This window comes from Arthrobacter horti, from assembly GCF_030731045.1.
In the GTDB taxonomy this organism is placed as follows: domain Bacteria; phylum Actinomycetota; class Actinomycetes; order Actinomycetales; family Micrococcaceae; genus Arthrobacter_E; species Arthrobacter_E nanjingensis.
In genome coordinates, this window is record NZ_JAVALS010000012.1 from 1 (window position 1) to 87,216 (window position 87,216).

78 protein-coding genes, 3 tRNA genes and 2 riboswitches are annotated in these 87,216 nt (G+C 68.8%); of the genes, 28 read left to right on the plus strand and 53 right to left on the minus strand.

What is annotated here, in order from left to right; translation table 11 throughout:
* Window positions 1-375: 375 nt before the first annotated feature.
* A complete protein-coding gene (locus Q9R02_RS13720; RefSeq protein WP_425279283.1) occupies window positions 376-777 on the plus strand; it encodes a PKD domain-containing protein in 402 nt (133 codons plus the stop codon).
* Between the two features lie 215 nt (window positions 778-992).
* Here Q9R02_RS13720 and Q9R02_RS13725 read toward each other — a convergent pair whose 3' ends face one another.
* The 9 genes from Q9R02_RS13725 to rpsB all read right to left on the minus strand — a co-directional run bounded on the left by Q9R02_RS13725 (window position 993) and on the right by rpsB (window position 9,855).
* A complete protein-coding gene (locus Q9R02_RS13725; protein WP_305997270.1) occupies window positions 993-2,303 on the minus strand; it encodes a dihydrolipoamide acetyltransferase family protein in 1,311 nt (436 codons plus the stop codon).
* Window position 2,304: 1 nt separating this feature from the next.
* On the minus strand, window positions 2,305-3,324 hold the full coding sequence (locus Q9R02_RS13730; protein WP_305997271.1) for an alpha-ketoacid dehydrogenase subunit beta: 1,020 nt from the start codon (window positions 3,322-3,324) through the stop codon (window positions 2,305-2,307).
* Window positions 3,324-4,505: a pyruvate dehydrogenase (acetyl-transferring) E1 component subunit alpha gene (pdhA, locus tag Q9R02_RS13735; RefSeq protein ID WP_425279279.1), complete on the minus strand. Its 1,182-nt coding sequence runs from the start codon at window positions 4,503-4,505 to the stop codon at window positions 3,324-3,326. The genes Q9R02_RS13730 and pdhA overlap by 1 nt, the downstream gene beginning before the upstream one ends.
* A 468-nt stretch (window positions 4,506-4,973) precedes the next feature.
* Window positions 4,974-5,555, minus strand: coding sequence for a DivIVA domain-containing protein (locus Q9R02_RS13740; protein WP_305997272.1), 582 nt, complete (start codon window positions 5,553-5,555; stop codon window positions 4,974-4,976).
* A gap of 47 nt (window positions 5,556-5,602) precedes the next feature.
* Window positions 5,603-6,514 carry a phosphatidate cytidylyltransferase gene (locus tag Q9R02_RS13745; protein WP_305997273.1) on the minus strand — a complete coding sequence of 304 codons (912 nt, stop codon included), beginning with the start codon at window positions 6,512-6,514 and terminating at the stop codon, window positions 5,603-5,605.
* Window positions 6,514-7,071 carry a ribosome recycling factor gene (gene frr / locus Q9R02_RS13750; protein WP_305997274.1) on the minus strand — a complete coding sequence of 186 codons (558 nt, stop codon included), beginning with the start codon at window positions 7,069-7,071 and terminating at the stop codon, window positions 6,514-6,516. Before frr ends, Q9R02_RS13745 begins: the two co-directional genes overlap by 1 nt.
* A 111-nt stretch (window positions 7,072-7,182) precedes the next feature.
* On the minus strand, window positions 7,183-7,923 hold the full coding sequence (gene pyrH, locus Q9R02_RS13755; RefSeq protein WP_305997275.1) for a UMP kinase: 741 nt from the start codon (window positions 7,921-7,923) through the stop codon (window positions 7,183-7,185).
* 141 nt (window positions 7,924-8,064) lie between these two features.
* Window positions 8,065-8,901, minus strand: coding sequence for a translation elongation factor Ts (gene tsf, locus Q9R02_RS13760; RefSeq protein WP_305997276.1), 837 nt, complete (start codon window positions 8,899-8,901; stop codon window positions 8,065-8,067).
* A 129-nt stretch (window positions 8,902-9,030) separates the two neighbouring features.
* Window positions 9,031-9,855, minus strand: a complete 825-nt coding sequence (gene rpsB / locus Q9R02_RS13765) for a 30S ribosomal protein S2 (protein WP_305997277.1) — start codon at window positions 9,853-9,855, stop codon at window positions 9,031-9,033.
* Between the two features lie 412 nt (window positions 9,856-10,267).
* Here rpsB and Q9R02_RS13770 point away from each other — a divergent pair, with 412 nt between their 5' ends.
* The gene (locus Q9R02_RS13770) at window positions 10,268-10,846 is read left to right on the plus strand and encodes a M23 family metallopeptidase (RefSeq protein ID WP_305997278.1); all 579 of its coding nucleotides are present in this window, start codon (window positions 10,268-10,270) and stop codon (window positions 10,844-10,846) included.
* Window positions 10,847-10,857: 11 nt separating this feature from the next.
* Here Q9R02_RS13770 and Q9R02_RS13775 read toward each other — a convergent pair whose 3' ends face one another.
* On the minus strand, window positions 10,858-12,066 hold the full coding sequence (locus tag Q9R02_RS13775) for an acyl-CoA dehydrogenase family protein (protein WP_305997279.1): 1,209 nt from the start codon (window positions 12,064-12,066) through the stop codon (window positions 10,858-10,860).
* Window positions 12,067-12,241: 175 nt separating this feature from the next.
* Between Q9R02_RS13775 and Q9R02_RS13780 the strand changes: the two genes are divergently transcribed.
* The 5 genes from Q9R02_RS13780 (at window position 12,242) to Q9R02_RS13800 (ending at window position 19,206) form a co-directional block, all read left to right on the plus strand.
* Window positions 12,242-13,981 carry a biotin carboxylase gene (locus Q9R02_RS13780; protein WP_305997280.1) on the plus strand — a complete coding sequence of 580 codons (1,740 nt, stop codon included), beginning with the start codon at window positions 12,242-12,244 and terminating at the stop codon, window positions 13,979-13,981.
* A 24-nt stretch (window positions 13,982-14,005) separates the two neighbouring features.
* Entirely contained in the window at window positions 14,006-15,214 is a 1,209-nt protein-coding gene (locus Q9R02_RS13785; protein ID WP_305997281.1) for a serine hydrolase domain-containing protein, read from the plus strand.
* Between the two features lie 120 nt (window positions 15,215-15,334).
* Entirely contained in the window at window positions 15,335-15,979 is a 645-nt protein-coding gene (locus tag Q9R02_RS13790) for an NAD(P)-dependent oxidoreductase (RefSeq protein ID WP_305997282.1), read from the plus strand.
* The gene (locus Q9R02_RS13795; RefSeq protein WP_305997283.1) at window positions 15,976-17,082 is read left to right on the plus strand and encodes a serine hydrolase domain-containing protein; all 1,107 of its coding nucleotides are present in this window, start codon (window positions 15,976-15,978) and stop codon (window positions 17,080-17,082) included. Before Q9R02_RS13790 ends, Q9R02_RS13795 begins: the two co-directional genes overlap by 4 nt.
* A 195-nt stretch (window positions 17,083-17,277) precedes the next feature.
* Window positions 17,278-19,206: an ArnT family glycosyltransferase gene (locus Q9R02_RS13800; protein ID WP_305997284.1), complete on the plus strand. Its 1,929-nt coding sequence runs from the start codon at window positions 17,278-17,280 to the stop codon at window positions 19,204-19,206.
* Between the two features lie 127 nt (window positions 19,207-19,333).
* Here Q9R02_RS13800 and Q9R02_RS13805 read toward each other — a convergent pair whose 3' ends face one another.
* Window positions 19,334-20,524, minus strand: a complete 1,191-nt coding sequence (locus Q9R02_RS13805) for an alkaline phosphatase family protein (RefSeq protein ID WP_305997285.1) — start codon at window positions 20,522-20,524, stop codon at window positions 19,334-19,336.
* Window positions 20,525-20,874: 350 nt separating this feature from the next.
* Between Q9R02_RS13805 and Q9R02_RS13810 the strand changes: the two genes are divergently transcribed.
* Window positions 20,875-21,705 (plus strand): SDR family NAD(P)-dependent oxidoreductase, encoded by an 831-nt coding sequence (locus tag Q9R02_RS13810; protein ID WP_305997286.1) that lies wholly within the window; start codon window positions 20,875-20,877, stop codon window positions 21,703-21,705.
* The gene (locus tag Q9R02_RS13815; protein ID WP_305997287.1) at window positions 21,705-22,070 is read left to right on the plus strand and encodes a DUF1801 domain-containing protein; all 366 of its coding nucleotides are present in this window, start codon (window positions 21,705-21,707) and stop codon (window positions 22,068-22,070) included. Before Q9R02_RS13810 ends, Q9R02_RS13815 begins: the two co-directional genes overlap by 1 nt.
* Window positions 22,071-22,245: 175 nt before the next feature.
* Here the strand turns inward: Q9R02_RS13815 and Q9R02_RS13820 are convergent, their stop codons facing one another.
* Window positions 22,246-22,896, minus strand: coding sequence for a GntR family transcriptional regulator (locus Q9R02_RS13820; protein WP_305997288.1), 651 nt, complete (start codon window positions 22,894-22,896; stop codon window positions 22,246-22,248).
* A 369-nt stretch (window positions 22,897-23,265) separates the two neighbouring features.
* Here Q9R02_RS13820 and Q9R02_RS13825 point away from each other — a divergent pair, with 369 nt between their 5' ends.
* From Q9R02_RS13825 to Q9R02_RS13845, 5 genes are all read left to right on the plus strand, one after another.
* Window positions 23,266-24,825 carry a nucleobase:cation symporter-2 family protein gene (locus Q9R02_RS13825; protein ID WP_305997289.1) on the plus strand — a complete coding sequence of 520 codons (1,560 nt, stop codon included), beginning with the start codon at window positions 23,266-23,268 and terminating at the stop codon, window positions 24,823-24,825.
* A 6-nt stretch (window positions 24,826-24,831) separates the two neighbouring features.
* Window positions 24,832-26,055: a CynX/NimT family MFS transporter gene (locus Q9R02_RS13830; RefSeq protein WP_305997290.1), complete on the plus strand. Its 1,224-nt coding sequence runs from the start codon at window positions 24,832-24,834 to the stop codon at window positions 26,053-26,055.
* A gap of 54 nt (window positions 26,056-26,109) precedes the next feature.
* On the plus strand, window positions 26,110-27,024 hold the full coding sequence (locus Q9R02_RS13835; RefSeq protein ID WP_305997291.1) for a fumarylacetoacetate hydrolase family protein: 915 nt from the start codon (window positions 26,110-26,112) through the stop codon (window positions 27,022-27,024).
* A gap of 28 nt (window positions 27,025-27,052) precedes the next feature.
* A complete protein-coding gene (atzD, locus tag Q9R02_RS13840) occupies window positions 27,053-28,153 on the plus strand; it encodes a cyanuric acid amidohydrolase (protein ID WP_305997292.1) in 1,101 nt (366 codons plus the stop codon).
* A 277-nt stretch (window positions 28,154-28,430) separates the two neighbouring features.
* On the plus strand, window positions 28,431-28,790 hold the full coding sequence (locus Q9R02_RS13845; RefSeq protein ID WP_305997293.1) for a RidA family protein: 360 nt from the start codon (window positions 28,431-28,433) through the stop codon (window positions 28,788-28,790).
* A gap of 69 nt (window positions 28,791-28,859) precedes the next feature.
* Here the strand turns inward: Q9R02_RS13845 and Q9R02_RS13850 are convergent.
* From Q9R02_RS13850 to Q9R02_RS13870, 5 genes are all read right to left on the minus strand, one after another.
* A tRNA-Ile gene (locus tag Q9R02_RS13850) sits at window positions 28,860-28,936 on the minus strand.
* A gap of 105 nt (window positions 28,937-29,041) precedes the next feature.
* The gene (locus Q9R02_RS13855) at window positions 29,042-30,238 is read right to left on the minus strand and encodes a glycosyltransferase (protein WP_305997294.1); all 1,197 of its coding nucleotides are present in this window, start codon (window positions 30,236-30,238) and stop codon (window positions 29,042-29,044) included.
* A 42-nt stretch (window positions 30,239-30,280) separates the two neighbouring features.
* Window positions 30,281-31,189, minus strand: coding sequence for a DMT family transporter (locus Q9R02_RS13860; protein WP_305997295.1), 909 nt, complete (start codon window positions 31,187-31,189; stop codon window positions 30,281-30,283).
* Entirely contained in the window at window positions 31,186-31,836 is a 651-nt protein-coding gene (locus tag Q9R02_RS13865) for a CDP-alcohol phosphatidyltransferase family protein (protein ID WP_305997296.1), read from the minus strand. The genes Q9R02_RS13860 and Q9R02_RS13865 overlap by 4 nt, the downstream gene beginning before the upstream one ends.
* Before the next feature lie 74 nt (window positions 31,837-31,910).
* Window positions 31,911-32,765 carry a phage holin family protein gene (locus Q9R02_RS13870; RefSeq protein WP_305997297.1) on the minus strand — a complete coding sequence of 285 codons (855 nt, stop codon included), beginning with the start codon at window positions 32,763-32,765 and terminating at the stop codon, window positions 31,911-31,913.
* Between the two features lie 207 nt (window positions 32,766-32,972).
* Between Q9R02_RS13870 and Q9R02_RS13875 the strand changes: the two genes are divergently transcribed.
* Together Q9R02_RS13875 and Q9R02_RS13880 are read left to right on the plus strand one after the other, a co-directional pair.
* A complete protein-coding gene (locus Q9R02_RS13875; RefSeq protein WP_425279280.1) occupies window positions 32,973-34,208 on the plus strand; it encodes a multidrug effflux MFS transporter in 1,236 nt (411 codons plus the stop codon).
* Between the two features lie 23 nt (window positions 34,209-34,231).
* Window positions 34,232-34,531 carry a hypothetical protein gene (locus Q9R02_RS13880; protein WP_342006935.1) on the plus strand — a complete coding sequence of 100 codons (300 nt, stop codon included), beginning with the start codon at window positions 34,232-34,234 and terminating at the stop codon, window positions 34,529-34,531.
* Window positions 34,532-34,602: 71 nt separating this feature from the next.
* Here the strand turns inward: Q9R02_RS13880 and Q9R02_RS13885 are convergent.
* Window positions 34,603-34,675 (minus strand) — tRNA-Asn (locus Q9R02_RS13885).
* A 53-nt stretch (window positions 34,676-34,728) separates the two neighbouring features.
* On the minus strand, window positions 34,729-35,691 hold the full coding sequence (locus Q9R02_RS13890) for a hypothetical protein (RefSeq protein ID WP_305997298.1): 963 nt from the start codon (window positions 35,689-35,691) through the stop codon (window positions 34,729-34,731).
* A gap of 309 nt (window positions 35,692-36,000) precedes the next feature.
* Here Q9R02_RS13890 and Q9R02_RS13895 point away from each other — a divergent pair, with 309 nt between their 5' ends.
* Genes Q9R02_RS13895 through Q9R02_RS13905 form a run of 3 tightly spaced genes read left to right on the plus strand, consistent with a single transcriptional unit; the run spans window position 36,001 to window position 41,053 of the window.
* Window positions 36,001-37,392 (plus strand): MFS transporter, encoded by a 1,392-nt coding sequence (locus Q9R02_RS13895; RefSeq protein ID WP_305997343.1) that lies wholly within the window; start codon window positions 36,001-36,003, stop codon window positions 37,390-37,392.
* A gap of 2 nt (window positions 37,393-37,394) precedes the next feature.
* Window positions 37,395-39,521, plus strand: coding sequence for a molybdopterin oxidoreductase family protein (locus tag Q9R02_RS13900; RefSeq protein WP_305997299.1), 2,127 nt, complete (start codon window positions 37,395-37,397; stop codon window positions 39,519-39,521).
* Window positions 39,518-41,053 carry an FAD-dependent oxidoreductase gene (locus tag Q9R02_RS13905; RefSeq protein WP_305997300.1) on the plus strand — a complete coding sequence of 512 codons (1,536 nt, stop codon included), beginning with the start codon at window positions 39,518-39,520 and terminating at the stop codon, window positions 41,051-41,053. Before Q9R02_RS13900 ends, Q9R02_RS13905 begins: the two co-directional genes overlap by 4 nt.
* A 30-nt stretch (window positions 41,054-41,083) precedes the next feature.
* Here the strand turns inward: Q9R02_RS13905 and Q9R02_RS13910 are convergent, their stop codons facing one another.
* A complete protein-coding gene (locus Q9R02_RS13910; RefSeq protein WP_305997301.1) occupies window positions 41,084-41,767 on the minus strand; it encodes a hypothetical protein in 684 nt (227 codons plus the stop codon).
* Between the two features lie 71 nt (window positions 41,768-41,838).
* Window positions 41,839-42,237, minus strand: a complete 399-nt coding sequence (nirD, locus tag Q9R02_RS13915) for a nitrite reductase small subunit NirD (RefSeq protein ID WP_305997302.1) — start codon at window positions 42,235-42,237, stop codon at window positions 41,839-41,841.
* A gap of 184 nt (window positions 42,238-42,421) precedes the next feature.
* On the opposite strand from nirD, the gene nirB reads away from it, so the two are divergent.
* Genes nirB through Q9R02_RS13930 form a run of 3 tightly spaced genes read left to right on the plus strand, consistent with a single transcriptional unit; the run spans window position 42,422 to window position 47,282 of the window.
* Window positions 42,422-45,079: a nitrite reductase large subunit NirB gene (nirB, locus tag Q9R02_RS13920; protein ID WP_305997303.1), complete on the plus strand. Its 2,658-nt coding sequence runs from the start codon at window positions 42,422-42,424 to the stop codon at window positions 45,077-45,079.
* Window positions 45,076-46,119 (plus strand): uroporphyrinogen-III C-methyltransferase, encoded by a 1,044-nt coding sequence (cobA, locus tag Q9R02_RS13925; RefSeq protein WP_305997304.1) that lies wholly within the window; start codon window positions 45,076-45,078, stop codon window positions 46,117-46,119. The genes nirB and cobA overlap by 4 nt, the downstream gene beginning before the upstream one ends.
* Complete coding sequence (locus Q9R02_RS13930) at window positions 46,116-47,282, plus strand: uroporphyrinogen-III synthase (protein ID WP_425279281.1); 1,167 nt, start codon at window positions 46,116-46,118, stop codon at window positions 47,280-47,282. The genes cobA and Q9R02_RS13930 overlap by 4 nt, the downstream gene beginning before the upstream one ends.
* Before the next feature lie 130 nt (window positions 47,283-47,412).
* On the opposite strand, the gene Q9R02_RS13935 is transcribed toward Q9R02_RS13930, so the two are convergent.
* From Q9R02_RS13935 to Q9R02_RS13980, 10 genes are all read right to left on the minus strand, one after another.
* A tRNA-Asn gene (locus tag Q9R02_RS13935) sits at window positions 47,413-47,485 on the minus strand.
* Between the two features lie 76 nt (window positions 47,486-47,561).
* On the minus strand, window positions 47,562-49,463 hold the full coding sequence (gene dnaG, locus Q9R02_RS13940; RefSeq protein ID WP_305997306.1) for a DNA primase: 1,902 nt from the start codon (window positions 49,461-49,463) through the stop codon (window positions 47,562-47,564).
* Between the two features lie 56 nt (window positions 49,464-49,519).
* On the minus strand, window positions 49,520-50,785 hold the full coding sequence (locus Q9R02_RS13945; protein WP_305997307.1) for a deoxyguanosinetriphosphate triphosphohydrolase: 1,266 nt from the start codon (window positions 50,783-50,785) through the stop codon (window positions 49,520-49,522).
* Window positions 50,786-50,947: 162 nt separating this feature from the next.
* Window positions 50,948-51,571 (minus strand): response regulator transcription factor, encoded by a 624-nt coding sequence (locus Q9R02_RS13950; RefSeq protein WP_305997308.1) that lies wholly within the window; start codon window positions 51,569-51,571, stop codon window positions 50,948-50,950.
* Entirely contained in the window at window positions 51,568-52,740 is a 1,173-nt protein-coding gene (locus Q9R02_RS13955; RefSeq protein ID WP_305997309.1) for a sensor histidine kinase, read from the minus strand. Before Q9R02_RS13955 ends, Q9R02_RS13950 begins: the two co-directional genes overlap by 4 nt.
* A gap of 63 nt (window positions 52,741-52,803) precedes the next feature.
* Window positions 52,804-53,607: an ABC transporter permease gene (locus Q9R02_RS13960; protein ID WP_305997310.1), complete on the minus strand. Its 804-nt coding sequence runs from the start codon at window positions 53,605-53,607 to the stop codon at window positions 52,804-52,806.
* Entirely contained in the window at window positions 53,604-54,554 is a 951-nt protein-coding gene (locus Q9R02_RS13965; protein ID WP_305997311.1) for an ABC transporter ATP-binding protein, read from the minus strand. The genes Q9R02_RS13960 and Q9R02_RS13965 overlap by 4 nt, the downstream gene beginning before the upstream one ends.
* Window positions 54,555-54,629: 75 nt before the next feature.
* On the minus strand, window positions 54,630-55,928 hold the full coding sequence (locus Q9R02_RS13970; protein ID WP_305997312.1) for an ATP-binding protein: 1,299 nt from the start codon (window positions 55,926-55,928) through the stop codon (window positions 54,630-54,632).
* Window positions 55,929-55,995: 67 nt separating this feature from the next.
* Window positions 55,996-57,183, minus strand: coding sequence for a tRNA dihydrouridine synthase DusB (gene dusB / locus Q9R02_RS13975; protein ID WP_305997313.1), 1,188 nt, complete (start codon window positions 57,181-57,183; stop codon window positions 55,996-55,998).
* A gap of 43 nt (window positions 57,184-57,226) precedes the next feature.
* The gene (locus Q9R02_RS13980) at window positions 57,227-57,838 is read right to left on the minus strand and encodes a TetR/AcrR family transcriptional regulator (RefSeq protein ID WP_305997314.1); all 612 of its coding nucleotides are present in this window, start codon (window positions 57,836-57,838) and stop codon (window positions 57,227-57,229) included.
* A 162-nt stretch (window positions 57,839-58,000) separates the two neighbouring features.
* On the opposite strand from Q9R02_RS13980, the gene Q9R02_RS13985 reads away from it, so the two are divergent.
* Window positions 58,001-58,786 carry an SDR family NAD(P)-dependent oxidoreductase gene (locus Q9R02_RS13985; RefSeq protein ID WP_305997315.1) on the plus strand — a complete coding sequence of 262 codons (786 nt, stop codon included), beginning with the start codon at window positions 58,001-58,003 and terminating at the stop codon, window positions 58,784-58,786.
* 81 nt (window positions 58,787-58,867) lie between these two features.
* On the opposite strand, the gene Q9R02_RS13990 is transcribed toward Q9R02_RS13985, so the two are convergent.
* From Q9R02_RS13990 to Q9R02_RS14010, 5 genes are all read right to left on the minus strand, one after another.
* Window positions 58,868-60,289, minus strand: coding sequence for a YibE/F family protein (locus tag Q9R02_RS13990; protein ID WP_305997316.1), 1,422 nt, complete (start codon window positions 60,287-60,289; stop codon window positions 58,868-58,870).
* 119 nt (window positions 60,290-60,408) lie between these two features.
* Window positions 60,409-61,782, minus strand: a complete 1,374-nt coding sequence (locus Q9R02_RS13995) for an FAD-binding oxidoreductase (protein ID WP_305997317.1) — start codon at window positions 61,780-61,782, stop codon at window positions 60,409-60,411.
* 232 nt (window positions 61,783-62,014) lie between these two features.
* Window positions 62,015-63,031 (minus strand): GNAT family N-acetyltransferase, encoded by a 1,017-nt coding sequence (locus tag Q9R02_RS14000; protein ID WP_305997318.1) that lies wholly within the window; start codon window positions 63,029-63,031, stop codon window positions 62,015-62,017.
* Between the two features lies 1 nt (window position 63,032).
* Complete coding sequence (locus Q9R02_RS14005; RefSeq protein ID WP_305997319.1) at window positions 63,033-64,418, minus strand: glycine--tRNA ligase; 1,386 nt, start codon at window positions 64,416-64,418, stop codon at window positions 63,033-63,035.
* An 83-nt stretch (window positions 64,419-64,501) separates the two neighbouring features.
* The gene (locus Q9R02_RS14010; RefSeq protein ID WP_305997320.1) at window positions 64,502-65,524 is read right to left on the minus strand and encodes a lactonase family protein; all 1,023 of its coding nucleotides are present in this window, start codon (window positions 65,522-65,524) and stop codon (window positions 64,502-64,504) included.
* 32 nt (window positions 65,525-65,556) lie between these two features.
* Here Q9R02_RS14010 and Q9R02_RS14015 point away from each other — a divergent pair, with 32 nt between their 5' ends.
* Window positions 65,557-65,796, plus strand: coding sequence for an RNA-binding S4 domain-containing protein (locus Q9R02_RS14015; protein ID WP_425279282.1), 240 nt, complete (start codon window positions 65,557-65,559; stop codon window positions 65,794-65,796).
* A gap of 16 nt (window positions 65,797-65,812) precedes the next feature.
* On the opposite strand, the gene Q9R02_RS14020 is transcribed toward Q9R02_RS14015, so the two are convergent.
* The gene (locus Q9R02_RS14020) at window positions 65,813-66,466 is read right to left on the minus strand and encodes an alpha/beta hydrolase (protein WP_305997321.1); all 654 of its coding nucleotides are present in this window, start codon (window positions 66,464-66,466) and stop codon (window positions 65,813-65,815) included.
* A 93-nt stretch (window positions 66,467-66,559) separates the two neighbouring features.
* Between Q9R02_RS14020 and Q9R02_RS14025 the strand changes: the two genes are divergently transcribed.
* A complete protein-coding gene (locus Q9R02_RS14025) occupies window positions 66,560-67,426 on the plus strand; it encodes an SGNH/GDSL hydrolase family protein (RefSeq protein ID WP_305997322.1) in 867 nt (288 codons plus the stop codon).
* Here the strand turns inward: Q9R02_RS14025 and Q9R02_RS14030 are convergent.
* The 4 genes from Q9R02_RS14030 to Q9R02_RS14045 all read right to left on the minus strand — a co-directional run bounded on the left by Q9R02_RS14030 (window position 67,423) and on the right by Q9R02_RS14045 (window position 71,280).
* Window positions 67,423-67,947, minus strand: coding sequence for a VOC family protein (locus Q9R02_RS14030; protein WP_305997323.1), 525 nt, complete (start codon window positions 67,945-67,947; stop codon window positions 67,423-67,425). The genes Q9R02_RS14025 and Q9R02_RS14030 overlap by 4 nt on opposite strands.
* A gap of 20 nt (window positions 67,948-67,967) precedes the next feature.
* The gene (locus Q9R02_RS14035) at window positions 67,968-68,483 is read right to left on the minus strand and encodes a hypothetical protein (protein WP_305997324.1); all 516 of its coding nucleotides are present in this window, start codon (window positions 68,481-68,483) and stop codon (window positions 67,968-67,970) included.
* Between the two features lie 45 nt (window positions 68,484-68,528).
* Window positions 68,529-69,686, minus strand: coding sequence for a homoserine O-acetyltransferase MetX (gene metX / locus Q9R02_RS14040; protein ID WP_305997325.1), 1,158 nt, complete (start codon window positions 69,684-69,686; stop codon window positions 68,529-68,531).
* Between the two features lie 11 nt (window positions 69,687-69,697).
* A riboswitch (SAM riboswitch) is annotated at window positions 69,698-69,812 on the minus strand.
* 148 nt (window positions 69,813-69,960) lie between these two features.
* Window positions 69,961-71,280, minus strand: coding sequence for a bifunctional o-acetylhomoserine/o-acetylserine sulfhydrylase (locus tag Q9R02_RS14045; protein WP_305997326.1), 1,320 nt, complete (start codon window positions 71,278-71,280; stop codon window positions 69,961-69,963).
* A 94-nt stretch (window positions 71,281-71,374) separates the two neighbouring features.
* Window positions 71,375-71,491: riboswitch (SAM riboswitch) on the minus strand.
* 161 nt (window positions 71,492-71,652) lie between these two features.
* Between Q9R02_RS14045 and Q9R02_RS14050 the strand changes: the two genes are divergently transcribed.
* The gene (locus Q9R02_RS14050; protein WP_305997327.1) at window positions 71,653-72,291 is read left to right on the plus strand and encodes a VOC family protein; all 639 of its coding nucleotides are present in this window, start codon (window positions 71,653-71,655) and stop codon (window positions 72,289-72,291) included.
* Window positions 72,292-72,365: 74 nt separating this feature from the next.
* On the opposite strand, the gene Q9R02_RS14055 is transcribed toward Q9R02_RS14050, so the two are convergent.
* The 6 genes from Q9R02_RS14055 to Q9R02_RS14080 all read right to left on the minus strand — a co-directional run bounded on the left by Q9R02_RS14055 (window position 72,366) and on the right by Q9R02_RS14080 (window position 79,545).
* Window positions 72,366-73,868 (minus strand): carboxyl transferase domain-containing protein, encoded by a 1,503-nt coding sequence (locus tag Q9R02_RS14055; RefSeq protein WP_305997328.1) that lies wholly within the window; start codon window positions 73,866-73,868, stop codon window positions 72,366-72,368.
* Window positions 73,865-75,115: a CaiB/BaiF CoA transferase family protein gene (locus tag Q9R02_RS14060; RefSeq protein ID WP_305997345.1), complete on the minus strand. Its 1,251-nt coding sequence runs from the start codon at window positions 75,113-75,115 to the stop codon at window positions 73,865-73,867. Before Q9R02_RS14060 ends, Q9R02_RS14055 begins: the two co-directional genes overlap by 4 nt.
* 14 nt (window positions 75,116-75,129) lie before the next feature.
* Window positions 75,130-76,617 (minus strand): sodium:solute symporter family transporter, encoded by a 1,488-nt coding sequence (locus tag Q9R02_RS14065; RefSeq protein ID WP_305997329.1) that lies wholly within the window; start codon window positions 76,615-76,617, stop codon window positions 75,130-75,132.
* Window positions 76,617-76,898, minus strand: coding sequence for a hypothetical protein (locus tag Q9R02_RS14070; protein ID WP_305997330.1), 282 nt, complete (start codon window positions 76,896-76,898; stop codon window positions 76,617-76,619). Before Q9R02_RS14070 ends, Q9R02_RS14065 begins: the two co-directional genes overlap by 1 nt.
* Entirely contained in the window at window positions 76,895-78,325 is a 1,431-nt protein-coding gene (locus Q9R02_RS14075; protein ID WP_305997331.1) for an amidase family protein, read from the minus strand. The genes Q9R02_RS14070 and Q9R02_RS14075 overlap by 4 nt, the downstream gene beginning before the upstream one ends.
* A 254-nt stretch (window positions 78,326-78,579) precedes the next feature.
* The gene (locus tag Q9R02_RS14080) at window positions 78,580-79,545 is read right to left on the minus strand and encodes an Lrp/AsnC family transcriptional regulator (RefSeq protein WP_305997332.1); all 966 of its coding nucleotides are present in this window, start codon (window positions 79,543-79,545) and stop codon (window positions 78,580-78,582) included.
* Window positions 79,546-79,753: 208 nt separating this feature from the next.
* Here Q9R02_RS14080 and Q9R02_RS14085 point away from each other — a divergent pair, with 208 nt between their 5' ends.
* Window positions 79,754-80,650: a DUF559 domain-containing protein gene (locus tag Q9R02_RS14085; RefSeq protein WP_305997333.1), complete on the plus strand. Its 897-nt coding sequence runs from the start codon at window positions 79,754-79,756 to the stop codon at window positions 80,648-80,650.
* A gap of 84 nt (window positions 80,651-80,734) precedes the next feature.
* On the opposite strand, the gene Q9R02_RS14090 is transcribed toward Q9R02_RS14085, so the two are convergent.
* Window positions 80,735-81,469 carry a CPBP family intramembrane glutamic endopeptidase gene (locus Q9R02_RS14090; RefSeq protein ID WP_305997346.1) on the minus strand — a complete coding sequence of 245 codons (735 nt, stop codon included), beginning with the start codon at window positions 81,467-81,469 and terminating at the stop codon, window positions 80,735-80,737.
* A 127-nt stretch (window positions 81,470-81,596) separates the two neighbouring features.
* Between Q9R02_RS14090 and Q9R02_RS14095 the strand changes: the two genes are divergently transcribed.
* On the plus strand, window positions 81,597-82,277 hold the full coding sequence (locus Q9R02_RS14095; RefSeq protein WP_305997334.1) for a histidine phosphatase family protein: 681 nt from the start codon (window positions 81,597-81,599) through the stop codon (window positions 82,275-82,277).
* Between the two features lie 12 nt (window positions 82,278-82,289).
* Here the strand turns inward: Q9R02_RS14095 and Q9R02_RS14100 are convergent, their stop codons facing one another.
* The 5 genes from Q9R02_RS14100 to Q9R02_RS14120 are packed head-to-tail and all read right to left on the minus strand — an operon-like array spanning window position 82,290 to window position 86,802.
* Window positions 82,290-83,126 (minus strand): DeoR/GlpR family DNA-binding transcription regulator, encoded by an 837-nt coding sequence (locus Q9R02_RS14100; RefSeq protein ID WP_305997335.1) that lies wholly within the window; start codon window positions 83,124-83,126, stop codon window positions 82,290-82,292.
* Window positions 83,123-83,971, minus strand: a complete 849-nt coding sequence (locus Q9R02_RS14105) for a class II fructose-bisphosphate aldolase (RefSeq protein WP_305997336.1) — start codon at window positions 83,969-83,971, stop codon at window positions 83,123-83,125. Before Q9R02_RS14105 ends, Q9R02_RS14100 begins: the two co-directional genes overlap by 4 nt.
* A complete protein-coding gene (locus Q9R02_RS14110) occupies window positions 83,968-84,927 on the minus strand; it encodes a 1-phosphofructokinase family hexose kinase (RefSeq protein ID WP_305997337.1) in 960 nt (319 codons plus the stop codon). Before Q9R02_RS14110 ends, Q9R02_RS14105 begins: the two co-directional genes overlap by 4 nt.
* Window positions 84,924-85,853 carry an ROK family protein gene (locus Q9R02_RS14115; protein WP_305997338.1) on the minus strand — a complete coding sequence of 310 codons (930 nt, stop codon included), beginning with the start codon at window positions 85,851-85,853 and terminating at the stop codon, window positions 84,924-84,926. The genes Q9R02_RS14110 and Q9R02_RS14115 overlap by 4 nt, the downstream gene beginning before the upstream one ends.
* A gap of 34 nt (window positions 85,854-85,887) precedes the next feature.
* Window positions 85,888-86,802 carry an SIS domain-containing protein gene (locus Q9R02_RS14120; protein ID WP_305997339.1) on the minus strand — a complete coding sequence of 305 codons (915 nt, stop codon included), beginning with the start codon at window positions 86,800-86,802 and terminating at the stop codon, window positions 85,888-85,890.
* Between the last annotated feature and the right edge of the window lie 414 nt (window positions 86,803-87,216).

The window sequence follows — 87,216 nt, forward strand, 5'->3', positions numbered from 1 at the left end:
GCCTCCACACCCGCACGCTGCTCACGGCGACGCGCCTCACGCGCCTGCTTATCGATCATGGTCATCAGTGTCTCCGATCAATCAGGAGCACCGCCCCTCACACAAACCATCTGACACCCTCAGCGGAACAACCAGAAGTGCCCTCCAGGCGACGGACACAAGGATGCCGGATTCCTTGCCCAGTACAAGTACGCACCGATCGGTCTGAACAATCCTGAATGGTCCCAATGGGCCAATGACGGCGCCCCGACCTGCGTCTACAACCCCCAGGAAGCCCAGGCGCTTCTGAACATCCCCGGACTGGTCGCCAAGGACTTCCAGTCACGGAAGCTCGCCGCAGCCACGTTCCTCGCTCAGCCCCAGCCACACACCCTCATCGGCTACCAAACCAACTTCACCGCCCACGCCGACACCCAGAAGATCACCTTCACGCTCCTCGGCCAGCGCATCGACATGACCGTCTACCCCGTCTCCTACACCTACGACTACGGAGACGGCACCACCCTCGGACCCACCAGCCTCGAAGGCTCCTCCCTCCCCAAAGACCAATGGGGCACCGAAACCCGCACCTCACACTCCTACACCACAACCGGCGACTACACCGCCACCGTCACCACCCGCTACCACGGCACCTTCAGCATCAACGGCGGACCCGCCATACCCATCCCCGGCGAAGCCAACGTCCCCAGCCCCGACATCCGCCTCTCCGTCTGGCGCTCCAAAGTCAACTGGTACGCCCAGGACTGCAACCAGAACCCCACCGGCCCCGGCTGCTGAACCAGCGCCGTCCCACGAAGCCTGAGCTGCTCGGAACTCCTGCGGCCGGATTCACTTTTCGCGGCCGAATCCGCCCGCGAAAAGCGAATCCAGCCGCACACCACAGCGAGGTCAGGAACCCCACCCCCAACTCCCCCAGAAAACGCCGAACGGCGGGTCTCCCACCCAGGGAGACTCGCCGTCGTCGGACCCCATCCAGCCCCCGAACCGAGGCCTCAGATCATCGTCAGGACCATGCCCGGGTCGGACAGGATCGATCCGACGTCCGCCAGGAAGCGCGAGCCTTGCTCTCCATCCACGAGCCGGTGATCGAAGGACACACTGAGCGTCATCACCTGACGCAACGCGATCTCGCCACGGTGCTCCCACGGCTGACGCCGCACCGCGCCGACCGCCAGGATCCCGGCCTCCCCCGGGTACAGCATGGGCGTCCCGGCATCGATGCCGAACACTCCGATGTTGGTGATCGTGAAGGTCCCGCCGTTCAGTTCGGCCGGTGTGGTCTTCGCAGCACGCGCGTTCTCAGCCAGCTCCGCGAGCGCCACGGCCAGTTCCTTCAGGCTCAGGCCCTGGGCATCCTTGATGTTCGGGACTGTCAGGCCCCGGGGCGTAGCCGCAGCAATGCCCAGGTTCACGTAGTGGAACTGAACGATCTCCTGCGCCGCCTCGTCCCAGCGAGTATTGAGCGTCGGATTGTTGCCCAGCGCGATCAGCACCGCCTTGGCCACCAGGGTCAGCGGCGTCAGCTTGAGCCCAGCGAACGCACGGTTCGCCTTCAGCCGGGCCAGCAGCTCCATGCTCTCCGTGACGTCGACCGTCAGGAACTCCGAGACCTGCGGAGCAGTGAAGGCGCTGGCCACCATGGCCGCGGCCGTGTGCTTGCGGACGCCCTTGATCGGTGTCCGGCTCTCCCGAACGCCGTCGACGGCGGACGGCACGGGGACGCTCTCCGCCGCGGTACCGGAAGCGGACGCGTTCACGTCCTCCCGGGTGATCAGGCCCCGCTGCCCTGTGCCGGTCACTTGGGTCAGGTCCACCCCGAGGTCCTTGGCGAGCTTGCGCACGGGCGGCGTGGAGCGCGGGCGCTCCTGGACGGCGTCCGGCACGACGGCGAGGGCGTCCTCGACCACGGCAGTCACCACCGGCGCGGCCTCGCTGGCCGGGACGGGGCCCCGTGCACGCCGCGCGGGCCGTCCGTCCTTCTCCACGATGGCGCCGTAACCCACCAGGTTCGCCTCCCGCTTGGCGGGGGCGTGACCGGAAGCGAGCACCGCGTCGTCGTCCGCACCTTCGATGTCGAACGAGACCAGCGGCTCGCCAACCCCCACCACGGTTCCCGGCTCGGCGTGCAGGGCCGAGATGGTTCCGGTGAACGGCGACGGCAGTTCCACCACGGCCTTGGCCGTCTCCACCTCGGCGATGATCTGGTTGAGCTCCACGGACTGGCCCGGGCTCACCTTCCAGGCGACCACCTCGGACTCCGTGAGACCTTCGCCCAGATCGGGCAGCTTGAAAACCTTGATCATGTCAGTCGTCGGCTCCGTCGAGGCTCGAGAGGGAATTGGGCCGGTCCATGGCGCGGTCCACGCCGTCCAGGATGCGGTCCAGATCGGGCAGGTGGTGCATCTCGAGCTTCGAGTAGGGGTACGGGATGTCGAAGCCGGTGACGCGCACCGGAGCATGCTCCAAGTAGTTGAAGCAGCGTTCCGTCAGGCTCGCCGCGATCTCGGCGCCCAAGCCGCCGTTCTGGCCGGCCTCGTGAGCGATGACCAGGCGGCCCGTCTTCCGGACGGACGCCTCAACCACCGGGTAATCCACGGGCGAGAGGGACCGCAGGTCGATGACCTCGACGGAAATCCCCTCGTCCCCGGCGGCGACAGCCACGTCCAGAGCAGTCTTCACCAGCGGCCCGTACGCCACCAGGGTGACGTCGCTCCCCTGCGTCAGGACGCGGGCGGATTCCATGGACGGCGCAGCGGACAGGTCCAGTCCCTCATCCACCTCACCCTTGTCGTGGTACCGGCGCTTCGGCTCGAAGTACAGGACCGGATCGTCACAGGCGATGGCCTGCTGGATCATCGTGTACGCGTCCTGTGGATTGGACACGGAGATCACGCGGAGGCCCGAGGTGTGCGTGAAGTACGCTTCCGGGGACTCGGAGTGGTGCTCCGGCGAGCCGATGCCGCCGCCGAACGGCACGCGGATGGTCAGCGGTACCTTCACCAGCCCCTGGGTCCGGTAGTGGAGCTTGGCCACCTGGGAGACGATCTGGTCGAAGGCCGGGTAGATGAAACCGTCGAACTGGATCTCACACACGGGCCGGTAGCCGCGGTAGGACAGACCGATGGCCGTGCCGATGATCCCCGCCTCGGCCAACGGGGTGTCCAGGACGCGGTGCTGGCCGAAGTCCTTCTGCAGGCCATCGGTGATGCGGAAGACGCCGCCCAGGGTGCCGATGTCCTCACCCATGAGAACCACCTTGGGGTCGTTCTCCATCGCCTTCCTCAGCCCGGCGTTGATGGCCCGGGCGAACGTCATGGTCGCCATCAGTGCTGCCCTCCGCTGACATGCCCCGCAGCGGATGCGCCGTGGTGCTCGAATTGAGCCAGGTACCGCCGGTAGTGGTCCTCCTGACGGGAGAGCCACGAGTTCGGGGTGGCGTAGACGTGCTTGAACACGTCCATCGCCTCCGGCTCGGGCATCGTGATGACGCCGTTGCGCACGACGCCGGCCACCTCGTCCGACTTCGCGGCCACCCGCTCACGCAGTTCCTGAGTGAGCAGCCCGCGGGATTCGAGGTGCTTCTCCAGCCGCAGGATAGGGTCCTTGGCCGCCCAGTCCTCGAGCTCGTTGGCGTCCCGGTAACGAGTGGGGTCATCCGCGGTGGTGTGCGGTCCCATCCGGTAGGTGACGGCCTCGATGAAGCTCGGGCCACCCCCCTGACGGGCCCGGTCCAGTGCTTCACGGGTGGCGGCGAGCACCGCCAGGACGTCGTTGCCGTCCACCCGCACATGCGGGATGCCGAAGCCGCCGGCCCGTTCGGCGAGCGTGATGTGGGTCTGCAAGGTGACCGGTTCAGAGATGGCCCAGTGGTTGTTCTGGCAGAAGAAGAGCACCGGTGCCTGGTAGCTGGCCGCGAAGACCATGGACTCGCTGACGTCGCCCTCGCTAGTGGCACCGTCGCCGAAGTACGCCAGGGCCACAGAGTCCGCACCATCGAACTGGATCCCCATGGCGTACCCGACACTGTGGAGCGTCTGGGCACCGATGATGATCTGCGGAGTGGCCATGTTGATCTCGAATGGGTCCCAGCCCGAGGAGGCATTGCCGCGCCACACCCGCAGGATCTCGTTCAGGTTGACGCCGCGGCAGTAGGCCACGCCGTTCTCCCGGTAGCTGGAGAAGACGAAGTCGTCCTGACGCAACGCGCGGCCGGAACCGATCTGAGCGGCCTCCTGGCCGAGCAGCGGCGGCCACAGCGCCAGCTCCCCCTGACGCTGCAGCGCTGTGGCTTCCATGTCGATGCGCCGGATGACCACCATGTCCTCGTAGAGACCGGCCAGGACCCGAGCGCCGCCCTCACCGTCCACGTCCGCCAGCCAGCGGTCCAGCTCGGGGCGGGCCACTCGCTGTCCGGACGGGTCGAGCAGTTGCAGGAACTCCGGGTCCTCACTCTGCTCCCGTCGCGAACGTTCCTGTGGGTGGGGTGTGGAGTCTTCTCCCAGCACGGCGATTCCGTCCCTTCGGTCGTGGCCCGGGCCCCGGGAGGATCGCCCCTGGCAGGCCCACGCCGCAGTCATCGGCGCTGATGAGCACCGTTATTTGTGACCCTACTCACATGGCGGGGAGTGGGCAAGCATCACGGTGCAGCTTGAGCATCATGCTTGCTCGCCTCCCCGTCCGGGCGCTCGCTTTGCGCATCGCGCCCAGTCTCCGGCACCCCGTGCGGAGGACGACGACGGCGCGTGCCGCCCTGGGTCTCAAGGTGGCACGCGCCGTCGTTCATTCAGCGTGCGGTGGGAGCGCGTGGGTGGGGCCCCGCGCGCGAGGGACCCGGACCGAGCGTGCGGTGGGAGCCCGTGGGTGGGGCCCCGCGCGCGAGGGACCCGGACCGAGCGTGCGGTGGGAGCCCGTGGGTGGGGCCCCGCGCGCGAGGGACCCGGACCGAGCTTGCGAGGTCCGGGAGCGCGTGGGGATCAGTCGATGGCGGCCATGAGTTCGACGACGCGGTCCAGGAAGGCGTCCACCTGAGCCTCCTCGTAGGCGTCGGTGCCCTTGGCCGGCCCGAAGGCGGAGCGGCGCACGTCGTCCACGCTCAGGGCGTGGTCGTTCTCAAGGTACTCGACGATCTCCTGGCAGAGCGCCTCGACGTCAGTGACCGAGTAGCCCTGGGTCTTGGCCTTGGACGGGTGGCGGAACTTTTCCCCTGACGGCCGGTAGAGGCGCTGACGGAGGAGGGCCGAGAGACGTCCCACTTCGCTCAGCCAGGCCTCCTCCCCCTTCTCCGAGATGAGCCCGTCACGTTCCTTGTGCGCCAGGGCGTCCTCGAGGATGTCCAGGGAGTGATCCACCTGGGTGGCGTCGTAGCCGCCTCGCGCACCGTCGAAGGCCACCTTGCGGACATCCGTGCTGCTCAGCTCGGGGGCGTTCTCCGGGTCTTCGAAGATGGCGCGCGCGCGTTCCATGAAGTCATCGACCTGGGCCACGCTGTAACCGTAGGCTGAGCGGTCCACCCGGCGGAACGTCGCCGGAATCTTGCGGCTGCTCTCTTCTGACATGGATTTCTCCCTAGGGACAAGGCGGTCTGTGCAGGCGGTTGGCCGTGTCAGTGCGCGCTCTCAAAGACATGGAACAGGATAAACGCCACGGGCGAACCGAACAGAATCGAGTCCAGGCGGTCCATCACCCCGCCGTGACCGGGAAGGATGCTGCTCATGTCCTTGACGCCGAGTTCGCGCTTGACCATGGACTCGGCCAGGTCGCCCGCCGTCGCGGCACCGACCATGCCGACGGCCAGGACCACTCCGAACCACCACGGCTTGTCCAGGAACAGCACGCAGGCGAGCACACCGATGAGAACCGCGCCGCCCACGGAACCCGCGAAGCCCTCCCAGGACTTCTTCGGGCTGATCTTCGGCGCCATAGGGTGTTTGCCCAGAGAGGCGCCCACCAGGTAACCGAAGGTGTCGTTGGCCACGACCAGCAGAAGCATGGTCATGAGCTGGAAGACTCCCTGGGGGATCTCCCCGCCCGGCCACAGGCCCAGGGTCGCCTGGCCCACCCCGGTGTGAATGGACAGCACGGCGAAACTGATCAGGAACGGCACCCAGGCCAGGATGAACGTGCTGGCGTAGATGCTGGGGGCGGCGCCGTCCGCATGCTCGGCGCTGCGCCAGACGAGGATCGCGAACGCCCCGATCACTGCTCCGTACAGCAAGGCCTCCAGGCCACCGAGGTAGGAGACGAACGGCAAAGCGGCCGAGGCCAGGATCAAGGGCGTGAATGCCACCCGGATGCCGTAGCTCTCCAGGGCCCGGGAAATCTCCCACACACCGAAGCAGGCGAAACCCGCCACCACCGCGACGAAGCCGAGAGGCAGGAAGAAAAGCGTGCCCAGCACGGCGGCGAGCAACGCAAGTCCCACCCCGATGGCGGCCGGGAGATCCCGGCCGGCCTTCGGAGTGGGATTCGGGCGCGGTGGCCGCAGACGACGCCGCGACCCGGCAGGCTCAGTCATCAGACTTCGAGGAGCTCGGCTTCCTTGCGCTTGAGCAGCTCATCGATCGCGTCGACGTGCTGCTTGGTCAGAGCGTCGAGCTCCTTCTCGCCGCGAGCACCCTCATCCTCACCGGCCTCGCCGTCCTTGACGAGCTTGTCCAGGGTGTCCTTGGCCTTGCGGCGGATGGACCGGACGGAGACCTTGGCGTCCTCGGCCTTGGACTTGACCACCTTGACGTACTCCTTGCGGCGCTCCTGAGTCAGCTCGGGCAGGACCACACGGATGACATTGCCGTCGTTGGACGGGTTGGCTCCGACCTCGGAGTCACTCAGGGCCTTCTCGATGTCACGCAGAGCGGTCTTGTCGTACGGCGTGATCAGGATGGTGCGGGCCTCCGGCACGGCGAAGGACGCCAGCTGCTGCAGCGGGGTGGGCGTGCCGTAGTACTCCACGATCACCTTGCTGTAGAGGCCCGGGTTGGCGCGACCCGTGCGGATGGTGGCGAAATCCTCCTTGGCCACCTCAATGGCCTTGTCCATCTTCTCGCCCGCTTCGAGCAGGGTCTCTTCGATCACGGTTTCTCCTGTGAACTCATCGGTGTACGTGCCTGCTTCCAGGCATGATTACAAGTAATCCTAGCCGCAGCGTCCGGGTCGTCGCCCCGCGCGGCAGCCGGTGTGGATTGCCTAAGCGGTGACCCGGGTTCCGAGCCGCTCGCCCTTGATGGCGCGGGTGACATTGCCGTCGCCCTCCATGCCGAACACCAGCATCGGGAGCTTGTTGTCCTTGCACATGGTCATGGCGGTCTGGTCCATCACGCGGATGTCGCGGCGCAGAGCATCGTCGTAGCTGAGGGTCTCGAGCTTCTCCGCGTTCGGGTCCTTCTTGGGATCGGCCGTGTACACGCCGTCCACACCGCTCTTGGCCATGAGCACCTCGTCGGCGTGGATCTCCAGAGCACGCTGTGCCGCGACGGTGTCGGTGGAGAAGTAGGGCAGACCGGCGCCCGCGCCGAAGATGACCACGCGGTTCTTCTCCATGTGGCGGATGGCGCGGCGCGGGATGTACACCTCTGCGACCTGAGCCATCTCGATGGCGGACTGTACACGGGTGTCCACACCGGCCTGCTCCAGGAAGTCCTGCAGGGCGAGGCTGTTCATCACGGTGCCGAGCATGCCCATGTAGTCGGCGCGGGAACGGTCCATGCCGCTCTGCGAGAGCTCGGCGCCACGGAAGAAGTTGCCGCCGCCCACCACCACGGCCACCTCGACGTCGTTCTTGACCGCTTCCGCGATCTGCAGTGCGATGCCGCGGACCGTGTCCGGGTCCACGCCCAGCTTGCCGCCACCGAACACCTCACCGGAGAGCTTCAGCAGTACCCTGCGGCGGCGCGGCGACGGATCGTTGGCGATGGTGGTGTTTTCCATGGTGCCTCCCTGGCTCGGTTCTGAGTTCACTATAGGGGCGTCACCGCACGGCTCAGGGGGACGTAGCCGCCCCGGCTCTGGGCCACGGTGCGCATGCAAAAGGGGCGGCTACCGAAGTAGCCACCCCTTTTGTGTGCCTGACTAGGCGCCGACGCGGAAGCGGGCGACGGCCACAGCCTGGACGCCGGCCTCTTCGAGGACGGCACCGACGGACTTCTTGGCGTCCTTGGCGAACGCCTGGTCCAGGAGGACCTCGCCCTTGAAGAAGCCGGTCACGCGGCCTTCGACGATCTTCGGCAGCGCGGCCTCCGGCTTGCCCTCAGCCTTGGCGGTCTCCTCGGCGATGCGGCGCTCGTTCTCGACCAGATCGGCCGGAACGTCCTCACGGGTGAGGTAGTTCGGGGCCATGGCGGCCACGTGCACGGCGACATCGTGTGCGGCGGTGGCAGCGGCCTCGCCCTCGCCGGAGACGGCGAAGAGGACGCCGACCTGAGCCGGGAGGTCCTTGGAGGTCTTGTGCAGGTAGGCGTCGACGGTGGCACCCTCAACGCGGGCCACGCGGCGGACGGCGACCTTCTCGCCGAGCACGGCGCCTTCCTCGATGACGATCTCGGACAGCGGCTTGCCATCGACCTCGGTGGCGAGCAGGGTCTCGAGGTCACCGGTGTTGGCGGCGACGGCGGTGGCGAGCACCTTGTCGGCGATGGAGATGAACTTGTCGCTCTTGGCGACGAAGTCGGTCTCGCAGTTGACCTCGACCATGAAGCCGACGTTGCCCTCGACCTTGGCGGCGACGAGGCCCTCGGCGGTGGAGCGGCCCTCACGCTTGGTGGCGCCCTTGAGGCCCTTGATGCGGATGATCTCGATGGCCTTCTCGGCGTCGCCGTTGGCCTCGTCGAGAGCCTTCTTGACGTCCATCATGCCGGCGCCGGTGCGCTCGCGCAGGGCCTTGATGTCAGCAGCGGTGTAGTTCGCCATGTGAACCCCTCTGTGTGTTCGTTGCTTCTAAAGAATTGGGTGTGACATGCGTGACAGGATGGCCGCGCCTGGCGGCCATCCTGTCACCGGACCGTACCCGGCCAAGGCCGGAGACGGTTGCAGTCAGACTTACTCGGCGGCCGGAGCCTCGGCTGCCTCAGCAGCGGGAGCCTCGACAGCAGCAGCCTGCTCGCCTTCCAGGAGCTCGCGCTCCCAGGCGGCCAGGGGCTCTTCAGCGGTCTCGGCCGTGCCGTTGGCGCGGTTGTTGCGGGCGATGAGGCCCTCGGCAACGGCGTCGGCGACCACGCGGGTCAGCAGGTTGACGGAGCGGATGGCGTCGTCGTTGCCCGGGATCGGGAAGTCGACCTCATCCGGATCGCAGTTGGTGTCGAGGATGGCGACGACCGGGATACCCAGCTTCTTGGCCTCGTCGACCGCCAGGTGCTCCTTCTTGGTGTCGACGACCCAGAGCAGGGACGGGGTCTTGGTGAGGTTGCGGATACCACCGAGGTTGGCCTCGAGCTTGGTGAGCTCGCGCTTGAGGAGCAGGAGCTCCTTCTTGGTGTAACCGGAGGAGGCGACGTCGTCGAAGTTGAGCTCCTCGAGCTCCTTCATGCGCTGGATGCGCTTGGCGACGGTCTGGAAGTTGGTCAGCATGCCGCCCAGCCAGCGCTGGTTCACGTAGGGCTGGCCCACGCGGGTGGCCTGCTCGGCGATGGCTTCCTGAGCCTGCTTCTTGGTGCCGACGAAGAGCACGGTGCCGCCGTGGGCGACAGTGGCCTTGACGAACTCGTAGGCGCGGTCGATGTAGGACAGCGCCTGCTGCAGGTCGATGATGTAGATGCCGTTGCGCTCGGTGAGGATGAAGCGCTTCATCTTCGGGTTCCAACGGCGGGTCTGGTGACCGAAGTGGACACCGCTGTCGAGCAGCTGGCGCATGGTTACGACGGGCATGCCATCGCTCCTTCCGGCAGGTCACGGAGATTTCGTGAGAGGGCCATCAATAGGCCGCTCTTGCCCTGCCATAGTACGTTTGACGGTTTATCAGTCCGGGCCGAACGGCCTGGGCTCCTGGTGCCCCAGCAGCCACTCCCCACACCTCGGCGATGAACCGGGGCGCGGACCGCGAGTGGTCACAGCCCGCACGGAAGGAGCCGGGAGGATCCAGACTTGCGGGGATGGGCACGCGAAGTCAGTCAGCATGCCACCACCGGAGCGGCGGGCACGCAAGACTGCAGTCCCCAGTGTACTACAGCCCCTCTCATCCGGCCGACCCTCCGCCGCTCCACAGGCACCTGCAGCACCGCTCTCCACATGGCCGTTTTCAGCGCCCCCGCCAGCACCGGGATGCCCCCATCCTGAGGCCATGACCTCCCTCACACGGACTGCGCACCGACGCCTCAGCCTCACGATTCTGGCCGGACTCCTTCCGGTCCTGACGGCCTCCGCATTGCCGGCGGCGCCGGCGGCATCACCCCAGAGGCCGCCGGCCACGGCCGCAGTGTCGGCGGATTCCTGGTCATGGCCGCTGCCCCACCGCCCACGCCCTCTGCGTTCCGGCGTCGTCAGGCCCTTCGATCCCCCGGACAAGCCCTGGCTCGCAGGCCACCGCGGGGTGGACCTCGACGCCGGCACCCAGGGTTCCGAGGTGCTCGCGCCAGCCGACGGGGTGGTGAGCTTCCGCGGAGTGGTGGTCGACCGCCCGGTCATCACGATCGACCACGGCGGCGGGATCAAGAGCAGTTTCGAACCGGTGGAGAGCGATCTCGCCGTCGGGGCCCGCGTCCGCCGGGGGCAGCCCATAGGCACGTTGCTGGACGGTCACTGCGCCCCTCGCAGTTGCGTTCACTGGGGCGTGCGCCGCGACGGCGAGTACACCGATCCACTGCGGTTTCTGACCGACCTCCGCCCGTCGATCCCGCTGCCCCTCAACAGGCCGGCATGAGACGCCACGCCTCAGACGATCGCGGAGATCCCCGTGATGGCGCGGCCCGTGACGAGCGTGTTGATCTCGTAGGTCCCCTCGTAGGAGTAGATGGCCTCCGCGTCGGCGAACACCTTGGCCATCTCATAGTCGGTGACGATGCCGTTTCCGCCCAGGAGCGCACGGCCGATCGCGACAGACTCCCGCATGCGGGCCGTGGTGAAGGCCTTGGCCAGAGCAGACTGCTCATCCTTGGCCACGCCGGCATCCTCCAGCTGGGACAGGCGCACCATCATGCCCATGGAGCTGACGGTATTGCCCAGGATTTTCACCAGCTGTTCCTGCACCAGCTGGAAGGACGCCAGCGGACGGCCGAATTGGTGACGCTCGACGGCGTAGCGGCGCGCGACGTCGAAGGCGGCCAGTTGCTGCCCGACGGCCTGCCAGGCGACCGCCAGGCGGGTGACCTTGAGAACCTTGTTGGTGTCCCGGAAACTGTTGCCGCCGGCGAGCTTGTGGGTGTCCGGGACCACCACATTCTCCAGGACGATGTCCGCATTCTGAACGGAGCGCAGGGAGATCTTGTTCTCGATCTTGGTGGCCTTGTAGCCCTCCGTGGCGGTGTCCACCAGGAACGCCTTGACCTGGTTGTCCGCTACGTCGCGGGCATAGATGATCACGTAGTCGGAGAAGGTGGCGTTGCCGATCCAGCGCTTGGCCCCGTTGAGGATCCAGCGGTCGCCGTCCTTCCGGGCCGTGGTGCGGGTGCCTCCCGCCACATCGGAGCCGCCGAGAGGTTCCGTCAGACCGAAGGCGCCGATCTTCTTCAGCGAATAGATGTCCGGCAGCCATTCCTGCTTCTGTTCCTCAGAGGCCAGGGCCTCGATGGAACCGGTGAAGAGGCCGTCATGCACACCCATGAAGGTGGCGATGGAAGTATCCGCCCGGGTGAATTCCGCATGGACGATACCGGCGAAGAGATTGGAGTAGCCCTGACGCCTGACCGGGCTCACCACGTCCAGTTCGGCCAGCTTCGGAATGATTTCAAGGGGGAATTCGGCGCGGTTCCAGTAATCCACGGCGATCGGGCGGACCTCGCGGTCCAGCCACTGGCGGATCTCGGCGAGGCGGTCGCGCTCCTTGTCAGTGAGGAGCTGCTCGAAAGCAAAGAAATCCCCGTCGGCATACGGCAGTGAATTGATGTCCGGCACGGTCTGGCCCATGATTCCTCCAGTGTTCATGTTACTCATGAGTAACTTACCGCAGGAGGTCACGTCAGGTAAAGACTTTCCGACATCCCGGACACGAAAACCGGTCGTTCGGACGACACAAACGAACGGTCTTCAAAACGTACTTGGTGCGGTGCTGGTCGCGTGCCAAGATGGCGCTACGAATCTCGGAGGGAAGGAATTCGCAATGGTGCGGAAAGCAGCGTCCAGTGGTGCAGAAGACCAGCAGGAAAGCACGCCGGCCGCGACGGCGTCGCGGGTGAGAAAGGCCGCCGTCAAGACGGTCCCGGCCGAGGCCAAAGAGGCCGCGACGCCGGCCAAGACCACCAGTGCCGCGACCAAGACCGGGACCACCCGTGCGAGCGCCGCCAAATCGTCCCTCGCCAAGCGCATTCCCGCGCCGCGTCGCGCCAGGACGAGCAAGCCGGCGCCGCGGAACCGGACAGCCGCCACGCCGACGGGCGCCCCCGGGGCACGCCGGCTGAAGAACATGTCGGAGATCCGGCATTATTTCCGCACGGATGACTCCCCCGTCTTCTTCGTGGGCGCCTCGGCATTCAATCTCCTGGGCCTGGACCGCTGGGTCCGCGGTTTCTCCTACATCACGTACTACGACAGCTGGGAGGGCACCCACCCGCGGGTCTTCACCCCGGCCGACAAGCCGTACATCGAATTCCAGAGCGGCGAGGAGATCAACAACTGGCTCCTGACCAACCATGAGGTCCGGGCCCACATCGAGCAGCGCACCCCGGCCGGGGTCCACCCGAAGATCGTCATGGTCTTCTTCGATGAGCAGACCGAACATATCTGCCAGGAACTCGGCTACGAGCTGATCCTGCCGCCGGCCGCGCTGCGCGAACGCCTCGACTCCAAGATGGAGACCACCCGCATCGCCGCCTCGGCCGGCGTGGAGAGCGTGCCCAATGTGATGACCACGGTGGACAGCTGGGCCGACGTCGTCAAGGCCACCAAGGCGGCCAAGCTCGGCACCGACCTGGTCATCCAGACCGCCTACGGCGACTCGGGCAAGACCACCTATTTCGTCACCTCCGAAGAGGAGTTCAACGCGGTGGCGGAACACCTCCGGGGCGAAGAGGTGAAGATCATGAAGCGGATCAACAACCGGCCGATCGCCGTGGAGGCCGTGATCACGCACCACGGCACCATCGTGGGACCGTGCATGACCGAGATCACCGGGCACAAGGCCCTCACCCCGTACCGTGGCGGCTGGGCCGGCAATGAGATGTACCCGGACGTGCTCGTGGAGAAGGCACGCCACGCCACCACCGGGCTGGTCCGGAAGCTTGGCGATCGCCTGGCCGAGGAGGGCTACCGCGGCTTCTTCGAGGTGGATGTCCTGCTGGACACCGACACGGACGAGGTCTACCTGGGCGAACTGAACCCGCGCATCAGCGGCGCCTCCGCCATCACGAACGTGACCGCCGGCGCCTACGCTGACGTGCCGCTGTTCGTCTTCCACCTCCTGGAGTACTCGGGGGTGGAGTTCGACCTGGACGTGGACGAGATCAACGCCCGCTGGGAGGAACTCGCCTCGGAGGACGAGTGGAGCCACATGATCATCAAGCACACGGACAAGTCGGTGGAGCACATCGACGCCGCACCCACCACAGGTCTGTATGTGCTGGACGGTCAGGGCCGCTTCGTCTTCGCCCACCGTGAGCTGGACTGGCACCTGGTCAACAATGAGTCGGAGGCGTTCTATCTGCGCATCTACGGGCCTGGAGACTACCGCTGGAAGGGTGCCGACCTCGGCATCCTGGTCACCAAGGGCCGTCTGCAGGGAGCCCACGGCGGCCTGACCATCCATGCCCGGCACCTGATCGAGTCCATCCGCAGCATGTACCGTGCCACCCCGTTGCCGGAGTCCGAGCCGGTCAAGTGGGCGGCGCCGGCCAAGGGGAACTGATAGTCACGTGCCATACTTGGTGAAATGTTTGCAGACGAGGCCTACGACATGAGCAGCGGTCCGACGGGCACTCCGTCCGCCCCTCCCCTGGATCAGTGGCAGGAGGCTCCGCACCTGAACTGGTCGATGCAGAACATCGCCACGTTCCTGCCTGTGCGCTCGATCCCGCGCGGGCTGCGTGTCACGGAACTGCCTCCCGCCCCCGTGGATCTCTCCGGAGTCCAGGTGGCGCACCCTTGGGAGGACCGTTCCGCCCCGTTCGCCCAGGTCATGCAGGACACCTTCACGGACGGCTGGGTGGTGACCAAGGACGGCAGCTTGGTGGGTGAAGGCTACTTCAACACCATGACGCCGGCCTCGGTCCACCTCCTGATGTCCGTGAGCAAGTCCCTCACCACCTCCACCGCCGGTGTCCTCGAGGGCACCGGCGAGCTGGACCCCGACGCACTGGTCACCGGGTACGTGCCTGCCCTGGCAGGTTCCGGCTACGAGGGCGCCACCGTCCGGCACCTCATGGACATGCGCACGGGCATCCACTTCTCGGAGAAATACCTGGACCCGGACGCGGAAGTACGCGTCCTGGAGGAGGCCATCGGGTGGGCGCCGCGCCGGCACCTGAATTCCCCCGGGACACTCCTGGACTTCCTGGCCAGCCTGCGCAAGGACCGCGAGCACGGCGGTGCCTTCGATTACAAGTCATGCGAGACGGACACTCTCGCCTTCGTTCTCGAAGGAGCCACGGGCCGTCACGCCGCAGACCTCATGTCTGAGCGGCTGTGGCAGCCCATGGGTGCCGAGCTGGGCGCACACGTGGGCGTGGACAGCGCCGGCGAGGGGATGTTCGACGGCGGCGTCTCGGCCGGCCTGCGGGATCTGGCACGCTTCGGCAACCTCTTCCTGCGGGACGGTTTCGCGTTGGACGGCACCCAGGTGCTGCCCGCGTGGTGGGTCGCCGACACCTTCGGCGGCGGTCCGGACAGCCGCGAGGCCTTCGCCAACGCGCCTGAACCGACGCTCATGCCGGGTGGCATGTACCGCAACGGGTTCTGGTTCCCCCGCGAAGGTTCCAACCCGATGCTGGCCCTGGGCATCCACGGCCAGATGGTGTACGTCAACCGCTCCGCCGGCGTCGTGGCCGCCAAGCTCTCCAGCTGGCCCACGCCCCAGGACGGCGAGAAGCTCCTCTGGACGGTGAACGCCTTCGACGCGGTCTCCTGGGCGCTCACCCGCTGACCCATCGGCCACTCACGCATGCCGCCTCCCCGCAGGGAGGCGGCATGCGGCGTTAACGCTTGACAGCCTCCCCGAGCTCCTCCGTCCCCACCGGCTCGCTCGGCGGTTAAGCTGGGGAGCATGACGGACACCATCGCCGTGCTGGCCGCCCAAGGACGATCGGGCCGGGCCTGCGTGCAGGCGTTGCTCCAGGCCGGGTACCGGGTCAGGGCGGGGGTGCGCTCCAAGGGGACGTTCGCCCCACACCCCTTGCTGGATGAGATCCCCTGCGACGTCCTGGACCAGGGGGATGTCGCCCGGCTTCTGGACGGGGCTTCGGCGGTGGTCAGCATGATCGGGCACAACCGCCGTTCCTCCCCCACCGTCCAGTCCACCGCGATCCGCCACTGCCTCGGCATCATCGCCGAGCGGCAGCCGGACACGCGTCTGGTGTCTCTGACAGGCACGGGCGTACGGCTCCCCGGGGACAGGATCCCCTTGCTGGACCGGGCCGCCAACGCGGCCATCGCGCTGGTTGATCCGAAGCGCATCGCCGATGGCAAGGAACACGTCCGGCTTCTGCAGGAGGGTCCCGCCGGATTCACCATCCTGAGGGTTCTGAAGCTCGTCAACGGCCCCCACCACGGCGGCGTCCGCCTGACTCCCCATGGCCCGGCGGAGCTGTTCACGCCGCGCGCCAGGGTCGCGGCCGCCGTCGTGCAGGTGCTGCGTGAGGGGAGCTTTGCGCGGCAGCTGCCCGTGATCAGCGGCGGGAGTCACCCGTGACCACCACCGGACAGGAGGAACTTTCGGCACTCCTGAGCGAGGCACTGCACCCGTCCGACGGCGGTGCACCGCTGTTCTCCGCGGCGGCCGCCCTGGTGTCGGACGATGGGGAGCTTCTGGCCCGCGAGGCCGTAGGACGCACCATCGATTACCTGGACGACGGCGGAACAGCCCATCAGGGCCCGTCTGCTTCGCTCGGCACACTCTTCGACCTCGCCTCGGTGACCAAGGCCTTCGTCACCGCCACCGCCCTGGCGGTTCTGAGCGACAAAGGCCTGCTGGGGTCGGGACTGTCCTCTCTGGCGCGGCCCGTAGCCCTTCTCCTTCCCGAGTTCCACCGCACGCCATTCGCGCAGGTCACCGTGCTGGAGCTGCTCACCCACCGGTCCGGGCTGCCGTCCGAATGGGAGGACAACCGGCCGGGGCCCGACGCCTGGGAGCGGTTCCGGTCCTTGCCGTTGCAGGTGCCGCCCGGCCGCGGGCACGCGTACTCCTGCGTGGGATTCACCTGGCTCGGCCTGTGGCTCGAGGAGCTGAGCGGGCTCCCTCTGGACGTCCTGATGGAGCAGCGCCTGCTCGGGCCGCTGGGCCTGAAACTCACCGGCTACCGGCCCTCGATCCCTCTGGAGACCATCGCAGCCACGGAGGTGCAGCCGGGCCGCGGGCTGGTTCACGGCGAAGTCCACGACGAGTCGGCCTGGGCGCTGGGCGGGGTGAGCGGCAACGCGGGGCTCTTCAGCACGGCATCGGAGCTGCTGACGTTCGTGGAGATGCTGCGGCGGAACGGCACGCACTGCGGCGTGCGGATCCTGCCGCCCGAAGCTGTGCGGCTCATGACCACCCCGGCGCCAGGTCCGCGGTCCGCCGGCTACGACCAGGCCGTGGGCCTGCGGGTGGGAGAGCCATGGCTGAGAGCACTCGCCCCGGAATCCCGGCGCATCCCAGCAGGTCACGGCGGCTACACCGGCACGGCATTCGGCTTCGTCCCGTCCGGGTCCCGTTCCGCGGTGCTCCTGAGCAACAGGGTCCACCCGCGCCGCGGGAACGACGAACGCTTCGCCGCGTTCCGCCTGAGGCTCATGGAACTCGCCGGCGCTCTCTGACCGCGGCCGGCCCCGGCGCGGGGTGGCGAGCGCTCCGGGAGCGGCGCCTGCGCACATAGCCGGTTCACAGGCCGGCCTCAGTCCAGGCAACGGGCGGTCCCGTGTCCTGGATACATGACCGCCTCAGCCCTCACCGCGCCCCCCGGAATCCACGCACCGGACCGTTCGGCCACGCCGCCGGCAACGAGACGCCAGATGCCGTGGCGGCTGGGTCTCGGCGCGCTCATCCTGCTCTCGGCCGCGCTCTCCGTCTGGGGCGTGTGGGCCGGTTCCCGCTCCGAGTACTATGCTTCGATCGCCCTGTCGATGAGCCAGAACTGGCACAACTTCTTCTTCGGGGCCTTCGATCCAGCGGGCACCGTGACACTGGATAAGATCCCCGGCTCCTTCTGGATCCCTGCGCTGTTCATCAAGGTGCTGGGATTCTCCACGGCGTCCGTCATCCTTCCGAACGCCCTGGCCTCCGTGGCGGCCACGGTCCTGGCGGCGTTCACGGCCAAGCGCCTGGCCGGGCCGTTCGCGGGCCTGACCGCGGGGGCCGTGCTCGCGACCACGCCGATCCTGGTGGCGGTGTCCCGCTCCAACCAGCCGGAGACGTTCTTCGTCCTGGGCCTGGCCCTGACCGCCTGGGCGGCGGTCCGGGCGCTGACGCGGGCGAGTTTCGGCTGGCTGATCCTGGCGGGGGTGTTCGTGGCGGCGTCGTTCCAGACCTACATGCTGGAGGCGTGGGCGGTCTGGCCCGCCTTGGCCGCCGCTTACCTGTGCACCGCGCAACCGTGGCTGCGGAAGCTCTGGCACACGGCGGTGGCCGGGGTGATCAGCCTGGGGCTGTCATTGAGCTGGATCATCGCGGTGGCCCTGACCCCGGAGTCCAATCGCCCCTATGTGGGCAGCACGCTCCACAACAACCCCTGGGAGATGGTGTTCGGCTACAACGGGCTGGGACGCTTCGGTCAGAACACGGCGGACTCCACCTCGTATAACTCCTTCACTCCCCCGTTCTCCGGTTCCCCCTCCGTACTCCGCCTCTTCAACGAGCAACTGGCCGGGCAGATCGGATGGCTGCTGCCCGCGGCGGCGCTGGCCGTCGTCGCGCTCTTTGTGCTGCGGCAGAAGCCCGCGGTGCCGGTGTTCCTGACCGTCTGGCTGGGAACGTTCGCGATCATGTTCTCCGTGGTGGCCGGGATGCACCAGTTCTACACGGCCGCGCTGGGCGTCCCGGTGGCACTGGCGATCGGGCTGGCCGTGGGGGTGGCACGACGGCGGGGCGTGGGCTGGGTGCTGTACTCGATGCTCGGGCTGGCCACTGTCACTGCTCTGGTGATCGCCCTGATGTACGGCGGCTACTCGCTGGCGGTGTCGGGCGTGCAGGCGTTGCTGGCGCTCGGAGCGGCCGGGCTGCTGCTCTGGGAGACGCACCGGGGTGCGGTGCTGAAGGTGTGGACGTCCTTGGCGATCCTGGCCGGGCTGATCCTCACGCCGCTGGTCTGGTCGGCGGTCACGCTGGCCCATCCGAACAGCATCAATCCGGTGGCCGGCGGGGTCGACTACATGGGCGGGGGCCTGGGTGGCTTCGGCCAAGGCGGGCAGCGCGGTTTCGGTGCAGGCCCGGGGACGGGTTCCTTCGCCGGCCGCGGATCCTTCCAAGGCACCCCTCCTCAGGGAGGGGCGGGCTTCGGCCCGGGTGGCGGTGCGGCCGGAGGATTCACCGGGGGCGGCTTCGGCGGACAGGGCGGTGCCGGGGTGACATCCACCGCGCTGCTGTCCTACCTGAGCGCGCACAAGGGCAACGCCCAGTATCTGGTGGCCACGTTCGGGGCTCAGGAGGCCGCCGGCATCATCACCGGATCCGGCGGTCAGTCCGTGCTGCCGGTCGGCGGCTTCAGTGGCAATGATCCCGTGCCATCCCTGGAGCAGTTCAAGGCACTCGTGTCCACGGGGGCTCTGAAGTACGTCCTGATGAGCGGAGCTGGGGGCATGGGTGGTGGCCCGGGCGGTTCGGCGTCCACCGGGACGTCGTCGGAGATCCGCAGCTGGGTGCAGTCGAACTGCACCGCCGTGACCGCCACCGGCGTCAGCGGGCTGTACGGCTGCACCGTCGCGGCGGCGACGACGGCGGGCTGAGCCGGAGACGGGCGGCGGCAGTGACGGCTCGCGGCCGCCGTCGTCGTCGCCCGTGACGGAAAGCGGAAGCGCCTCCCCCACCGGAAGACCGGCAGGGAAGGCGCTCAGCGTAGGAACAGGTCCCGGCTCAGGGACGGAAGAGCTCCTCGAAGGTGCCGGAGGTGGTCGGCGAGCAGGTGTTGGCCAGGCAGCCGAGGTGCCACAGGTGCTGCAGGGTGGACAGCAGGGTGTAGTGGTCGGAGAGCTGGTTGGTGGTCTTGTGCGGGCCCTCGGCGGAGTTGATGACGATCATCGGGGCGTGGCCGCCGCCGAGGACCGCGGTGCCCGGGCCGTTGGGGGTGCTGAAACCGACCGGGCTGCCGGGTCCGCCGGAGGAGCCGGAGTAGTCGTTCTCATCCCAGGCCAGGACGATGCTGGAGTTGGTGGTCTTCCAGGTGGTGGAGTTCATGATCTGGGCGATCTGCTGCTTGACGTAGGCGTCGCCCATCTGAATGGCGCCGTGGTCCAGGCCGGAATCCGGGTAACCGCAGTTGGGCATGTCGACCAGGGCCGCGCCGGACGGGGAGACGCCGTGCATGTCATGGCACTGGTTGGGGCTGATCCAGACGAAGTTCGGCACGTTGCCGGAGGCCAGGTCCTTGCTGAGGTTGTTCTCCAGCGGGACGATGTTCTGCAGGCGCGGGTTGCCCGGGGAGTTGATCCGGGAGAAGTACATGAACGGGTTGTGCTTCTGCGCGTACAGCTTCACCGTGGTGCCGTTGACGACCGGGGCGTATTCGGCCTCGGAACCCACCGAGGGAAGGTTCTCCATGTAGGCCTTCCACGTGCGGCCGGACTCTTCAAGCTGGTCCACGATTGTCCTGCCGGAGAACATGTGCGGCGTGGTGGCGGCCGTCTTGTACTGGGCCGGGGTGAGGAAGGCATCCAGGGCGGTGTCACTGGAGTCGGCGGTGAACTCCTCCGGGTCACAGGTCACCGTGGCGCCGGCCTTGCAATCATCATGCAGGCCCTGGAAATCGCCGGAGATGGTGGCCAGGTAGTTCGGCATGCTCGGGTGGGTGACGCCGTGGTAGTTGGAGGCGGTGTTGTATTTCTGCGCCAGAGACGTAATGTACGGGGCGTCGGCCGTATTGCCGACGACCTGCTCGTAGCCGTGGTTCTCCATCATGATGACAAAGACGTGGTCCGGGCCGTTCTGAGCCTTCACCGGGGCTGCGGTCGCGGCGGGAAGCGCGGCCGTGCCGGCCAGCGCGACGGCGGCCACGGCAGCCGTCGCGAAAGCCGCACCGAGGGTGCGGCGGGCGATGACGTGTCGCATGGGGGGTCCTTTCAAGGGCAGGCCTCAGCCGTCGTCGAGCATCGCAAGCCGGGGACTCCGGCGCGGTGCGGGGCGTGAAATGGGGAGCGGGCTGGGCCTGGTGGGGCGGAGAATCGTTCGCTTCGAAAGAACCGGGACCGAACGAGATCCCGGCCCGAAGGGGTGGGCACCGGGGGCTTGGGTGTTGCTCTCGATGGCATCCTGTGCCACTTTCCCACGCCCGGATGGATTCTGACTAGTCCCCCTGTGGACGGCAGATGAACGAGAGAACACTTTCAGATGGACCGGTCTCCCGCCGATCCTCCACGGCCCTCTACTGGCCGACGGGCCGTGCGGATATGCTTCGCTTCATGAGCAAAGTCGCCATCATCACGGGCACGTCCTCGGGCATGGGCCTGTACGCCGCCGTCGCACTCGCACGCCGCGGATTCCATGTGGTGGCGACCATGCGGGAGACCGGCAAAGCCCAGCGTCTGCTCGAAGCGGCCGGCGACGCGGACGTCCAGCTCGACGTGCGTCCCCTTGATGTCACCGACCACGCGGCCGCGGCCAGGCTCGTGGCCGCCGTCCTCTCGGAGCACGGCCGCATCGATGTGCTGCTCAACAACGCCGGCCGGGGCAGCGTCGGCACCGCGGAACAACTCACCATGGCCCAGATCCAGGCCCAGCTGGACGTGAACTACCTGGCCCCGGTCAACCTGGCCAAGCTGGTTCTGCCCGCCATGCGGGAGCAGGGTTCCGGGCGGATCCTGACGGTCACCAGCGTGGGCGGCACCGTCGGCCAGCCGTTCGCCGACGCCTACTGCGGCGCCAAATTCGCCGTTGAAGGTTTCATGCAGTCGCTCGCCTCGGTCGCCGAGCACTTCGGAGTGCAGGTCGGAGTGATCGAACCGGCCGCCGTCGCCAGTGAGTTCGTGGCCAACGTGGCCCGGCCCGACGACGTCGGCGCGTACGGCGCGCTGCTGGACGCCTACATAGCCCGGACTTCGACGTCGTTCGCCAACGCACAGACCGCTCGGAGTGCCGGCGACACGATCGCCGATATTGCGACGTCTGCGGGATTCTCCTTCCGGCAGCAGACCTCTCCGGCCGCGACCACCTTCGCCGGGGTGTCCCTCAAAGACCTCGACGGCACCGCGGTGCAGGCGTTCACCAGGCCGTGGATCAGCCAGGAGCAGTGATGGTCCAGCACAATCCGGAGGTCGATCGCTGGTTCGAGGGATACACCAACCCCCAGAAGGAGCTCATGCTCGCCGTCCGGGACGTCATCCTCGGGGTGGATCCGCGGATGACGGAGGCGATCAAGTGGAAGGCCCCGACGTTCATGTACCGAGGGAACATGGCTTCCTTCTTCCCCCGCGCAGTGAAACACGTGGTGCTCATGTTCCACACCGGGGCGAGCCTGTCCGACCCTCAGGGGATTCTTGGGGGCGAAGGCGACGTGGCCCGGTCGGCGAAGGTTCTGTCCTTCGAGGATCTGGCGGAGAAGACGCCGGGGCTTGAGGCGGTGACCCGCAGCTGGATCGAGCACAGAGACGGGGTCTAGGACGGGTTCTCCGGTGGCCGCCAGCGGCGGATCAGCCTTGAGGTCGCTCCTTCCCCGGACCAACTTGGCGAAAACCCCGGGCCGATTGTCATTGACGCAGTCGAGGCACTCGGCAACAGCATGAGCCCGGACAAACGTCCGGGCGAGGCGCCAAAGGCGGACCTCCATGAGACGGTCACCACGGGACGTCCGGATATTGCTCACGGTACTTCTCAATGTGGCTCACGGACTGCTCCCCGGCGCGATCCGGATCTCCGCTGGCAATCGCGGCGAGCAGATCCCGGTGTTCCTGAATCAGTTCATTGAGATCTTTGACATGCCTGAAGATCCAGTGCATCCGGCCCTGCAGCGGCTCAAGTGCCGTCCGGAGGAAGCCGTTGTCCGCGATGCGGGTCACCTCGTCGTGGAAGTCATTGTTGGCCCGATGCGCTTCATTCAGGCTTCCCCGGGCCAAGGCATCCGACGCCTTCGCGAGGATGAAATCAAGCCGGGCGATATCCGCCGGAGTGGCCCGTTGAGCGGCGAGCCGACAGGCCAGGACCTCCAGGGCGAGGCGCACGGCGAAGAGGTCGACGACGTCCTTGTCACTGAGAACGGCGACCGCCAGCCCCCGAGGAGCCCGTTCCACCAGCACGCCCTCCTGAAGGAGCATGCGCAGGGCCTCCCGGACCGGCAGCCTGGAAACATTGAATTCGGACGCAAGGTCCCGTTCGACGAAACGGGTTCCCGGCGGATAGTGACCTTCGAAAACCCGCGTGCGAAGCGTGTCACGGATCGACTCCCGCAGCGTGCGCTCACGTTGCGGTTCTTGACCAGCTCGTGTCATTCGTGCCCCCTGAGCTCTGACTGCAGTCCGCCGTCGGCACACCGCAGATCCTGGGATCCCAAGAGCAGGTTAAGTCTGCCGGGGACGCGGGTCAAGGCTTCATCCGAGCCTTTGGTTGCGGGCAGAAAATCATCCTTGACGAGTGGCACGGATCACACTTACCTTGGTCTTGGGATCCCAAGAAGGGATACCAACCATGCATCTACACACGGCTGCCGGTGCTCTGCTGAGAACACAGATCTGTTCATCTCAGGCCGGATTCCTCATAGCCAGAATTTCTCGACTCAGGGCATCGCTCCCCCGCCTGTCGCCTCCGGCCCGGCCCCGATCCACTGAGTTCTCATCGTCTCTATCAAGAAGGAGACCACCATGATGAGTCGCCTCAAGACTCTCGGCCGCGGCGCAGGACGTGACGCGGAAACTCATCCGGTCGACGAAATGCTCCCCCTCGGCAAACTGTTCACCCTCGGAGCCCAGCACATGCTGGCCGCCTATGCCGGCATCATCGCCCCGCCGTTCATCATCGGAACGGCCTTGCACCTCCCCCTCAGCGACCTGATCTTCCTGATCAGCGCAAGCCTTCTCGCCTCGGGAATCACGACACTTCTCCAGACCCTCGGAATCTGGAAAGTCGGCGTCAGGCTCCCCCTGGTGCAGGGCGTGTCCTTCTCTGGAATCGCCTCCATGATCGCCATCGGTCAAGGGAACCCGGACGGTCACGTCGCCATGCAGATCATCGTGGGTGCCGTCATCGTCGCCGCAGCCGCCATGTTCTTCCTGGCACCGATCTACAGCAAGCTCCTGAGGTTCTTCCCGCCCCTCGTGATGGGTTCCGTCGTCGCCGTCATCGGCATCAGCCTGATCCCGATCTCCATCGGCTGGATTCAAGGCGACCAGGGAAGCTCCGACTTCGGCGCCCCCAAGAACATCTTCGTGGGTATTCTGACTCTTCTGCTGACCCTGTTCATCGTGAAGTACGTCCCGGGCTTCACCAAGCGGGTCGGTATGCTCGTCGCCATGCTCATCGGCACGCTGGTATCGATTCCTTTGGGAATGACCGACTTCAGCAAGATCAACGGAGCCAAGGTGTTCGCCGTGCCGGAGCTCTTCCACTTCGGAGCGCCCCGCTTTGATATCGCGGCCATCATCTCGATGCTGATCGTGATGCTCGTGATCATGACCGAGGCCACCGCGGACATGCTGGCCATCGGACAGATCGTGGAACGCCCGGTGACCCCGAAGGACGTTGCCAACGGTCTGCGTGCCGACTGCCTCGGTTCCGTGATCAGTGGCGGTCTCAACGGCTTCCAGGCAAGCGCCTACGGTCAGAACATCGGCCTTCTCATCATGAGCCGTGTGAAGAGCCGCTATGCGGTCGCAGCTTGCGGAATCATCCTGATCGTCCTGGCGCTCTTCCCGATCACGGCCGCTGTGGTCGCGGTGGTTCCGCTCCCCGTCCTCGGCGGCGCCGGCATCGCGATCTTCGGTCTGGTGGCCGTGAACGGCATTCAGACGCTCAGCAAGGTGGATTTCCACAATGACGAGCAGGGAGCCATCAACGCCCTCATCGTGGCCGCGACCCTGACCATGGGCATCCTCCCGATCGCAGCACCGAACTTCTACCACCAGTTCCCCTCCGAAGTGCAGACCGTGTTCAGCTCCGGCATCGCCTCCGGCGCCATCACCGCCATCGTGCTGAACCTCCTGCTGAACGAACTGAGGATCGGGCGCAAGCCGCTGGCGCCGTCCGCCACGGCCTCCGACCCCCTCATGGCCCCCACGATCGCAGCTCCGAGGGATCTGCCGGGAGTCTCGGTCGATCGAGGCGACCAGCCGGAGACGTCCGACTCCACCGGGGCGGCGCTCCCCTCGGAGCGGTCGGTCGGCGGAGAAGTGCCCGGGACGTATCGCGGGCTTCAGGCGGAGTAGTCTCCCGTGAGCAATTCGGTCGAACGTGCCGAGTCGGTGGAGCGGGGCGGGTCGGGCCAGACGGCCGCCGCCCTGCTCCTGACCGGCGTGCTGCTACTGGCCGCGAATCTGCGGCCCTCCATCGCAGTCATCGGCCCGCTCATGAGCCAGATCCGTACTGACCTGGGCCTGACCGGCACGGAGACCTCGCTCCTGGCATCGATGCCTGTCCTGATCTTCGGAGTCTGCGCCCCGATGGCACCGATGCTCATCCGTCGTCTGGGGACCAGACTCACGACCACTGCGGCCTTGGGTGTCGTGGCGCTCGGCGCGATGTTCCGGCTTGCTCCGGGGTGGCCGGCGCTCCTCGCCGGCACGTGCATCCTCAGCATCGGCATCGCCGTCGGAAACGTGCTCCTGCCGGTACTGACCAAGTCGCACTTCGTCTCCCGAGTGGGAAGCGTGACCGGGCTGTCCACCATGACGCTCAACGTCGCCGCCGCGGCGGCGGCCGCCACGATCGTGCCGCTCACCGTCATGTCCGGAGGGAACTGGCACCAAGGACTGATGGTGTGGGCCCTTCCAGCGGTGATCGGCGTCATCTGCTGGGCGTTCCTCACGGCTTCGCACCGGGCGACAGGTCTGGGACAGGCCGCGGATCCGCCGGCAACGGGGTCGTCCGGCATCCGCTGGACCGGTGGAGCCGCCGTTCACATCGTGATCTTCACCGCGGCGCAGTCGGTGGTCTACTACTGCATGCTCGCCTGGCTGCCCTCGATCTTCCAGAGCCATGGCCAGCCCACCACCACTTCCGGAATCCTGCTGTCGATCATGACCGTTGTGGGAGCGCCCATCGCGCTGCTCATGCCCGTGGCCGCCGCACGGATGAGAGATCAGCGGCCCTTGGTGGCGTTCGCGGTTTCCTGTGCTGCGGCCGGGCTTGTGGGACTTCTGCTGTTTCCAGGCATCGTGCCCGTCCTGTGGGCCGTCCTGCTGGGAATCGGTCAGGGCGCCTCGTTCTCGCTGGCACTCGCGTTCTTCAGTCTGAAGACGAAGAACAGTGGCCAGACCGCGAAGCTTTCGATGGCGGCTCAGTCGGTCGCCTACGTGATCGCCGCTCTCGGCCCGTTCGTCTTGAGTCTTCTGCATGACCGCACCGGGAGCTGGAGCCCCGGGGTCCTCCTGCTCCTGGCCTGCCTCGGCGTCCAGACCTTCTCCGGTCTGAAAGCCGCGCGTGCCGCATCGATTTGAACCCCGTCCCCGAAACCCCACGAACCGGATTTCCTGATTGAAAGGCCAACATCCATGAAACTCGTCACCTTCACCCGGGACGGCTCGCAACCACGGCTCGGCGCCCTCGGCCCGGAGAACCGGATTCTCGACCTCACCGGGCTCGCCGGCGACGATCCCGATTTCAGCTCCATGCTCCACTTCATCGACGCCGGCGAAGCCGCACTGAAGCAGGCGAAGCAGTGGGAGGAGCAAGCACGCTCCGGCGAAGGACCGGCAGCCGAGCACCTCATCGACTCGGACGCGGCGAACCTGCTGTCCCCCATCCCCCGGCCCCGTAAGAACGTGTACTGCGTGGGACTGAACTTCCTTTCCCACGTCGAACAGAACGCGACGGCGCTCGGGCAGGCGATCGAGATTCCCGACGTCCCCCTGTTCTTCTCCAAGCCGGTCACAGCGGTCGTCGGGCCGGACCAGCCGATCCGGCTGGATCCGCGGCTCACGAGCAAACTCGACTATGAGATCGAACTGGCGATCGTGATCGGGAAAGGTGGAACGTGGATCTCCCGCGAAGACGCCATGGATCACGTGTTCGGCTACACCATCGCCAATGACGTCAGCGCCCGTGATCTGCAGTTCCGCGTCAGCCAGTTCCTCTATGGAAAGGGCCAGGACTCGTACTGTCCGGTGGGCCCGATGATCGCAACCACCGACGAGATCACCGATCTGAACGATGTGACTCTGGAACTGCTGGTCAATGGAGAGGTGCGCCAGAGCGAATCCGCGGGCAACATGCTCTTCGGGCCCGCCGATGCCATCAGCTGGCTCTCCCAGGGCATCACGCTGGAACCGGGAGACATCATCACGCTGGGAACGCCGGGAGGCTGCGGGTATCAGCTCACGCCACCGGGCTTCCTCCAGGACGGCGATGTCGTCGAATGCCGCGCCACCGGGCTCGGCAGCCTGATCAATCCCGTACAAGCCGTCTGACGTTCGCAACGCAATAAGGAGAAAACCGATGCGAGTACAACTTCACCGCCTTTCCATGGCCCACCCTGGAGACGTCAGTGGGCTCAAGGGCCTTGTCGAATCAGGACAGGTCGATCCGGGCAAGATCGTGGCGACGATCGGCAAGACCGAAGGCAATGGCGGTGCCAACGACTTCACCCGTGCCCTGGCGACCACCAACTTCTCGAACTATCTGGCCACCGTTCGCGGCCAGTCCCCTGAGCAGGTCGCCGAGGAGATCGCCTTCGTATGGTCGGGCGGGTGCGAAGGTGTGCTGTCACCTCACGTCACGGTCTTCACCCGCGACGACGACGCGCCCGCATCCCCCGACGGTCAGAAGCGACTGGCCATCTCCGTCCAGAGGACCAGGGACTTCCTCCCCGAGGAGGTCGGGCGGATGGCGGAGGTCAATGAGGTCGCCGATGCGGTCCGCCGCGCACTCGATGAACTCGGTTCAGAAAGAGAGGACGTCCACTACGTCCAGGTCAAAGGGCCGCTGCTCACCCCGGCGGGTATCGCGGACGCGGACGCCCGCGGAGTCCAGGTGGTCACCACAGACCCCAACCGCTCCAAGGCGTACGCACGCGGCGCGACCGCGCTCGGTGTCGCCATCGCACTCGGAGAAGTCGACGCCGGCCGGATCACCGATGACGTCATCGCCAACGACATGGGGCTCTACTCCGACGTCGCATCAACTTCGGCAGGCGGAGAACTCACCAGCTGTGAGGTGGTCGTCTTCGCGAATTCCCTGCAGTCCTCGAGTGATCTCCGGATCGGGCACGCTACGTTGAAGGACCCGATCGACCTCGACGGTGTGCGCTCCGCCCTCCGGAACGCGGGGCTGGACTTTGAGTGCGATCCGACCCCCGACGACGTCACCAGGATCGCTGCGGTGTTCGCCAAAGCGGAGGCCCCGCTGGGCGGGGTCCTGAGGGGCGCCCGGACCACGATGCTGTCCGACGCCGACATCAATTACGAGCGGCACGGCCGGGCCGCCGTGGGCGCCGTGATCGCGAGCCAGACCGGCGACCCACGGATCTTCGTATCCGGTGGCACAGAGCACCAGTGCCCGCCGGCCCAGGCCCCGATTTCGGCAATCGTCAGGATCTGAGTCCAGGATCGGGGCGGTCTCCGGAGGACTCTCCGGAGACCGCCGCCGAGTTCGTGGCGGCCGGGGCGGCGTCGGCACGGCGGAACGCTCACCATGGCCCAGATCCAGGCGCAGATGCAGGTACAGGTGCAGCTGGACGTGAACCATCCGGCCCCGGTCAGCCTGGCCAAGCCGGCGCTGCCCGCCATGCTGCTTTGAGCGTTTCCACCATGACAGCAGAACCCCCGTGCGCACTCTGGATGCTGACTTGGAGCGGTTGCTCCCCTAGCGTGGGGGAATGACCCACGATCACACCTTCGGTACCTTCAGCTCCGCCCGCGTCGCAGGCGGTCTCGTGTTCACGTCAGGCAAGGTCGGCCTGGGCGCCGACGGCGTCCGTCCGGCGAGCTTCGAGGACGAGGTCCGCGCTGCTCTGGCTTCGCTCGCCCAGACCCTCGAGGAGTACGGATCGAGCCTGGAGAATCTCGTTCAGGTGCACTGCATCCTGAGGGACATGTCCGATTTCGAAACCTTCGACCGGATCTACGCCGAGGTGATCCCTGCCCCGGTTCCGCCTCGCGCCACCCACGGCGGCGCGCTCGTGCAAGACTTCCGCTTCGAAGTCGTCGGCATCGCGGAGCTCAACGCGCCGGAGTGAGTACGCTGAACGGCCGTGTCAGCGTCCGGCCTGACGCGTCACGATCCCGTGGTGCGATGAGGCCGGACGTGGTAGGGGCACTGGGACTTGAACCCAGGACCAAGGGATTATGAGTCCCCTGCTCTAACCGGCTGAGCTATACCCCCATGTCGTCGGCGGGATCCGGACCCCGCGACGGCACCAGGACAGTTTACCGGTGCGGGCCGCTGTCGCGAATCAGCGGCGGCGGCCCCACAGACGTGACGAGGACCTCAGACCAGCAGGTCGTCGTAGTCCGCGCCGCGGTAGATGTCCTCGAAGGTCTGCAGCGTGTTCTGCAGGCTGTGCTTCTGCACCATCCGGTGGCTCGCCTCACCCATGGCGCGGCGCTCCTCCTCCGGCCGGTCCAGCACCAGCAGGAGCTTCTGCGTCAGATCGACCACATTGTTCGGCTCGAACAGGTAGCCGTTGACGCCGTCCTCAGCCAGGTGCGGCAGTGCCATCGCGTTGGCCAGCACCACCGGCGTGGACGCGCTCATCGCCTCCAGGGTCACCAATGACTGCAGCTCCGCCGTTCCCGGCATGCAGAACAGATCCGCACGGATGTACGCGCGGCGCAGTTCGTCGTCGGGCGCCAGGCCCAGGAAGGCGACCCGGTCGCCCAGGCCGAGGGACGCCACCAGGCGCTCCAGGGCCGGCCGGACCTCTCCGCCGCCGACGATCTCCAGGTGCACGTTCATGTCCTTCGGCAGGCGCGCCAGCGCCTTGATGAGGACGTCCACGTTCTTCTCCTCGGCCAGGCGGCCCGCAAAGAGGATGGTGGGGTACGGGTGCTTCTCCACGACCTCGCCGGGCTGCAGCTCGTAGGCCGGCGTGTCGATGCCGTTGGACAGGGGCAGGACCTGCCGCAGGAACGCATGCTGGTGCATGGCCTTGGCCGCCAGGGGCGTGGGGGTGGTGACCACATTGGCCTGTCCCATGACCTTGCCCATGTCCTTCCAGGAGATCCGGCCGATGCGGTCCTTGAACCACTGCGGGAACGGCAGGAACGGATTCAGGTTCTCCGGCATGAAGTGGTTGGTGGCCACCACGCGGATGCCGCGCTTCACGGCTTCATAGAGGACGTGCTCGCCGATCATGTAGTGGCTCTGGATGTGCACCACGTCCGGCTGCACCTTGTCGAAGAGCAGCGCGATCTCCTTCTTGATCTCCCAAGGGAAGGTGATGCGGAAGGTTTCGTGGGTGGGTACGGAGTGGGAGCGGATCCGGTGGACGGTGCCTTCCGGACGGAATTCCGTGTAGCTCTTGCCCTTGTCCGCGCGTGCCGCCAGGACGTGCACCTTGTGCCCCCGCGCCGTCATGCCCTTCGCCAGCCGGTATCCGAACTGGGCGGCCCCGTTCACGTGCGGAGGATAAGTGTCCGCTGCGATCAGAAGGGTCAGTGGCTTGGTGGCGTCGGTGGACGTCATGCGTCAGTTCTCCTGGCGTTGTGTAGGTGGCGGGCGGTGGCCCTAGGCCTGCTTGCCCGCGGACTTCCGGGCGGCTTCCTTCTTGCGCTTGGTCACCTCGGGGTGGTGACGGGACAGGGCGATCACACCAACGATAGCAAGGCAGGCGGCCGCAACCATGGATATCGCGGTCACCGCCGGGACATCGGGACGCAGCTCACCCAGCAACGTGATGCCGATCGCAATGCCCACGATCGGGTCGATCACGGTCAGCCCGGCCACCACCAGATCCGGAGGACCCGAGGAGTAGGCGCTCTGCACGAACCAGGACCCCAGCCCGCCGGCCGCGGCGATCGCCAGGACCGAATACCACGGCACATTCAGGAGGAACTGCCCGTTCGGGTCCAGCAGGTGCCGCCCGATGATCCGGGTCAGCACCGCCACGAAACCGAACAGCACCCCGGCGCCCAGGATGAAGACGAAGGCGCTCAGCCGGTGCCGGAACATCAACGCCAGCGAGCCGAACAGCCCAACGGCCAGGGTCAGCAGCAGCACGACGGCGAGCTCATCCGTCGGCGCCACGTGATGGTTCTCCTGGGTGGCCCCCACCGCCAGCAACACGAACAGCGCCGAGCCCGTCACGCACGCGCTGATCGCCACCACGGTGGCCCGGTTGATCTTCAGGCCCTGGTCCTTGGCGTTGACCACTGTGGTGATCACCAGGGCGATGGCCCCGATCGGCTGCACCACGGTCAGCGGAGCAGACACCAAAGCGATGCTGTTCATGGCCATGCCGCAGCCCAGCAGCACCAGGCCCAGGAGCCAGCGCGGATTGCGCAGAAGGCGCAGAAAACTGCTGGTGCCCAGCGCCAGGCCACCGGTGTCCGCCTTGACCGCGCTCCCCTGGCGCTGGGTGCCGATGGCCATGCAGAAGGCGCTGAGGACCGCCAGGACCACCGCGAACCAGATCACGCGCGGTCACCGTCCTCGCCGTCGTCGCCCCGCTGGGTGGCCACACGCGCCTGCCGCACGGGCCGGCCCTTGCGCACGATCGCGACGAAGTAGCCGATGGCGGCGACCCAGTGCCCCACCAGGCCCAGGCCCAGCAGCACCCAGGCCACGACCGTGAGCGCCAGTCCCCCGGTGACCTCGGAGAGGACCAGGAGCGGGGTGCCCAGCAGGAGCAGTGCGGTGCGGACCTTGCCGACCACGCTGACCGGGAGGTCCGGATGGTTCCGGAAGTAGAGAAGTGAGGCGGTGCCCAGGACGATGTCCGGCACCAGCAGTGCGGCCAGGTACCACCAGGCCACGACGCCGGCGAACACCAGTGTCAGCGCCACCGCGATGAGTGCCAGGCGGTCCGCCGCAGGGTCCAGGATCCTGCCCAGCCTGGACGTCTGGTCGAAGCGGCGCGCCACGTAGCCGTCGATCCAGTCGGTGGAGCCCATGACGGCCAGGACGGCCACCGCCCAGCCGTACTCGCGCACGCCGAGCACCAGCCACATGAACAGCGGGACGCCCAGGAAGCGGACCACCGTGAGAATGTTGGGCACGGTGAGGATGCGGTCATGGTCGACTTGCGGCACGCCCGGGCGTGCGCCAGCGCCGATGAGCTTCATCCTCCCCCTCTCCCCGTTCCTGTCCTGCCGATTCCCACCGCCTGTTGCGAGCGCGGGCCACAGCCCGCCGTCGTTCAGTGCTTCAGGAGCCTGCGCAGCAGCACGGCGAATGCCGTGCCGGCGGCCACCGCGACGGCGATGGGCTTCCAGCGGCGGGCGAGCTCCTCACCCAGGCCGCCGGATTCCTCCGAGGAGGACGTGAACTGCGCGAAGCGCTGCTGGGCGCTCTCCTTGACCGCCTCGGCGCGGCCCTTGGCGTCCTCCACGAACGCCTGAGCCTGGCTCTTGACGTCCAGCTGGGCCCCGAGCTCGTCGCGGATGCCGGTGAGGTGGACGCGGCGCTCGGCCAGACGGGCCAGCAGCTGCTCCTGCGTGGGGGCGGGCCCCTCTTCGGCGAGCTTCTGCTCCGCCTTCGCCTTCGCTTCGGCGGCGGCCTTGGCCTTCGCCTCCTCCTTGGCCTTCGCCGCGGCCTCATAGGCCGGCGACCCGGGTTCCAGGATGCTGGCGTCGAAGGCGCTGCCTTCCTTCACGATGCCCAGGTCGTGCTTGATGCCGCGGATGGTCTGCGCCGGCATGATCGGCATGGCCTTCTTGAGCTTGCGGAGGCCGAACAGGGCACCGATCCCGGCGATGATCAGGAACGCCGCGGAGACGATCAGCGCCGCCAGCCAGGCGGGCATCACCGTGGCCAGGCCCATGATCGCGGCGACCACCAGGGCGATGACCAGGAGTCCCACGAAGACGAGCGCCGCGACTAAGCCCGCGGTCGCGACACCCAGCTGGACGCCCTTGCCTTTGAGCTCCAGCTGCGCCAGGGAGATCTCGTCCTGGATCTGACGCGGCAACAGCTGGGCCGCGCTGCGGGCCGTTCCCGGGAGGGCCTTGAGGCTTGCCTGTGGCCGTGCATTGCTCGCATGGCGTCCGCTCATGAGTTTCGCCTCACATCGACTCGACGGGTCATGGTCCGTGACCGGGGTCACGCAAGGCCGCGGACCGAGCTGTCAACAGGCGGTCCCGCCTGGGACAAAACTATCATTGCGGCGCTCACCCGGGCCCGGCGCCCGGCCGTGTTCACCTGCGTTCACGTGGACGGGAGGAGGCTGAGCATCCTTCCACGGCCCGGGTCCGCCCATAAAATGACAGGGGTGACCGCTCCGACCCTTGCCCCCGAGACCACCATGCCCCGGCGGCAGAAGATCACTTACGTCCTGATCCTGGGCGCCCTGACGGCGCTGGGTCCGTTCACGATCGATCTCTACCTGCCGGCCTTCCCCGCCATCCAACGGGACCTGGGCGTCGGTCAGGCGGCGGTCCAGCTGACTCTCACGGGAACCACGGTGGGTTTCGCGCTGGGACAGCTCTTCGTGGGGCCGCTGAGCGACAAGGTGGGCCGGAAAGCCCCGCTCATCTGCGCCACCGCTCTGCACATCCTGGCTTCCCTGGGTGCCTCCTTCTCCCACGACATCGTTCTGCTCGGCGTGTTCCGCGTCCTGATGGGCATCGGTGCCGCCGGAAGCGGCGTGGTGTCCATGGCGATGGTCCGGGATCTGTTCTCCGGCTTCGCCATGGTGCGCATGTTCGCCGCGATGGCACTGGTCAACGGCCTGGCCCCGGTGCTGGCTCCCGTCATCGGCTCCCAGCTGCTCCTCCTGACGGCCTGGCCTGGCATCTTCGATTTCCTGGCCGGTTACGGCGCCCTGGTCATGGTGGCGTGCCTGTTCCTGGTCCGCGAGACGCTCCCGCCGGAGAAGAGGAGCACCGGCGGAACCGGCGTGCTGGCCAATTACCGCATCCTGTTCCGGGACCGGATCTTCGTGGGCATCCTGGTCATGGCGGGCATGAACTTCGCCGGGCTCTTCGCCTACCTCTCGGCCTCGCCGTTCCTGTTCGAGAAGCTCTACGGCTTCACCCCGCAGCAGTATGGCCTCCTGTTCGGCATCAACTCGCTCGGGATCGTGGCCGGTGTCCAGACCAGCTCGCGGCTCATCCGGCGTGTGGGCCCGCAGTGGATCCTGGCCGTCGCCACGGTGGGACAGGTCCTGGCCGCCCTGGCCATCATCATCACGACGCTCGCCGGCGGCGGGCTCCCGGGGCTCGCCATCCCCCTGTGGTTCTACATCCTCTGCACGGGCTTCTGCTTCCCCTGCAACCAGGTGCTGGCACTGGTGCCGCATGGCGAACGCGCCGGCACCGCGGCCTCCCTCCTGGGCGTGAGCACCTTCCTCACGGCCGGCCTCCTCTCCCCCGTGGTCGGCTTGCTGGGCACCGGCTCCGCGGTCCCCATGGCGGGGGTGATGATCTCCTGCATCGGGGTGGGCATCCTCAGCCTCTGGCTGGTGGTCCGCCCGCGTACGGTTCCTCCCCTCGCCTGAAACGCGGCACGTAGGCTGGAGGCGTGAACAACGACGACGGCCGGCGCACCACCCGCTTCCCCGCCCTCGGCGCATGGCGCCGTCGTGCCTCCCGGGTTCCGGGTGCGCTGCGGCGGGCGCTGGCTCCCTGGGCGCAGCGGCAGGCCCCGGAGAGGAAGCCGCACCGCAATGGGCGGGGCTTGTTCGTGGGGGCCGTGCTGGGCGGGATCCTGGGGTACTTCGCGGGACGGGCCATCGGACAGGCTGCCTGGGGCATCGTGCTGGGCGGACTCATCGGTGCCGCGGTCCTGTACCGGCTCAATCCGGGACCGCGCCGGAAGTAGGCTTCACGACTCTCGGGCAGAGAAAAACCCCTGGTCAGCGGATTCTCATCCACCGACCAGGGGTCCGGTTGCTCCTCCTGCTGGACTTGAACCAGCAACCCTTCGATTAACAGTCGAATGCTCTGCCAATTGAGCTAAGGAGGATCGAAGCGAGTAAGACGTTATCAGACCTCCCGGCAGATGCGAAATCGGGGTCTTCAGGACTTCTTCTTGCCGGGACGAACACTCCAGAAGAGGAAGACCAGCGCCAGAGCGGAACCCCAGCCCACGAAGGATGCCATCAGGACCTCCACGGCACCCAGCCCGGGCCGGGCCGACGGGTGCCAGTAGGCAAGAGCCAGCATGGCGGCGATCCCCAGCGCGAGAAAGCCGAGCACCAGGATCCACGTGACGGCGGGTGTGGTCCAGGTCTTCCGGAGGATGCCGTAACTGACCTTCTGCGCCACGTTCTGGTGGGACGGCGAGCCGTCCAGAATCCGCGAGGAACTGCCGACGGCCAGAATCCAGAGGGGCAGGCACAACAGGCCCATCAGCGCATCCGCGCCTCCCATCCCCGGCGATGAACCCCAGAACGCCAGCAGGGCCGCGCAGATCACCCCGCCCCAGGCCAGGAATCCCAGTGCCAGGTACGGTCCCTGGAGCGCCACCGGCCACTTCCGCAGGGACGGGCGCAGGCTCTCCCGGTAGTCCGCAGCGGACAGGGCCATATCCGATTCGGCTTCCTCCCGGCTCCGGGATCGGAGAAAGCCGCTGGTGTCCGGTTCCAGGGTCGGCATGCCGCCCGCCACCCTTGCCGAATCGGCGATGAGCTTGTCGCGGCGCTGACGGTAGTCCTCCAACGCGGCCTGGTACTCGGGAGAGCCCGGGGTCAGCCCCCTGAAATCCACGAACGGCTTCTCGGCTGCGACCGGCTCCAGCTTGCCCCAGCCCAGACGGTACAGCCACACGATCACCGCCGCGAAGAGGGCGATGCCGATCAGCCTCCCCATCCCGGAGAACACGTTGACCGAGCCATCGGCCAGACCGCTCACCACGGTGATCACCACCCCGGCCAGGGACGGGACTCCGATCACCGTGAGGATGATGGCCACGGACAGCGCGATGCCGTTGCGGCGCCGCTTGAACCGGGGTTTGGCCTGTGGAGAAGTTCGTTCCGGCACCACGGCGTTCCTTTCACTTGCGATCGCCCCCCCTGGCTGCTGTCGGTCCCATCATGCACCACGCGCGGACCAGGGCGGCGACGTGGCCGCCGTTCCCCGCGCGCGCCGCCACCTCCCGTGTCCGGCATGTTGCCGGCGCGTGTCCCCGTGTTTCCTTCTCCTCACGGCCGCCACGTACGCCGGATGAGGTGATCGTTACCGGCCTGTCACGGCCCGCACGGCCCGCGGAAACACCCGGCTCTTAGCGTGGAAGGCAGACCCGGAACCGACCCTCTGGAGGCCGCCGTGAACACCCCCGTAGACAGTCCTGTGACCTTCCTGGAAACGCACCGACCCGCCACGTCCGAGTTGCGTTTCCGCGCCGGCCGCTGGATCGACGGCTGGAATCCCGAGGACCCCACCCAATGGGCCCACGACGGCGGGCGCATCGCCCGGCGGAATCTGCGCTGGTCCATCTTCGCCGAGTTCCTGGGCTTCGTGGTCTGGCAGCTCTGGACCATCGTGGTGGTCCAGCTCCCGGCAGCCGGCTTCCATCTGGACACCGGCCGGCTCTTCTGGCTCATTTCGATGCCGAGCCTGGTGGGCGCCACGCTCCGCATCCCGTACACCTTCATGGTGCCCCGCTTCGGCGGCAGGAACTGGACAGTCGTCTCCGCCCTTCTGCTCCTGCTCCCGGCACTCGGCCTGGCCGCCGTCGTCTCCAACCCGGCCACCCCCTACGGGGTCCTGCTGCTCATGGCTGGCCTGGCCGGGCTCGGCGGCGGGAACTTCGCCAGCTCCATGGCGAACATCACCTTCTTCTACCCGGCCAGGCGCAAGGGCTGGGCGCTGGGACTGAACGCCGCGGGCGGGAATCTGGGCGCCGCCGTCGCACAGCTCGCCGTACCCGTCGCCGTGAGCGTCACCGCCGCGCTGACCGTGGGCGCGCCGTCGCTCGCCGTCGCGGGCCTGATGTGGGTGCCCCTGATCCTGCTGGCGGCCTGGGGCGCCTTCCGGCGCATGGACAACCTCTCCCACGCGAAGGGTGACGTCGCAGGAACCCTCGCCGCGCTCAAGGAGCCGCAGCTGTGGGTGCTGGCGTTCCTCTACATCGGGACGTTCGGGTCCTTCATCGGCTTCTCCGGGGTGTTCCCCAAACTGATCAAGGACCTCTTCCCCGCCTATTCGAGCTTCGCCGTCGGCGCGGCCGCCCTGTCCCTGTCCTTCCTGGGCCCGCTCGTCGGCTCCCTGACCCGCCCGTACGGCGGACGTCTGGCCGACCGCTTCGGCGGGGCCCGTATGACCACGGTCTCGTTCGCCGTCATGGCCCTCGCCACGGGCGCCGTCATCCTCACGCTGCCGCTGCGGAACTTCTGGCTCTTCCTGGCGCTTTTCCTGATCCTGTTCGCGGCGAGCGGCGTGGGGAACGGCTCCACCTACCGCATGATCCCGGCGGTCTTCGCCCACTCCAGCCGTGCGGCCAGGGCCGGAGCCTCGCCGGCCGGAACCGCCCGCCTGGCGTCCGCCGCCCTGGGCCTGGTGTCCGCGATCGGCGCGTACGGCGGATTCCTCATCCCCCAGCTGCTCGGCGCGTCGGCGAGCACCGCCGGATCCTACCTCCCCGCCTTCCTGGGCTTCGTGGCCGCCTATCTGCTCATGATGGCCGTGACCTGGGCGTGCTACCTGCGGCGCACGGGCCGCACCGTCCCGGTGGAGGTGTGACGATGACCGCCACCCACTGCCCCTACTGCGCCCTCCAGTGCGCCATGACGCTCACCCCGTCCGCGGGTGACACCCCGGTGGAGATCGCCGGGCGGGACTTCCCCACCAACCGCGGCGGACTCTGCCGGAAAGGCTGGACCGCCGCCGAGCTGCTGAACCACCCCGAGCGGCTGAGCTCGCCTCTGATCCGCGGCGACGACGGCGCGCTGCGGCCGGCGTCCTGGGAAGAAGCTCTGGAGCGGGTCGCCTCCGGCATCCGGACCGTGCAGGACCGTCACGGGCGGGACGGCGTGGGCGTGTTCGGCAGCGGCGGCCTGAGCAATGAGAAGGCCTACCTCCTGGGGAAGTTCGCCCGTGTGGCGCTGCGGACCTCACGGATCGACTACAACGGCCGGTTCTGCATGTCCTCCGCGGCGGCCGCCGGGAACCGGGCCTTCGGCCTGGACCGGGGGCTCCCGTTCCCCCTGGCCGATCTGGACACCGCGGACACCGTGCTGCTGCTCGGCTCGAACGTGGCCGAGACCATGCCACCGTTCGTTCAGCACCTGGCCGGGGCCCGTGCGGCCGGTGGCCTGATCGTGGTGGACCCCCGCCGTTCCCCCACGGCGCTCCTGACCGAGGACGGCGCCGGGACCCATCTGGCACCCGCCCCCAAGACGGACCTCATCCTCCTCCTGGGCCTGGCGCACATCTTGGTCAACAGGGGCTGGCTGGATGATTCGTACCTGGCCGCGCGGACGTCAGGTGTGGAATCCGTGATCCGTTCCGTGGCCGCCTGGTGGCCGGAACGGGTCCAGGCCGCCACCGGTGTCCCGGCGGACGTGCTGGTCCGCACGGCCCGGCGCCTGGCGGACTCCGCCCGCACCGGGTCCTGCTACATCCTGACCGGACGCGGGGTGGAGCAGCACAGCGACGGCACGGACACGGCCACCGCAGCCATCAACCTGGCGCTCCTCCTGGGCCTGCCGGGCTCCGCGCGCGGCGGATACGGAACTCTGACCGGGCAGGGCAACGGCCAGGGCGGCCGCGAACACGGGCAGAAATCAGATCAGCTCCCCGGCTATCGCAAGATCACCGACCCCGCGGCGCGCGCCCATCTCGCCACGGTATGGGGTGTCCGGGAAGAGGAGATCCCCGGTCCCGGCGTGCCCGCCGTGGAACTCCTGAGCACCCTCGGGCTGCCCGGCGGCGTCCACGCCCTCCTGGTGCACGGCGCCAACCCGGCCGTCTCCGCCCCCGACGCCGCGGCTGTCCGGGAAGGTCTGGACCGTCTGGACCTCCTGGTGGTCTGCGACTTCTTCCCATCCGAGACCGCCCGGCAGGCCGATGTGGTGCTCCCCGTCCTCCAGTGGGCCGAAGAGGAGGGCACCATGACGAACCTGGAAGGCAGAGTCCTGCGCCGCCGTCGTGCGCTGCGGCCGCCGGAGGGGGCACGGTCCGAGCTCTGGGTGCTCCACCGGCTGGCCGCCCTCCTCGGAGTGCCGGGCGGCTTCCCCACGGAACCGCGAGAGGCGTTCGAGGAACTCCGCCGCGCCTCCGCCGGCGGCCTGGCCGACTACTCCGGGATCAGTTATGAGCTGCTGGATTCCGGGGCCGAGGTCCACTGGCCGTACCCGGCCGGTGGCGGCGGCACCCCACGGCTCTTCCGCGAACGCTTCGCCCACCCGGACGGACGGGCCAGGCTGGTGGCGGTCCGGCCCGCCGTCATCCCGGACGGCGCCGCGGCTCTGGGCCGGGACGAGTTCCATCTGGCCACCGGACGGCTGCTGGAGCACTATCAGTCCGGCGCCCAAACCCGCCGGGTCACGGCCCTCCTGGAGGCGCAGCCGGAGCCGCGCCTCCAGATCCACCCGGCATCCGCCGCACGTCTCGGCATCATGGACGGTGCTCCGGTGCGTGTCCGCCGGAGCGGGACCGGCCCCTTCGCGCCGCGGCTCCTGTGCCGGGCGGAGGTGACCACCTTCATCCGGCTGGACACGGTCTTCGCACCGTTCCACTTCGCGGACGGCGCCTCCGCCAATCAGGTGACGGAGGCCGTCACGGATCCGGTCTCCGGGATGCCGGAGTTCAAGACCACGCGCGTCCGCATCGAACCGGTGGCGGCATCGAGCGAAGGAGTCACCGGATGAACACCCCGGAACGGATCGTCGTGCTGGGCTACGGCCCCGTCGCCGCACGGTTCCTGGACGCGATGCGCCCGCTGGCCGCCGCGGGCCTGGTGGAGGTCACCGTGCTCGGTGAGGAGAAGGATGCCGCTTACAACCGCGTGCTCGTCGCCGATCTCGGAGTGGGCCGCGCATCCCGCGGGTCGCTGGACCTGTCCGATCCCGACGAACTCGCCGCGGACGGGATCCGGGTGCTGCTCGGCGTCCGCGCACAACGCGTGGACCGGAGCCGGCGCCTGGTCCACGCGGCTGATGGCTCGCGGCTCCCCTACGACCGGCTCGTCCTCGCCACGGGAGCCCGCGCCACGGTCCCCAACCTCACGGGCCTCAATCCGGACCCCTTGCACCCTGTCCTCCCGGAGGGCGTCACCGCACTCCGGGACCTCGCCGACGCCGCCCGGCTGCGCGCCGCCGTCGACGGCCGCAAGCGGGTGGTGGTGCTGGGAGGCGGTGTCCTCGGCCTGGAAGTGGCGCTCGCCGCCGCCGAGGAAGGCGCTCACGTCACCGTGGTCCACCATGGCGACCGTCCGATGGGCCGCCAGCTCGACGCCGGCTCCGGCGCCACGCTCTCCGCCGCCCTCCGGCGGCAGGGTCTGCAGCTCGTCCCCGGCGCCCGCGCCACGGGTCTCACGACGGCCGACGACGGCGCGTTCCGGGCACTGGCACTCGCGGACGGCACGCTCGTGGAGGGTGAGCTGCTGGTGCTCGCATGTGGGGCACGGCCCCGCACGGAACTGGCCGAGGGGGCGGGCCTGGCGGTCGGCCGGGGCGTCCTGGTGGATCATTCCCTCCGCGCGCTGCACACCGGGCACGTGTTCGCGATCGGCGACTGCGCCGAGGTCCGCTGTCCCGACCCTTCCTGTGCCGTGTGCCAGGCGTCCGCCGGACCGAGCGGGCTCATCGCCCCCGGCTGGCGCCAGGCGGACAGGCTGGCGGCGTCGTTCACGGCACGGCTCCTGGGCACCGTGGCACCTGCGCCCCTGCCGGAGGAGAAGCCCGGTGTCATCCTGCTCAAGGCCACGGGCGTGAACCTCGCCGCTGCGGGGGACCTCCAGGCGGATCCCTGGGACGCCATGGACCCCGGCGCGCCGCTTGAGGTGTCCCTGTGGGCGGACCCCGCCCAGGGCCGCTACGTGAAGATGTGCACGCGGGACGGGGCACTGGCCGGATTCGTCGCCCTGGGGATGTCCCGTGCGGCGGCGGAGCTGACCCTGTTGTTCGGAAGCGGCGGGGAGCTGCCCGCAGACCGTTCCGTGCTGCTGCGGCTGGACGGTCCGGACGGATCCCTGGGCCGGCCGGGCACCTCCGCCGGCCCGGAGTCGGTGCTGTGCCGGTGCGCGGGCGTCAGCCGTGGCTCCGTGCAGGCCGCCGTGACCGCGGGATGCGGCACCGTGGAGGACGTGGCCCGGGCCACGAAGGCCGGGACCGGCTGCGGTGGCTGCAAGGACTCCGTGCGGGAGCTGATCGAGGAGTATTTCGCCCCGACGGCGGTCTGAGGAGCTGCGGCGTGAGGACGCCGGGCTCCGTCAGTCGAACCCAGCCCAGCCCTGCATGAACAGTCCCCGCTGGGGAAGCCAGAAATCCCCCAGCCGGTCCTGGACCGCCAGACGGGCCGGGGTGCCCAGGTCCTGCCCGCGCAGGCTCGCCCGGGAATCCCTGATGACCCACACCCGGCGCGGGCCCATCGTGTACTGGTTCCCGTTGGGAGTCTTGCCGGACAGGCTCATGCGCCCTGCGGCGAACAGGCTCCCGGCCATGACGCCCATGACCCGGGAGAACAGGGACCCCCGCCACCAGCCCGCCGGGATGACCGGGCACACGGCGGACATCAGGGCGCTCACGGCCGAGGTGCCGAGGTCGAGTTCCCAGCTCAGATCCCACGGTGCGGCCACGCTCACCACCAGCACGGACGGCGAGTGCCAGTGGAGCCGGATTTCCGTCTGCTCCGCCGCCCGGAGCGCGGAACTGAAGTAGCGGGGGCACGCCAGGTCACCGGGGACGGTGGTGAGGATGGTCCATTGGCCGTCCGGCTCGCGCATCCAGAGGGAGTCGTAACCGGCACCGAGCGTGGAGGCCGGGAAGTGGCGCAACGCCAGGAGATACCCGGAGGAGAAGGGCAATGCCACCACTCCGTACCCGGCGAAGCGGTCGTCCTGTCCGGGAGGCAGTACGGCCACATCGGAACGCCGGGCCATGAACCGCGGTTCCATGTCTGGATTTTACTCCGTGGGAACGCCGGAAGACCCGGCCGGAGCCGGGTCTTCCGGGACGGAAACCGCTACTAGGCGGCCACCTGGATCTCGTCACCCACCACGCGGGTGGGGAAGGCCGCCAGGGACGAGCCGGCGCCGTCCAGGCACGCGCCGTCGGACAACCGGTACACCTGCTTGTGCAGCGGAGAGGCGATGGTGGCCTGCCCGGCCCGCGAACCCACGATGCCGCGGGCCATGACGTGGGCGCCGGTGACGGGGTCCCGCTGCTCCACCGCGTACACCGCTCCGGAGGACAGGAGGAAGAGGGCCACCTGACGGCCCTCCACCAGAGCGGCCTCGCCCCAATCGGGTTCGAGGTCCTGCACCCGGCACACGGAGTGCCAGGAGGTCACGGCCGGGTCCACGGAGCCGGCCACGCCGGGGAATGACGGGATGCCGACGAGTTCTGGAATGGCTGTGCTGGTCATACCTCCACCGTACGGAGCGGGCCGTTTCGCCCGGGTTTTTCCTGTGTCACGGGAAGGTAAAACCCGCCTCACCGTGCCGGAAACATGCCTGTGACGATCATGTCAACGCCCCGTTACACACGGGCAACTGAGGCGAAACGGCGGCTTTCTAGGCTGGATTCACCCCCATCAGAGAGGAACGGACATGAGCGTACGTAGCACCCCGGAGGGCACACTGGCCGGCACCCCGGCCGGCACCCGACGGATCGTCGTCGTCGGCGGAGGTCCAGCGGCCCACCGCTTCGTGGAGGCCATGGCCGCCCGCGGCCTGGACGGCCGCTCACTCACGGTCCTCTCCGAGGAGAATTACCTGCCGTATGACCGCGTGAACCTCGGCAAGGCCCTGACCGGTCACGCGGACCTCACCCTCGGCGATCCCTCCTTCTGGGCGGACGAGCGGGTGAGCCTGCGGCTCGGCTCGCGGGCCGTCCGTCTGGACCTCGACGCCCGCACCGTGCACACCCGGGACGGCGCGGAACACCCGTACGACGAGCTTGTGCTCGCCACCGGCTCGGACGCCGCCCCGCTCCCCTTCCCGGGCGCAGCTTCCGCCCACGTCTACCGCACCCTGGACGACGTGCACGGGCTCAAGCGAGCGCTCACCCTCCTGTCCCGTTCCCTCGGGCGCAAGCCCCACGTCGTCGTCATCGGCGGAGGCCTGCTCGGCATCGAGGCCGCCGCCGGCGCCCTCGAACTCGGTGCAGAGTCCTCCGTGGTAAACCGCAGCGGCTGGCTCATGAATGCCCAGCTCGACGAGGGCGCCGGCCAGGCGCTCGGCCGCCTGATCGCGGGCCAGGGCTTCGCCGTGCACACCGGCACTGCGCCATCAGCGGTGCTGACGGACGACGACGGCGCGGTCACCGGCGTCGAGCTTGCCGACGGCCGGGTGCTCCCCGCCGACCTCGTGGTCGCCGCCGTGGGCATCCGCCCACGCGATGAGCTCGCCCGCCGGGCCAATGAGGACGCCCTGGCCGGCGGCGGCGCCGCACCGTTCAGCGTGGGCCCGCGAGGCGGCGTCGTGATCTCCGAGGACTGCTCCACTGGTGTTCCCCGTGTCTGGGCGGTGGGCGAGGTGGCCAGTTTCGGCGGTGAGTGCGTGGGCCTGGTGGCCCCCGCGAACGCCATGGCGGAGGTGGTGGCGGACCGGCTGCACGGCGGGTCCGCGGCGTTCCCCGGCTTCGACACGGCCACCAAGCTCAAGCTCTCCGGCGTGGACGTGGCGAGCTTCGGCGACGCCTTCGCCGCCACGCCCGGCGCCCTGGAGATCGTCTACGCGGACCCGGCCCGCGGCGTCTACCAGAAGGTGGTCACCACGGATGACGCCCGGACCCTCCTAGGCGGCATCTTCGTGGGCGATGCGGCGCCCTACCAGGGGCTGCGGCCCCTGCTGGGCCGTGAGCTCCCGGCCGAACCCGGTGCCTTCCTCACCGCCGCCGGCGGAGGCTCCGCTCCGGAGACGGAGCTGCCGGACGACGCCGTCCTGTGCTCCTGCAACAACGTCACGGCCGGGGCCATCCGGGACGCCGTGGGCGGCTGCGGGGCGTGCGAGGGCTCGGCGCCCGTGCAGGAACTCGGCGAGCTGAAGGGGTGCACCCGGGCCGGGACGCAGTGCGGTTCCTGCGTGCCGATGCTCAAGAAGCTCCTGGAGAAGGAACTGACCACGGCCGGCGTGACCGTCTCCAAGGCCCTGTGCGAACACTTCGCGCTGTCCCGCCAGGAGCTCTTCGACGCCATCCGGGTCCTGCAGCTCACCTCCTTCGAGGAGGTGCTGCACCGTTACGGCAGCGGCGCGGGCTGCGACATCTGCAAGCCGACCGTCGCCAACATCCTGGCCAGCCAAAACAGCGCCTACGTCCTGGACGCCGGCCGCGGCACACTGCAGGACACCAATGACCGCGCTCTGGCGAACATGCAGAAGGACGGCAGCTACTCGGTGGTCCCGCGCATCCCCGGCGGCGAGATCACGCCGGAGAAGCTCGCCGTGATCGCCTCCGTGGCGCAGCAGTACGGGCTCTACACCAAGATCACCGGCGGCCAGCGCATCGACCTCTTCGGAGCCCGCCTGGAACAGCTTCCGGAGATCTGGAAGATCCTCATCGACGCGGGTATGGAGTCCGGCCAGGCGTACGGCAAGAGCCTGCGCACCGTGAAGAGCTGCGTCGGGTCCACCTGGTGCCGCTACGGGGTCCAGGACTCGGTGAGCATGGCGATCCGGCTCGAGCTGCGCTACCGCGGCCTGCGGAGCCCGCACAAGCTCAAGCTGGGCGTCTCCGGCTGCGCCCGCGAATGCGCGGAGGCCCGCGGCAAGGACGTGGGCGTCATCGCCACGGCCGACGGCTGGAATCTGTACGTGGGCGGTAACGGCGGTGCCACCCCCTCGCACGCCCAGCTGCTGGCGCAGGGCCTGGATGACGAGACCCTCATCCGCTACATCGACCGCTATTTCATGTACTACATCCGCACCGCGGACCGCCTCCAGCGCACCGCCCGCTGGCAGGAGGAGCTGGACGGCGGTCTGGAGCAGGTGCGCCGGGTGGTGCTGGAGGACTCGCTCGGCATCGCCGCGGAACTGGAGGACGCCATGGCCCGGCACGTGGACTCCTATGAGGACGAGTGGGCGGCCACCCTGAAGGACCCGGAGCGCCTGCGCCGCTTCCGTGCCTTCGTCAACGCCCCGGACACGGCGGACGACTCGATCGTCCACGTCAGCGAACGCGAACAGATCCGCCCCGCCACGGACCCCGAGCGGGTCCTGCTCGGGGCGACCATCCCGGTGCGCGGCACGGAAGGGGACCTGCGATGATGCTGGAACTCAGCCTGGAGGGACTGAACGTCCTGCTCCTAGGCGAGCCCGGTGCCACGCGCCAGGCGCTGGCCCGCTACCGGCGGGAGGGCGCCGTCGTGGCCCACTTAGCCTCCCCGGCCGCCTTCCTGCGCGCCGGGCTGCCGGGCCGCGTGAGCCTGGTGGCCGTCGTCGCGCCGTCCGTGCGGCCGGGCGCCGGAGGGCGCGTGCACGACGGCGTGTGGCAGGGCATCGTGGACCACTACCGCGCCGCCGGGGTGCCGGTGGTGCGGGAACCGGCCGCGGGATCCCGCGGCGTCGTGACGCTGGTGGGCGGCGGCTGCGGTGCAGAAGGGCTGCTCACCCGGGACGCCCTGGACGCCCTCCGGGACGCGGATGTGGTCCTCTACGACCGGCTCGGCCCCTGGGAGTCCCTGCCCGCGCTCAGCACGGCCGAACTGGTGGACGTCGGGAAGCTGCCCGGCCATCACAAGGTGCCACAGGAGGAGATCAACGCCTTGCTCGTGGAACAGGCCCGGGCCGGCGCCAATGTGGTGCGGCTCAAGGGCGGGGACCCGTACGTGTTCGGCCGTGGGAGCGAGGAACTGGATGCCTGCACGGCCGCGAACGTGCCCGTCCGGGTGGTTTCCGGCGTGAGCAGCGCGATCGCGGTCCCGGCGGCCGCGGGCATCCCGGTGACCCAGCGCGGCGTGAGCCATTGCTTCACCGTGATCTCCGGCCATGCGCCGCTCTCCTCCGCCGAGCATGCGCACCTGGCCGGCCTCGGCGGCACGCTGGTGGTGCTCATGGGGGTGGCGAATCTGCCGCATCTGGCGGCGGGACTCCGGCGCGCCGGGATGGCGAACTCCACGCCGCTCGCCGTCATAGAACGAGGTCACCATGTGGACCAGCGCGTGACCCTGACAGAATTGGGCCGGGCCGAGCGGGACACCGCCGGCTGCGGCAACCCGGCCGTGATCGTGATCGGCGACGTCGTCCGGCAGGCCCCGGACTCCGGAGCCCGGCTGGTGGCCCACGCCACGGCCGTGGACACCGCATGACCGCTCAGGCACTCCGACGACAGGACAGCATGGACAGCAGCACTCCCCCGCCCGCCGCAGCGGAGCCCTCCCTGAAGGGGTTCACGATCGGCGTGACCTCGCACCGCCGCTCCGAGGACCTCATCCAGGCTCTGGAGCGCCGCGGCGCTCAGGTGCTGCACGCTCCTGCCCTGGCGATCGCGCCAGTGGAGCAGGACGTGGAACTGATCGCGGACACCGCGCGCGTCATCGACGCCCGGCCCGAGCTGTGCCTCGTGACCACGGCATACGGGGTGCGGCGCTGGCTGGAGGTGGCGGACGCCGCGGGGCTCGGCGAAGACCTGCAGGAGACCTTGTCCGCCTGCTCGCTGTACGTCCGTGGCCCCAAGGCCCGCGGCGCCGTGCGGGCCGCCGGACTGGCGGACGTGGGCATCTCCCATGACGAGACCACCGCCACGCTCGTGGACCTGGTGCTCGCCGACGCGGGCGGGCGCCTGGACGGCCAGCGGGTGGTCATGCAGCTGCACGGCTACACCGACACCACCCAGCTGGACCGCCTGCGCGACGCCGGCGCGGAGCTCCTCACGGTGACCCCCTACCGCTGGGTGGCGCCGGAGGGAGGCGAACGGCTGGAGGCGTTGATCGAGGCCGTGTGCGACGGCGCGGTGGACGTCGTGACATTCACCAGTGCCCCCGCGGTGGACGCCCTCTTCAGCCGCGCCCACGAGATGGGCCGCCACGCGGAGCTCCTCGCGGCGTTCCGGAACCGGGCGGCCACGGCCGCCGTCGGGCCCGTCACCGCGGCTCCCCTGGAGGCCGCCGGCCTGAGCCCGTGGATCCCGGACCGCTTCCGGATGGGTGCGATGGTCAAGCTCGTGACGGACAATCTGCTCCGCCGGCAGGTCCGGACCCTCAGCACCGCGTGCGGGCTCGTGGAATTGCGCGGGCGCTCCGTTCTGGTGGCCGGGACCGAGGTGTCCCTGACCCCCACGGCGCTCCTGCTCCTCCGCGCTCTGTTCGAAGTGGGCGGCGCCGTGGTCACCCGGGAGACCCTGGCCGGGCTCCTGTCCCAGGACGGCCCGGGCCACGCCCTGGACACCGCGGTGAACCGGCTCCGCTCCGCGCTCCCGGACGGGAGCCTGGTCCAGACCGTGGTGAAGCGCGGATACCGACTGCGGGTCTGACGCAGTGAGTGCTCAGTTGTGGCGGCATTCTCCGCCGGGACGTCGCCACAACTGAGCAGTCAACGCCGCTGGCAGGCAAAGAAAAACCCCTGGTCAGCGGCGTGATTTCCGCCGACCAGGGGTTCAGTTGCTCCTCCTGCTGGACTTGAACCAGCAACCCTTCGATTAACAGTCGAATGCTCTGCCAATTGAGCTAAGGAGGATCGCGAAGCGGGTATAACTTTACCAGAGCCTGGACGGAAGCTGAAATCGGTGTCTCTTCGCCTCCGCCGGAACCGCTCAAGCGTTCTGCCGCAACGAGCGCCGCTGCATCTCCAGACCCAGCAACTGCCGGTTCAGATCCTGCACCACGGCGGGGTCCGCGTCGACGCCCATACGCTGCAACTGACCCAGCAGATCCGCCTTCTGGCGCGTGATGTCGAGTTCGAACAGCCGGGCCAGGATGTCGCGGCAGGCGCGCCGCAGAGCCTCCTCATCGGCCGCGGGAATCATCGCCACGGCCAGTTCGGACACCAGCGCCCTCAGCGGCTCCGGCACCTCTTCCCGCACGGCCTCCACCCAGCTCACCGGGTCTCCCGTCCGCGCCGTGCCAACCGCGCGGATCGCCGTGTGGACCGCTTGGTACGCGGGCACCACGAAATGCATGGCCGCGAACGGCGGCCAGTGCGCGTCGTCGAGCACCTGTGGCTGCTGCAGCGCCACCTCCAGCGCCTGGCGCTCCATGGCGGCCGCCGGATCCTTCGGGTCCGGGCGGCTGTACAGCGGAGTCTCCGGCTCGGCAGGGCTGCCGGGCTCCTCCCGGAACGACGGCGACGAATCGCCGCCGCGCGACGACAGCCCACCGCTGCCGCGTCGGATGGCGGCCTGAACGCTCCGGGAGACGTCCTCCATGGTCATTCCCAGCCAGCCGGCCAGTTCACGCGTGTACGCCGGGCGCAGGGAGCTGTCCCTGATCTGGGCGACGATGGGCGCAGCCTCGCGCAGCGCCGCGACGCGGCCCTCCACGGTGTTCAGATCGTGCTTCTTCAGGCCCACACGGATGGCGAACTCGAAGAGCGGACGGCGGCTGTCGATGAGGTCCTTGACCGCCTGGTCCCCCCGGTGCTGCCGCAGCTCACACGGATCGGCCCCGCTCGGTTCCACGGCCACATAGGTCTGCGCGACGAAGCGCTGGTCCTCCGCGAAGGCGCGCAGTGCGGCCTTCTGGCCCGCGGCGTCGCCGTCGAAGGTGAAGACCACCTCGCCGCCGGAGCCGTCATCGGAGAGCAGCCGGCGGACGATCTTGATGTGGTCCCCGCCGAACGCCGTGCCACAAGTGGCCACGGCCGTGCCGACCCCGGCCAGGTGACAGGCCATCACGTCCGTGTAGCCCTCCACCACCACCAGTTGGCGGGACTTCACGATCTCCCGCTTGGCCTGGTCGATGCCGTAGAGGACCTGGGACTTCTTGTAGAGCGGGGTCTCCGGGGTGTTGAGGTACTTGGGGCCTTTGTCGTCCTCGAAGAGCTTGCGGGCGCCGAAGCCGATGACGTCCCCGGTGATGTCCTTGATGGGCCAGATGAGGCGGCCACGGAAGCGGTCGTACATCCGGGTGGTCCCCTCACGGCTGGAGAACATGCCGGTCTGGACCAGTTCCTCGTCCCGGAAGCCCTTGGTGCGCAGGTGGCCCAGGAGGCCGTCCCAGCCTTGCGGGGCGAAGCCGACGCCGAACTGTTCGGCGGCGTTGCGGTCGAAGCCGCGCTCGGCCAGGAAGCGGCGGCCCTCGATGGCGCCGGGGGTCAGGAGCTGGGCGGTGAAGAACTCCGCGGCGATCTTGTGTGCATCCAGCAGACGCTGCCGCTTGCCCACGTCTTCGCGCCGCGGTCCGCTCCCGCCGTCCTCATAGCGCAGTTCGATGCCGACGCGGGCCGCGAGCTTCTCCACGGTCTCGGTGAAGGAGAGGTGGTCCATCTTCTGCACGAAGGAGATGACGTCGCCGCTCTCACCGCAGCCGAAGCAGTGGTAGGTGCCTACCTGGGGGCGCACGTGGAAGCTGGGGCTGCGCTCATCGTGGAAGGGGCACAGGCCCTTGAATGAGCCGATCCCGGCGCCACGGAGCGTGACGTAGCCGTCCACCACTTCCTTGATGTCGGTGCGCTGGCGGACCGTCTCGATGTCTTCCCGTTTGATCAGCCCAGCCACATCACCATCCTATGACTCCGTGGCAAATCGGCAGGTGGCCACGGCCACCCTGTGGATCACCACAAGGACGGCAGGCTCCCCACCAGACGCTCATGCATGCTCAGGGCTGAGGCGTCCGTCAGTGAGGCGACCTGGTCGATCACCACACGGAACCGCGCGTCGTCGTCCGCAGCCGCGCGCCAGTCCGCTGCGAACATCGGCTCCAGATGTGTGTCCCCCGTGGCGTTGAGCGCACTCACCAGTGCGTGCAGGACCTCCCGCTGACGTTCGTAGATGGGCTGCCGGTGGTCCGTGGTCATGACGAAGGTGGTGGCCAGGCCCTTCATGACCGCGATCTCCATCACGGTCTCCTGCGGCACCATGAGCTGGGCGTTGTAGCGCGTCAGCCGGTCCGGGCCGTACACGGAACGGGTGCTCTCCAGGGCGCTCTGGCAGAAGCGGCCGATGAGCTGGCTGGTCATGTTCTTCAGGGCGGCCATAGATTTCCGGCTGCCGTCCGCCTCCCGCACCCAGACCGGAGTGGCCTCCAGGCGGGCCAGGGCGGCGTCCACCTCGGCGGGGTCTGCGTGCGGCAGATACCACTGGCGGGTGTAGCCGACCACGCGGGCACGGTGGTCCGGGTTGTCCATCCAGCGCAGCTGGAAGTGCCCGGCGACGACGGCGTCCTCCACATCATGCACGGAGTAGGAGATGTCATCCGCCAGGTCCATCACCTGCGCCTCGATGCAGGTCTGGCCGGCCGGGGCGTTGTCCCGGATCCAGTCGAAGATGGGGACGTCGTCCGTGTAGGCGCCGAACTTGCTGGTGCGCTGGCCGTGGATCACGGGCGCGTCCGCGGCCTGCCACGGGTACTTGCAGGACGCGTCCAGACTGGCGCGGGTGAGATTCAGGCCGGCGGGGCCGCCGTCCGAGGTCAGGACCTTCGGCTCCAGCCGGGTCAGGAGACGGAGTGTCTGGGCGTTGCCCTCGAAACCACCGATGTCATGGGCGATCTCGTTGAGTGCGGACTCCCCGTTGTGGCCGAAGGGCGGATGGCCGAGGTCGTGGGCCAGGCAGGCCGTGTCCACCACGTCAGGGTCGCAGCCGAGGGTCCGGCCGAGTTCGCGGCCCACCTGTGCCACTTCCAGGCTGTGGGTCAGGCGAGTGCGGACGAAATCGTCCGTGTCCGGCGCGACCACCTGGGTCTTGGCGCCGAGGCGCCGGAGGGCCGAGGAGTGCAGGACGCGGGCCCGGTCACGCTCGAAGTCCGAGCGGTAGGTGCTCTTGGGCGGCTCCGCGACCCAGCGCTCGGAGGCGTGGACGGGGTACTGGGCGTCACTCACGGTCTCAGTGTATTGCGGTGCTTGGTCTCCGCCCTGATGCCCCCGCCGAAACAGTCGGTTTCCGCTGAAACAGTGTGGTTAAACCACTGTCTCAGCGGAAACCCACTGTTTCAGCGGAAACCGACTGTTTCACGGAAGTCACGTGGGGCGTCATGTCCTGGACTACAGCAGCCAGCCGTTCTCCGCGGCGATCCGGGCTGCGTCACCGCGGGTCCGGCCGCCGGTCTTGGCCATGGCCGACGAGAGGTGATTGCGCACCGTGCCCTCGGAGAGGAAGACCTCCCGGGCGATGTCCGCCACGGTCCCGCCACCGGCCGCCACGCGGAGCACGTCCACCTCGCGGACGGTGAGGGGCGACTCCCCCGCCACGAGCGACTCGGCCGCCAGGGAGGGGTCGACGACGCGCAGCCCGGAACGCACGCGGCGCACCGCATCCGCGAGCTGCTTTGCCGGGGTGTCCTTGACCACGAACCCCGCGGCGCCCGCCTGAAGCGCCCTCCGGACATACCCCGGGCGGCCGAAGGTGGTCACCATCAGCACGCGGCACGACGGCGCCTGCTTGCGCAGGAGCTCGGCTGCGCACAGCCCGTCCATACCGGGCATCTGGACGTCCAGGAGCGCCACGTCGGCGGAGTGCTCCAGGACCGCCGCCACGGCGCTCTCCCCATCACCGGCCTCGGCCACCACGTCGATGTCCGGTTCCAGCCCCAGCAGGGCGGCGAGCGCACCCCGGACCAGGGCCTGGTCGTCCGCGATGACCAGGCGGATCGCTTGCTCCGCCGTCACTGCCCCATCACCGCCGTCAGCCGGAATCCGCCCAGTTCCGACGGCCCCGTGGTCATCGTCCCGCCGGCCAGCCGCACACGTTCGGCGAGGCCGTCCAGGCCGGTGCCTTTGCCGATCCACTGCGGCACCGCTCCACCGGCCACCTGCCGGCCGTCGACGACGGCGGCGCGCCACCCGCCGTCGTCGTCCACCTGGACGCGGTCGGCGGTGAGGGTGATGCGGCAATGTGCCGCGCGCGAGTGACGGACCACATTGGTGACGCCCTCGCGCACCACCCAGCCGAACAGCTCGCGGTGCGCCGAGGACACCTGGTCCACGGTGCCGGGAAGCTCGGCCTCGATGCCGGCCGATCCGAGCGCGGCACGGGCCTGTGCCAGCTCCGCCACCACGTTCACGCCACGGTAGCCGGCCACGGTGGCCCGCACATCGGCGAGGGCTCCACGCGTCAGTTCCTCGATCTCCTCCAGCTCCTTCCGGGACCGGTCCGGATCCGCGTCCAGCAGGCGCCGGGCCAGTTCCGCTTTGACGGCCACCACGGTCAGGGAGTGCCCCAGGATGTCGTGCATGTCCCGGGCCATCCGGTCCCGTTCCGCCGCGACCGCGGCGTCCGCAAGGTCCTGGCGGGTGGCCTCAAGCTGCTGCCGCAGCTCGATCTGCCGGGCGAACGCCATGAGCATCAGGCCGATCGACAGCACCACGGAGCCCTGGATGACGCCCACCTCGGGCTGCGAGACGCTGAAGCCGATTGCCATGGCTCCTGCGGAGAGCATGATCAGGACCGCGAAGCGCCACCGGGCCGGGATCGGCAGCATGGCCTGGGAGCACGCCAGGAAGGTCCAGGTCCAGACGGCCGGGGCGCCCAGGACCGCCACCACCAGAAGATTGCTCAGCAGGAGTGCCGCCAGGACCAGGTACCCGGCCCGCAGCTGGTGGGGCTCATTCTCCCGGAACCACGCGTACGGCGGGCCGAAGGCGTACACCACGAAGAACACCAGGCTCAGCCCGGTGATCAGAAGTTTGTGCCCCAGCGCGGTGGACGGGTCCGACCACACGGTGCTGAAGGTGGGCCAGGTCCACAGCAGCAACGAGATGCCGGCCCCGAAGAACCAGCCGCGGGTGCCGGCGTGCTGCAGCCAGGCCCCCGCGGCCATCGGTCCGAAACGTTCCATATCGATCAATCTAGTCCCCGCCTCGCCGGCGCCCATCCCCGGACCCACGCTCCGTAGGCTCCATCAGACCCGTTTGGTGTCCCGCCGGAAGGCCAGCGCGGCGCCCACGGCGAACACCACCAGCCAGATCCCCGCGTTCAGCACCCAGATCCAGTTCCAGTCCTGGGTGAGCGGGCTGCGGGCGATCTGCCCGATCCCGTAGGCCGGGGTCCACTTGGCGATCTCCACGAAGGTGTCGCCCATGATCTGCACGGGCATGAACAGCCCGCCCAGCATGGCGAGGATCGCCAGGACCGGGCCCAGCAGCTGCATGACGTTCTGGCTCGGCATGAGATAACCGGCCATGAGACCGAGGGCGGCGAAGACCAGGGACCCCAGCCAGGCCGTCAGGCCGGCGGCGATGAGCGTTCCGGTGTCCAGGTGCACCCCGAAGAGCGCGCCGACGGTGAACTGGGCCACCACGGAGATGAAGCTCATGACCAGTGCGGCGACCGCCTTGATGACGATGTAGGCGCCCGGCTGAAGCGGCGTGAGGCGCAGCTGCCGTGACCAGCCTTGGGCACGCTCCACAGCCACCTGTGCCCCGGAAGCGGTGGCCGAGGTCATGGCCGCGTAGACCGTGAGGCTGATGAGGATGTACTCACCGTAGCTGTGCTGGCCGCCGGGCATCATCTGGTTCTTGTTGGCCAGGCCGAAGATGGCGAAGAAGATGGCGGGCACCACCAGAGTGAAGATGAGGCTCCGCCGATTGCGCACCAGGCGCTTGATCTCGATCCAGAGGAAGGTCCCATTGACCCCGCCCCGGGCCGGGCGGCGGTCCACCAGGTTGATGGCGGCCCGCTGTTCGTCCGTGCTGGTGGTGCTCATGCCCGTGCCTCGCTTTCCGTCCGGGGTTCGGCCGCTGTCTCCGGCAGGGACGCGATGTCCTCCGCCTCGTCACTGGTGAGGGCCACGAAGGCATCCTCAAGATTGTTGGCGGTGACCTCCAGGTCGTGCGCGTCCGTTTCGGTCAGGAGGAAGCGGAGCACCGCGTCCGATTCGCGGGTGCGGATGGTGACCCGGGCGCCGTCGTGCTCCACGGAGTCCACTTCCGGCAGCAGCGCGAGGCGCGGATCGTCGTGGGACAACGCCGCGCGGACGGTGCGGCCGGAGGCCAGGTTCTTGATCTGGGCGGCCGTGCCGTCCGCCACGATGCGGCCCTTCCGGACCAGGACGACGCGGTCCGCGTAGCTGTCCGCCTCCTCCAGATAGTGGGTGGCGAAGACCACGGTGCGGCCACGGTGGGCGTCCTGCCGGATGGCCTGCCAGAAGTCGCGCCGCCCGGTGACGTCCATGCCTGTGGTCGGTTCGTCCAGGATCATCAGACCGGGGTCGGAGACGAGTGCCATGGCGAAGCGCAGCCGCTGCTGCTGGCCGCCGGAGCACTTCTCCACGCGGCGGTCGGCCAGTTCGGCGATGCCCGCCCTTTCGAGGACCTCGACGACGGGCCGCGGGGAATCGAACATGGCGGCGGTGAGCTGGACGGACTCCTTCACGGTGATGTCCTTGAGCAGGCCGCCCGTCTGCATGACCGCGGCCACCTGACCACGGGCGATGGCCTGCCGCGGGGTGCCGCCGTAGACGCTCACGGTGCCCTTGCCGGGCTGGGAGAGCCCCAGGATCATGTCGATCGTGGTGGTCTTGCCCGCGCCGTTGGGACCCAGGAAGGCGACCACCTCGCCGGGTGCGACCTGCAGATCGATGCCCCGCACGGCCTGCACGGAGCCGAAGTTCTTGTGGAGGCCCTTGGCGTCCACGGCCAGAAGATTGTTCATGCCTCCATTCGACCGTGTACACCGGAGCCATGCCCGGGCCGTGCGTCATGGTTGCGGCATGACATCTGTCATGGGTCACGTCCTGGACAGTGCTCCGATGTCCTCCAGGAACGCCTCGCGGACCTCGTCGCTCACGGTGGCCCGCGTGTCCGCGATGGTGTCCAGGTAGTCGCGCGTGGTGGGGCCGCGGCGTGGCGTCACACCGTCCGGTGAGGCCCCGTCGTCGTACACCACCTTCTCCAGCGCGCGCTGGGAGGCGCTGCGGGCCGCGAACTCGATGTCCGCCGGGGAGAAACCCTCGCTGCGCTCCACCAGGGCTGCCACATCCACATCCTGGCGCACCGCGGCCGGGATGAAGCGCTCCCACATGGCCGTGCGGGCTTCCTCGTCCGGCAGCCCGATGGGGATCACGTAGTCGAAGCGGCCGTGGCGCAGGAACGCGGAGTCCAGGGCGCGGATGAAGTTGGTGGCGCACACCAGGAGACGGCCCGGCTGGTCGCGGAAGGCCGGGATGATCTTCAGGAGTTCGTTGGTGACGCCCTGCAGCGGCGACGGCGGCTCGCCGGAGCGCTGCGCGGCGATCTCCTCCACCTCGTCGATGAACACCACGGCGTGCTCCAGCTCGGAGATCTCCAGGAACGTCTCCCGCAGCGCGCCGGCCAGGCCGGCGGGGTCCGCCGCGAGCCGGGACGGGAACACCTCCACGAACGGCCACTCGAGCCGGGAGGCGATCGCCTTGGCGAAGGTCGTCTTGCCGGTGCCGGGCGGGCCGAAGAGCACGACGGCGCGCGGCGGCACCACGCCGAACTCCTCCGCGAGCTCGGACTGCGCGAGCGGGAGCACCAGCCGGCGTTCCAGGAGCTGCTTCTCCCGGACCATGCCGGCCACCTTGTCCCAGAGATCGCGCGGCAGGATCCGCCCGCCAAGCTGTTCCAGGGCGCCGAGTTCGGCGCGCTGCAACGGGAAACGGCGTTCGTAGTAACGCAGATCGGCCTTGACCTCGAAGCCGCGGTTCTCGAACGCCTCCACACGGGTCTCGCTGCTGGGCATGAGGGCGGAGAGCTTGTTCAACCCGAGGTGAGCCATCCGGTGTTCGACGGCGGCCAGCAGCGCCGTGCCGATGCCCTGCCCACGCCGGTCCTGCCGGGTGGCCAGGAAGACGATCCACCCCTGGTCGTGGGCGGCACGGCCGACGGCGGCACCCACCACGGTCTCCCCCTGCACCGCCACCACGGCGTGGTCCTGCTCGCAGGACGCGAGGACCTCCGCCAGGTCGTAGACGGGTTCGGCGGCGGACGTCTTCAGGGACTCCCAGAGGTGGAGCAGTCCCTCCACATCCGAGGGATGGAAATCGCGGATCTTCCAGCCGGGCATCTTGGGGCTCCTTTCGCGGGCGTGGCGCCATCATGGCATGCCCGCAGGGGCTCAGGACAGGGCGGTCTCAGCCGCCGGACACGTCCAGCTCGGCCGCCTTGATGGTGGCCCGCTGCTCCTCGTTCAGGCTGCGGCTCTCCAGCCACTTGTCCGGCAGGGCGGTCCGCTTGGGGGTTCCCGCGCGGCCACGCGGGCCCTCGGCGTCCACACCCGGGTACGGCGAGTCCATGTCCAGCTGGTCCAGGAGTTCGCGCAGCGTGGCCAGGTCCGGGACGGCGGCGAGCCTGGCGCGCAGGTCCCCGCCCACCACGTAGCCCTTGAAGTACCAGGCCATGTGCTTGCGGATGTCCCGCAGGGCCTTGCCTTCCTCGCCGAAGGTGTCGATGAGCAGCTCGGCGTGCCGGTACACGGCGTCCGACACCTCCCGCAGGCCCGGGCGGATGCGCTCCTCGCGGCCCTCGAAGGCGGACTGCAGATCGCCGAAGAGCCACGGGCGGCCCTGGCAGCCGCGGCCCACCACCACACCGTCCACGCCGGTCTGGCGCACCATGCGCTCGGCGTCCTCGGCGCTCCAGATGTCGCCGTTGCCGAGCACCGGGATGTCCGGCAGTGCCTCGCGGAGGCGGGCGATGGAGTCCCAGTCGGCCTTGCCGGAGTAGAACTGGCTGGCGGTGCGGCCGTGCAGGGCGACGGCGGCCACCCCGGCGTCGCGGGCGATCCGGCCGGCCTCGAGGTACGTCAGGTGGTCCTCGTCGATGCCTTTGCGCATCTTGATGGTCAGCGGGATGTCGCCCTTGGACGCCTCACGGACGGCCGTCTGGACGATGGAGGTGAACAGATCGATCTTCCAGGGCAGCGCCGAGCCGCCGCCACGGCGGGTCACCTTGGGCACGGGGCAGCCGAAGTTCAGGTCGATGTGGTCCGCGCGGTCCTCCTCCACCAGCAGGCGCACGGCGGCGCCCACGGTGACGGGGTCCACGCCGTACAGCTGGACGGAGCGGACGGCTTCGTCGTCGTCGTGCTCGATGATCCGCAGCGACTCCGGGGAGCGCTCCACGAGAGCGCGGGAGGTGACCATCTCCGTGACGTAGATGCCGCCGCCGAACTCGCGGCAGAGGCGGCGGAAGGCCTTGTTGGTGATGCCGGCCATGGGCGCGAGCACCACGGGGGTGTCCACGGTGATGTTGCCCAGCGTCAGGGGCGGGAGTTCGATCTTGGCAGGGACTGCGTCGGCGGCGATGGTCTGAGGGGTCACCCCTCCATTGTCCCGCAGTCGGGCGCCTCGCGTGAACGCGGGCTCAGAGGCCGGCGGACAGCCGCAGGTACGCCTGCGCGGCCAGCGACGACGCCGGGTGGCCGCCGTCGTCGGCCGCCTCGCCTTCCGCCCAGGCCTCCAGACCCACACGGATCGCGGCGGTGGCGGCCGCGGAGTGCAGAGCGAGGGTCAGGTGTCCGGCCTCGGGAAGCCGCTCCCGCATGACGGCCAGGAGCTCCCGTTCAGAACGGGCGTTGACCACGGCCCACACATCCGCCAGCTCACGATCCTCGCCCGCTGCCACCAGCAGGTCCCGGACCAGTTCCAGGCCCTCCTCCGTGGTGCCGCCGACCGGGCTGAGCATGGCCCGGACGGCACCTGCCACGGCGGTCTGCCAGCCTTCGCCCACCGGCACGGTGCGCAGTGCGGCCTGCCAGCGCTCGGCGCCGATCTCCAGGACGGGGGCGATGGCCTCCTCTTTGGTGCGGAAGTGCCGGTAGAAGGTGCGCAAGGAGATCCCGGCACGGCCGGCGATCTGCTCGGCCGTGGTGGCCGCCACGCCCTGGGCGGTGAAGAGCTCCGCTGCCGCCTGAGCGAGTTCCTGACGGGTCTGGAGGCGGCGGCGTTCCCGCAGGCTGGGCTGTTCGGCTTCCACCTCCTGATCGTACCCCGGACGTGACGAATGAGACACGAATTGCCATCTTGGCGCGCCATGTCATGAAGCGTATGCTGAGCGTATCAGCCGGTCACGGACCGGCCCAGGGGACAAGTGGCGACCTCCCCGATCACCGGCCGCCCGGACAGACAAGGAAACATCATGCTCCGCTATGAAAACCGCCGCTCCCTCGTCACCGGCGGCGGCTCCGGCATCGGTCAGGCCACCGTGCTCCGTATCCTCGCCGAGGGTGGCCGCGTGGTCGCCTCCGACGTCAGCGAGCAGGGCCTCGCGGACACCGTCGCCAAGGCCGGGGACGGCGCGGACCGCCTGAAGACGGTGGTGGTCAACATCGCCGACGAAGCCTCCGTCAAGGCCGGAGTCGCCGAGGCCCTCGAGTTCCTGGGCGGCCTGGACGCCCTGGTCAACGCCGCAGGCATCCTGCGTTCCTCCCACACCGAGCAGACCACCCTGGACTCCTTCGAGCAGGTGCTGCGCATCAATCTGGTGGGCACCTTCCTCATGATCCGCGAGTCGCTCCCGGCCCTGAAGCAGGGTCAGAACGCCGCCGTGGTGAACTTCAGCTCCACCTCCGCCGGCTTCGCCCACCCGTACATGGCCGCCTACGCGGCCAGCAAGGGCGGCATCCAGTCCATGACCCACGCCCTGGCGTCCGAGTTCGCCAAGGACAACATCCGCTTCACCTCGGTGCAGCCGGGCTCCATCTCCTCCGGCATGACCGACGGCAGCGGCGCCAGCCGCCAGAGCGCCGGCCCGGGCCTGCCCGAGGACGCCGACATGAGCCTGTTCATGAAGCTCGCACCGGCCCTGGGCCAGGGCTTCGCCTCCCCCGAGACCGTGGCCGGCGTGGTGGCCATGCTCGCCAGCGACGACGGCGCCTTCATCACCGGCACCGAGATCCGCATCGACGGCGGCACCCACTTCTGATCCGCCCTTCCCATGCGTTGAGTGCTCACTTGTGGTGACTTTCCAGACGGACAGGTCACCACAAGTGAGCACTCAACGCATTTAACGACGACGGCGCAGCTCGCGGCGGGTGAGCACCGCGCCTTCGATGGCGGCCAGGGCGTCGTCGTGCGGACGGTGCGGTTCGCCGTCGTCGTGGCCGTCCTCCGTGGCGTGCCGCCGCAGGTCCGTCGCCTTGACCACCAGCACGGCCACGAGCGTGGTCAGCGGGATGGCCAGGACCAGGCCGATCGATCCGATCAGCGTCCTCACCACCTCCTCGGCCAGCTCGGCGCTCGTGAGGGTGTCCAGGAACGGCCGTTCGTAGAGCATCACGATGATGAGCACCGGCAGCGCGGCACCCGCGTAGGCGAAGGCGATCGTGTAGACGGTGGACGCGATGTGGTCCCGGCCGATCCGCATGGCCGAGGTGAACAGCCGTCCCGCTGAAGTCCCGGGCGAGAGTTCGTACAGCTCCCAGACGGCGGACGCCTGGGTGATGGTGACGTCATTGAGGGCACCCAGGCTCGCCACGATGAGCCCGCAGAGCACCACCCCGGAGATCGAGATGGTCCCGCTCGTATTGATCAGCGTGGAGGCCTCGTGGCTCCCGATGCCCAGGAGCTTCGCCGCGTCCGTGGCCCAGAACGCCAGCCCCGCCGTGACAAGCAGCCCGAAGACCGTGCCCAGCAGCGCCGTCGAGGTCCTGGCGGAGAAGCCGTGCGCGAAGTACAGCACTGCGATGAGGATCGCCGTGGACGCCGTGAGAGCCAGCGGCAGGGCGGGCTTGCCGTCCACCAGCCCCGGCAGCAGGTAGAACGCCAGGACCAGATAGGCCACGCCCAGTCCCAGCAGCGCGCGGAAGCCGCGCCACCGGGCCACCAGGATCACGACGGCGGCATACAGCACCGCGAGCACGGCCACCGGGAAGGTGCGCACGAAGTCCACGAACACATAGGCCGGCGCCTGACCGCCCTGCTGCACAGCGCCCTGCTGAACCCTGGACAGATTCAGGTACCGGATCCCGTCCCCGGCGTGCACCGAGTCGGAGGCGGAGACCTCCGGGTTGAAGAGGACCTGAACGGACGGGCCACCGGCGTCCGGCTGGGTGACGGCCGTGAAGCAGGTGCTGAGCCGGGCGGCACCCTGCGTGGCACTGCTCTGTGAACTCTGTGAATCACTCCCCTGCGAAGCGCCCGAGCCTTGTGAACTCTGTGAAGAATCCGCCGGCCCGCCCGAACAGGAACCCCGCGTGACACTGAGAACCTTGCCCGTGTCGAAGCTGACGCCGGGTGCGGCAGCGTATGGGGAGCTCAGCTTGAGATCCTGGTGCTGACCGCCCGGCCACAGCAGGATCATGCCCACGGCCGTCAGCAGGGTGACGGGCAGCAGGATCGCCGCCAGGATCCAGCCGGCCCGGCGCCGCGCCGCCGCGGCCTGAAGCGTGGGCGGCGGCCCGCCGTCGTGCGAATGTCCATGACCCATCAGAGCTGAATCCTCATGGTTCCCAGCCTACGGGCGGCAGACGGATTAGACCCTGCCGGCCAGGTCCATGACGCGGCCGGCAGGGTCTCTCTGCCCGGTTCAGTACAGCCCAGTGCGCCTCAGTCCGGCTTGATGTTCTGGTTGATCCGGAAGAGGTTTCCGGGGTCGTACTTCCTCTTGACATCCACCAGCCGCTGGTAGTTGACCCCGTAGTTGTCTCCGATACGCCCCTGGTCCTCGGCGTCCATGAAGTTGATGTACCCACCGGCTGCCGAGTGCGGCCGAAGCGCCTCCGCATAGCTGCGGGCCCAGGCGATGTTGGCTTCATTGTCCGCCGGGTCCTGCCACTGGGTCGCGATGACCGGGGCGAACTTCATGCCGCGGTGCACGAAGGCCGTGTCCTCCGGCGCCACCCGTCCTGCGGCGCCATCGATCGGGTAGACGTGGACCGCGGTGTGAACGCTCGTGACCGTGGCTCCGTGATCGGCGTGGGCACTGATGGCGCCGTCGTTGAGCTCGCTCAGGAAGTTGGCCTTCCAGTACCCCTGCATGCCCTTCGGATTGAGTTCGTCGAACGCGACGTTGAGTGCCGGGTACGGCATCGGAGTGATGAGGGATCCGGCCACCGGCGCGGCCCCGAGGAACGGCGCCCAGCGGGACTCCCCCTCGGCCGGATCGCCGGTCCACATGCCGACCACCACGCACACCGGCTTGCCGTGCCACTCCTCCGGGAGGAACGGCACCGGCGGGCCCTGATGGAAGCCCAGGAACGCGCCGAACTCCTCCGGGGCGTCGGCGATGTAGTCCCGGTAGAACCTGGCGACCGCCGGGGTGTGCTCCGCGCCGTAGATGACGACACCCACGTGCACCATGTCCACCGGGTGCAGCTGGTACTCGAACGAGGTCACCACACCGAAGTTCCCGCCGCCGCCGCGCAGAGCCCAGAACAGGTCCTCGTTCTGCTCCGCGCTGGCCGTCACGAACTTGCCATCTGCCGTGACCACGTCCGCCGAGATCAGGTTGTCGCAGGCCAGGCCGAACTTACGGGTCAGATAGCCGATTCCGCCGCCCAGGGTCAGGCCGGCGATTCCGGTCGATCCCACGATGCCGCCGGTGCTCGCCAGGCCGAACGCATGGGTGGCGTGGTTGAAGTCCGCCCAGGTGGTCCCGGCCTCGGCCCGCGCCGTCCCGGACGCGGGGTCGACGCGGACCCCGGTGCGGTTGACGAAGTCGAGGACCAGCGCGTCATCCCAGGTCCCGAAGCCGGGGGCGCTGTGCCCGCCGCCACGGATCGCGAGCGGGAGGGAGTTCTCCCGCGCGAAGTTCACGCCCACGATGACATCCGCCACCTGGGCCACCCGGACGATGCCCGCCGGGTGCTTGTCGATCATGCCGTTGAACACGGCACGTGCTGTGTCATAGTCCGGGTCCACCGGAGTGATGAGTTGCCCGCGGAGCTGATCCCGCAATCCATCCAGCACTGTTCCATTCATGGGTCCCGCCGCCGATCCTTCGCAAGAGATCAGTCCCATCCCCGGCCATCGGCCCCGATGGGAGGTCTTGACGCGGAGCTTATAACGCCCGGGATACACCCAGGGCGGTCCGGCGTCAAGATGTTTATCCCGGGCTTCACTCCTCCCACCGGGAGGCCTTTTAAGCGACGGATCCCGGCGGCTCTGACAGTGCAGAGCCGCCGGGATCGCGGCCTAGGGCCGGATGAACCTGCTATTCGCTGATGACCCGGATGTCCTGGCCGATCTGGCGTGCTCCACCGGAGGCCAGGAGAGGCTCGACGGCGGCGCGCACCGCCGTCATCGAATCGTCCACTTCCAGCACCACGGGGTGCTGATACGCGATGAGTGCCAGCAGATCGCGCACGGCCTCCGCGGCGTCGTCGGCGTCCAGCTCCGGATCGTGGCCGAGGAAGACCTCGCTGGCCACCTCCGGTGCGCCCTCGCCCAGCAGGGGTGCGGCGTAGCTGACGGCGAACGCCCGGATTCGGCCCTTGCGGGTGGGGGTGACGGTGCTCCCGAACGCGGACTCGGGCTTGGCACGCAGCACGATGGCGCCGTGCGCCCCGGACGCGTCATCCAGGAAGAGCCGCTGCACGGTGCCGACGGACAGCTCCCCCGGATCGTCCCAGGAGTGCACCGAGCGGTAGTACTTCCCCACCAGCTGCGTCAGCTCCACGGAACCGGTCGCCAGGTCCATCACCACATCGCTGCCGGCGTCCTCGCCGTCTCCGTCGAAGACCGGAAGCTTGAGCGAACCGGCGGAGACCTCCACCAGGCGGGAGCGCTGGATCGGCTGCAGGCCGGCGGAGGCGGTGAAGGCCTCACCGGCCGAGCCGGCCGCCACCTTGGACCGCAGGCGGGTGACGCCGGACGGTGAGAGCTCCGCCTCGCGGCGCAGCATCACCAGGAGGCTGGAGCCGATGCCCTGGCCACGGTGATCGCGCGAGACCTCGATGTAGGACCAGAGGCGTTCGCCGTGCAGCGGGGTCTCGTAGACCACGCCCGCGGCGACCGGGATGGACACGCCGTCCACCACGTCCTCGGCCACGATGCACTGGCGCCAGGACTCACCGGTTCCGGCAGCCCCGGCGGCGTCGCCGTCGCCGGTCCCGGAGGACGGCGCGAAGGCACCCCGGAACTGCTCCCCCACGCGGGACTCGGGGTCGCCCCAGAGCTGGAGCAACTCCAGGTCGTCACCCTCCCGCCAGGGGCGGTACTGGATCGCCATCTCAGGCGCCCAGCAGCTTCCCGGCCAGGTAGGCCTCCACCTTGTCCAGGGACACGCGCTCCTGGGCCATGGTGTCGCGTTCGCGGATGGTGACGGCCTGGTCCTCCAGGGTGTCGAAGTCCACGGTGATGCAGAACGGGGTGCCGATCTCGTCCTGGCGGCGGTAGCGGCGGCCGATGGCGCCGGCGTCGTCGAAGTCGATGTTCCAGCTCTTGCGCAGCTGGGCGGCCAGGTCGCGGGCCTTCGGGGACAGGTCCTCGTTACGGGAGAGCGGGAGCACGGCGGCCTTGACCGGCGCCAGGCGCGGGTCCAGCTTCAGCACGGTGCGCTTGTCCACGCCGCCCTTGGCGTTGGGGGCCTCGTCCTCGGTGTAGGCGTCGATGAGGAACGCCATGAAGGAGCGGGTCAGGCCGGCCGCGGGCTCGATCACGTACGGGGTGAAGCGCTCGTTGGTGGCCTGGTTGAAGTAGCTCAGGTCCGTGCCGGAGGCCTTGGCATGCGTGGAGAGGTCGAAGTCCGTGCGGTTGGCGATGCCTTCCAGCTCGCCCCACTCGGAGCCCTGGAAGCCGAAGCGGTACTCGATGTCCGTGGTGCCCTTGGAGTAGTGGGACAGCTTCTCCTTCGGGTGCTCGAAGAAGCGGAGGTTGTCCTCCTGGATGCCCAGACCCATGTACCAGGCCATGCGCTCCTTCATCCAGTACTCGTGCCACTGCTCATCCGTGCCGGGTTCGACGAAGAACTCCATCTCCATCTGCTCGAACTCGCGGGTGCGGAAGATGAAGTTGCCGGGCGTGATCTCGTTGCGGAAGGACTTGCCGATCTGGCCGATGCCGAACGGCGGCTTCTTGCGGGAGGTGGTCAGCACATTGGCGAAGTTCACGAAGATGCCCTGGGCGGTCTCCGGGCGGAGGTAGTGCAGGCCTTCCTCGCTGGCCACGGGGCCCAGGTAGGTCTTGAGCAGGCCGGAGAACTCCTGCGGCTCGGTCCACTGGCCGCGGGTGCCGCAATTGGCGCAGACGATCTCGGCGAGGCCGCCCTCGGGGGCGCGGCCCTTCTTCTCCTCGAACTCCTCCTCGAGGTGGTCCGCACGGTAGCGCTTGTGGCAGGAGAGGCACTCGACCAGCGGGTCGGAGAAGACCTCCACGTGGCCCGAGGCCTCCCACACCTGGCGGGGCAGGATGACGGAGGAGTCCAGGCCCACCACGTCGTCGCGGCCCCGCACCATGGACTGCCACCACTGGCGCTTGATGTTCTCCTTGAGTTCGGCGCCGAGGGGGCCGTAGTCCCATGCGGAGCGCGATCCACCGTAGATCTCACCGGCCTGGAAGACGAATCCGCGCCGCTTGGCGAGGGAGATGACCGAATCGAGGGTGGACTTTGCTGCCATATGAACAACTCCAAGGGAAGCGGGCCGCTGGGTGCGGTCCGGTGCGAATTCTGCGGTACATGTCCTAAAAGAGGACACACGGACTAGCCTACCGGGAGCACGAACGTCGGGCTCAATGTCTCCAGCGAGGCCTGCGCCACAGGCACGCCGTCCGTGCCCGGGCCGTAGACGTCCAGCCGGTGACCGCGTTCGGCGGCGACACAGAGGTACCGTTCACCGGCGTCGTCGCTCACCCAGGCGAGGTGCCGGGGCCACTCACCGCACGGCACGCTGCCGCGCAGCTCACCGTCCACGCCGACGACGGCGAGCGCGTCGGCGCCGCGGACGGCCACCACGATCGCGTCCCCCGCGCAGGTCGCGGCGAGCTCGCTGGGATACGCCACCTCCGCGCCCGGGGCGAGAGAAACAGCCGGACCCTTCAGCGCCCAGGCCTCGCCGCGCCGCGTGGCACGGTGCAGGGCGGCGTCGAGCTCGCCGACGATCCACAGCGAATCGCCGTCCAGGAGCAGATGGCGGGGCCCGGTGCCTGGCGGCAGATCCAGCCCGCCCACCAGGGCCGGCCCGTCCGGCGTGAGCGCGTACTCGTCCACCCGGTCCCGGCCCAGATCGGCCAGCAGGAAGCGGCCTGACCCGAGCGGCAGGGTGGAGTGCGCGTGCGGCCCGTCCTGACGGTCCGCCACCGGCCCGGATCCGGGCTGACCCACCGTCCACAACGGCACGGGCCTCTCTGAGCCCGGGCCCCACTCCCGGTCCAGCGGCAGCGCCGAGACCGTGCCCGAGGAGTAGTTGGACACCAGCAGCAGGCGTCCGCCGTCGCCGTCGTCCAGTGAGCTGATATGGCACGGGTGTGCCCCGCCGCTGGAGGCCCGGGCGAGCACCGCGAGCGTCTCCGGGTCCAGCTCCACCACCTGGCCGGCGTCGAGCTCCTCCACTGCGAAGAGGCGGCCGTCCGCCGTCCTGTGCAGGAAGGACGGGTTCCGGACGCCGCGGCTCACGGCCTCGACGCGCAATGAGTCGCCGGTGGGGTCGACGGAGACGCGCTGCACGCCGCGGCCGCGCCCGGCCCCGTCCTCGGTGTAGCTGCCGAGCCAGAGCTGGATGGTCATGCGGGCTCCTTGGGGTAGGGCATCATGGGGTTATGACGAGTGACATGCCGGACGATCTGGACACCCTCGAGATCCGCGATTCCATGATCCGGCTGGGACAGCTGCTGAAACTGGCCAATCTGGCCGAGGACGGCGTGGAGGCCACCGAGCTGATCAAGAACGGCCTGGTCAAGGTCAACGGTGAGATCGAAGAGCGCCGCGGCCGTCAGCTCACCGACGGCGACGTGGTCAGCGTCAACGGCGAGAGCGTCCGCATCAGCGCAGCGCGCTGACTCGCCCAGCGCTGACTCATCGCGCGCTGAGGACCTCGAACGTCAGGAACTCGGCCACGTGCCCCACTTCCTGGGGGCTGATGCCGTGCCACACCCCGCTGTACTGCACCTTGGTGGCGCGCGCCTTGCCCAGCAGCCAGGCCGCCGTGAAGTCCACCTTGTCCCGGGCGATGACCGGATCCTGCGGGTCCCGGCCCCAGAAGAACGGGGTCTCCCCGTCAAGTCCGGCGTCCTGGAAGTAGTCGCCGCCGCCCTCCACGGCGAAGCCTGAGAGCCCGACGACGGCCGCGAAGTCCGCGGGGCGGCGGCGCCACATGCTGGTGGCCATGGCCATGCCCATGGAGAAGCCGAGCAGGCTCACCGAGCTGAACTGCTCCTTGACGGAGTCCAGCCAGTCGAAGGCGTACTCGCTGGCGTCGCGGACGGCGTCGAAGGAGTAGTCCAGCGAGCCCGTCAGCGGGAACCACGTGTAGCCGGGCCCCATCGGGATCGGCGCGCGCAGACTCGCCACCACGAAATCCTCCGGCAGCTGGTCCGCCAGGCCGAACAGGTCCGCCTCATTGGCGCCGTAGCCGTGCAGCAGTACCAGCAGGGGCCGGCCCTCCCAGTCTCCCTCCGGTGCGGACCAGAGGACGGTGGGCTCGGGGAAGGCGATGGGGGGAAGGCTCATGGCTCGTATTCTGCCATCCCGGGAGTCCCGCGCCCGGGATCACGCGAAGGCTACGGTGGCGTAGCCACGGCCACTGGGGGCATGATGAGAAGAATGAGCGAATCCTCTCACTTCTCTGCCGGTACGTCCCCCCGGACCGAACCGTCCCTCACTCTCCACAGTGCGGATCAGACCGCCACCGCCCATCCCTGGAGCCGCTACGTGGCCGTGGGCGACTCCTTCACCGAGGGCATCGGGGATCCCGAGCCGACGGCGCCGGGCGGGCACCGCGGCTGGGCGGACCGCGTGGCCGAGGAACTCAGCGCCGGGCACCCGGACTTCGCCTACGCCAATCTGGCCATCCGCGGCCGGCTGCTCCAGCAGATCATCGACGAGCAGGTGGAGCCGTGCCTGGCTCTCTCCCCCGATCTGGTGACCATCTCCGCGGGCGGCAACGACCTCATCCGGCCCGGCGGCGATCCCGACGCCTTGGCGGACACCCTGGACTCCGCCGTCGGGCGCCTGGCCTCCCAGGGCGCGACGGTGGTGCTGTTCAACGGGCCGGACACGCTGTCAACCGTCCTCAGCCCGCTGCGTGGCAAGGTGGCCATCTACAACGAGAACCTGCGCACGGTCGCGGCCCGTCATGACGCGGTGATCGCGGACATGTGGTCCTTGCGCCAGCTGGCCGGCTCGCAGTACTGGGACGAGGACCGGCTGCACTTCTCCCCGCTGGGCCACCACACCATCGCCGCCATGGTGCTGGACGCGCTGAACGTGGAGCACAGCCTGGAGCCGCTCTCCCCCAAGCCGATGCCGGAGAAGACCTGGCGGGAGGCCAGGACGGAGGACCTGCTCTGGGCGCGCGAACACCTGTTCCCGTGGGTGCTGCGCCGGCTGCGCCACCAGTCCTCCGGTGACGGCGTCCTGCCGAAGCGGCCTGTGCCGGGGCCCGTGTTCGTGCCGGGCCGGGAGGTCTAGGCGAGGTCTCCGGAGGTCGGCTCGCCCAGCCGGCGCATGGCCTCCATCAGCGTCGTGTACACCGCGCTGGGTTTCCTGTCGTGCCAGTCGGTGCTGCCTCCCGACGCCGTCGGCCCGGGCTCGACGGCCGGCGCCGGCGAGTACAGCCACCAGAGGTTGCCCCAAGGATCCTGCAAGCGGGAGAGGGTGAATCCGCCATAGAAGGAGGAGACCGGCGTGACGACGGTTCCACCACGCTCCACCGCCCGGTCGAGGACCTCCTGGCTGTCCGGGACGTACACCTGCAGGAAGGCAGGGGTGAACGGCCAATCGGATTTGCGGTCGCTGATCAGCACCGACGAGTCCCCGATCACCACCTCGGCGTGGATCAGGCTCCCGTCCCGGTCCGGGATCCGCAGCCCAGGGGACTCCCGTCCGTCGAACACCTCGGTGACGAAGTCGATGAATCCCGCCGCATCGCTGACGATGACGAAGGGGTTGACGGTGTTGTGGGCGGCTGGGATCGCCGGGATCTGGCTCATCCCCTCAGCCTAGGAGCGTTTCAGGATCCCGGGGAGGGGTGGCCGGGGGCCTTCTTCTCCGGCTTCCGGAACGCGGCCCGCATGTGGTCACTGGTGAGGAAGTCGCCGATGCCGATCATCACGATGCTGAACACGATCTGTTCGGTGACCATCCAGAGCGGGTAGAGCCCCGGGATGGCGGCGATCACCAGCGTCACCACGGGGAAGATCTGCGCGAACAGCCGCAGCCGCTGATACGCCCAGTACCAGCCCTTGGTGGCGCGCCAGGCGAAGTAGAACAGGGTGGCCGTCATGCCGAGCACCACCACGGTGCGCATCCACACGGCGAACGGCACGGCCTCGCCGCTGCCGGCGAGCACCAGTGCGACGGCGACGGCCCCGAACCCCAGGATGAACTCCAGGACCAGGAGCCACATCACCCAACTGAAGGCGCGTTTGGTCTTCGGGTGCAGGCGGTGCTGCTCGGCAATGAGGACACCGGCCTGGCGGCCTCCGGCGAGGCGGTCCAGGCGGAGCAGGAGCGATTCCAGCGACATGACGGGATTATCCCATCCCGTCCTGCGGAGGCCCGGACGGCCGCCTCAGGAGAACAGCGTCCTCTTCAGCAGCGCGCCCAGCTGTTCGGCCTCGGTGAGGAAACCGTCGTGCCCGATCGCGGATGCGATGTGGTGCACGGGGACCTCTCCCGGCAGTGCTGCGGCCAGCACCGCGGACTGCACCGGAAGGTACAGACGGTCCGTCTCCACGGCCGCGATGAAGAACTCCACCGGACTGTCCGCCAGTGCGGCCTCAACACCTCCGCGGCCACGGCCGACGTCGTGGCTCATGAGCGCCTCGGTGAGCGCGATGTAACTGTTGGCGTCGAAGCGCCGCACCAGCTTGGCGCCCTGGTGGTCCAGGTAGCTCTCCACCTGGTAGCGGCCGCGCTCGGCCAGGGAGGCCGCGTTGAGCGGCTGCTCACCGTCCTGCGCCTTCCGGCTGAAGCGCGCCTCCAGCTCCGCCTCGCTGCGGTAGGAGATGTGGGCGATGCGGCGGGCCAGGGCCAGGCCGGACTCCGGGGCCGCGCCGTCGTAGTAATCGCCGTCCCGGAAGTCCGGATCCTGGCGGATGGCGAGGGTCTGCGCCTGGGCGAGGGCGATCTGCTCGGCGGTGCTGTGGGCGCCGACGGCGATCACGGCGCATTTGCGGACGCGCTCCGGGAACGTCGCGGCCCACTCAAGCGCGCGGGCGCCGCCCATGGAGCCGCCCACCACGGCGAACCACTGGCGGATGCCGAGCCGGTCCGCCAGGCGCGCCTCGGCCGCGGCGGCGTCGCGGAGCGTGATGAAGGGGAAGCGCGAACCCCACGGCCTGCCGTCCGGGGCCGGGCTCGCGGGGCCGGTGCTGCCGTTGCAGCCGCCCACGATGTTGATGGAGACCACGAAGAAGCGGTCCGTGTCGATGGTGCGGCCGGGGCCGATCAGGCCGTCCCACCAGCCGTCCTCGTCCGAATCCCCGCGTGCGGCGTGGGCGCTGCCGGTGAGGGCGTGCTGAATGAGGACCGCGTTGCCGCCGTCGGCGTCCAGCGTCCCCCACGTCTCGTACGCGAGCGTCACCTCCGGCAGCTTGCCTCCCGCCTCAAGCGCCAGGGGGCCGACGACGGCGGTGCGCGTCACGCCGTCGAGCTCCCGGACGGGGGCGGAGGGCACGGCGGCCGTGTGGCGCACGGCTGTCACGGGACGGGATGCGGCGATGGTCATGGAGCCTCGTTTCCTTGCGCTTGCCCACACCGGACGGTGCCAGGCCGAGTCTTCACCCGGGGCACCCCACCGCAGGAGGAGGGTTGCCGGCCAGCAAACCGGGGTTTAGCGCTGACACTCGTGACTCATGAATCAGTGTAAAGGATCGGATAGGGCCGTTTTGCGAAGATGACGCTTCATGAGGGCCGCTCCGCGATGCTTTGTTCAGCCGGAAGGCCGCGACGGGCCGGGAATCCGAAGAATCCACGGCCCGCCGCAAAGTTTCACACTGCGCTCAGCGGGCGGCCTTCGCGGCGCGGAAACCGGCGTCCAGATCGGCCAGGATGTCATCGATGTGCTCGATGCCCACGGCCAGACGCACCAGGCCCGGGGTCACGCCGGCGGCCCGCTGCTGCTCCTCGCCCAGCTGGGCGTGGGTGGTGGAGGCCGGGTGGATGACCAGGGAGCGGACGTCACCCAGGTTCGCCACATGGGAGTGCAGCTCCAGGGCGTCCACGAATGCCTTGCCCGCCTCGAGCCCGCCCGCGATCTCGAACGCCACCACGGCGCCGATGCCGTTGGGGCCGTACTTGCGGCCGCGTTCGAACCACGGGCTGCTCGGCAGGCCCGCGAAGGCGACGCGTTCGACGTCGTCGCGCACTTCCAGGAACTCCGCCACCTTCTGCGCGTTCTGCACGTGGCGCTCCACGCGCAGGCTGAGCGTCTCCAGGCCCTGCGCGATGAGGAAGGCGTTGAACGGGCTGACCGCGGAACCGAGGTCCCGGAGCAGCTGGACGCGCGCCTTGAGGATGTAGCTGAGGTTGGCGCCCAGCGCGCCGTCCGCACCCAGGTCGCGGGCGTAGACCAGGCCGTTGTAGCTCTCATCCGGGGTGTTGAAGGACGGGAACTTCTCCGGGTCCGCACCGAAGTCGAACTTGCCGGAGTCCACGATCACGCCGGCGATGGCGCTGCCGTGGCCGCCGAGGTACTTGGTGGCGGAGTGGACCACGATGTCGGCGCCCCACTCGAGCGGGCGGACCAGGTACGGGGTGGCCAGGGTGTTGTCCACGATGAGCGGGACGCCGGATTCGTGGGCGACGGCGGAGACTCCCTCGATGTCCAGGACGTCCTGGCGCGGGTTGGAGACGACCTCCGCGAAGAACAGCTTGGTGTTGGGCCGCACGGCCGCGCGCCAGTCGTCCAGGTTGTCCGGGTCCGCCACGAAGGTGACCTGGATACCGAACTTCTTCAGCGTGTTCGCCAGGAGGTTGTACGTTCCGCCGTACAGGCTCGGGCTGGCCACCACGTGATCGCCGGCCTCCGCGATGTTCAGGATCGCGAACGCCTCGGCCGCCTGGCCGGAGCTCAGCAGCAGGGCCGCCAGGCCGCCTTCCAGGCTGGCGATGCGCTGCTCCACGGCATCCTGGGTCGGATTTCCGATGCGCGTGTAAATCGGTGCGAGCTCGGCGAGCGCGAAGCGGTTGGCGGCGCTCTCCGCGCTCGGGAACACGAAGGACGTGGTCTGGTAGATCGGGAGGGCACGGGCGCCGGTGGCGGCGTCCGGCTCCTGGCCGACGTGGATCTGACGGGTTTCAAAGGACCAGTTGTTGCTCATGGCGTACCTCAGGCATATGTCAAAGGGCCAGGAACACACTCCCCCACCACGCCGAACGGCGTCCTGCCCTCAGATGGAGGGGGACGGCGTCCATGGCCCGCGCTTGCGCACCGCCGGGATGACGATGCGCCCGGTCCTCACCCGGGGCACCCCGCCGCGGACGGAGGGTTGCCGGCCAGCAAGCCGGGGCTCGATGCTGGCACTCATGACCTGGAAGTAAGAGTAAAGGGCGGCCCCCGGAGCTGAAAAGAGCCGCTGTCACAGTGCGTCGCGGGCGCGCGAGTATGACGGAAATCGGCGTCATCCCGGGCCATATTCCTAGTTAGGCAACCCTAAGCTGAGTGCCAGGTCACAAAGTGCAAGGATGATGCCATGCGGATGGACCACGTTTCTTACGCCTGTGAAAGTGACGGCCTCGAGGCCACTGCAGAGCGCATCGCTGACGCTCTCGGACTGCACGCGGTGCGGGGCGGGATTCACCCCCGTTTCGGCACCCGCAACATGATCTTCCCCCTGGCCGACCACAAGTACCTTGAGGTCGTGGAAGTTCTGAACCACCCCGCGTCGGACAAGGCCCCCTTCGGCCAGGCCGTGCGCGCCCGCTCCGAGATGGGCGGGGGGTGGATGGGCTGGTGCGTCGCCGTGGACGACCTGACCCCCTTCGAATCCCGGCTGGGCCGTGAGGCCGTTCCGGGCAACCGGAAGTTCCCCGACGGCCGTGAACTGATCTGGAAGCAGATCGGCATTCTCGGCCTGATCGCCGACCCCCAGGTCCCCTACCTGCTCAAGTGGGAGGGTGATCCCACCCTGCACCCGTCCCTCGTCTACTCGAGCGACGTCCGTGTCTCCCACCTGACCATCGCCGGATCCGCGCAGCGCGTGACGGAATGGCTGGGCGAGGAAGTGGAGCACCCGCTGGAAGACGTCGACGTCGAGTGGGTGGCCCCCAAGGGCACGCCGGGCATCATGTCCGTGACCTTCGAAACGGCCAAGGGCTCCGTCACCCTCTGACCGTTCGGACACGGCGAAGGCCGGGAGGAACTCCGCGTTCGCGGTGCTCCGCCCGGCCTTTCCCGTGTCAGGTCTCAGTGGAAACCGAGCCGCCGGGCCGCGGCCCACGCCAGGTTCTCCAACAGCTTCCCGTCCTCCGGCACCACGTCGTGGACCAAGCCGCGGGCCGCGAGCGACCGCGCCCCGATGCCCTGGGAGACGGCCAGCCGCGGCGCGCCGTCGACGTCGCCCTGCACGATGAGACTGGCGCCCTCGGGCGGCAGTGGGGCGAGCCAGGCGTCCGCCGCCGCGACCATCCAGCGCGTGGCGGCCAAGGCCAGCGCCCCGCCGCCGGTCCCCTCCCCCAGCAGGATCGCCACGCTGGGCACCGAGAGCTTCGCCAGATCTGCGACGCAGTCCGCGATCGCACAGGCGATCGCCTCCTCCTCGGCCCGCACCGACAGCTCTGCGCCCGGCGTGTCCACCACTGTGACAAGCGGGATGCCGAGCGACTCCGCAAGGGCCATGCCCCGGCGGGCCTGCGCCAGCCCGGCGGCGTCGAGCGCCGCGCCCTGGTGCTGAGCGGCGCGGTCGTGCCCCACCACCACCACGGGGCGGCCCGCCAGCTCGGCGAGCAGCACGGCGACCGAGGAGGACAGCCGTCCGCGGCCGGTGCCGCGCAGGCCCACCGTCCGGCCGAAACCGTGAACCAGGAGCTCCCACAGACCCGGGCGGCCGGGTTCCCTGGTCTTCAGCACGGAGGCCCAGGCCCCGGGGTCCGGCACCTTGGCAGCGGACCCCGGGGCAACGGACTCCGGGGCCTCAGACCCCAGGGCAACGCTGGGAACCGGGACGGCAGCCTCGCATGGCTCCAGGATGGCCAGCACTGCGGAGGCCATCTCCCGGAACCCGGACAGGTCCAGGACGGCGTCCACCGTCCCGTGCTCCCGCAGATGTTCGGCAAGCTGCACGCCCTGCGGGAACGGCTCGCCCTTGAGCCCTTCGTAGACCTTGGGGCCCAGGAAACCGATCAGGGCCCCGGGCTCGGCCACGGTCAGGTGCCCGAGCGAGCCCCAGGAGGCGAAGACGCCGCCCGTGGTGGGATGCCGGAGATACACCAGGTACGGCAGGCCGAGGTCCTTGTACCGGACCAGGGCCCGCGTGACCCGCACCATCTGCAGGAACGCCGGCGTCCCTTCCTGCATGCGGGTCCCGCCGGACGCCGGCGCGGCGATCAGCGGCAGGCGCCGCCTCCCCGCCTCCTCGATGGCCGCCACGATGCGGTCGGCCGTCCGCTCGCCGATCGAGCCGCCCAGGAAGGCGAACTCGCTGACGACGACGGCGACGGCGCGGCCGTCGATGCCCCCCTCCCCGGTGAGCACGGCTTCGTCCGTCCCGCTCCGCGCGGCGGCCCGCTCGAGCGCGGCCGCGTAGCCGGCGTCGTCGACCGGATCAGGCGCGACGTCCCAGCTGCGGAAGCTGCCGGGATCCAGAAGGCCGTCCAGTACCTGCCGAGCCCCGGGGCGGTGGGATACCGCCGCGCACTGTTCGGCGGAGGACGCCCGGGAGTCCAGCACGGCGGAGCCCGCGCCGTTCATCGGCTGCCCTGTCCCACCAGGGCCTGGCTCCCCACCAGTGCCTGGTTCAGCCAGGCCCTGACGTCGCCGTCGTGCTCGCCGAGCCGCGGCGGGGCGGCATGCTCCAGCCGCGTGGTTTCCGTGCCGTCCGGCCGGAAGTACCGCAGCGGCCCGCCCGGGACCTCGATGTGGCCCAGGCTCGGGTGCTCCATCCCCAGGAGCAGGTGCTGGCTGCGGGTCTGCTCCCAGGCGAACACCTCGTCCAGGCTCCGGACGCGGCCGGCCGGGACGCCGGCCCGTTCGAGCAGGGCCAGAAGGTCCTCCGAGCCGTAAGCGGCGAATTTCTCCTCGACGGCCGCGATCAGTTCCAGGCGGTGCTCCACCCGTGAGGCGTTGCCGTCCCAGCGGGGATCGTCCGGATCCAGCTCGAACGCGTCCGCGAACCGCTTCCACAGTCCTTCGGAGCCGACGGCGATCTGCACGGCGCCGTCGGCGCAGCGGAAGAGACCGTACGGGGCGATGGACGGGTGGTGGTTGCCCTGGGCCTGGGGAACTTGCCCGCCGACGGTCCAGCGGGTGCCCTGGAAGGCCAGGACACTGACGATCGAGGACAGCAGCGAGGTGCGCACCACCTGGCCACGGCCCGTCCGTTCACGATCCAGCAGGGCCGCCAGGACACCGTAGGCGCCATGGATCCCGGCCAGGACGTCGCCGATCGGCACACCCACGCGCTGCGGGTCCTCGGGCCCAGAGCCGGTGAGGGACATGAGTCCCGCCTCGCCCTGCGCGATCTGGTCATAGCCGGCGCGGGTGCCTTCCGGGCCGTCGTGGCCGAAGCCGCTGATGGACAGGACGACCAGCCGCGGGTTGAGCGCCTCCAAGGTGGCCGGGTCGAAGCCGAGCCGGTCCAGCGTCCCCGGGCGGAAGTTCTCCACCAGGACGTCCGCCCGGCGCAGCAGCTCCCGGAGCAGGGCGGTGTCCGCCTCGTCCTTCAGGTCCAGGGTGATGGATTCCTTGTTGCGGTTGCACGAGAGGAAGTAGGTGGACTCGCGTCCGTCGGGGGTGTCGATGAAGGGAGGGCCCCAGCCGCGGGTGTCATCGCCGGCGGCCGGGTTCTCCACCTTGATCACGCGGGCGCCGAGGTCGCCGAGCATCATGCCGGCGTGCGGCCCGGCGAGGGCGCGGGAGAGGTCCACGACGAGGGTGCCGGTCAGCGGGCCCTGCCGGCCGTCGTCGTCGCCGTCGGGCTGGGTGTTCGCGGATGTCATGACGTTCCCGATGCTCATGCGGTGGCCCCTTCGGTGACGGTTTCACGGCCGTGGTCCGCGGACAGCCGGGGTCCGGTGGCGGACTCGTCGGCGTGAGCCGGAACCGGCGGCTGTCCCTTGAAGGCCACGCGGCGGATGCCCTCCGCCACGGCCAGGACCACGAGGTTGGGCACCAGGGACAGGAGGCCGGAGTCGATGCCGCCGGTGCTGATGTTGGCGAAGGTGATGACGCCGACCGAGAGTGTTCCGGCCAGGATGCCCAGGGTCACCGGGATGCCATGCACCTTCACCTTGCGGGCCAGGCCGAACGCGACCGCGGGGACCATCTGGGTCAGGCCGCCGTAGGTGAGGAGCAGCAGCGCGCCGATGTCCGACTTGGCCAGGCCGAACACCAGGGCCAGCGCGACGGCCACGGCCACCACCAGGTGGTTCACCCGGAAGCGCAGCCGCGGGTTCTTGATCGAGAAGAGGTTGTTGGACACGAGCATGGAGATGCCCATCGCAATGGCGCCCGCCGGCACCATCGCTGCCGCGGCGCCGCCGATGGCGATGACGGCTAGGAGTGGCTCCGGCAGCGAGTGCTGCGCGACGCTCAGCAGGACCGTGTTGCCCTTGGTGTGGGCCGGGAGAACCAGGATGCCGGCGAGACCCACCATGATCGGGATGAACAGGCTCAGCTGGTAGATGGCGATCCAGCTGTTGTTCTGGCGCAGGATCTTCCCGCTCTTGGCGGCAAGGGTCGGCGGCCACAGGTGGGGGAAGGTGTTGAACCCGGCGCCGAGACCGGTCACGGCCACAGAGGTCACCCAGAACTTGGCGTCGAAGCCGGGCCGGCTGATGGTGAAGAAGTCACCGGAGATCGCGTTGACCTTGGCGACCACGTCCGGGATGGCCCCCACGCTCGCGATGACGCCCGCGATCACGATGACCAGCGCCGCCACCATCATGAAGTCCTTGAAGACCGCCACCCGGGCGATGCCGCGCAGTCCGGCCCAGATCACGAAGACCACCACCAGCACGCTGGCCACGATCATGCTGAATCCGCTGGCGTCCGCACTTCCCGTGGCGAGCTGGACGATCATGCCCAGGCCGGTGATCTGCAGCTGCAGGTACGGCAGGAGGAAGATGGCGCCGCACAGGGCCACGGTCTTGCCCAGGGCACGGCTGCCGAAGCGGTCCTGGAAGAAGTCCGCCATGGTCAGGTAGCCGCGGTTGGCACCGAGCTGGCGCTGACGCGGCAGGATGAAGTACTGCAGCGTGCAGGTGATGGTGAGGTACCCGACGGCGTACAGTGCCGCCATGCCGCCCCCGTAGGCCAGGCCGGCCAGGCCCAGGAAGCTGAAGGTGGTCAGCGATTCGCCGGCCTGGAGGAACCAGGTGGTCCAGCGTGGAAGGTCGCGTTTGCCCACCGACCAGCCGGACAGGCTGGTCTGACGAGTGCGGGACCAGACGCCGATGGCGCCGATCAGGACGATTCCGATCACGATGAGGACGGTGAGCATCAGTGTGCCTCACTCTCGTTCAGGGCGGCCAGGCGCGCGGCGTCCCGGACTGCTTCGGCGGCGTCGTTCTCGGCACCGCCGTCGCGCTGATAGCTGCGCTCCACGATCTGGAGGGCGACGACGGTGCAGATCACCATCGCTCCCATCCAGATCAGGGCGGCCGGCAGGCCGAACCAGAAAGTGGGGGTGGAGACAAAGGGAAGGAAGGGGGTGACCATGATGCCGGCGACCGGGGTCAGGGCGATCGTCAGGCGCTTGGGGGATGCCAGGGTGGTGCTCACAGGACTGCAACTCCTTGAGGGCGGATGGTCGAGCAGAGGCTGAGCTTCTCGAAGGACGAGGCCAGGTGCAGGAGGCGGGCGTCGCTGCCGCGCGCTCCGATCATCTGGAGTCCGACGGGAAGGCCGGCGGGGGTGAACCCGGCCGGAACCGACAGGGCCGGGAGACCCAGCGGGGTGAAGAGGTACGGGGCACGCATCCAGTCGAGGTAGGTTTCGAGCCGGTGCCCCTCGATCTCGGTGGGGTATTCGAGATCGGCGTCGAACGGCACCACCTGGGATGCGGGTGCGATCACCAGGTCATAGCGCGTGAAGAATTCCGCCGCGCCGCGGATGAGACGGGTCATCGTCTCCTCGGCGCGGTACACGTCGCGGCCGGTGAGCCGCGCACCCTCGCGGATGTTCCACGCGAGGAAGTGGTTGAACAGCTCCGGGTCCGCCGCCAGGTCATCGCCCCAGGCGGCGTCCATGGCCGCGGCCCGCAGGGTGCGGAACGCCTCCTCGGAGCCGTCCAGATCGGGGCAGGCGAGCTCCACGACGGCGCCGGCCGCGGACAGCGCGGCGGCCTGCGCCTCAATCACGTCCAGCACCTCACGCTCCACCGGCACACGGCCGCCGAGCGTCGGGGCGAACGCGATGCGCAGACCGGCCAGGTCCTCCAGCTTCGGTTCGCCGCCCAGGCCGGAGGCCTCGGCCGGGAAGGAGGAGAACGGGTCATCAGCGGCCTGGCCAGACATGACGGAGAAGAGCAATGCGGTGTCCGCGGCGGTGCGGCCCATGGGGCCATTGACGGCGAGCGGGAAGAACACGTTTGCGCCGTCGGTATTGGGCACCATGCCGGGGGTCGGGCGCAGGCCCACCACATTGCAGAACGACGCCGGGTTGCGCAGGGAGCCACCCATGTCGCTGCCGTCGGCGATCGGCTGGAAACCGGAGGCGAGTGCGGCCGCCGCACCGCCGCTGCTGCCGCCGGCGGACTTGGAAAGATCGTAAGGGTTGCGGGTGACGCCGAACACCCGGTTGAAGGTGTGGGAGCCGGCCGCGTGCTCGGGCACGTTCGTCTTGCCGAGGCGGATGGCACCGGCGTCGAGGATGCGCTGGACGTGCAGGTCGTTGACAGCCGGCACGAAGTCCTGCGTGCGCGGGTGGCCGAAGGTCGTACGCATCCCTGCAGTCGAGGCGGTGTCCTTGAAGCTGATGGGCAGGCCATGCAGCGGGCAGAGAGGCTCACCGGCCTGGCGCTTGCGGTCCGCTTCCACGGCGGCGGCGCGGGCGCCCTCTTCATCGAGGGTCACCACGGCGTTCACCAGCGGGTTGACGGTGTCGATCTGCTCCAGGTGGGCTTCCAGGACCTCGACGGCGGAGACTTCACCGGAGTGGAGCAGGGAGGCGAGCTTCACGGCATCCGTGTAGACCAACTCGTTCATCATGAGTCATTCACCTTTTAGCTAGTTTCTTTTTGAGCCACTTCCTTGGGGCTCAACGAGCGATGTGGACCACATTAGTGGTGCACATCACTTTTGACTAGAGGTGATCCTGTGCCGGGCGTGGAGAAGCCGCGCCCGGCATGGCCCCGTGGGAGAGAAGGAGAGCCGGAGGGATTGAGACCGAGATCCGGGCATGGCTGAATCCGGACGGGCCGTCAGCGCCGTCCGGTGAGCACGTTTGAGCTGGGTGGATGCCGTCAGCGGGCGGCTCGCACGCCTCCGCGCTTGTAGGAACCGACCACCATGGAGGTGCGCATGGCGAGGGCCTGGGAGGCCCATTCGGAGGCGGTGATGAACCGGCGCAGATCGTCCAGACCGGCCAGCGTCACATTCACCATGAGCTGGAACTCCCCCATGGTCATCGCCGCATAGCGGACACCTGGCTCGGCGGAGACCAGACGGCCCACCTCGGCCACCGCGGTGGGGGCCGTCCGGATCCAGATGACCGCCTCCACCGGCAGCCCGATGTCCACGGGTTCCACGATGGCCCGGACGCTCAGCATCCCTTCCTCCAGCAACGACGCCAGACGCCGCCGGACCGCAGGGGCGGAGAGGGCCACGGCTTCGCCCAGTTCCGAGGTGGGCACACGGCCGTCCTCCACCAGGAGCCGCACCAGGGTCTGGTCGATGTCATCCAGCAGTCCCGTCGCAGGGCGCCGGGTGACGGGCGGAACGGTCTCCTGAAGGGCCTCTACCTCCGCGGCCGTGATGGGCCCCGGATGCCAATCCGCCACCGTCCGGTAGTACTCCAGGACCGGGGAGGCATCCACCTGGGTCACGCCCTCGATGCCGGGGAGTTCCTCCAGGACCAGGTCGGAGAGCCGGCCGGGGCTCTCCTGGACCTCCAGGAGGATCCGGGTGGGCCCGGTCAGCGCGTAGAGGAAGGTCACGTCCGGCCCCTCGGCGAGCGTCTCCGCGATCGCGACGAGCCGGGACGGCTCGCAGTGGACCTCCACGAGGTGCGTCGCGGCGAGGGACACCAGACCCGCGATCCGGACCGCGCCGGATTCGAGCAGGGCGATGCCCCGGCGGGTGACGGTGCGGAACGGCTCGCCCAGGACGTCGGCGATGCGGCGCCAGGAGGCGCGCCCATTGACCTGGAGGGCCGCGACGATGCGTCGGTCCAGGTCATCCAGCTCATGGACGGGGGTCAACATCACCATCCCCCCATTATGCAGGCGCGGCCGTCCTCCGCCCGGATCTCCTCCCGCACCTGGTTCCATGCCAACTGGTCGGGTCTATCTGTCGGAACAGGCGCCCTGTTCCGACAGATAGACCCGACCAGTTGGCGCATCCGCCCTGAATCTGTGGATAACGGCAGCGGGATCCGTGACTTTCTGCTTATCTCTGGTCATGCGGAAGCCTCTTGAATTGCCTGAGCCGCTCGGCACGGCGCCATTCACCCTGACGAAGGCCTGGGAACTCGGCGTGCACCATGAACGGCTGCGCCGGAAAGATCTCGTCATGCCGACCCGTGGAGTCAGGGAACCCGTGACCGGTGAAATGGACCGGATCTCCCGGTTCCGTCCGCTTCTCGAGGTGACCCACGGCATCGCCTCGCACACCTCGGCCTGTCACCTCCTCGGGCTTCCCGTCCCAGGTTTCCTCAGCGACAGCACTCACATCAGCGTCCCGAAAGGCCGGGACGCGCCCCACCGGCCAGGCATCCAGGGCCATGCCCTGACTCTCTTCCCCGGCGAGGTCATCAGTCTCGACGGAATGTGGGTGACGAGCCCCGCGCGCACCTTTCTTGACATGGCGGCTCTTCTCCCAGAGATACATCTTGTGGCTCTCGGCGACGCGATCGCATCCCTCGGGAGGCGGCCGTGGTCTCGACAGGACGTTCCGGCTGTTCCGCCGGATGAGTTGCGGAAGTATCTTGACTGGAAACGCGGGACACCTGGGATCCGCAAAGCACGACTCGCCGCACAGCTGGTGAGGTCTGGCGTCGATTCGCCGCCCGAAAGCTTTCTCCGACTCGCGTTTATCGATGCTCACCTGCCTGAGTTCACCCCGGATTGTCCGGTCATCGATGGCTTCGGCACGATACGGCACCATGTCGATCTCGGAAACGAACACCATCGGATCGCCGTCGAGCATGACGGCGAGCACCACCGGACCCGCGAACAGCAGCGAATAGACGCGCGGAGGAATGCTCTCATGCAGGAACTTGGCTGGCGGCAGGTCATCATCGTCGCAGACGACCTCAAAAACGACTGCGCATCGGCCGTGTCCAAGGTCCGGCGTATGCTCCGAAGCGCCGCGTGAACGTCCAACTGGTCGGGTCTATCTGTCGGAAAATGGTACCCGTTCCGACAGATAGACCCGACCAGTTGGTAAGACGCGGGAGGGTCAGCCCAGGCCGATGGCCTTGCCCAGCAGCGAGTACCCCACGAACGCGCTGACGTCCAGGAGCGCATGGGCCACCACGAGCGGCATGACCCTCCGCCATTTCAGGTACACCCAGCCGAACACCAGGCCCATCACCACATTGCCCACGAACGGCCCCACCCCCTGGTAGAGGTGGTAACTGCCGCGCAGCAGCGCACTGGCCAGCACGATCCACAGCGGCGAGCGGCCGAGCTGCCCCAGCCGACGGAAGAGGTACCCCACCACCAGGACCTCCTCCAGGATCCCGTGCCGGATGCCGGAGAGCACCAGTACCGGCACCGTCCACCAATGGGAGTCCAGCGCGGCCGGGATGATCGCCGTCGTGATCCCCAGGGCACGCCCCGCGGCGTACAGCCCCAGCGTCCCCGCGCCGATGGCGATGAACAGCAGGAGGCCCACCGCGCCGTCGCGCACCGGATGCCGGCCGTCGAAGCCCAGGGCGCGCCAGGGCCGGCGGCTGTCCGCCCCGCGGAACGGCAGGAAGGTGCTCAGGAAGTACAGGCCGAGCAGGACCGGGACCAGCGAGAATCCGATGTCCAGCAACTGGTAGACCAGGTCGAAGAGCTCGCGCCGGTTCAGCGAAGGGTTGAGCGTAGACGTGGCGGAGGACAGGGGGCCGCGGGTGGCCTTGTCCGCGAACTGCACGATCGCATAGACGGCAGACTGCCCCAGCGACAGGGCCAGCACCAGGGACATCTCCCACCAGAGCCTGCGCCGCCGGCGCCCCAGCGCGGAAGGATCCGTATCCAGCGACGACGACGGCAGGGCGGGAAGGCGGGGCATGTCACCACTCTAAAATCGGCCGGGACATTAAGCTGTCTCCATGAGCGCGCCGCAGCAAATCATCATGGTCCGGCACGGGCAGTCGGCGGCCAATGTGGACACCGGCATCTACAACCGGGTTCCGGACTACCGCATCCCGCTCACCGAGCTGGGCGTCCAGCAGGCCCGCGACGCCGGCGAGCGCATCCGGCGGCAGCTTGATGGGCAGCAGGTGTGCGTCTATGTCTCGCCCTACCTGCGCGCCTACCAGACCCTGGAGGCCCTGGGACTGGAGGATCTGACGGAGCGGGTCATGGAGGAGCCGCGGCTGCGGGAGCAGGACTGGGCGAACTTCCAGATCGCCGGGGACATCGCGGATCAGAAGGAACTGCGCAACGCGTACGGGCACTTCTTCTACCGTTTCCGGGAGGGCGAGTCCGGTTCGGACGTCTACGACCGGATCTCCAGCTTCATGGAGACCTTGTACCGGCACTGGTCCAAGCCCAGCTACGCGCCCAACACCCTGCTGGTGACCCACGGCCTGACCATGCGGCTGTTCTGCATGCGCTGGTTCCACTGGTCCGTCGAGTACTTCGAGTCCCTCAACAACCCGGGCAATGCCGAGATCCGCACCCTGATCCGGCAGGAGGAGGGCAAGTACCGCCTGGACACACCGTTCAGCCAGTGGAACGAGTGCAACGAGACCACCACGGTGCTCAACGCCCCGCCCATGCACTTCTGAGCGGCCGGCCGCCTACTCCCCCGGCTGCCCCTCCGGCACACTGTCCGACGCCTCCGGCGTGCCGTCCGGCGCCACGAGGACATTGGTCCCCCGGTCCTGGAAGGCTTTGAGATCCTTGGCGGGGATGCCGGAATCGGTGATGAGGTTGTGCATCTGGAAACCGTGCATGGTGGCGAAGGCCCGTTTGCCCACCTTGGAGGAGTCGGCCAGGATGTACGCCTCCAGCGCGCGCTTGGCCATGAGCGAGTTGACCTGCGCCTCACCCTCGTCATTGATGGTGGGGCCGAGGACCGGGTCCACGCCGTTGACGCCGATGAACGCGATGTCCAGGGCCACCTTCTGCATGATGGTGTCCGTGAACGGGCCCACGAGCTCATAGGAGCGCGGGTTCAGGATGCCGCCCGTGACCATGATCTTGATGTTCGGCCGGACGGCGAGCTGGGTGGCGATGTTGATGGCGTTGGTGACCACCGTGAGGGTGGGCCGGTTGGAGGGGGCGTTCAGATCGTCCCGCGTGGCCAGCACCTGCGCCAGGGCCGTGCTCGTGGTGCCGCCGCCCAGTCCCACCACCATGTAGGGCTCCACCAGGGAGGATGCGGCCAGGGCGATCTGCTGCTTGGCTGCCGCGTTGTCATCGCGGTTGTAGCGGCCGGGCAGGTCGTAGGACACGGCACCGGTGGTGGCGCCGCCACGGGTCCGGCTCAGCAGGCGCTGCTTGGCCAGGGAGTCCAGGTCCCGGCGCGCGGTGGCCGGGGAGACGCCCAGCTGGGTGACGATGTCCTCCACCTCGATCTGTCCACGCTCGGCCAGGAGGTCGAGGATGGCCGTGAGGCGGTCTGTCCGGTTCATGAAGCACGCTCCGCTGTGTCGAAGAGGGTCAGGAGGCGCGCGACCTCGGGAATGAGCGCGGCCCGCCCTGCCCCCAGGTATTTCCGGGAATCAACGATATCCGGGTGTGACTCAAGGTACTCGCGCACCGCGCGGGTGAAGAAACCGTTAAGGTGCGTCGACACGTTGATCTTGGTCATACCGGCGCTGATGGCCGCCTGGATGTTCTCATCCGAGACCCCGGAGGAGCCGTGGAGCACCAGCGGGACGTCCAGGGCGGCGTGCAGCGCGGCGATCCGTTCCAGGTTCAGCCGTGCGTCCCGGCTTCTCATGGCGTGGGAGGACCCGACGGCGACCGCCAGTGCGTCCACGCCGGTGGCCGCCACGAACTCGTGGGCCTCCTGCGGGTCGGTCAGCACGCCCGGCGCGTGCGCACCGTCCTTGCCGCCCACCTTGCCCAGCTCGGCCTCGACGTAAACGCCCGCCGCGTGCGCATACTCCCGCACGCGCGCCGTGGTGGCGACGTTCTCCGCATAGTCCAGATGCGCGCCGTCGTACATGATGGAGCCGAAGCCGAGGTCCACGGCCTGGCGCGCCAGCTCCTCGCTCTCCGCGTGGTCCAGGTGCAGGGCGATGTCCACGCCGGCCGCCCGGGCGGCGGACAGTGAGGCCAGGGCCACGGGCTCCAGGCCGCCGTGGTATTTCGCGCAATTCTCAGAGATCTGCAGGATCAGCGGCAGCCGGGCGGCCTCAGCGCCTGCCACCAGGCCCTCCACGGTCTCCAGGTGGATGACGTTGAAGGCCGCCTGGCCGCTGCCCTTGGCGGTGGCGCGATCCATGATGCTGCGAGTGCTGACCAGGGTCATGCGGTCTCCTCCAGGGTGACGATGAGCATTTGTTCGAGTTCGGTATGCCGTTCCGAGATCTCCCCGGCGCCGGGCATGAGCACGGCCGCGGCGGACCAGGAGGCGGCGCGGCGCAGGACGTCCTCCGGTTCGTCCACGCCCTCGGCGAGCGCGGTGGCGAGGGCTGCGACGGCGGCGTCGCCGGCCCCGGTGGGGTTGCCGTGCAGGGGCTCGGCGAGGCGCGCGGCCCAGCTGTGGCGCGGGTGATCGGCGGAGAAGAGCCGCATCCCCGCGCTGCCTGAGCTGACGACGACGGTGCGGGCGCCCAGGCGCAGGAGCTCCCGGACGGCGTCGTCGAGTTCCAGGCCGCCGAACGCCTCCCGCAGCTCGACGTGGTTGGGCTTCAGAACGTCGGCGCCGGCGCGCGCGGCGGCGAGGATGCCGGGGCCGGAGGTGTCGATCACGGCGGGGACACCGTGCTGGTGCGCCAGCGTGACGAGCGCCGGGTAGAAGTCCGCCGGGGCGCCGGGTGGGAGGCTGCCGGAGCCCACCAGCACGGCGGCGTCCTGCAGACCATCGACGACGGCGGCCGCGAGCCGTTGCCAGTCCCCCGGCTGCAGTGCGTGGCCGGCTTCGTTGAAGATGGTGGTGTCGCCCAGGGTCTCTTCGACGAAGGCCATGCTGCGCCGCGTCTCGGCCTGCACCGGGACGAGCCTGGACGGGACGCCGCTGGATTCCAGCTCGGCGCGGAACGCTTCCCCGGTGTTCCCGCCCACGGGCGCGATCGCCAGGGCACGGCGGCCCTGCTGATGCACCACGCGGGCCACGTTCAGGCCCTTGCCGCCGGCACGGATCAGCGGCGGGGCCACCCGGTGGCTGGCGCCGTGCTCGATCCGGGGCACCGTGTAGCTGGTGTCCAGGGCGGGGTTGGGCGTGACGGTGACGATGCGGCTGCCGTCGTGCGCTGCGGCGCTCATGAGAGCTTCACCTCCAGGAGGCGGGCCCTGGCCTTGAGCGCGGAGCCGAGCATCCCGGCGTCCTGGCCGAGGGCCGCCGCACGGATGACGGGGCGCCGCTGGAAATCGAGCGCGTCGTCCACGGCGGAGCGGAGCGGCTCCAGGAGGGCCTCGCCCGCGGCGGAGAGGCCGCCGCCGATCACCACGGCCTCGGTGCCCAGGATGGAGACGCACTGGCAGATGCTGAAGGCAAGCGCCTCGACCGCCTGGTTCCACACCTTCAGGGCCTCGGGCTCCCCCGTCATGGCCCGCTCCAGGACCTCGCGGGCGCCGTCCACCTCGGTGCCGGTGATCCGCCGGTAGCGCTTGGCGATGGCCCCCGCACTGCCCACGGACTCCAGGATCACGCTGCCCTGCCCGTCCGGGTCCGGGACCATGGCGTGGCCGATCTCCCCCGCGAAGCCGCCGGCGGTGACGGGCCGGCCCGAGGTGAAGATGGCCGCCGCGATGCCGGTGCCGACCACCATGACCATGGCGTCCTGGAACTCCCGGGCCGCGCCCAGCTCCATCTCCGCGGAGCCCGCGCTGGCCACGTCGTGCCCGAAGGCCACCGGGATGCCCAGCCGCTGCTCGGCGAGGTCGCGGAAGGGGAAGTCCCGCCAGCCGAGATTGGCCGAGTAGATGCCCACGCCGTGTACTTCGTCCACCAGGCCGGGCACCGTGATGCCGACGGCCTCGAAGGTCCCCGCGGGGAACTGGTGGCTGTACTCGCCGTAGAGCTGTTCGATCCGCTCCAGGATCGCCTCGCCGGGCCGCTGGGGGTCCAGCGGCGTCTTGTGGCGCTGGAGAGCCAGCACCGTGCCGTCGGCGGTGACGACGCCGGACTTCATGTCCGTGCCGCCCACATCGAAGGCGAGTACTCCTGCGTCCGCGAATCCGAGTGCCATGCTGTCCTGTCCGTGGGTGGTGCCGGGGCGGGTGTCAGGCCTCGTCGAGGATGACGGAGCGCGTCAGATTCCGGGGCAGGTCCGGGTTGAGACCGCGGACGCGGGCGCGTTCCAGGGTGACCCGGTGCACACGGGCCAGTTCGGCGAGCGGGTGCAGCCCGGTGCTGATGTAGCGGGCCCCGGTCTTGGCGACGTCGGCGGCCAGGCCCTCCGGTTCCTCGCCGAAGAGCCAGGTGACGCGGTTGGGGGCGGCGATGGAGATGGGGCCGTGGCGGTACTCCATGGCGGGGTAGGACTCGGTCCAGCCCTGCACGGCCTCGCGCATCTTCAGGCCGGCCTCGTGTGCCAGGCCCACGGTCCAGCCACGGCCCAGGAAGGTGAACTGCTCGGCGTCCAGGAGCCCCTGGTCCACGGGGTCGCTGACGGCGGCCTTGGCCTGCTCGATGGCGACGTCGAAGCCCTGGCCCAGACTGGTCAGGAGGTAGACGAGCGCGGTGGTGGCGAAGCGGGTCTGGACCACGGACTGCTCGTCCGCGTACGGCAGGCCGATGATGACGTCCGCGACGTCGATGATGGGCGAGTTGATGTCGCCGATCAGGGCGATGGTCTTCACCGTGCCCTTGAGCTGCGTCAGGACGTCCAGGACCTCGGTGGTGGTGCCGGAGCGGGTGATGGCGACGACGGCGTCGTAGTCCCGGCCCGCGCTGTTGTGGGCAAGGAACGCCTCGGAGGCGGCGAAGGCGTCGGTGACGCCGTGGCCGGCCGCCTCACGCGCGGTGGCATAGCTCTGGGCCATGAACCAGGACGTGCCGCAGCCGATGACGGCGATCTTCTGGCCGGAGGCGGGGAGCAGCCCTTCCTCACGGCTCTGCGCCTGGGCCTGTGCCCAGACCTGCGGCTGAGAGCTGAGTTCCTCGTCCATGTAGGCGCCGAGAACGGACTCCGTCATCGTTGACTCCTTGTGTGTGCGTCTGTCAGGAATGCCCGCGCGAGTGATCATCGATCATTTTTTGAATGATTGTTGATGCTTGCGCGCCGACCTATTCAATCAGTTTTACGCTACTCCACTCGGGACGAAACGTCCAGACGCTTCACCCCGGGATCTCAGCCCGGTTCGGCAAGGCTGCGGAGGTGAGCGCAAGCGATCACCATGATCAGAAAGCGTCATTTCACATCCGTGACGAGCGCCACACCACGCCAACACCCTCACGCGAGAGAACAGCTGACGCCCCTAAAACCGGGGCGAGTTCAGAAGGTTAGCGCAACACCCTGATGGTGGAGGGTGTGCGTGGCGAAGAAGATCGCGTGGGAGGTCCGGGCGGAGGCGTATCACCGCTTGTTGGCGGGTGAGTCCGTGCTGGGT

Coding starts and splice junctions, on each gene's coding strand:
- Q9R02_RS14115 (WP_305997338.1), bottom strand. CDS start 85,853: ATGGCACTCGGATTCGCGGACGCAGGAGTACTCGCCTTCGATGTGGGC.
- Q9R02_RS13745 (WP_305997273.1), bottom strand. CDS start 6,514: ATGACTGAGCCTGCCGGGTCGCGGCGTCGTCTGCGGCCACCGCGCCCG.
- nirD (WP_305997302.1), bottom strand. CDS start 42,237: ATGACCAGCACAGCCATTCCAGAACTCGTCGGCATCCCGTCATTCCCC.
- Q9R02_RS13810 (WP_305997286.1), top strand. CDS start 20,875: ATGAGCAAAGTCGCCATCATCACGGGCACGTCCTCGGGCATGGGCCTG.
- pyrH (WP_305997275.1), bottom strand. CDS start 7,923: ATGGAAAACACCACCATCGCCAACGATCCGTCGCCGCGCCGCCGCAGG.
- Q9R02_RS13820 (WP_305997288.1), bottom strand. CDS start 22,896: ATGACACGAGCTGGTCAAGAACCGCAACGTGAGCGCACGCTGCGGGAG.
- Q9R02_RS14120 (WP_305997339.1), bottom strand. CDS start 86,802: ATGACGGAGTCCGTTCTCGGCGCCTACATGGACGAGGAACTCAGCTCT.
- Q9R02_RS13835 (WP_305997291.1), top strand. CDS start 26,110: ATGAAACTCGTCACCTTCACCCGGGACGGCTCGCAACCACGGCTCGGC.
- Q9R02_RS13875 (WP_425279280.1), top strand. CDS start 32,973: ATGACAGGGGTGACCGCTCCGACCCTTGCCCCCGAGACCACCATGCCC.
- Q9R02_RS14080 (WP_305997332.1), bottom strand. CDS start 79,545: ATGGTGATGTTGACCCCCGTCCATGAGCTGGATGACCTGGACCGACGC.
- Q9R02_RS14005 (WP_305997319.1), bottom strand. CDS start 64,418: ATGGCAGCAAAGTCCACCCTCGATTCGGTCATCTCCCTCGCCAAGCGG.
- nirB (WP_305997303.1), top strand. CDS start 42,422: ATGAGCGTACGTAGCACCCCGGAGGGCACACTGGCCGGCACCCCGGCC.
- Q9R02_RS14025 (WP_305997322.1), top strand. CDS start 66,560: ATGAGCGAATCCTCTCACTTCTCTGCCGGTACGTCCCCCCGGACCGAA.
- Q9R02_RS13995 (WP_305997317.1), bottom strand. CDS start 61,782: ATGAATGGAACAGTGCTGGATGGATTGCGGGATCAGCTCCGCGGGCAA.
- Q9R02_RS14035 (WP_305997324.1), bottom strand. CDS start 68,483: ATGTCGCTGGAATCGCTCCTGCTCCGCCTGGACCGCCTCGCCGGAGGC.
- Q9R02_RS14050 (WP_305997327.1), top strand. CDS start 71,653: ATGCGGATGGACCACGTTTCTTACGCCTGTGAAAGTGACGGCCTCGAG.
- tsf (WP_305997276.1), bottom strand. CDS start 8,901: ATGGCGAACTACACCGCTGCTGACATCAAGGCCCTGCGCGAGCGCACC.
- Q9R02_RS13780 (WP_305997280.1), top strand. CDS start 12,242: ATGGTGCGGAAAGCAGCGTCCAGTGGTGCAGAAGACCAGCAGGAAAGC.
- Q9R02_RS13730 (WP_305997271.1), bottom strand. CDS start 3,324: ATGGCGACCATGACGTTCGCCCGGGCCATCAACGCCGGGCTGAGGAAG.
- Q9R02_RS14010 (WP_305997320.1), bottom strand. CDS start 65,524: ATGACCATCCAGCTCTGGCTCGGCAGCTACACCGAGGACGGGGCCGGG.
- Q9R02_RS13825 (WP_305997289.1), top strand. CDS start 23,266: ATGATGAGTCGCCTCAAGACTCTCGGCCGCGGCGCAGGACGTGACGCG.
- Q9R02_RS13985 (WP_305997315.1), top strand. CDS start 58,001: ATGCTCCGCTATGAAAACCGCCGCTCCCTCGTCACCGGCGGCGGCTCC.
- Q9R02_RS13855 (WP_305997294.1), bottom strand. CDS start 30,238: ATGACGTCCACCGACGCCACCAAGCCACTGACCCTTCTGATCGCAGCG.
- atzD (WP_305997292.1), top strand. CDS start 27,053: ATGCGAGTACAACTTCACCGCCTTTCCATGGCCCACCCTGGAGACGTC.
- Q9R02_RS13790 (WP_305997282.1), top strand. CDS start 15,335: ATGACGGACACCATCGCCGTGCTGGCCGCCCAAGGACGATCGGGCCGG.
- metX (WP_305997325.1), bottom strand. CDS start 69,686: ATGACCATCGCCGCATCCCGTCCCGTGACAGCCGTGCGCCACACGGCC.
- Q9R02_RS13910 (WP_305997301.1), bottom strand. CDS start 41,767: ATGGAACCGCGGTTCATGGCCCGGCGTTCCGATGTGGCCGTACTGCCT.
- Q9R02_RS13900 (WP_305997299.1), top strand. CDS start 37,395: ATGACCGCCACCCACTGCCCCTACTGCGCCCTCCAGTGCGCCATGACG.
- Q9R02_RS13785 (WP_305997281.1), top strand. CDS start 14,006: ATGTTTGCAGACGAGGCCTACGACATGAGCAGCGGTCCGACGGGCACT.
- Q9R02_RS13845 (WP_305997293.1), top strand. CDS start 28,431: ATGACCCACGATCACACCTTCGGTACCTTCAGCTCCGCCCGCGTCGCA.
- Q9R02_RS14110 (WP_305997337.1), bottom strand. CDS start 84,927: ATGAGCGCCGCAGCGCACGACGGCAGCCGCATCGTCACCGTCACGCCC.
- Q9R02_RS13725 (WP_305997270.1), bottom strand. CDS start 2,303: ATGATCAAGGTTTTCAAGCTGCCCGATCTGGGCGAAGGTCTCACGGAG.
- Q9R02_RS14030 (WP_305997323.1), bottom strand. CDS start 67,947: ATGAGCCAGATCCCGGCGATCCCAGCCGCCCACAACACCGTCAACCCC.
- Q9R02_RS14105 (WP_305997336.1), bottom strand. CDS start 83,971: ATGACCCTGGTCAGCACTCGCAGCATCATGGATCGCGCCACCGCCAAG.
- Q9R02_RS13740 (WP_305997272.1), bottom strand. CDS start 5,555: ATGTCAGAAGAGAGCAGCCGCAAGATTCCGGCGACGTTCCGCCGGGTG.
- Q9R02_RS14090 (WP_305997346.1), bottom strand. CDS start 81,469: ATGTCCCTGGTGCTGGCCCTGTCGCTGGGGCAGTCTGCCGTCTATGCG.
- Q9R02_RS14020 (WP_305997321.1), bottom strand. CDS start 66,466: ATGAGCCTTCCCCCCATCGCCTTCCCCGAGCCCACCGTCCTCTGGTCC.
- Q9R02_RS13965 (WP_305997311.1), bottom strand. CDS start 54,554: ATGAACAATCTTCTGGCCGTGGACGCCAAGGGCCTCCACAAGAACTTC.
- Q9R02_RS13805 (WP_305997285.1), bottom strand. CDS start 20,524: ATGCGACACGTCATCGCCCGCCGCACCCTCGGTGCGGCTTTCGCGACG.
- Q9R02_RS13870 (WP_305997297.1), bottom strand. CDS start 32,765: ATGAGCGGACGCCATGCGAGCAATGCACGGCCACAGGCAAGCCTCAAG.
- Q9R02_RS13955 (WP_305997309.1), bottom strand. CDS start 52,740: ATGGAACGTTTCGGACCGATGGCCGCGGGGGCCTGGCTGCAGCACGCC.
- Q9R02_RS13865 (WP_305997296.1), bottom strand. CDS start 31,836: ATGAAGCTCATCGGCGCTGGCGCACGCCCGGGCGTGCCGCAAGTCGAC.
- Q9R02_RS13775 (WP_305997279.1), bottom strand. CDS start 12,066: ATGAACACTGGAGGAATCATGGGCCAGACCGTGCCGGACATCAATTCA.
- Q9R02_RS14045 (WP_305997326.1), bottom strand. CDS start 71,280: ATGAGCAACAACTGGTCCTTTGAAACCCGTCAGATCCACGTCGGCCAG.
- Q9R02_RS14100 (WP_305997335.1), bottom strand. CDS start 83,126: ATGAACCGGACAGACCGCCTCACGGCCATCCTCGACCTCCTGGCCGAG.
- Q9R02_RS14000 (WP_305997318.1), bottom strand. CDS start 63,031: ATGGCGATCCAGTACCGCCCCTGGCGGGAGGGTGACGACCTGGAGTTG.
- Q9R02_RS14015 (WP_425279282.1), top strand. CDS start 65,557: ATGACGAGTGACATGCCGGACGATCTGGACACCCTCGAGATCCGCGAT.
- Q9R02_RS14060 (WP_305997345.1), bottom strand. CDS start 75,115: ATGACATCCGCGAACACCCAGCCCGACGGCGACGACGACGGCCGGCAG.
- Q9R02_RS13930 (WP_425279281.1), top strand. CDS start 46,116: ATGACCGCTCAGGCACTCCGACGACAGGACAGCATGGACAGCAGCACT.
- Q9R02_RS14075 (WP_305997331.1), bottom strand. CDS start 78,325: ATGATGAACGAGTTGGTCTACACGGATGCCGTGAAGCTCGCCTCCCTG.
- Q9R02_RS14055 (WP_305997328.1), bottom strand. CDS start 73,868: ATGAACGGCGCGGGCTCCGCCGTGCTGGACTCCCGGGCGTCCTCCGCC.
- Q9R02_RS14065 (WP_305997329.1), bottom strand. CDS start 76,617: ATGCTCACCGTCCTCATCGTGATCGGAATCGTCCTGATCGGCGCCATC.
- Q9R02_RS13905 (WP_305997300.1), top strand. CDS start 39,518: ATGAACACCCCGGAACGGATCGTCGTGCTGGGCTACGGCCCCGTCGCC.
- Q9R02_RS13990 (WP_305997316.1), bottom strand. CDS start 60,289: ATGGGTCATGGACATTCGCACGACGGCGGGCCGCCGCCCACGCTTCAG.
- cobA (WP_305997304.1), top strand. CDS start 45,076: ATGATGCTGGAACTCAGCCTGGAGGGACTGAACGTCCTGCTCCTAGGC.
- Q9R02_RS13815 (WP_305997287.1), top strand. CDS start 21,705: ATGGTCCAGCACAATCCGGAGGTCGATCGCTGGTTCGAGGGATACACC.
- Q9R02_RS14095 (WP_305997334.1), top strand. CDS start 81,597: ATGAGCGCGCCGCAGCAAATCATCATGGTCCGGCACGGGCAGTCGGCG.
- rpsB (WP_305997277.1), bottom strand. CDS start 9,855: ATGCCCGTCGTAACCATGCGCCAGCTGCTCGACAGCGGTGTCCACTTC.
- Q9R02_RS13970 (WP_305997312.1), bottom strand. CDS start 55,928: ATGCCCGGCTGGAAGATCCGCGATTTCCATCCCTCGGATGTGGAGGGA.
- Q9R02_RS13960 (WP_305997310.1), bottom strand. CDS start 53,607: ATGAGCACCACCAGCACGGACGAACAGCGGGCCGCCATCAACCTGGTG.
- Q9R02_RS13770 (WP_305997278.1), top strand. CDS start 10,268: ATGACCTCCCTCACACGGACTGCGCACCGACGCCTCAGCCTCACGATT.
- Q9R02_RS13800 (WP_305997284.1), top strand. CDS start 17,278: ATGCCGTGGCGGCTGGGTCTCGGCGCGCTCATCCTGCTCTCGGCCGCG.